Annotated in this window: 97 protein-coding genes (1 of these 97 only partly in view); 38 read left to right on the forward strand and 59 right to left on the reverse strand. The window is 68.3% G+C overall.

Annotation, left to right across the window (positions count from 1 at the left end; genetic code table 11):
- The 3 genes from KF780_13610 to KF780_13620 form a co-directional block, all read left to right on the forward strand.
- Positions 1–298: the 3' portion of a type II toxin-antitoxin system HicB family antitoxin gene (locus KF780_13610; protein ID MBX3562836.1), read on the forward strand. Its footprint begins 38 nt before the window's first position; the window shows 298 of its 336 coding nt (coding positions 39–336); its start codon lies beyond the left edge, outside the window; the stop codon is at positions 296–298.
- Positions 299–477: 179 nt separating this feature from the next.
- On the forward strand, positions 478–1227 hold the full coding sequence (locus tag KF780_13615; GenBank protein MBX3562837.1) for a hypothetical protein: 750 nt from the start codon (positions 478–480) through the stop codon (positions 1225–1227).
- A gap of 141 nt (positions 1228–1368) precedes the next feature.
- Complete coding sequence (locus KF780_13620) at positions 1369–3147, forward strand: ATP-binding cassette domain-containing protein (protein ID MBX3562838.1); 1779 nt, start codon at positions 1369–1371, stop codon at positions 3145–3147.
- Between the two features lie 308 nt (positions 3148–3455).
- On the opposite strand, the gene KF780_13625 is transcribed toward KF780_13620, so the two are convergent.
- The 4 genes from KF780_13625 to KF780_13640 form a co-directional block, all read right to left on the reverse strand.
- Complete coding sequence (locus tag KF780_13625; protein ID MBX3562839.1) at positions 3456–3887, reverse strand: biopolymer transporter ExbD; 432 nt, start codon at positions 3885–3887, stop codon at positions 3456–3458.
- A gap of 25 nt (positions 3888–3912) precedes the next feature.
- Positions 3913–4389, reverse strand: coding sequence for a biopolymer transporter ExbD (locus KF780_13630; GenBank protein MBX3562840.1), 477 nt, complete (start codon positions 4387–4389; stop codon positions 3913–3915).
- Between the two features lie 88 nt (positions 4390–4477).
- A complete protein-coding gene (locus tag KF780_13635) occupies positions 4478–5239 on the reverse strand; it encodes a MotA/TolQ/ExbB proton channel family protein (protein ID MBX3562841.1) in 762 nt (253 codons plus the stop codon).
- A gap of 60 nt (positions 5240–5299) precedes the next feature.
- Positions 5300–5962: an energy transducer TonB gene (locus tag KF780_13640; GenBank protein ID MBX3562842.1), complete on the reverse strand. Its 663-nt coding sequence runs from the start codon at positions 5960–5962 to the stop codon at positions 5300–5302.
- 300 nt (positions 5963–6262) lie between these two features.
- On the opposite strand from KF780_13640, the gene KF780_13645 reads away from it, so the two are divergent.
- Entirely contained in the window at positions 6263–7030 is a 768-nt protein-coding gene (locus tag KF780_13645) for a hypothetical protein (protein MBX3562843.1), read from the forward strand.
- On the opposite strand, the gene KF780_13650 is transcribed toward KF780_13645, so the two are convergent.
- On the reverse strand, positions 7031–7435 hold the full coding sequence (locus tag KF780_13650) for a dihydroneopterin aldolase (protein MBX3562844.1): 405 nt from the start codon (positions 7433–7435) through the stop codon (positions 7031–7033). It lies immediately after the preceding gene.
- Positions 7432–8241: an SDR family oxidoreductase gene (locus tag KF780_13655; GenBank protein ID MBX3562845.1), complete on the reverse strand. Its 810-nt coding sequence runs from the start codon at positions 8239–8241 to the stop codon at positions 7432–7434. Before KF780_13655 ends, KF780_13650 begins: the two co-directional genes overlap by 4 nt.
- Positions 8242–8301: 60 nt before the next feature.
- Between KF780_13655 and KF780_13660 the strand changes: the two genes are divergently transcribed.
- The 3 genes from KF780_13660 to KF780_13670 are packed head-to-tail and all read left to right on the forward strand — an operon-like array spanning position 8302 to position 10645.
- Positions 8302–8859 carry a DUF1285 domain-containing protein gene (locus tag KF780_13660; protein MBX3562846.1) on the forward strand — a complete coding sequence of 186 codons (558 nt, stop codon included), beginning with the start codon at positions 8302–8304 and terminating at the stop codon, positions 8857–8859.
- Positions 8856–9449 (forward strand): CoA pyrophosphatase, encoded by a 594-nt coding sequence (locus tag KF780_13665; GenBank protein ID MBX3562847.1) that lies wholly within the window; start codon positions 8856–8858, stop codon positions 9447–9449. Before KF780_13660 ends, KF780_13665 begins: the two co-directional genes overlap by 4 nt.
- Positions 9446–10645 (forward strand): CCA tRNA nucleotidyltransferase, encoded by a 1200-nt coding sequence (locus KF780_13670; GenBank protein MBX3562848.1) that lies wholly within the window; start codon positions 9446–9448, stop codon positions 10643–10645. The genes KF780_13665 and KF780_13670 overlap by 4 nt, the downstream gene beginning before the upstream one ends.
- Here KF780_13670 and KF780_13675 read toward each other — a convergent pair.
- Positions 10621–12399 carry a bifunctional diguanylate cyclase/phosphodiesterase gene (locus KF780_13675; protein MBX3562849.1) on the reverse strand — a complete coding sequence of 593 codons (1779 nt, stop codon included), beginning with the start codon at positions 12397–12399 and terminating at the stop codon, positions 10621–10623. The two genes, KF780_13670 and KF780_13675, sit on opposite strands and share 25 nt — an antisense overlap.
- A gap of 62 nt (positions 12400–12461) precedes the next feature.
- Positions 12462–14711 carry a DNA topoisomerase IV subunit A gene (gene parC / locus KF780_13680; protein ID MBX3562850.1) on the reverse strand — a complete coding sequence of 750 codons (2250 nt, stop codon included), beginning with the start codon at positions 14709–14711 and terminating at the stop codon, positions 12462–12464.
- Between the two features lie 190 nt (positions 14712–14901).
- On the opposite strand from parC, the gene KF780_13685 reads away from it, so the two are divergent.
- Positions 14902–15813: a hypothetical protein gene (locus KF780_13685; GenBank protein ID MBX3562851.1), complete on the forward strand. Its 912-nt coding sequence runs from the start codon at positions 14902–14904 to the stop codon at positions 15811–15813.
- A gap of 97 nt (positions 15814–15910) precedes the next feature.
- Here the strand turns inward: KF780_13685 and KF780_13690 are convergent, their stop codons facing one another.
- Positions 15911–16330 carry an Lrp/AsnC family transcriptional regulator gene (locus tag KF780_13690; GenBank protein MBX3562852.1) on the reverse strand — a complete coding sequence of 140 codons (420 nt, stop codon included), beginning with the start codon at positions 16328–16330 and terminating at the stop codon, positions 15911–15913.
- A 108-nt stretch (positions 16331–16438) separates the two neighbouring features.
- Between KF780_13690 and KF780_13695 the strand changes: the two genes are divergently transcribed.
- The 4 genes from KF780_13695 to KF780_13710 all read left to right on the forward strand — a co-directional run bounded on the left by KF780_13695 (position 16439) and on the right by KF780_13710 (position 20012).
- A complete protein-coding gene (locus KF780_13695) occupies positions 16439–16807 on the forward strand; it encodes a RidA family protein (protein ID MBX3562853.1) in 369 nt (122 codons plus the stop codon).
- A 69-nt stretch (positions 16808–16876) separates the two neighbouring features.
- The gene (locus tag KF780_13700) at positions 16877–17293 is read left to right on the forward strand and encodes a hypothetical protein (GenBank protein MBX3562854.1); all 417 of its coding nucleotides are present in this window, start codon (positions 16877–16879) and stop codon (positions 17291–17293) included.
- 282 nt (positions 17294–17575) lie between these two features.
- A complete protein-coding gene (locus KF780_13705; GenBank protein MBX3562855.1) occupies positions 17576–18148 on the forward strand; it encodes a TMEM165/GDT1 family protein in 573 nt (190 codons plus the stop codon).
- A 160-nt stretch (positions 18149–18308) separates the two neighbouring features.
- Positions 18309–20012 (forward strand): SLC13 family permease, encoded by a 1704-nt coding sequence (locus tag KF780_13710; protein MBX3562856.1) that lies wholly within the window; start codon positions 18309–18311, stop codon positions 20010–20012.
- Between the two features lie 9 nt (positions 20013–20021).
- On the opposite strand, the gene KF780_13715 is transcribed toward KF780_13710, so the two are convergent.
- Positions 20022–20930 (reverse strand): LysR family transcriptional regulator, encoded by a 909-nt coding sequence (locus KF780_13715; GenBank protein ID MBX3562857.1) that lies wholly within the window; start codon positions 20928–20930, stop codon positions 20022–20024.
- Between the two features lie 119 nt (positions 20931–21049).
- On the opposite strand from KF780_13715, the gene KF780_13720 reads away from it, so the two are divergent.
- The 4 genes from KF780_13720 to KF780_13735 all read left to right on the forward strand — a co-directional run bounded on the left by KF780_13720 (position 21050) and on the right by KF780_13735 (position 24448).
- Positions 21050–21247: a hypothetical protein gene (locus tag KF780_13720; GenBank protein MBX3562858.1), complete on the forward strand. Its 198-nt coding sequence runs from the start codon at positions 21050–21052 to the stop codon at positions 21245–21247.
- 193 nt (positions 21248–21440) lie between these two features.
- Positions 21441–22352: an alpha/beta hydrolase gene (locus KF780_13725; protein ID MBX3562859.1), complete on the forward strand. Its 912-nt coding sequence runs from the start codon at positions 21441–21443 to the stop codon at positions 22350–22352.
- Entirely contained in the window at positions 22349–23572 is a 1224-nt protein-coding gene (kynU, locus tag KF780_13730) for a kynureninase (GenBank protein ID MBX3562860.1), read from the forward strand. The genes KF780_13725 and kynU overlap by 4 nt, the downstream gene beginning before the upstream one ends.
- A gap of 96 nt (positions 23573–23668) precedes the next feature.
- Positions 23669–24448 (forward strand): phosphoribosylaminoimidazolesuccinocarboxamide synthase, encoded by a 780-nt coding sequence (locus KF780_13735; protein MBX3562861.1) that lies wholly within the window; start codon positions 23669–23671, stop codon positions 24446–24448.
- 103 nt (positions 24449–24551) lie between these two features.
- Here KF780_13735 and KF780_13740 read toward each other — a convergent pair whose 3' ends face one another.
- Positions 24552–25691 (reverse strand): M23 family metallopeptidase, encoded by a 1140-nt coding sequence (locus KF780_13740; GenBank protein MBX3562862.1) that lies wholly within the window; start codon positions 25689–25691, stop codon positions 24552–24554.
- Between the two features lie 128 nt (positions 25692–25819).
- Positions 25820–26623 carry a ferritin-like domain-containing protein gene (locus KF780_13745; GenBank protein ID MBX3562863.1) on the reverse strand — a complete coding sequence of 268 codons (804 nt, stop codon included), beginning with the start codon at positions 26621–26623 and terminating at the stop codon, positions 25820–25822.
- Between the two features lie 42 nt (positions 26624–26665).
- On the opposite strand from KF780_13745, the gene purT reads away from it, so the two are divergent.
- Positions 26666–27835 carry a formate-dependent phosphoribosylglycinamide formyltransferase gene (gene purT / locus KF780_13750; GenBank protein MBX3562864.1) on the forward strand — a complete coding sequence of 390 codons (1170 nt, stop codon included), beginning with the start codon at positions 26666–26668 and terminating at the stop codon, positions 27833–27835.
- Here the strand turns inward: purT and KF780_13755 are convergent.
- From KF780_13755 to KF780_13765, 3 genes are all read right to left on the reverse strand, one after another.
- Positions 27826–28227: a hypothetical protein gene (locus KF780_13755; protein ID MBX3562865.1), complete on the reverse strand. Its 402-nt coding sequence runs from the start codon at positions 28225–28227 to the stop codon at positions 27826–27828. The genes purT and KF780_13755 overlap by 10 nt on opposite strands.
- A gap of 95 nt (positions 28228–28322) precedes the next feature.
- A complete protein-coding gene (locus tag KF780_13760; GenBank protein MBX3562866.1) occupies positions 28323–28787 on the reverse strand; it encodes a peroxiredoxin in 465 nt (154 codons plus the stop codon).
- The gene (locus tag KF780_13765; GenBank protein MBX3562867.1) at positions 28777–31494 is read right to left on the reverse strand and encodes a bifunctional [glutamine synthetase] adenylyltransferase/[glutamine synthetase]-adenylyl-L-tyrosine phosphorylase; all 2718 of its coding nucleotides are present in this window, start codon (positions 31492–31494) and stop codon (positions 28777–28779) included. The genes KF780_13760 and KF780_13765 overlap by 11 nt, the downstream gene beginning before the upstream one ends.
- 107 nt (positions 31495–31601) lie before the next feature.
- Between KF780_13765 and KF780_13770 the strand changes: the two genes are divergently transcribed.
- Positions 31602–31751, forward strand: coding sequence for a hypothetical protein (locus KF780_13770; protein MBX3562868.1), 150 nt, complete (start codon positions 31602–31604; stop codon positions 31749–31751).
- 15 nt (positions 31752–31766) lie between these two features.
- On the opposite strand, the gene KF780_13775 is transcribed toward KF780_13770, so the two are convergent.
- The 3 genes from KF780_13775 to KF780_13785 all read right to left on the reverse strand — a co-directional run bounded on the left by KF780_13775 (position 31767) and on the right by KF780_13785 (position 34263).
- Positions 31767–32420 carry a sigma-70 family RNA polymerase sigma factor gene (locus KF780_13775; GenBank protein MBX3562869.1) on the reverse strand — a complete coding sequence of 218 codons (654 nt, stop codon included), beginning with the start codon at positions 32418–32420 and terminating at the stop codon, positions 31767–31769.
- Positions 32421–32498: 78 nt separating this feature from the next.
- Positions 32499–32636, reverse strand: coding sequence for a hypothetical protein (locus KF780_13780; protein ID MBX3562870.1), 138 nt, complete (start codon positions 32634–32636; stop codon positions 32499–32501).
- Positions 32637–32748: 112 nt separating this feature from the next.
- Positions 32749–34263, reverse strand: coding sequence for a replicative DNA helicase (locus KF780_13785; GenBank protein ID MBX3562871.1), 1515 nt, complete (start codon positions 34261–34263; stop codon positions 32749–32751).
- 95 nt (positions 34264–34358) lie between these two features.
- On the opposite strand from KF780_13785, the gene KF780_13790 reads away from it, so the two are divergent.
- Together KF780_13790 and KF780_13795 are read left to right on the forward strand one after the other, a co-directional pair.
- Positions 34359–34877 (forward strand): UPF0262 family protein, encoded by a 519-nt coding sequence (locus KF780_13790; protein ID MBX3562872.1) that lies wholly within the window; start codon positions 34359–34361, stop codon positions 34875–34877.
- Positions 34878–34918: 41 nt separating this feature from the next.
- Entirely contained in the window at positions 34919–35473 is a 555-nt protein-coding gene (locus KF780_13795) for a dCTP deaminase (protein MBX3562873.1), read from the forward strand.
- A gap of 187 nt (positions 35474–35660) precedes the next feature.
- Here the strand turns inward: KF780_13795 and KF780_13800 are convergent, their stop codons facing one another.
- The 4 genes from KF780_13800 to KF780_13815 form a co-directional block, all read right to left on the reverse strand.
- Positions 35661–36254 carry an NAD(P)H-dependent oxidoreductase gene (locus tag KF780_13800; GenBank protein ID MBX3562874.1) on the reverse strand — a complete coding sequence of 198 codons (594 nt, stop codon included), beginning with the start codon at positions 36252–36254 and terminating at the stop codon, positions 35661–35663.
- A 15-nt stretch (positions 36255–36269) separates the two neighbouring features.
- Positions 36270–37130, reverse strand: a complete 861-nt coding sequence (locus tag KF780_13805) for a c-type cytochrome (GenBank protein MBX3562875.1) — start codon at positions 37128–37130, stop codon at positions 36270–36272.
- A gap of 126 nt (positions 37131–37256) precedes the next feature.
- Positions 37257–39566 carry a VacB/RNase II family 3'-5' exoribonuclease gene (locus KF780_13810; protein ID MBX3562876.1) on the reverse strand — a complete coding sequence of 770 codons (2310 nt, stop codon included), beginning with the start codon at positions 39564–39566 and terminating at the stop codon, positions 37257–37259.
- Entirely contained in the window at positions 39567–40574 is a 1008-nt protein-coding gene (locus KF780_13815) for a fumarylacetoacetate hydrolase family protein (GenBank protein ID MBX3562877.1), read from the reverse strand. It lies immediately after the preceding gene.
- Positions 40575–40650: 76 nt separating this feature from the next.
- Here KF780_13815 and KF780_13820 point away from each other — a divergent pair, with 76 nt between their 5' ends.
- The 6 genes from KF780_13820 to mmsB all read left to right on the forward strand — a co-directional run bounded on the left by KF780_13820 (position 40651) and on the right by mmsB (position 48080).
- A complete protein-coding gene (locus KF780_13820) occupies positions 40651–42147 on the forward strand; it encodes a CoA-acylating methylmalonate-semialdehyde dehydrogenase (GenBank protein MBX3562878.1) in 1497 nt (498 codons plus the stop codon).
- A 169-nt stretch (positions 42148–42316) separates the two neighbouring features.
- Complete coding sequence (locus tag KF780_13825; GenBank protein MBX3562879.1) at positions 42317–43462, forward strand: acyl-CoA dehydrogenase family protein; 1146 nt, start codon at positions 42317–42319, stop codon at positions 43460–43462.
- Complete coding sequence (locus tag KF780_13830; protein MBX3562880.1) at positions 43459–45195, forward strand: hypothetical protein; 1737 nt, start codon at positions 43459–43461, stop codon at positions 45193–45195. Before KF780_13825 ends, KF780_13830 begins: the two co-directional genes overlap by 4 nt.
- A 25-nt stretch (positions 45196–45220) precedes the next feature.
- Positions 45221–46294 carry an enoyl-CoA hydratase/isomerase family protein gene (locus KF780_13835; GenBank protein ID MBX3562881.1) on the forward strand — a complete coding sequence of 358 codons (1074 nt, stop codon included), beginning with the start codon at positions 45221–45223 and terminating at the stop codon, positions 46292–46294.
- Positions 46294–47070 (forward strand): enoyl-CoA hydratase, encoded by a 777-nt coding sequence (locus KF780_13840; protein MBX3562882.1) that lies wholly within the window; start codon positions 46294–46296, stop codon positions 47068–47070. The genes KF780_13835 and KF780_13840 overlap by 1 nt, the downstream gene beginning before the upstream one ends.
- Positions 47071–47174: 104 nt before the next feature.
- On the forward strand, positions 47175–48080 hold the full coding sequence (gene mmsB / locus KF780_13845; protein MBX3562883.1) for a 3-hydroxyisobutyrate dehydrogenase: 906 nt from the start codon (positions 47175–47177) through the stop codon (positions 48078–48080).
- Here mmsB and KF780_13850 read toward each other — a convergent pair.
- The 3 genes from KF780_13850 to KF780_13860 all read right to left on the reverse strand — a co-directional run bounded on the left by KF780_13850 (position 48077) and on the right by KF780_13860 (position 50437).
- Positions 48077–48445 carry a hypothetical protein gene (locus tag KF780_13850; GenBank protein MBX3562884.1) on the reverse strand — a complete coding sequence of 123 codons (369 nt, stop codon included), beginning with the start codon at positions 48443–48445 and terminating at the stop codon, positions 48077–48079. The genes mmsB and KF780_13850 overlap by 4 nt on opposite strands.
- Positions 48446–48536: 91 nt before the next feature.
- Positions 48537–49991, reverse strand: a complete 1455-nt coding sequence (gene glpK, locus KF780_13855; protein MBX3562885.1) for a glycerol kinase GlpK — start codon at positions 49989–49991, stop codon at positions 48537–48539.
- Positions 49992–50011: 20 nt separating this feature from the next.
- Entirely contained in the window at positions 50012–50437 is a 426-nt protein-coding gene (locus tag KF780_13860) for a MerR family transcriptional regulator (protein MBX3562886.1), read from the reverse strand.
- A gap of 98 nt (positions 50438–50535) precedes the next feature.
- Between KF780_13860 and KF780_13865 the strand changes: the two genes are divergently transcribed.
- Genes KF780_13865 through glpD form a run of 3 tightly spaced genes read left to right on the forward strand, consistent with a single transcriptional unit; the run spans position 50536 to position 53056 of the window.
- A complete protein-coding gene (locus KF780_13865; GenBank protein ID MBX3562887.1) occupies positions 50536–51297 on the forward strand; it encodes a glutaredoxin family protein in 762 nt (253 codons plus the stop codon).
- Between the two features lie 37 nt (positions 51298–51334).
- Positions 51335–51595 carry a hypothetical protein gene (locus KF780_13870; GenBank protein MBX3562888.1) on the forward strand — a complete coding sequence of 87 codons (261 nt, stop codon included), beginning with the start codon at positions 51335–51337 and terminating at the stop codon, positions 51593–51595.
- Positions 51596–51610: 15 nt separating this feature from the next.
- The gene (gene glpD, locus KF780_13875) at positions 51611–53056 is read left to right on the forward strand and encodes a glycerol-3-phosphate dehydrogenase (GenBank protein ID MBX3562889.1); all 1446 of its coding nucleotides are present in this window, start codon (positions 51611–51613) and stop codon (positions 53054–53056) included.
- Between the two features lies 1 nt (position 53057).
- Here glpD and KF780_13880 read toward each other — a convergent pair whose 3' ends face one another.
- Positions 53058–54353 (reverse strand): aspartyl protease family protein, encoded by a 1296-nt coding sequence (locus tag KF780_13880; protein MBX3562890.1) that lies wholly within the window; start codon positions 54351–54353, stop codon positions 53058–53060.
- A gap of 103 nt (positions 54354–54456) precedes the next feature.
- Between KF780_13880 and KF780_13885 the strand changes: the two genes are divergently transcribed.
- Together KF780_13885 and KF780_13890 are read left to right on the forward strand one after the other, a co-directional pair.
- On the forward strand, positions 54457–54951 hold the full coding sequence (locus KF780_13885) for a hypothetical protein (protein MBX3562891.1): 495 nt from the start codon (positions 54457–54459) through the stop codon (positions 54949–54951).
- 8 nt (positions 54952–54959) lie between these two features.
- Positions 54960–55190, forward strand: a complete 231-nt coding sequence (locus tag KF780_13890) for a helix-turn-helix transcriptional regulator (GenBank protein ID MBX3562892.1) — start codon at positions 54960–54962, stop codon at positions 55188–55190.
- 3 nt (positions 55191–55193) lie between these two features.
- Here the strand turns inward: KF780_13890 and KF780_13895 are convergent, their stop codons facing one another.
- The 3 genes from KF780_13895 to KF780_13905 form a co-directional block, all read right to left on the reverse strand.
- Positions 55194–55634, reverse strand: a complete 441-nt coding sequence (locus KF780_13895) for a hypothetical protein (protein ID MBX3562893.1) — start codon at positions 55632–55634, stop codon at positions 55194–55196.
- A 133-nt stretch (positions 55635–55767) separates the two neighbouring features.
- Positions 55768–56190: a 50S ribosomal protein L17 gene (gene rplQ, locus KF780_13900; GenBank protein ID MBX3562894.1), complete on the reverse strand. Its 423-nt coding sequence runs from the start codon at positions 56188–56190 to the stop codon at positions 55768–55770.
- 150 nt (positions 56191–56340) lie between these two features.
- On the reverse strand, positions 56341–57138 hold the full coding sequence (locus KF780_13905; GenBank protein ID MBX3562895.1) for a response regulator: 798 nt from the start codon (positions 57136–57138) through the stop codon (positions 56341–56343).
- A 274-nt stretch (positions 57139–57412) separates the two neighbouring features.
- Here KF780_13905 and KF780_13910 point away from each other — a divergent pair, with 274 nt between their 5' ends.
- From KF780_13910 to KF780_13920, 3 genes are all read left to right on the forward strand, one after another.
- The gene (locus KF780_13910; GenBank protein ID MBX3562896.1) at positions 57413–57610 is read left to right on the forward strand and encodes a hypothetical protein; all 198 of its coding nucleotides are present in this window, start codon (positions 57413–57415) and stop codon (positions 57608–57610) included.
- 27 nt (positions 57611–57637) lie between these two features.
- On the forward strand, positions 57638–59251 hold the full coding sequence (locus KF780_13915; GenBank protein MBX3562897.1) for a sensor histidine kinase: 1614 nt from the start codon (positions 57638–57640) through the stop codon (positions 59249–59251).
- Between the two features lie 289 nt (positions 59252–59540).
- Positions 59541–59666 carry an entericidin A/B family lipoprotein gene (locus tag KF780_13920; protein ID MBX3562898.1) on the forward strand — a complete coding sequence of 42 codons (126 nt, stop codon included), beginning with the start codon at positions 59541–59543 and terminating at the stop codon, positions 59664–59666.
- A gap of 49 nt (positions 59667–59715) precedes the next feature.
- On the opposite strand, the gene tatC is transcribed toward KF780_13920, so the two are convergent.
- The 7 genes from tatC to KF780_13955 form a co-directional block, all read right to left on the reverse strand.
- On the reverse strand, positions 59716–60510 hold the full coding sequence (gene tatC / locus KF780_13925) for a twin-arginine translocase subunit TatC (protein MBX3562899.1): 795 nt from the start codon (positions 60508–60510) through the stop codon (positions 59716–59718).
- Positions 60507–60944 carry a Sec-independent protein translocase protein TatB gene (gene tatB / locus KF780_13930; GenBank protein MBX3562900.1) on the reverse strand — a complete coding sequence of 146 codons (438 nt, stop codon included), beginning with the start codon at positions 60942–60944 and terminating at the stop codon, positions 60507–60509. Before tatB ends, tatC begins: the two co-directional genes overlap by 4 nt.
- Positions 60945–60980: 36 nt before the next feature.
- Complete coding sequence (locus KF780_13935; GenBank protein ID MBX3562901.1) at positions 60981–61226, reverse strand: twin-arginine translocase TatA/TatE family subunit; 246 nt, start codon at positions 61224–61226, stop codon at positions 60981–60983.
- Between the two features lie 28 nt (positions 61227–61254).
- Positions 61255–61857 carry an SMC-Scp complex subunit ScpB gene (gene scpB, locus KF780_13940; GenBank protein ID MBX3562902.1) on the reverse strand — a complete coding sequence of 201 codons (603 nt, stop codon included), beginning with the start codon at positions 61855–61857 and terminating at the stop codon, positions 61255–61257.
- On the reverse strand, positions 61854–62618 hold the full coding sequence (locus KF780_13945; protein ID MBX3562903.1) for a segregation/condensation protein A: 765 nt from the start codon (positions 62616–62618) through the stop codon (positions 61854–61856). The genes scpB and KF780_13945 overlap by 4 nt, the downstream gene beginning before the upstream one ends.
- Before the next feature lie 63 nt (positions 62619–62681).
- Complete coding sequence (nagZ, locus tag KF780_13950) at positions 62682–63689, reverse strand: beta-N-acetylhexosaminidase (GenBank protein ID MBX3562904.1); 1008 nt, start codon at positions 63687–63689, stop codon at positions 62682–62684.
- A gap of 103 nt (positions 63690–63792) precedes the next feature.
- Positions 63793–64278: a hypothetical protein gene (locus KF780_13955; GenBank protein MBX3562905.1), complete on the reverse strand. Its 486-nt coding sequence runs from the start codon at positions 64276–64278 to the stop codon at positions 63793–63795.
- Positions 64279–64486: 208 nt separating this feature from the next.
- Between KF780_13955 and KF780_13960 the strand changes: the two genes are divergently transcribed.
- Positions 64487–65185 (forward strand): response regulator transcription factor, encoded by a 699-nt coding sequence (locus tag KF780_13960; GenBank protein MBX3562906.1) that lies wholly within the window; start codon positions 64487–64489, stop codon positions 65183–65185.
- On the opposite strand, the gene KF780_13965 is transcribed toward KF780_13960, so the two are convergent.
- The 22 genes from KF780_13965 to KF780_14070 form a co-directional block, all read right to left on the reverse strand.
- A complete protein-coding gene (locus tag KF780_13965; GenBank protein ID MBX3562907.1) occupies positions 65130–67058 on the reverse strand; it encodes a hypothetical protein in 1929 nt (642 codons plus the stop codon). The two genes, KF780_13960 and KF780_13965, sit on opposite strands and share 56 nt — an antisense overlap.
- A gap of 132 nt (positions 67059–67190) precedes the next feature.
- Positions 67191–67910 carry an SPOR domain-containing protein gene (locus KF780_13970; protein ID MBX3562908.1) on the reverse strand — a complete coding sequence of 240 codons (720 nt, stop codon included), beginning with the start codon at positions 67908–67910 and terminating at the stop codon, positions 67191–67193.
- Entirely contained in the window at positions 67910–69652 is a 1743-nt protein-coding gene (locus KF780_13975; protein ID MBX3562909.1) for an arginine--tRNA ligase, read from the reverse strand. The genes KF780_13970 and KF780_13975 overlap by 1 nt, the downstream gene beginning before the upstream one ends.
- A gap of 72 nt (positions 69653–69724) precedes the next feature.
- Complete coding sequence (locus KF780_13980) at positions 69725–70885, reverse strand: deoxyguanosinetriphosphate triphosphohydrolase (GenBank protein ID MBX3562910.1); 1161 nt, start codon at positions 70883–70885, stop codon at positions 69725–69727.
- Positions 70882–72567 carry an SPOR domain-containing protein gene (locus tag KF780_13985; protein ID MBX3562911.1) on the reverse strand — a complete coding sequence of 562 codons (1686 nt, stop codon included), beginning with the start codon at positions 72565–72567 and terminating at the stop codon, positions 70882–70884. Before KF780_13985 ends, KF780_13980 begins: the two co-directional genes overlap by 4 nt.
- A 135-nt stretch (positions 72568–72702) precedes the next feature.
- The gene (gene ftsZ, locus KF780_13990) at positions 72703–74235 is read right to left on the reverse strand and encodes a cell division protein FtsZ (protein MBX3562912.1); all 1533 of its coding nucleotides are present in this window, start codon (positions 74233–74235) and stop codon (positions 72703–72705) included.
- 120 nt (positions 74236–74355) lie between these two features.
- Positions 74356–75621 (reverse strand): cell division protein FtsA, encoded by a 1266-nt coding sequence (gene ftsA / locus KF780_13995; GenBank protein MBX3562913.1) that lies wholly within the window; start codon positions 75619–75621, stop codon positions 74356–74358.
- The gene (locus KF780_14000; protein MBX3562914.1) at positions 75621–76547 is read right to left on the reverse strand and encodes a cell division protein FtsQ/DivIB; all 927 of its coding nucleotides are present in this window, start codon (positions 76545–76547) and stop codon (positions 75621–75623) included. The genes ftsA and KF780_14000 overlap by 1 nt, the downstream gene beginning before the upstream one ends.
- Entirely contained in the window at positions 76544–77449 is a 906-nt protein-coding gene (locus KF780_14005) for a D-alanine--D-alanine ligase (protein MBX3562915.1), read from the reverse strand. The genes KF780_14000 and KF780_14005 overlap by 4 nt, the downstream gene beginning before the upstream one ends.
- A 19-nt stretch (positions 77450–77468) precedes the next feature.
- Positions 77469–78371 carry a UDP-N-acetylmuramate dehydrogenase gene (gene murB / locus KF780_14010; protein MBX3562916.1) on the reverse strand — a complete coding sequence of 301 codons (903 nt, stop codon included), beginning with the start codon at positions 78369–78371 and terminating at the stop codon, positions 77469–77471.
- Positions 78368–79777: a UDP-N-acetylmuramate--L-alanine ligase gene (locus KF780_14015; protein ID MBX3562917.1), complete on the reverse strand. Its 1410-nt coding sequence runs from the start codon at positions 79775–79777 to the stop codon at positions 78368–78370. Before KF780_14015 ends, murB begins: the two co-directional genes overlap by 4 nt.
- Positions 79774–80940 carry an undecaprenyldiphospho-muramoylpentapeptide beta-N-acetylglucosaminyltransferase gene (gene murG / locus KF780_14020; GenBank protein MBX3562918.1) on the reverse strand — a complete coding sequence of 389 codons (1167 nt, stop codon included), beginning with the start codon at positions 80938–80940 and terminating at the stop codon, positions 79774–79776. Before murG ends, KF780_14015 begins: the two co-directional genes overlap by 4 nt.
- Positions 80937–82139, reverse strand: a complete 1203-nt coding sequence (locus KF780_14025) for a cell division protein FtsW (GenBank protein MBX3562919.1) — start codon at positions 82137–82139, stop codon at positions 80937–80939. Before KF780_14025 ends, murG begins: the two co-directional genes overlap by 4 nt.
- A complete protein-coding gene (gene murD, locus KF780_14030) occupies positions 82136–83470 on the reverse strand; it encodes a UDP-N-acetylmuramoyl-L-alanine--D-glutamate ligase (GenBank protein ID MBX3562920.1) in 1335 nt (444 codons plus the stop codon). Before murD ends, KF780_14025 begins: the two co-directional genes overlap by 4 nt.
- Positions 83467–84537 (reverse strand): phospho-N-acetylmuramoyl-pentapeptide-transferase, encoded by a 1071-nt coding sequence (mraY, locus tag KF780_14035; GenBank protein MBX3562921.1) that lies wholly within the window; start codon positions 84535–84537, stop codon positions 83467–83469. The genes murD and mraY overlap by 4 nt, the downstream gene beginning before the upstream one ends.
- Positions 84537–85940 carry a UDP-N-acetylmuramoyl-tripeptide--D-alanyl-D-alanine ligase gene (gene murF, locus KF780_14040; GenBank protein MBX3562922.1) on the reverse strand — a complete coding sequence of 468 codons (1404 nt, stop codon included), beginning with the start codon at positions 85938–85940 and terminating at the stop codon, positions 84537–84539. Before murF ends, mraY begins: the two co-directional genes overlap by 1 nt.
- Before the next feature lie 43 nt (positions 85941–85983).
- Positions 85984–87399 carry a UDP-N-acetylmuramoyl-L-alanyl-D-glutamate--2,6-diaminopimelate ligase gene (locus KF780_14045; protein ID MBX3562923.1) on the reverse strand — a complete coding sequence of 472 codons (1416 nt, stop codon included), beginning with the start codon at positions 87397–87399 and terminating at the stop codon, positions 85984–85986.
- Positions 87399–89090, reverse strand: a complete 1692-nt coding sequence (locus KF780_14050; protein MBX3562924.1) for a penicillin-binding protein 2 — start codon at positions 89088–89090, stop codon at positions 87399–87401. The genes KF780_14045 and KF780_14050 overlap by 1 nt, the downstream gene beginning before the upstream one ends.
- A complete protein-coding gene (locus KF780_14055) occupies positions 89090–89689 on the reverse strand; it encodes a hypothetical protein (GenBank protein ID MBX3562925.1) in 600 nt (199 codons plus the stop codon). Before KF780_14055 ends, KF780_14050 begins: the two co-directional genes overlap by 1 nt.
- Positions 89686–90660, reverse strand: coding sequence for a 16S rRNA (cytosine(1402)-N(4))-methyltransferase RsmH (gene rsmH / locus KF780_14060; protein ID MBX3562926.1), 975 nt, complete (start codon positions 90658–90660; stop codon positions 89686–89688). The genes KF780_14055 and rsmH overlap by 4 nt, the downstream gene beginning before the upstream one ends.
- Positions 90657–91136, reverse strand: a complete 480-nt coding sequence (locus KF780_14065) for a division/cell wall cluster transcriptional repressor MraZ (protein ID MBX3562927.1) — start codon at positions 91134–91136, stop codon at positions 90657–90659. Before KF780_14065 ends, rsmH begins: the two co-directional genes overlap by 4 nt.
- Before the next feature lie 309 nt (positions 91137–91445).
- Complete coding sequence (locus KF780_14070; GenBank protein MBX3562928.1) at positions 91446–91721, reverse strand: hypothetical protein; 276 nt, start codon at positions 91719–91721, stop codon at positions 91446–91448.
- Between the two features lie 160 nt (positions 91722–91881).
- Between KF780_14070 and KF780_14075 the strand changes: the two genes are divergently transcribed.
- A complete protein-coding gene (locus KF780_14075) occupies positions 91882–92262 on the forward strand; it encodes a hypothetical protein (GenBank protein MBX3562929.1) in 381 nt (126 codons plus the stop codon).
- Positions 92263–92356: 94 nt separating this feature from the next.
- Here the strand turns inward: KF780_14075 and KF780_14080 are convergent, their stop codons facing one another.
- On the reverse strand, positions 92357–92674 hold the full coding sequence (locus KF780_14080; protein ID MBX3562930.1) for a hypothetical protein: 318 nt from the start codon (positions 92672–92674) through the stop codon (positions 92357–92359).
- A 298-nt stretch (positions 92675–92972) separates the two neighbouring features.
- Between KF780_14080 and KF780_14085 the strand changes: the two genes are divergently transcribed.
- Both KF780_14085 and purL read left to right on the forward strand, forming a co-directional pair.
- Entirely contained in the window at positions 92973–93689 is a 717-nt protein-coding gene (locus KF780_14085; protein ID MBX3562931.1) for a M50 family metallopeptidase, read from the forward strand.
- 52 nt (positions 93690–93741) lie between these two features.
- Entirely contained in the window at positions 93742–95964 is a 2223-nt protein-coding gene (purL, locus tag KF780_14090; GenBank protein MBX3562932.1) for a phosphoribosylformylglycinamidine synthase subunit PurL, read from the forward strand.
- Positions 95965–96041: the final 77 nt, after the last annotated feature.

Raw genomic sequence — 96041 nt, forward strand, 5'->3', positions numbered from 1 at the left:
CGTCGAATTCGATGCCAAGGACGGTATTTTCTTCGGCCGCATCGCCGGCATCGAGGACAAGGTCTCCTTCCACGCCGACAGCGTGAAGGAGCTGGTGGACGCCTTCGAGGAGGCGGTCGAGGATTATCTGGAGACCTGTGAGAAGATCGGAAAACGGCCGGACAAGCCCTATTCGGGCAATCTGATGCTTCGTGTCGATCCCGGCGTTCACGCCCAGGTTGCCTTGGCCGCCGAACTGAGCGGCAAGAGCGTCAATCAATGGAGCGAGGAAGCTCTCAGGACTGCCGCCGCTCGCTGAGGTTATGCTGGCCCGGATGTCCGGCCCGGCGGGTCAAGCGAAATCCTGCATTGGAAGGACGCGGCCCTTGGGTGAATATATACTATCCCGGTTTTCGTCCCGGTTTTCACTGAGAATTGAAGTTATCCTAAATTCAAGCACACTATGGCCGCCGTAGAGCGGTGACCAAAAGGGGGCGCATGATGGACGTGCTTTATTGGGTGCTCGGAATCTTCGGGGTTCTAGTGGTGATCGCGATAGTCATCGGAATCGATGCGGCACAATCGACAAATGCGCGAATCAGTGAGGGGATGCGGCGGCTCACTGAGCTAGGCTCAGTCGACTCCTATGCGAGTGGATTCGACGGGAGTTGCCTAGGAATCGACTGGGATAAGAGACAGATATTTGCTGGGATCACACCTGACATTCAGAATTACGACTTCAACCTTCTGCAACGCGCTGAAATTGATATCGATGGCGTAACAGTCACCACTACTGAATCTACCACGAAGACCAGGCGTGGAGCCCAAATTGCTGGCGCTGCGGTAGGGGGGATTGCCTTTGGGCCTGTTGGACTTTTAGTTGGGGGATTTACTGGTGGCAATAAGATGGCTGCGTCATCGCTCGACAAGAGATTTGTCAACTCGATCACCATAGTTATGCATTTTCGTGACCGCGCTCATCCCATTCAATCTGTCACCTTTTTCAAATGGGAAATGAGCGGGAAGGGCGTTGCCCACAACGCTCCTATCCTAAAGGATGTCGTCCAAAAGGCAAATCGCTACCATGCCCTGCTCAGCCAAATCATTGAGGAGCGTCAAGAACCCAAGGAGGAATCATTTGAGCAGCAAGATGTTTCGATTGAATTAGAGCGACTCTGGAGTCTGCGCCAAGCTGGCGCGCTCACCGAGGCGGAGTTTAATGATCGTAAGCGCAAGTTATTGCGCTAACGAGACCAAGCTCCGGTGCAAGCACTCCATTGACAGCTCACTCAATCTCTCGAGCAACGCCAAGCGGCAACCCCGTGGCACAGTAGGCGAAGCGCCACCCCCACCATTGAGCCCACCGCCCCGCGCTGCTAGGCCGCGCTCATGGCTGGGGGAAAGACGAGCGAGGCGCCGCGGGGCAGGATCGGGAACCTGATCGTCATCTGGCGCTATGCGCTGCGCTACAAGGGGACGCTGGCGGGGGCGGGGATCGCGCTGTTGGTCGCCGCGCTGGCGACGCTCGCCATTCCGGACGGCTTCCGCCGGCTGATCGACCAGGGCTTCGCGGCCGGCGGCGACGGGCGGATCGGGCATCTGTTCAACTATCTGCTCGCCATGGTGGTGGTGCTCGCCGTGGCGACGGCGCTGCGTTTCTATTTCGTGTCGATGCTGGGCGAGCGGGTCGTCGCCGACATACGCGGCAAGCTGCACGACAACATGCTGCGGCTCGAGCCGCGCTTCTTCGAGGAGAACCGGCCGTCCGAGATCGCCTCGCGCATCACCGCCGATACCGGCGTGATCGAGATGGTGGTCGGCTCCACCGTGTCGCAGGCGCTGCGCAACATCGTGATGGGCGTGGGCGGGATCATCTACCTGTTCACGCTGGCGCCGATGATGACGCTGGGGCTGCTCGCCGGCATCCCGCTCGTCGTCATCCCCGTCGTGCTGCTCGGCCGGCGGGTGCGCAACATCTCGCGCGCCAGCCAGGACCGGATCGCCGACCTGGGCTCGATCGTCGCCGAGACGCTGGGCGCGATGAAGATCGTCCAGGCCTTCGGGCAGGAGGAACGCGAGAGCAGCCGCTTCCGCGCGGCCGTGGCGCGCACCTTCGCGACCGCGCGGCGGCGCATCCTCTTGCGCGCGATCCTCACCGCCATCGTCGTCACCATGGTGTTCGGCGGCATCACCCTCTTGATGCGCCAGGCGGCGATCGACGTGTCGCAGGGCGCGATCAGCGGCGGCACGGTGGCGGCCTTCGTCATCACCGGGGCGATCGTCGCCGGCGCGTTCGGCGCGCTCACCGAGGTCTATGGCGAATTGCTGCGCGGCGCCGGCGCGGCCGGACGTATCGCCGAGCTGATGGCCGAGGAGCCGGGGATCCGCGCGCCCGCCGATCCGGTCGCCCTGCCCGAACCGGCGCGGGGGGCGCTGGCGTTCGAGAATGTGACCTTCCACTATCCGACCCGGCCCGACGCCAGCGCGCTGGAGGGCTTCAGCCTGGCCGTGGCGCCGGGCGAGCTGGTCGCGGTGGTCGGGCCGTCCGGCGCGGGCAAGTCCACCTTGTTCCAGCTCGCCCAGCGTTTCTACGATCCGCAGGACGGCGCGGTGACGCTGGACGGCGTGGACCTGCGCGCGGCCGATCCCGCCGACGTGCGCGCACGCATCGCCTATGTGCCGCAGGAGAATGTGATCTTCGCCGCCTCGGCGCGCGACAATCTGCGCTACGGCCGCTGGGAGGTGGGCGACGAGCAATTGTGGGAGGCCGCGGAGGCCGCCAATGCCGCCGAGTTCCTCAGAAAGCTGCCCGAGGGCCTCGACACCTTCCTTGGCGAAGGCGGCGCGCGCCTCTCCGGCGGGCAGCGCCAGCGCATCGCCATCGCCCGCGCCTTGCTGCGCGACGCGCCGCTGCTGCTGCTCGACGAGGCGACCTCGGCGCTCGACGCGGAAAGCGAGCGGCTGGTCCAGTCCTCGCTCGAACGCCTGTTCCAGGGCCGCACCACGATCGTCATCGCCCACCGCCTCGCCACGGTGCGCGCCGCCGACCGGATCGTCGTGATGGAGCATGGCCGGATCGTCGAGGAAGGCAATCACGACGCGCTGAACGCCAAAGGCGGCCTCTACGCCCGCCTCGCCCGCCTCCAGTTCGAGGGCCTGGCGGCCTGATCTTCACTCCCCCGATCATCGGCGCGCAGCGCCCTTTCTCGAACATCGTGCCGCACCGCCCACAGTCATGGTTCGCGCAGAGACGCAGAGGCGCGGAGAGACCGAAGCGTGAATGCGCGTAAGCGCCTTTCTGATCCCGCTTCGAGAAAGGGCCCTGCGCGCCGAGGAAAGGTGCTGGAACCGTAGCCTCTCTGCGCCTCTGCGTCTCTGCGCGAATAAAAATGCGGCCTTCGGCCGCGCGGCGTTCCTGCACAAAAAAAGGGCGGCCCCGCAGGACCGCCCCATATCCTCGCGAAAGCCGCGCCGCCTCAGTTGAAGGTGGCGTAGGCCTCGTTGCCGACGAAGCCCATCGACTGGACGTTCGCGCGCTTGGTGATCGCGAGCACCTCGTCCACCCGCTCGTAACGGGCTTCGGGGTGCGGCTGGAGGTGAAGCTCCGGCGTCGGCCGCATCGTCGTCGTGATGTCGAGATACTGGCGAAGCTGGACGTCGTTCACCGGCGCGCCGTTCCACGTCACGACATTGTCCGGCATGATGACGATCTTGTTCTTCACAGGATCGATCGGCGGCGGCGTGCGGCGGCTCGGATCGTCGACCGGCAGGTCGAGCTTTACCGCGTGGGTTTGCACCGGGATGGTGATGATGAACATGATGAGCAGCACCAGCATGACGTCGATGAGCGGCGTCGTGTTGATGTCCATCATCGGTTCGCCGGAGTCGGAAGATACCGCGGCACCCATGTCAATTGCTCCTAACTAAACCGGATCAGAACCGAAGACCGCCACGAGGCGGCGGTTCCGAGATGAAGCCGACCCGGGCGAAGCCCGCGCGCTGCATCGTGAAGATCGCGCCGCCGACACAGCGCCACGGCGTGCTGACATCGCCGCGGATATGCGCCTCCGGCAGCTCGGTCACATTGTCCGGACCACCCTGGCGGGCGATTTCGGCCTCCAGCGCTCCGACGGCGCGATCGAGCAGCTGCTCGGAATCGACACGCGCCAGGTTCCAATAGACCTCGCATTCGCCGTTCACGGCCCGAACCGAGAGGTTCACATTCTCGGGCCGCGTCTGGGTCGGTTCGAAATCCACCTTGGGCAGCTGCACCGGCACCGTCTGCAGAACGACGGGCACGGCGATGAGGAAGATGATCAGCAGCACCAGCATGACGTCCACGAGCGGCGTCGTGTTGATGTCGGACATCGGGGTGTCTTCGTCTCCGCTTTCGCCGACCTGCATTGCCATAATTCAGTTCCTATCCTCGTATTTCACCGCGTCGCCGACGGCGGCAAGCGGCGGCGGGCCCGTGCGGGAGCCCGCCGCTCTTCGCTCATCAGGCCTTGGACGCCGTGCCGGCGGTGCCGGCCGCCGCAGCCGGACGGGCCGGAGCCGCCGCGCGCGCGGCCGGAACCGGCGGACGCAGATTGCCGCCCGACATCATGTAGCCGTGCACATCGGCGGCGAAGCGGGCCAGCTCCTCGCCGATCGCCTTGTTGCGGCGCATCAGCCAGTTGTACTGCATCACGGCCGGAACCGCGACGACGAGACCGAGCGCGGTCATGATCAGCGCCTCGCCGACCGGACCGGCGACCGCGTCGATCGAGGCCTGGCCGGACGCACCGATCTTGATCAGCGCGCGATAGATGCCGACGACGGTACCGAACAGGCCGACGAACGGCGCGGTCGAACCGACGGTGGCGAGCAGCGCCAGGCCGGTCGACAGCTTGGCGTTGATCGCGCCCTGGCTGCGCGCCAGCGACGTCATCATCCAGTCATGCTGATCGACCGGATCGGTGAACTTGGTGTGCTGATCGTCGGCAAGCAGGCCGTCATCGACGATCTGCCGATAGGCGCCGTTCTTGGTGAGCTTGTTCGCGCCTTCGCGCAGGTTCGCCGATTGCCAGAAGGCCGTGCGCGCGCGGCGCCCCTCGTTGAGAATCTTCTGCTGCTCGATGAACTTCACGAAGAAGACGTACCACGACCCCACCGACATGAGGACGAGGATGCCGAAGGTGAGATAAGCGATGACACCGCCCTGCTCGAGCGCCGCCATCAGGCCATAGGGGTTTTCACCGCCATGTGCTGGTGCTGCCATTGTATCAATTCCTCTCAGTTAATTCGGTTGAAGCTGAAATTCGGATGCCTCGCGGCGCGATCACTGATCCTGGATCTGCCACCTGATGGGAGGCGAATTGTACGTGTCCGTGGTCGGATTGCCCTGATTGTCGCGCGCCGGCGTGAACCGCGCGCGGCTGCGCAGCAGCCGGCACGTGGCCGAATCGAGCGTCGAGTGACCGCTGCTGGACGTCACCTCGCACCCGGAGACGCGGCCATTGGGATCGACGGTAAGCCGGACCCGCACGGTGCCCTGATCGCCGCTGCGCAGCGCGCCCGACGGATAATCGTCGGCGGAGATCAGGCCGCGAAGATCGGCGCGCGGAGCGACCGGCTGGACGACGCGCGGCGGCGGCGGCGGGGCCGGCGGCGCGGGCGGCGCCGGCGGCGCGGTCGGCGTGATCACCGGCGGCGGGGCCACCTGAACGGTGGTGATCGGCGGCGGCGGCGTGTTGGTGCGCACCAGCGGCGGCGGCGCCACCACGGGCGGCGGCTGAACCTGCTTCGGCTGCTCGGGCGGCGGCTCTTCGGGCGGCGGCGGCTCGTCGATGACGTCGAACGTCTTGAGATCCTCCTGGATGCTCTTGACGTACTTGTAAGCCAAGCCGGTCACAAAGGCGTAGCCAAGCAGCGCGTGCAAGGCAAAAACCAGGACGATGGCCCACACCCGTCCCTTGCTCATTCCCTGATCAACGTAAGACATTAATCAGCCGCGCTCCCTCTCTCGTGATGTCGATCCGTCTGGCAAAACGCAGCGGCCGCATATCGGTTCATCCATGTAACGGACATGGATGCGGTCGGTGTCTCTATCGCCACACTTTGCCGGACGCAATCCTTCATCGCCCGGGAAAGCTTGGCGGATTTCCGCCGCAATGCAAGGTTAATGCGAAACGCTCTAGCGCAAGGCCGTCACGGCTCCAGGAGGAACATGCGTCAGCTTTATCCGCTTTTCGCCGCCGCAGCGATTTGCGTTGTCCATCAACCCGTTGAGTCCCAGAGCCTTATGCCGGATTCTTCGGAAGCGTTCAGCTATGCCGACCTCGCCGATCTCGCCCTGGCCGCACCGATCGCGGCGCATGTCCGGGTCGATCGCGCGCGCGCGCTTGCCGCCCGCGACGCACCAAATGTCCCGTCCGGATACAGGCGATTCCTGATCGAAGGGCGGGTCGCGGCGTTGATTCGCGGTCCCGCCGAACTCGCGCAACAGGTCCGCTTTCTCGCCGATCTGCCGGACCAGAACGGCCGCGCGGCGCGGATTCGCCGGAACACCGAATATCTGCTGCTCGCGGCGCCGGTGAGCGGCCGGCCGGGCGAATTGCGGCTGATCGCGCCCGATTCGCTGATCGCCTTCGATCCCGCGGCCGCCGCGCGGCTGCGCGCCATCCTGCGCGAATCGCTGGCCCCGGACGCGCCGCCGCGAATCACCGGCATCGGCCGCGCCTTCAACGTGCCGGGCTCGCTGCCCGGCGAGAGCGAGACGCAGATTTTCCTGCAGACCGGCGACGGCCGGCCGATCTCGCTCAGCGTGCTGCGCCGGCCGGGCGAACGGCCGCACTGGTCGGTGGCTTTGTCCGAGATCGTCGACGAAGCCGCGGCGCCGCCGGAGCCCGACACCCTGCTCTGGTATCGGCTCGCCTGCACGCTGCCGGCACAGCTGCCCGCGCAAAGCCTGCAGGAAGCGAACGACCCCGAGCGCCGCGCGATCGGCGCCGACTATCGCCTCGTCAAGGAGCGGCTCGGCCCCTGCGTCCGCAACCGCCGGCCGAGATAGCTAGAAGGACGCGATCTCCACCCCCACGCCCGCGCAATCGGGGTAGATGTCGGGCTTGCGGGTGGAGATGCGCAGCGCCGTGACGCCCCGCCGCGCCGCGACCAGATCGTAGATCTCGCGCGCCAGCGTCTCCTGGAGATTGAAGCGCCGCCCCGCGACCAGCCGGCCGATCTCGGAGCGCAGGAAATCATAGTCCCAGGCATGCGACACCGAATCGGTCGAAGCGAAGGCGCGCTCATCGACCCAGACCTCGACCGTCACCAGCAAGCGCTGCGGATTGCCGACCTCGAATTCATGGAAGCCGATGTCGAGCTTCAGCTCATAATCCTCGAGCACGATCTTGCGCGCCTTCGGCTGGAGCCGGTCCGGCACCAGGCCGTCGAGCGTGGCGAGATTCTGTGTCATTTCGGCTCCATGAATTGGCCGTCGCCGGAAGGCGACAGAAATTGGCCGTCGCCGGAGGGCGACAGAAATTGAACGTCGCGCGGCAGCGACAGAAAGCGCTGGCCCCCGTCCAGCACGATCGTCTGGCCGGTATAGGTCGGCGTCGCGACGATGAAGCGCAACGCGGCGACGATCTCCGCCACGTCCACGCCGCGTCCCAATGCGTTGAGATCGTGGACCTGCGCGAAATTGTCGCGGCTCTGCGGGCCCGACACCATCGTGACCGACGGCGCGATGCCGCACACCCGGATCGCCGGCGCAAACGCCCGCGCGCAAAGCTCGGTGAGGCCGGCGAGGCCCATCTTCGAGACGGTGTAGCTGAAGAAGTCCGGATTGGGCTGGGCAAGCTTGGCATCGAGCAGATTGACGATCAGCCCCGGCCCCTCCCCCACCCGCGCCGCGAAAGCGCGCGAGAGCAAGGCGGGCGCGCGCAGATTGATGTCGAGATGGGCGTCCCAGCCCTCGACCGTGAAATCGCCGACCGAATCGAGCGCGAAGCGCGAGGCGCTGTTCACCAGCAGCCGCGCCGGCGGCAGCCCGTCCAGCGCGGCCATGATCGCGTCGGCGGCGCCCGGATCGGCCAGTTCGGCCTGGACGGTGGAGCCGCCAATCTCGGCGGCCAGCGCCTCGGCCTCCGCGCGCGACCGGTTGCAGTGGACAAGCACGTGCCAGCCGTCGGCGGCAAGCGCGCGGGCCAGTGCGGCGCCGATCCGCTTCGCGCCGCCGGTCACGATCGCCGTGCGCGGGCCTTCGAATTCCTGCGTCATCGCCTCCGCGATTAGCGGCGCGCTTGGCGCAAGGCCAGCGCGAGGTTAGGGCGTGTAGCCATGCCGGAATCCTTTCCCCTGCCCGACGACCTTGCCGGCCTCGGCCTCGCCGAGATCGCGCGGCTGGCGGAGGAGCGGAAGCTGCCGCCGGTCGAGAAATGGAATCCCCAGCATTGCGGCCACAGCCAGATGCGGATCGCGCGCGACGGCACCTGGCATCACGAAGGCAGCCCGATCGGCCGGCCGGCGATGGTGCGGCTCTTCTCGACCATCCTGCGGCGCGAGCCGGACGGGCGCCATGTGCTGGTCACCCCGGTCGAGAAGCTCGATATCGACGTCGAGGACGCGCCCTTCGTCGCGGTCGAGCTGAAGAGCGAGGGCAAGGGCGAAAGCCGCCGCCTCGCTTTCCGCCTCAACACCGGCGATCCGGTCGTGGCGGGGCCGGAACACCCGCTGCGGCTGGGCGCGCGACCCTATCTGGCGGTGCGCGGCGGGATGGAGGCGCTGATCGCCCGTCCGGTCTATTACGAGCTGGCCGAGCTGGCGCTGGCCGAAGGCGCGCAGCCGTCCGGCCTGTGGAGCGGCGGCGCCTTCTTCCCGCTGGAGGGCGGCGCATGACTCTCGCCGATACCCTGCGTGCGGCGCTGGAGGCCGGACGGCGGCGCACTCCCGAGCTGATCGCCGGCGACATATTGGAAACCGAGGAAGGGGGAATCACCCCGGCGGCGGTGCTGGTCGGCGTGGTCGATCGGCCGGACCCGTCCGTGATCCTGACCTTGCGCCCCGACACGATGCGCCGCCATGCCGGCCAGGTCAGCTTCCCCGGCGGCCGGATCGATCCCGACGATGCCGACGCCATCGCCGCCGCCCTGCGCGAAGCCGAGGAGGAGATCGGCCTGCCGCCCGCCGCGGTCGAGGTGATCGGCACCGCCGATCCCTATCGCACCGTGACCGGATTCGAGGTGATCCCGGTGGTCGGCATCGTGCCGCCGGGCCTGACGCTCACGCCCCATCCCGGCGAGGTCGCGGCAGTGTTCGAAGCGCCGCTTCACTTTCTGCTCGATCCCGCCCACCAGCATGTCCGCTCCGCGATGTGGCGCGGCGCCGAACGGACCTATTACGAGATCGAATGGGAGGACCGCCGCATCTGGGGGGCGACCGCGGCGATGATCGTCAACCTGTCGCGCCGGCTGGAGCTGGCGACATGAGCGCCACTCTCCCCGGCGCGCCATGGCGGGAGCGGCCCGGGCTCGACAAGCTGCTTGATGCGCTCGAGGCCCCCGGCGGCGCGACCCGCTTCGTCGGCGGCTGCGTGCGCGACACCCTGCTCGGGCTGGAGGTCAGCGATGTCGATCTCGCCACCCGGCTGGCACCTGATGAAGTGGTGAAACGGCTTGAGAAAGCCAGGATCAAGGCGGTGCCGACCGGCATCGCGCACGGCACGATCACGGCGGTCATCCAGGGCTGGCCGGTCGAGGTGACGACCCTGCGCCGCGACGTTTCGACCGACGGGCGGCGCGCCACCATCGCCTATACCGACGACTGGCGCGAGGATGCCGCCCGGCGCGATTTCACCATCAACGCGCTCAGCGCCGATCCGGCGAGCGGCGAAATCTTCGACCATTTCGGCGGGCTCGCCGACCTGGCAGCCCGCCGGGTGCGCTTCATCGGCGATCCGCTGACCCGGATCGCCGAGGATCACCTGCGCATCCTGCGCTTCTTCCGCTTCCACGCCCGCTTCGGCGCGGGCGATCCGGACCCGGCCGGGCTGGAGGCCTGCGCCGTGCGCGCCAACGACCTGATGGCGCTGTCCCGCGAGCGCATCGCCGACGAATTGCTGAAGCTGCTCGCTCTGCCCGACCCGGCGCCGACCGCCGCGCTGATGATCGAACGCGGCATCCTCAAGCCGGTGTTGCCGGAGATCGCGAGCGCGGACCGGCTGGCGGCGCTGGTCGCGGCGGAGCGGACGGCCGGCATCGCGCCGCAGCCCGTGCGCCGGCTCGCCGCCTTGCTTCCCGCCGATCCGGACAGCGCGGCAAGCGTGGCCGCGCGGCTGCGCCTGTCGAAGCGCGCGGCGGCCCGGCTCGTTGCGGCAATCGGCCCGGCCGACCGCCCCGGCGACATCCTGGCCTATGAGATCGGCGCGGCCGAAGCGGTCGACCGCCTGCTCCTCGCCGGCAAGCTGGAGACGGATTTGGCCGCGCTGGAAAGCCGCCCGCGGCCAGAGCTCGGCATAAGCGGCGGCGATCTCATCGCGATGGGCCTGCCCGCGGGCCCGATCGTCGCGAAGACGCTGCAGACGATCGAACGGGAGTGGGCGCGGAACGGGTTCGACAGCGACAGCGAAGCGATCCGCGCATTGGCGCGGCGCCATGTCGATCAGGCGCTGCGGTCGAGCCAGTAGGCCAGCGCCTGGTCCGCCGGCATCGCGCCGGAGAAATGGAAGCCCTGGCCGTAGGTGCAGCCCAGCTCGCCGAGCGAGGTCGCCAGCGCCTCGTTCTCGATGCCCTCGGCGGTCGTGTCCATGCCGAGCGCGGCGGCGAGCGAGAGGATGGCGCGCACGATCGCGCGGGAGTCGCTGTCGGCGAGCATCCCGCCGACGAAGCTCTGGTCGATCTTCAGGATATCGATCGGCAGCTTCTGCAGCGAAGCGAGCGAGGTGAAGCCGGTACCGAAATCGTCCATCGCGATGCGGACGTCGAACCGCTTCAGCGCGCTCAGCGCCTTGGCCACCCGGTCCGGATCGTGGATGATCGCGCTTTCGGTGAGCTCGATGGTCAGCCGATCGCCGCCGATGCCGGCGGCGGCGAGCGCGCCGGCGACCGCGCCGGCAATGTCGTCGCGGCTGATCTGGATGAGCGAAACGTTGACGTTGATGTTGATCGGCAGGCGGGTGCCGGTCTGCCGGTCCCAGTCGGCGAGGGTGCGCGTCGCTTCCTCAAGCGCCCAGCGGCCGAGCTGGACGATCAGGCCCGATTCCTCCGCCACCGGGATGAACTCGGCGGGCGAGATCACCTGGCCCTCATGCTCCCAGCGCGCCAGCGCCTCGAAGCCGGCGACCCGGCCGGTCTCGAGCTCGACGAGCGGCTGATAGGCGAGAGTCAGGGCTTCCGCCTCGATCGCCACGCGCAGCTCGGTCTCCAGGCTGAACTGGCGACGCACCGCCTGCGCCTCGATCGGCTCGTAAATCTGGGTGGTGCCCGATTTCTTGGCGCGCTTCAGCGCGAACTGGGCGTTGCGCAGCACCTCGTCGGCGCTGGCCACGCTCTTGGTCAGGATCGCGCAACCGATCGCGCAATCGACCCGAATCTCCAGCTCGGACAGGCGGAACGGCAGGGTCAGCACCGTCTTGATGCGCTCGGCGGCGCGCAGCGCGTCGGCCATGCCCCGATTGAGCCGCATCAGGATGCCGAATTCGTCGCCCGAGGTGCGCGCCAGCATGTCGCTGGGGCGCAGCGCCGAAACCAGGCGGCGCGCGAAGGTGATGAGCAGTTCGTCGCCCGCCATCGCGCCCATGCACTCATTGACCCGGCTGAAGCGGGTCATGTCGACCGCGAGCACCGCATAGCTGCCGTCCGCGAAAGCGGGATCGGCCAGCACATTGTCCACCTTCTCGTTGAAGGCGAGCCGGTTGGGCAAGCCGGTCAGCGTATCGCGCAGCATTTCGGAGCGCAGGCTCTTCTCGGTCTCGACCTGCGCGGTCTTGTCGATCAGCGACACCAGGAGGCGCTTGGGCTGGCCCGAAACCTTCTTGAGCCGGGCGAAGCGCACCGTGAAATGCCGCCCGCCGATGCTGCGCCCGTCCGTCGTCTCGAACTGGTGGGCCATCTCGCCGCCCTTGATGAAGCCGGTGAGCCGGGTCCCGATCGGGCCTTCGCGCAGGATCGGCACGCGCTCGATCTGGCGATCGCCCATCCGCTCGTCCCATTCGACGACGAGACGGAAGAGATCGTTGGCACATTCGATATAGGCGCCGTCTTCGGCCATGGTGATCATCGCCGCGGCGATCGGCAGCGCATCGAGATAGGCCTGGCGGACATGATCGAGGACGACGCCGACCTGCGCGCCGGTAACCGCCGCCGCGGCAGCATTCGCGTCCGCCAAGGGCGCAGGCACTGCCACCGGTTTCCCCGCCGGACGCTTCGCTGCGGTCGTCATGCGCACAGGCGATAGTGAAACAAGGTTAACGCTTCGTTGAACGAAGATTGCGAATCCTGCGATCAGAAACGGTTATCGCGCGGAAAGCCGCCCGGCGGCATCCGGCCCGCCGCGCCGCGCGCCGTGCGCCAGGCGCCGATCTCGGTTTCGGTCCGCATCCGGCCGCTCTCGCCGCCCATGGCCCAGGACAACCCTTCGGCGATTGGAAAGGTGGTGGCGTCCGAAAGGCCGCCGTCGCGATAGCGCTGGAGCTGCACGCCCTGCCCGCGTCCCATTTCGGGCAGCTCCGCCAGCGGATAGACCACCATCTTGCGGTTCTCGCCGACCACCGCGACATAATCGTGGCCCGCCGGGATCGGCCGCACGATGCGCAGCCTCGCGCCGGCGCGCAGGTTCACCACCTGCTTGCCCTTGCGCGTCTCCGCCACCGCGCCCGCCGCCGCCGTCAGGAAGCCGCGCCCGTCCGAGGAGGCGAGCAGCAATTTCTCCGCCCGCGCCGCCGGGAAGAGCGCGACGATGTTCCCCTCGCCCTCGATGTCGACCATCAGCTTCACCGGCTCGCCGAAGCCGCGTCCGCCCGGCAATCTGTCGGCGGCGAGCGTGTAGAAGCGCCCGTCCGAGGCGGCGAGCAGCAATTTGTCAGTGGTCTGGGCGTGGAACAGGAAGGCGAGCGCGTCTCCTTCCTTGAACTTCAGCGCGTCGGCGTTGGTGACCTCGACATGGCCCTTCATCGCCCGGATCCAGCCGCGCTTCGACAGGATCACCGTGATCGGCTCGCGCTCGATCATCGCCTCCAGCGGAATCTCCCGCGCCGGCGCGGCCTCTTCGATCAGGGTGCGACGGCGGCCGATCTCCGTCTCGGGACCGTAGCGTTTGCGGAGGTCCGCGAGGTCCTTCTTGAGCCGCTTCTTCTGGAGCTTCGGTTCATCGACCAGCTTCTGCAGGTCCTCGCGCTCGGCGATCAGCGTGTCGCGTTCCTTGCGAAGCTGCATTTCCTCCAGCTTGCGCAAGGAGCGCAACCGCATGTTGAGGATCGCCTCGGCCTGCCGGTCGGTGAGCTGGAATTCGGCGATCATCACCGGCTTGGGCTCGTCCTCGGTGCGGATGATCTCGATCACCCGATCGAGGTTGAGGAAGGCGATGATATAGCCTTCGACCAGCTCCAGCCGGTCGTCGATCCTGCCAATCCGGTGCAGCGCCCGGTTGACCAGCATCTCGATCTGGAACGCGACCCACTGGCCGAGCACCGCGCGAAGGCTCATGACGCGCGGCGTGCGCTGCGCGTCGAGCACGTTGAGGTTGAGCGAGACGCGCACTTCCAGGTCGGTCAGCCGGAACAGGCTGTCCATCAGCACGTCCGGCTCGACGGTCCGCGCGCGCGGCTCCAGCACGATGCGGATCCGGGTGTCGGATTCGTCGCGCACGTCGGCGAGGATCGGCAGCTTCTTCTCGGAGATGAGCGCGGCGATCTGCTCGATCAGCTTGCCCTTGGGCACCTGATAGGGGATTTCGCTGACGACCGCCGCCCAGCTTCCCTGCGGCCCCTTCTCGATCTCCCATTTCGCCCGCACCCGGAAGGCGCCGCGCCCCGTCGCATAGGCCAAAGCGATGATCTCGGGGGCGTCCACCACCCGGCCGCCGGTCGGGAAATCCGGGCCGGTCACATAGGCCATCAGCTCCGCATTGTCGGCGCCGGGCGCGTCGATCAGGTGGGTCGCGGCATCGATCAGCTCGGCGACATTGTGCGGCGGGATGGAGGTCGCCATGCCGACCGCGATGCCGCTCGCGCCGTTGGCGAGCAGGTTGGGGAACAGGCCCGGAAAGACCTCCGGCTCCTCCTCCTCGCCATTGTAGGTGGGGCGGAAGGCGACGGTGCCTTCGTCCAGCCCGGCCATCAGCTCGCCCGCCGCCGCGGTCAGCCGTGCCTCGGTGTAGCGCATCGCCGCGGCGTTATCGCCGTCGACATTGCCGAAATTGCCCTGCCCGTCGACCAGCGGGTAGCGCAGCGAGAAATCCTGCGCGAGGCGGACCATCGCGTCATAGACGGACTGGTCGCCATGCGGATGATATTTGCCGATCACGTCGCCGACGACGCGCGCGCACTTCTTGTAACCGGCGGCCGGATCGAGCTTCAGCAGCCGCATCGCCCAGAGCAGCCGCCGATGCACCGGCTTCAGCCCGTCGCGCAGGTCCGGCAGCGAGCGCGCCGTGATCGTCGACAGCGCATAGACCAGATAACGCGACGACAGCTCTTTTTCGAAAGGCGCATCGTCGAAAGGCTGGGCGACGACGGCGTCGAATTCATCACTCATGAGAGGCGCGATAGCAAAGCGGAATTGGCGAGGCGAGCCTTCTCATCGCCGCCGTCCACAGCTTTGCACGAGAGACGCCGAACCGGCCCGGAATTTATTTGTCTACTGCATCGGTAGAAATATCTTGCATTCTCTACCGATCAGATAGACTATCCGGCTCAAACGAAACCAACAAAGAGAGGAGAGTGCCATGAGACGTGCGTTGCCCTTCCTTGTTCTGCTTCTCGCCACCACCGCCTGCGGTGTCGCCGAACCGGATTCCCGGTCCGGCATCGAGCCGCCCAACCGGACGGCCGCCGGCGGCGCTCCCGATGCCCAGGATGCGGCCTTCACCGGCGGCGAGGCCAGCCGCGAGGCCGGCCCCGATATCGGCACCGCCGCCGCGCCGGACGTCGCCTTCAGCTATCGCTACGGCTTCCGCCTGAGCGCCGACCGGATCGCCGCGGTGCAGGGCCAGCACCAGGAGATCTGCGAACGGCTCACCCTCGCCCGCTGCCGGATCACCGGCATGAGCTACCGCGCCGACAACGAACGTGACGTGGAGGCGATGCTCGCCTTCGCCGTCGATCCGGCCGCGGCCGGCGCGTTCAGCCGCGAGGCGGTCCAGCGCGTCACCGCGGCCGACGGCGCGATCGCCGAGAGCCGGATCACCGGCGAGGATGCCGGCACGCCGCTGCGCGCCAGCCAGCGCGGCCGCGCCGAGCTCGAGGCCGATCTCGCCCGGATCGAGACCCGCCTGCGCGGTCTCGATCCGATGGCGGCGGAGAAGGGCGGGCTGGAGGCGCAGGCCGCCCGGCTCCGCGCCGAAATCCGCGCGCTGCGCGAAGCGGGCGATGCGCAACAGGCCGCGCTCGCCACCACGCCGGTCCTGTTCCGCTATGGCGCGGGCCGCTACGCGCCGGGGCCGGCGCCGACCCCGACCCTCGCCGAGACCGCGCGCGACAGCGGCGAGACGGCGCTGGCCGGCCTGCTCCTGCTGCTGCGCCTGATCATCATCGCCGCGCCCTGGGCGCTGGCCGGCCTCGCCGGCTGGTGGATCGTCCGCCGCCTGCGCCGTCACCTGCCGCCGCTGACCAACCGGCCGGAAACCGACGCCGCCTGATCGCGCGCCGCGCCCCGGCCGGGGCGCGGCAGGGGGCGGGCGCCGGCCGCGTCCGAACCTCGCCGGGCATGACGGCCCGGCGCCCGCCCCGCCCTTCTCAGCCTTTATCGCGCTTGAGGATCGGGGCGGTGCGCGCGCGCGTCACGCCGGGCAGGACCGAAAGCCGGTCGCGCGCTTCGTTGAGCGCGCCGCTGTCCGGCGCCGCGATCTCGACCAGCAAGTCCACCTCGCCGGCCAGCGAATAGCAGCGCAGCACCGCCGGATCGGCCACGACCAGCGCGACCGTATCCGGCAAGGGCGTGCCGGCCAGTTCGAGGCTCACCACCGCGCCCGCGCCCCCGGCGCGGTCGGGCGCGAACTCGGCGCGATAGCCGGTGATGATGCCGTCCGCCTCCAGCCGGGCGATCCGCGCCGCGACCGAGCTGCGCGCCAGCCCGACCGCCCCGGCTATGGTCTTCAGCGGCGCCCGCGCATCGGCGCGCAGCAGCTCAAGGATTTGCCGGTCGATCGCGTCCATGCCGGTCAGCCCGCCGGCAAAAGGACGGCCGGGCCGCCATTCGGGCGGCGGACATCCGGCCCCGTTCCGCGATAGACGGGCGCATTCCCGACCGGAGATTCACACCTCATGCGCAAGAGACCCATCGATCCGACGCCCGCTTCCTATGCCCAGGCGATGGAGGTGACCGACGCCCGCCGCCTGCTCTTCGTCAGCGGCCAGGTGCCGGCCGACGAGGACAACCATGTCCCCGAACATTTCGCCGATCAAGCGCGGCTCGCCTGGTCCAACCTCTTCGCCCGGCTCGAAGCCGCCGATATGTCGCCGGACGATCTGGTCAAGGTCACCATCTTCCTCTCCGACCGCCGCCACCGCGAGGAGAATGCGGCGGTGCGCCGCGAGATGCTGGGCGAGCATTCCCCCGCGCTTACCATCATCATCGCCGGTATCTGGGACGAACAATGGCTGCTGGAGATCGAGGCGATCGCCGCCGCCTGATCGTCCTTAAGTTCGAACACCCGTGTCCAACATATTGCGGACGATCGTCAATAGCGTCATCAGATGTCAATGAGTGAAAAGCGCGAGCTTACAGAATCCGAACGACGACAGGCTGGCTGTGGATGCTTTCTCCTTGTCATTCTCTTTTTTATTGCCTGCTTTTACTCACTTGGCGACGCCATGTGCGAAACAACGACTTACGCCGAAAGCCGCTCGCCGTCGGGCGCTATGGACGCGCGGGTGCAGATGACGGATTGTGGAGCGACCACAGGTTTCTCACGGGTCGTCTGGGTGCAATCTACTTGGCTACCTCGTGATCGAGCGCTTTCGTGTCGCGCGGTCGCGCTGAAAGGTCAGCCATCCGTCGATTTGGATTGGAGGACAGACGCCCTCGTCGTCACCACCAATGCTTCGCAAAGCGATGTCATCGCCGCCGCCGACAGCTGCTATGGCTGGCCAGTCGCATTGAGGCATGCTCCACGCTGATGGCAACGTCCGGCAGCTACCCATAGCGACATTCAAACTGAGACACGACCGCCGGCTGGGATGGCTTGCACCGGCGGACTCGACCGGCTAGGCATCCGCCCAGTCACTTGGGGAGTAGCCGCCGCGCCGAGGCGCGGAACCCCGCGTCAACATGCTCGGCCGAGAGGCCGTGGCGCGGAGTGATCGGGATGCCGATCGGGCGAGACCAATGGCGTCGCACCCCGTCTTGCCGGGCGGGGCGTGCGATGTCGTTGGATCACGCCGCCCGGCCGGAGTTCGCCCTTGGAAGCCTTCCTCGCCTCCACCTTCGTCGTCGCGCTCGCCGAAATGGGCGACAAGACCCAACTCCTCGCCATCGTGCTCGCCGCGCGCTTCCGCAAGCCCGTGCCGATCATCCTCGGCATCCTCGCCGCGACACTCGCCAACCACGCCATCGCCGCCTTCCTCGGCGCGCAGGCCGCCGCCTTCCTGTCCGGCGACTGGTTCCGCTACCTCGTCGCCGCCTCGTTCATCGCCATGGGCCTGTGGACGCTGATCCCCGACAAGCTGGACGAGGAGGAGGCCAGGCCCTCCCGCTACGGCGCCTTCCTCACCACGCTCGTCTGCTTCTTCCTGGTCGAGATCGGCGACAAGACCCAGGTCGCGACGATCGCGCTCGCCGCGCGCTACGAAGCGGTGATCGCGGTCACGGCCGGCACCACGCTCGGCATGATGCTCGCCAACGTCCCGGCCGTCTTCCTCGGCGACGCGCTGCTGAAGAAGGTGCCGATCCGGCTGGTCCACGCCGTCGCCGCCGCGATCTTCATCGCGATCGGCAGCCTGATGCTGGCGGGGCTGATCTTCGGCTGGGGCTGAGGCGGGGCCGGTGACATCCGTGCTTGCGGATCGTCCCGAACCCCGCCAGACCGAAACCGGATGACGGGGGCATAACTCTTTGACAAACAACGCGCTCGATGCGCTGACGACATTCGTCGATTCCTATCGCGCCGAGCTGGGGTTGCTCATTCTGGTGGGCATGTTCGCCGCCTTCGTGCGCGAGCGTTACCCGGCGACGGTCGTCGCGGTGCTCGGCGTGTGCGCGTTCCTCGCCACCGGGCTGCTGGACAGCGGCGCGCTGCTCCAAGCCTTCGCCAATCCGGCGCCGCTGACGATCGGGGCGATGTTCATCCTCTCCGCCGCCTTGATGCGGACGGGGACGCTCGATCTGATCGGCAGCTGGATTGTGGCGCGCGCCAAGGCCCATCCGATCCGCGCGACGATCGAGCTGATCCTCGGCACCTTCGCGGCCGCGGCCTTCATCAACAACACGCCGGTCGTGCTGATCATGATCCCGATCGTCCTGCGCCTCGCCGCCGCGATCAGCGTGTCGGCGAAGAAGCTGCTGATCCCGCTCTCCTATCTCGCCATGCTGAGCGGTACGCTCACCCTGGTCGGCACATCGACCAACCTGCTGGTGGACGGCGTCGCGCGCGATCAGGGGCTGGCGCCGTTCGGCATTTTCGAGATCACGCCGATCGGCATCCTCGTCGCGCTGGCCGGGACGATCGCGCTGCTGGTGCTCGCGCCCTTCCTCCTGCCCGACGGCGACACCGATCCCTATCACAGCCCCGAGGACGAACCCTTTCTGAGCGAGATCCGGATCGGCAAGGACAGCCCGTTCATCGACAAGGCCATCGCCGATGTGGGCGAACTGAAGCGCCTGCGCATCATCGGGCTGAACCGGGGCGGGCAGCGCGTCGACATGCCGGACCGGCCGCTCGCCGCCGGCGATCGCCTGATCGTGCGCGTGACCCTCGCGGAGCTGATGACGCTCCACCAGCACAAGGACATGGAGGTCGGCATCTCGATGCGGGGCAGCCCGCCGGAGACGGCCGATACGGTGGTGGAGGCGACGATCAGCCCCAGCCATCCCAGCCTCGGCCGCCTGATCCGGGAAATCCCCTTCCTCAACGCCAATCCCGTCCGCCTGCTCGGCATCACCCGCCACGGCCATCTGCCGGGCCCGAGCCTGGCCGAAGTCCGCATCCGGGCGGCGGATACCGTGCTGGTGGCGGGATCGCGCGCCGCCATCCATGCGCTGCACGAAAATCCGAACCTGATCGGAGTGGAGGAGACGGAGACCCAGGCCTTTCGCCCCGCCAAGGCGCCGATCGCGATCGCGGCGCTGGCGGGCGCCGTCCTGCTCTCCGCGCTCGGCATCGTGCCGATCATGATTTCCAGCCTGATGGCGATGGGCGTGGTGCTGGCGACACGCTGCATCGACGCGGACGAGGCCTGGGCCTCGCTCAACGGCGACGTGCTGGTGCTGATCTACGCGATGCTGGCGGTCGGCGCGGCATTGCAGAATGCGGGCAGCGTCTCGCTGGTCGTCGATGCGATCACGCCCTGGATGGTGGGATTGAGCCCGATCGCCCTGCTGTTCGTCGTCTATGCCTGTTCGAGCGCCTTGACCGAGGCGATCAGCAACAATGCCGTCGCCGTGATCATGACGCCGATCGCCATCGCGCTTGCGTCCAGCCTGGGCGTCGATCCGCGCCCGCTGGTGATCGCCGTCATGTTCGCCGCCTCGGCCAGCTTCGCGACGCCGATCAGCTACCAGACCAACACGATGGTCTATGCGGCCGGCAATTACCGCTTCATCGATTTCGTAAAGATCGGCCTGCCGATGAACCTCGTCGTCGGCACGACCACCTGCGTGGCCCTGACCTACGTCTATTGAGTCCGGATCCTAATTCTCGGCCAGCGCCTCGAGATCGCGCTTCACCTCGGCCAGCAACCAATCGCGGAAACGCCTGATCTTGGGCACGCTGCGGCGGTGCTCGGGATAGACCAGCCAATAGCCCCAGCCGCGCGTGGAGAGCTGCGCGAAGGGACGCACCAGCCGTCCTTCGGCGAGGTCGTTGCGCCAGAAGAAGGGCGTGAGCATCGCCATGCCCTGTCCCGCCATCGCGGCATGGCCTTCATTGGCCTGATAGCCGAGCCGGATGCCGCGCCGGGGCAGGCTTTCCGGGACAGCAACGCCCGCCTCGCGCAGCCAGACCTCCCACCAGGGGTCGTCGTCGCCGATCCGGGTGAGGCCCAGGATATCCTCCGGCCGGAGCGCATCGCCACCGTGCCGGACCAGGAAATCCGGGCTGCACATCGGGGTGAAATTGACCCGGAACAGAAGCTCGGCGGCGAGGCCGGGCCATTCGCCCATGCCGGTGCGGATGCCGACATCGACCTCGCTCGCGGCGAAATCGGCGAGCCGGTCGTCGGCCAGCACGCGCGCCGCCATTTCCGGATGGGCCATCTGGAAAACGCCCACTCGCCAGGCCAGCCAGGTGTTGGCGAAAGTGTAGGAGGTGGTGATGGTGAGCGTCGCCTCGTCCTCCGCGCGCAGCGCCGCGAAGGCGGCGTCGAGCGTGTCGAAGGCCCGGCCCGCCGCCGCCGCCAGCCGCCGCCCCGCATCGGTCAGCGCGACGCGCCGTTTCTCGCGCGCGAAGAGGGGCAGGCCGACCCGCTCTTCCAACAAGCGTATTTGATAACTGACAGCCGCCTGGGTCATCCCCAGCTCGCCCGCTGCCTTGGTGAAATTCTCGTGACGCGCCGCAGCTTCGAAGACACGTACGGCGGCGAGGGGCGGAAGGCGGCGCATGCTGTTTTGATATAAGCACAGCTTATTATCCGCGTCGAGCCTTTCGTTGGACCGCCGACCCGCTCCGGGCCATATCGGGCGGCATGAAGACGGAACCCGACAGGACAGAGGAGGCGATCATGCGCGACGAACTCGACGCCCGGATGTGGAACGACAATCATCAGCAGTTTTCGGTCGCGATGGACGGCGCGATCGGCGCCATCGGCGGCGCGCTGCGCTTCGGCGCCTCGCGGGCCGCCAGCCTGCCCGGCCAGATCATCTCGCTGATCGCCGCGTTCGGCATCACGGCCCTCTCGCTGGGCGGCACCATCGCCTGACAATCGACGGAAAGGAGATCGACATGACCTTTCTCATCCATGCCGTGGCGGCGCTGCGTCATGGCCTCGCCAATCTCGAAGCGGGGTTCGACCGGCTCGTATGCATCCAGTTCCGCGCGCCCTGGCGCACGCCGCAAAGCTGCGGGCGCTGATCCGCTTTGCCTGACCGGCGCGGCGGTCTATTCCCTCGGGAATGAGGCCGCGCCGGAAATTGCTTGCCCTTGCCCTGCTCCTGTCGCTAGCCGCTGGCGCGGTGGCAGAGGGCAGCGGGACAGGTGTGGCAAGCGGGGCGGACGGCCTGATGGTCTGGCCGGACCTGCTCGAACGCCCCCGGCCCGCGGCCGACCGCTTTATCGCCTATGGCGATGACGCCCTCCAGGTCGTCGATCTGTGGCTCCCCGAAGGCCCCGGCCCCCATCCCACCGTGCTGATGGTGCACGGCGGCTGCTGGCAGACCGAAATCGCCGACCGCCGGATCATGAACTGGATCGCCGACGATCTGCGCCGGCGCGGCATCGCGGTCTGGAACATCGACTATCGCGGCGTGGACCGGGACGGCGGCGGCTACCCCGGCACCTTCCTCGACGCCGCCGCCGCCGCCGACGCCTTGCGCGACCATGCCGCGACTTACCATCTCGACATTTCCCGCCTCGTCGCCATCGGCCACAGCGCCGGCGGTCATCTCGCGCTCTGGCTCGCCGCGCGGCCCCGGCTGCCCGAAGGCTCGCCGCTGCGCAGCGTCGATCCGCTGCCGATCCACGCCGTCGTAAGCCTGGGCGGGCTGCCCGATCTGGAGGAAGCGGCACGCCCGCCCGGCAGCGGCTGCGGCACCGAGGTGATCGCGCGGATCAGCGGCGGCCGCTTCGCCGAAACCTCCGTCCCCCGCCTCGCCCCGCTCGGCATTCCCCAGGTGCTGGTCAACGGCCTGCAGGACCGGATCATCCCGGCCGCCTATGCCGAGGGCTATGCCCGGCCGGCCCGCGCCGCCGGCGATGCCATAGAGGTTCGCATGATCGACCGCACCGGCCATGTCGAGCTGATCGCCCCCGAAAGCGCCGCCTGGACCGTGGCCGTCGAAGAGATCGAAAGGCTGCTGCGGCCATGAGCTTCACCCTCGCCGAGGCGCGCGCCGCCGATGCCGCCGACCCGCTGCGCGCCTGGCGCGACCGCTTCGATCTGCCCGAAGACGTCATCTATCTCGACGGCAATTCGCTCGGCCCCCTGCCCCGCGCCACCGCCGCCCGCCAGCAGGAGCTGGTGACGAAGGAATGGGGCGAAGGGCTGATCCGGAGCTGGAACAGCCATGACTGGATCGGCGCGCCGCAGCGGATCGGGACGAAGATCGCGCCGCTGATCGGGGCGAAGCCGCACGAGGTGATCGTCGCCGATTCGACCTCGGTGAACATCTTCAAGCTGCTCGTCGCCGCCGCGCGCCTCTCAAATCGCCGCACCATCCTCTCCGAAAGCGGCAATTTCCATACGGACCTGCATATCGCCGCCGGCATGGCGGCGCTGACCGGCATGACCCTCGACATCGCTCCGCGCGGCGAGATCGAGCGGCGGATCGGCGCCGACACCAATCTCCTGCTGCTCACCCATGTCCATTACAAGACGGCCGAGCGCTTCGACATGGCGGCGCTCACCGCCCGCGCCCGCGATACCGGCGCCCGTGTCGTCTGGGACCTGAGCCACAGTGCCGGCGCGGTGCCGGTCCATCTGAACGACAGCGGCGCGGAGCTGGCCGTCGGCTGCGGCTACAAATATCTGAACGGCGGCCCCGGCGCGCCGGCCTTCCTCTATGTCGCCGAGCATCTGCAGGACCAGCTCGCCACTCCGCTGACCGGTTGGATGGGCCATGCCCGGCCCTTCGCCTTCACCGACGATTACCAGCCGGCGGCGGGCATTTCCCGCTTCCTTGCCGGCACGCCGCCGATCCTGGGCATCGCCGCGCTGGAGAGCGGGCTCGCCACGTTCGACGGGCTGACGATGGAGCGGGTCTGGTCCAAGTCCCGCGCTTTGTTCGACGTCTTCCACGCGCTGATGGAGCAACGCTGCCCGGAGCTCGCCTGCATCACTCCGCGTGGCGAGGAGCAGCGGGGCAGCCACATCTCCTTCGCCCATCCCCACGCCTTCGAAATCTGCCAGGCGCTGATCGCCGGCGGCGTGATCGGCGATTTCCGCGCGCCCGACGTGCTGCGCTTCGGCCTCACCCCGCTCTATCTCGGTTTCGAGGACATCTGGGAGGGTGTGGAGAAACTGGCGCGGATCATGGAAATCGAGAGCTGGCGGGCACCGGAATATGCGGTGCGCGGCAAGGTGACGTAAGGCAAGTTTGCCCTTCGCCAAGTGCTCCTATATAGGCGCCGTCTTTCCACGGCCCGGCAACGGGCTCCCCCACGCGCAGCCGGAGGCCCTCGCCCCATGTCCCGCCGCCGCCAGATCTACGAAGGCAAGGCCAAGATCCTCTATGAGGGTCCGGAGCCGGGCACGCTGATCCAGTATTTCAAGGACGACGCGACCGCCTTCAACGCGCAGAAGAAGGGGCAGATCGCCGGCAAGGGCGTGCTCAACAACCGCATCTCCGAGCATATCTTCACGCTGCTCGGCACGATCGGCGTGCCGACTCACTTCATCCGCCGGCTCAACATGCGCGAGCAGCTCATCCGTCAGGTCGAGATCGTGCCGATCGAGGTGGTGGTGCGCAATGTCGCCGCCGGCTCGCTGTCGACGCGGCTCGGCATTGAGGAAGGCACCCAGCTCCCGCGCACGATCATCGAATATTATTACAAGGACGATGCGCTCGGCGATCCCCTGGTCGCCGACGAGCATATCGCCTGCTTCGGCTGGGCCAGCCAGGAAGAGATGAACGACATCGCCGACATGGCGATCCGCGTGAACGACTTCCTGTGCGGCCTGTTCGCGGCGATCGGCATCCGGCTGGTGGATTTCAAACTGGAATTCGGCCGGCTCTGGGAAAACGATTTCGCCCGCGTCATCCTGGCCGACGAGATCAGCCCGGACGGCTGCCGGCTGTGGGACATGGCTTCGGGCGAGAAGCTCGACAAGGACCGGTTCCGCCGCGACCTGGGCGGCGAGGCGGAGGCCTATCAGGAAGTCGCCCGGCGCCTCGGCCTGATGCCGGAAGGCGAGGCCAGCGCGGTCCTGGACCTCGCCGAGCACCGCCAGAAGCGGGGCAAGTAGGCACGCGGCCTTCCCGTCTTTGGGCAGGAAACGAAAAAGGCCCCGTCCTACTGCGAGAACGGGGCCCTTCTTTCAGGCTCTCCCTAGCCCTGTTTCGTGACGCTCAGCGCGATCCGCCGACCGGGCCGCCGATCGCCATCGCCGGCACGGGGCGCTCGCGATCGACCCGCTCCTGCAACGCGAGCAGCGTCTCGTTGGACTGCATGAAGGGGATCGGATTGACGGCGCGGCCGTCGATGCGGACTTCGTAGTGGAGGTGGCTGCCGGTCGAGCGGCCCGTCGAGCCCATCAGGCCGATCAGATCGCCGCGCCGGACGCGCTGGCCCGGCTGGGCGATCAGGCGCGACAGGTGGCCGTAGCGGGTCTGGATGCCCTGGCCGTGATTGATCTCGACCAGATTGCCGTAGCCGCCGCGATTATATTCGGAACGCTGAACGATGCCGTCGGCGGTGGCGTAGATCGGCGTGCCGACCGGGCCGGCGAGATCGATGCCGCCATGCATGGCGGCGCGGCCGCGAAAGGGATCGGAGCGGACGCCGAAAGCACTGGTGAAGCGGATCGAATCACGCACCGGACGGGCGGAGGGAATGGCGACCACGCCCTGCTCGAGCTGCTCCAGCCGGCGCCAGCTCGTGAACAGCTCGCGGAACTGCGGATCGGCGCTGTCGACCTCCTCGAGCGGGCCGCCGACGCCGCCGCGAGCGCGGTGGAAACGGGCCGGATTGAGGCCCAGCTCGCGCACCGCCTGGGCGGTCTCGCGATAGCGGGCCTGATTGGCGTGCTTGGCCTGCTCGGCCAGCTCATGCTGCCGGCCCTCAATGCCGGCATAGGCTTCGGCCAGCGGATTGTCCGGGGTCTCGCCGGTTTCCGGCAGCAGCGTCGCGAGCGTATCGGCATCGGCCTCGCCCGACAGCATCTGCGCGAGGAAGGCCTGACGGCGCTCCAGCAGGGCCGCATGATCCTGGGTCCGGGCGCGCATCTCGGCGAGGTCGGCCTCCATCTGCGCGACCTGGCTCTGCATCCGCGCCACGTCGCCGTTCATCGCGGCGATCGCCTGGAAGGTCGCGAAAGCGGACCAGGCCAAAACGACAATGGCGGCGAAAGCCGCCGCCATCTGCACCCGCGCGCCGATCGTGAAACGGCGCAGGCTCTTGCCATCGTGAAGGAAAATGTCACGCGGCTTGAAGATGTCACGGAACCTCGCGGCGATCCCAGCGTTGGCCGTGACAGTCGAATTCGTCATCATCTTCCCCGGTCGGCCCGTCCACCCGGGCCGGCTCGGCCACGCTCGGCGACCGCGTTGAAATCATGGGCAACCGCCCCGCTACAGACGCCGGAAGGTGCCCACCCCAAGCGTGTGGCCGGAGAATGTTAATGAAAGTCGGAGGCGGCAAGCCCGTGATGGTAATCGCGGGACAAACCGGCTTCGTCGCGCGCTGAGTCGTTGAACGGCGGCTTAACGGCGCCCCGAAAATGTCGCCGAACCAATTCATGCCAGTGCGGAACCGGCACGAATCCCGCAGATTCGCAGCCATATGAGAACCAGCGCGTGCCCGCCGCGACGTGGCGGATTTCGTCGCGATAGATGCGGGTCAGGATCGCGGCGGAGCGGTTGTCCCCCGCTCGCTCGAAGCTGGCCACCGTGGCGGGCGTCACGTCCAGCCCCCGCGCCTCCAGCACCATCGGCACGACGGCGAGCCGGGCGAGGAGATCGTGCGCGGTTTCGGTCGCCGCCTCCCACAACCCGTCATGCGCCGGCAGCGCGCCGTAATGCGACCCCAGCGCCCGCAGCCGCCGGTCGAGCAGGGCGAAGTGCATCGCCTCGTCCGCGCCCACCCCGATCCAGTCGTCGACGAAGGCGAGCGGCAGGCCGGCGCCGAACCGCCCGGCCATGTCGAAGGCAAGGTCGATCGCGCCGAACTCGATATGGGCGAGCGCATGGAGCAGCGCGATCCGGCTGCGCACCGATCCCGCCTTGCCGCGCTTCGGCATCCGGTTGGGCGGCAGCAATTCGGGGCAAGCGGGCCGCGCCGGCCGATCGGGCATCGCCGCGTCGAAGCGGTGCGCCAGATCGCCGCGCCGCCACGCGCGCGCCGCCGCCCGCGCCGCCTTCACCTTCGCGGCCGGCGCCGCCGCCAGCAGCACATCCCGGCAGGCCTCGGCGATGCTCGTCATGCCTCTTCCCTCGTCACGCCGGGCGCTGTACCCGGCTCGGCCATGACTTTCACCGCCAAAATCCTCCTGCTGGGCTCGGGCGAGCTGGGCCGCGAGTTCGTCATCTCCGCCAAGCGGCTCGGGGCGCAGGTCGTCGCCTGCGATTCCTATGCGGGGGCGCCCGCCATGCAGGTCGCCGACGCCTGCGAGGTCTTCTCCATGCTCGACGCGGCGGCGCTGCGCGCGGCGGTCGAGACGCATCGGCCGGACTATATCGTGCCGGAGATCGAGGCGATCCGCACCGAGGAGCTGGTCGCGCTGGAGGCGGAGGGCTGGCATGTCGTGCCTTCGGCGCGCGCCACCCAGATGACGATGAACCGCGACGCGATCCGCGCGCTCGCCGCCGAGACTCTGGGCCTGCGCACCTCGCGCTACCGCTTCGCCGAGAGCCTGGACGAAGTGCGTGCCGGGGCGGATCACACCGGCCTGCCCTGCGTCATCAAGCCGGTCATGTCCTCGTCCGGCAAGGGCCAGTCCACGGTGCGCGACGCGGCGGAGCTGGAAGCGGCGTGGGGCTATGCCGTCGCCAACATGCGCGGCGACCGGCCCCGGGTGATCGTCGAGGAGTTCGTCGATTTCGATTACGAGATCACCCTGCTGACCGTCCGTACCCGCGACGGCGTGCTGTTCTGCCCGCCGATCGGCCATCGGCAGGAACGCGGCGACTATCAGGAAAGCTGGCAGCCGATGGCGATGTCCGATGCCGCGCTGGCCCAAGCGCAGGAGATGGCGCGCAAGGTGGTCGACGATCTCGGCGGCCACGGCATTTTCGGTGTCGAATTCTTCGTGAAGGGCGAAGAGGCGATCTTCTCGGAGCTGTCGCCCCGTCCGCACGACACCGGCATGGTTACGCTGATCTCGCAAAATCTGAGCGAATTCGATCTCCACGCCCGCGCGATCCTGGGCCTGCCGATCCCGGCAATCCGGCTCCACGGCGCCTCCGCCTCGGCGGTGATCCTGGCCGATCGAAACGCCGACGGCTTCACTTATGAAGGGCTGGCGAACGCCCTGGCGCCGGGCGGGGCCGACGCAGTGGACGTCCGCATTTTCGGCAAGCCGGTCACGCGGCCGTATCGGCGCATGGGCGTGGCGCTGGCGCGGTCGAGCGATACGCAAGCCGCGCGGCGAGCGGCCGCCGAAGCGGCCGCGCAGGTGCGCATCGTCTATTCCTGATCGTCGTCGGCAACCGCATCTTCGACCAAAAGCGGCTCGGCGGGCGCGGGCTTGCGCGCATCCGCATCGGCCTTGGCGAAAGCGTCGTCGATCGCCGTGCGCGCGGCACGCTGCGCCTCGGCCAGTTCTTCGCGGCTGCCGAAATAGGGAACGTGCGCGGAATAGCCGCCGTCTTCATCGCACGCCTCGCCACACGCCACGGTCCGGGCCATTTCGCCGGCATCCCATCCGTAGAGCTCGCCATAGCTCGGCGTCTGGCGTGCCAGGGTGGCCGGATAAGGGGCCTCGGGCGCAACCCTCGGGCGCGGCGCGGCTGGCGTCGCGTAATAAGCCGGATTGATCCCTTCGACGGCGGCATTGCCGAGATTGACGCCGGCCAGCACGGCCAGCAACAGGCCGCCGCCGACACCGGCCAGGACATAGGGACGCGTCATCCATGCGACAACGGGCCGGCGACCGCGGCGTTCCCGGACGCGGCGGGGGGTGCTCACGGCAGCTCCCTCGCGGCCTCCAGCACCGTCTCGGCATGGCCGGGCACCTTCACCTTGCGCCAGATGCGCGCGATCGTCCCGTCGCGGTCGATCAGGAAGGTCGCCCGGTCGATCCCCATATATTTGCGGCCGTAGAGGCTTTTTTCGACCCAGGTGCCGAACGCCTCGCAGGCGGTGCCGTCCTCGTCGCTGGCGAGGCGGACCTTGAGGCCGTGCTTGTCGGTGAACTTGCGGTGCTTGGCCGGGCTGTCCTTCGAAACGCCGAGAATCCACGTCCCCTGCTTTTCGAATTCTCCGGCAAGCGCGCTGAAATCCAATGCTTCGCGGGTGCAGCCCGTCGTATCGTCTTTCGGATAGAAATAGAGGATCAGCTTGTGCCCCCTGAAATCGGCCGGGCTCACCGTTTCGCCAGCCATGCCGCCCAGCTTCACGTCCGGCACCAGATCGCCTTCACGCAACATGTTCAGCCTCCTCGCCGGCGACCGCGCGCCACAACGCGCCAATGGTCTGCCGTGCGCGATCGTGCGCGGCAAGCAGTTCCTGCCAGTTCTCCAGCCCGCACGCCCTCGCGACAAGCTGATGCGAGGCGGCGGCAGGCTCGGCGGAATCGGGCGCCACCAGCCGCAACACGACCAGCATCCGGGTGAGCAGCCGCCATGCATCGCTTATGCCCTCCGGCACGAGTCCGGCTGCGGCCAACGCGTCGATCGCCGCGCCCGCATCGGTGTGCAGCCCCTCCCCATGGACGAGCTGGAGCACCTGCATGGCGAATTCCAGATCGACAAGCCCGCCTTCCCCCAGCTTGATGTCGAACGGACCTCTGGGCTGCTTGTGCCGCGCGATCTCGATGCGCATCCGCACGGCAGCGGCGCGGACGGTGGCGGGATCGCGATCCATCCGCAGGATACCACCGATCGTGCGATCCAGCGCCTGGCAAGCGTCCACCGGGCCGTAAAGCGGCCGCGCCCGGGTCAACGCCATATGCTCGAAGGTCCAGGCTTTGTCGCGCTGATAGTCCCCGAAGCTCGCCGCCGAAATGGCGAGCAGGCCGTCCGCGCCAGAGGGGCGCAACCGGGTGTCGACATCGTAGAGCGGCCCGGCCGCGGTCGGCACGCTGAGTGCGGCGGTGACGCGCGGCGCGAGGCGGTTGAAATAATCGGTGGCGCGCAGCGGCCGGGGTCCATCCGATTCCGCTTCGTGGCTGCCGCTGAACAGGTAGATGAGATCGAGATCGGAGGCGTGGGTGAGCGCACCGCCGCCGAGCCGGCCGAGGCCGAGGATCATCAGCTCAGCGCCCGGCACGCGGCCATGCGTCTTTTCGAACTCCGCGATCGCGGCATCGGCGAGCACCCCGATCGCCGCCTCGGCAACTCGCGCATAACCGCGCGCCGCATCGATCGGATCGGTCCGCGCCAGCACGATCTGGGCACCGAGCGCGAAGCGTGCCTCGTTGACGCTGCGCCGGACGCGATCGAGGAAGAGCTGATAGTCCTCGTCCGCCCGGTCCGACCGGGCGAAACGCGCCGCCAGCGCGTCCACGCCCCTGGCCGGCGCGAAAGCGCTGGCGTCGATCAGCCCGTCGAGCAATTCGGGCCGCCGCGCCAGTTGGTCGGCGAGCGCCGGCGCGTGGCTCAAAATGGCGCCGAGATGCTGGGTGAGCCCGGGCCGCGCCTCCAGCAACCGATAGAGGTTGATTCCGCTGGGGAGCTTCTCCACCACATCGTCGAAGCGGTTCATCGCCCGCATCGGATCGGGTGCGTCGGCGAAGGCGTCGATCAGCACCGGCAGCATCGCCTCGAACGCCTCGACCGCCGCCGGCGTCCTGAGCGAGCGCGCCTTGCCGGAGCGCCAACCTTCGATCCGCGCCCGTGCCGCCCCGGCTTCTGCGAAACCCGCCTCGGCCAGGCTCGTCTCCAGCGAGTCCGGATCGGACGGCAGCCGGCGTTCGCCCGCGTCGCCGAGCGCGTCATAGGCGGCGCCGACCCGCTCGACATGGGGTGCGATCAGGTCGAGCAGCGCGGCGCCGTCGTCCAGACCGTGCAGCCGCGCGACATTGTCCAGCGCCTCGGCATCGCGAGGCAGGCTGTGCGTCTGGCGATCGTCGACCATCTGGAGGCGATGCTCGATCGTGCGCAGCAGCGGATAAGCCGCGGCGAGTGCCCCGGTTTCCGCCGCCTCGATCCGCCCGGCGGCCGCCAGCGCCGCCAACGCCGCCAGCGTGTCGGGCGTGCGCAAGCCCGGCTCGCGGCCGCCATGGATGAGCTGGTGGATCTGGACGAAGAACTCGATCTCTCGAATGCCGCCGCGTCCGCGCTTCAGATCGTAGCCCGGCCCGAATGTCTGCCCTTGCGCATAATGGTCGCGGATGCGCCGCGTCATCGCCTGAATCTCGCCGATCGCGCCGAAATCGAGGCTGCGGCGCCAGACGAAGGGATGGATCGCGTCGAGGAAATAGCGGCCCAGCACGGGATCGCCCGCGGCCTGGCGGGCGCGGATGAAGGCGGCGCGCTCCCAAGGGAGGGCCGAGGATTCGTAATAGCCGATCGCAGCATCCACCGGCAGCGCGATCGGCGTCACCTCGGGCGAGGGCCTGAGGCGCAGATCGACGCGGAAGGCATAACCGTCGCCGGTACGCTGCTGGACGATTTCGGTAAGCCGGTTGCCGATGCGGACCGCCGCCTGATCCGGCTCTTCGCGCGGCTTTCGCGGCAGGGTCGCGGGATCGTAGACATAGATGAGATCCACGTCCGACGAATAATTGAGCTCGCGGCCGCCCAGCTTGCCAAGGGCGATCACAGCGAAGCCGCTTGGGCTCCCGTCCGGCGTGCGCTCCGCAATCGCCGCAGCCATCGCCCGTTCCAGCGTCCGATCGGCAAGATCGGACAGCGCGCCCGTCACTTCGCCCAAAGTCAGCGCGCCGGCGAGATCGCCGATGGCCAGCGCCAGCGCCAGCGCGCCGCGTTCGTGTCGCAGCGCCGCCAAGACGTCGGCCCCCGCCGCCGCCCGGGCAAGATCGAGCGCGGCGGCGATATCGCCGGCCGCGAGCGCATCCGTTACCGCGGGATGGCGTTCGATCAGGAAGCGCAGGAAGGGCGAGTGAGCGCGTCCGCGCGCCAGCGCCGCACCGAAATCGGTCTTCCGCGGCTCATGTGCGCCTGTCGCTTTCATGCCACAGTCGGCGGCCGCGTGATGTTCACGCTCCGCAACCTTTGCAACCCGAGCCCGCAACATACGTTAGGGCCAGCGTGGAAAAGGTGAATGCGAAAGATCTGGCCATGAAGGGCGGTTCCCTCCGGCGCTTCGAGCGGGTGATCCCGCCGGCTGAACATGCCGGCCTGGGCGCCGCCTTGCGCCGCGCCTTTCACATGAACGGCGAAACGCGTTCGCTCAAGCAGTTTGAGGACTTGCTCGCCCGGCTCGATTGATCCGCGATCGACGGATCAATCCTTGGCGGCGGCTTCGCGATCGCGGCTGAGCTCGTCGACCGCGCCCATGATCGTCTGCAGCGCCGTCTTGCCGCTGACCGGAGCGTCCCGCCGCGACGGCAGATCGCTGCCGGCGAGCAGCGTCTCCAGCGCGACCCGACCGCGCGCCACGCGGCTTTTGATCGTGCCGACCGCGCAGCCGCAGATTTCGGCCGCTTCCTCATAGGCGAAGCCGCCCGCGCCGACCAGGATCAGCGCCTCGCGCTGAGGCTGAGGCAGGTGCATCAGCGCGCGCTGCATGTCGCCCAGTTCGATATGCCGGTCCTGGCTCGCCGGCGCGGCGAGCAGCTTGGACGCGGTGATTTCGTCCCATTCGCCCTTGAAGCGGGCGCGGCGCATCTGGCTCAGAAACAGGTTGCGCAGAATGATGAAGGTCCAGGCACGCATGTTGGTGCCCGCCTGGAAACGCTTGCGCGCCGCCCAGGCCTTGAGTAGCGTCTCCTGCACCAGATCATCGGCCAGGTCGCGGCTGCCCGACAGCGAACGGCCGAAGGCACGCAGATGCGGGATGACCTGAGTGAGCTGCTGCTTGAACTCAGAGTCGGTCAGCGGCACCGTCTCGGCGCCGCCCTTGCCGTCTCCGTAGCTTGCCGGCTTCACGCCCGCCATCAATCCGCCCTTATACCAACGCGACAAGGGGCCGTAGATGCAACCTGCGGCATCGACACCCCAAGGTCAGGATAGACCTTATCGCCAGACAAACAACAGGATCAGGAAGATTGCGGTGACCAAGGCCAGACCCCAGCCAAGGACGTAGCGCGTCACATGCGGGGTCGATCCCGCACGCGCATCTGTCTTGCTGATATGCCGCCCTTCCTGATCCATGCGAAAAGCACCCCTCGGGTTCCATTCGTTACAGGAAGGCAACGCCCGCCGCCCGGGCCGGTTCCCACAATCCACCGCGCGGAGCGCACGTTTTCGCGCGCGCGCCGACGGGTCAGCCGCGCAATTCCGGAAGGTGGTCCGCGTCGATATGGTCGGAGAAGCGGGTGATCTTCGCGTCGAACTTCAGCCGCACCTTGCCGGTGGCGCCGTGGCGCTGCTTGGCGACGATCATCTCGGCCATCTGGTAGACGCGCTGCATGTCGCGCTGCCATTCCTCATGCGCTTCCCAGACCTTGGAATCGTCGCCCTCGATCGGCCGCTTGGGCTCGCGCGCCGCGACATAATATTCCTCGCGATAGACGAACCAGACCATGTCGGCGTCCTGCTCGATCGACCCGGATTCGCGCAGGTCCGAAAGCTGCGGGCGCTTGTCCTCGCGCTGCTCGACGGCGCGGCTGAGCTGGGAGAGGGCGAGCACCGGCACGCTCAACTCCTTGGCGAGCGTCTTCAGGCCGCGCGAGATTTCGGAGATTTCCTGCACGCGATTGTCGTTGTTGCCCCGTCCCGTGCCCTGGAGGAGCTGGAGATAATCGACGATGACGAGGCCGATCCCCTTCTGCCGCTTCATCCGCCGGGCGCGGGTGCGCAACGCCGCGATGGTGAGGCCGGGCGTGTCGTCGATATAGAGCGGCAGCGTCTCCAGCTCGGCGGCGGCGCGGGCGAGATTGCGGAAATCGTGCTGGCTGATCTTGCCCATGCGCAGGGCTTCGGAGCTGATCCCGCTATTCTCGGCGAGGATACGCGTGGCGAGCTGGTCGGCCGACATTTCGAGGCTGAAGAAGGCGATGCCGGCGCCGGCGCGCTTGGCCGGATCGATCCCGTCCTCCTCGTCCTGCAGCCAGCGCCGCGCGGTGTTGAAGGCGATGTTGGTGGCGAGCGCCGTCTTGCCCATGCCGGGGCGGCCGGCGAGGATGACGAGATCGGAGCCGTGCAGGCCGCCGGTCTTGGCGTTGACCGTCTCCAGGCCGGTGGTGAGGCCGGAGAGGCCGCCGCCGGAATTGAGCGCCTTTTCCGCCATCTGGACGGCCATGCGGGTGGCTGTCGCGAAGCTCTTCACCGAGCCCTCGCCGCCCCCTTCCTCGGCGACGCGGTAGAGCGCGGCCTCGGCACTCTCGATCTGGCCCTTGGGATCGACCTCGTCCGACGTGTCGAGCGCCTGCTCGACCATCTCGCGCCCGACGCCGACCAGGGCGCGCAGCAGCGCGAGATCGTAGATCTGGTCGGCGAAATCGCGCGCGCCGATCACGGTGGCGGAGCCGGAGCCGGTGAGCTGCGCCAGATAGGCCGGGCCGCCCAGCTCCTTCATCTGCTCGTCCGCCTCGAACAAAGGGCGCAGCGTGACGGGGCTGGCGATCATGTTCCTGTCGAGCAGGCGCAATATCTGATCGTAGATGCGCGCGTGGAGCGGCTCGAAAAAATGCTCCGGGCGCAGGCGAATCTGGATGTCCTCGGCCAGCCGGTTGTCGATCATCAGCGCGCCGAGCAGCGCCGCCTCGGCCTCGACATTGTGCGGGAGCGACTGGGTCGCGGGCTCGGATTCGACGACGTTGAACGAGGGTTGGGCCATGCCCGACTCATTGGACCCTTCCGCCGCGGCGCTCAAGCCAGCAACCCTGTGGAACTGATGTGGATAAGCGATGCTGCACCTGCTAACAGATCAATATGGGCCATCCGCGCATCATCGCCATCGAGCTGGACGAGCGGTCGATCCTGCGCCGCAGCGCGGATATCGAGCAGGAGCGGCGGATCGCGATCTTCGATCTGCTGGAGGCGAATCATTTCGACGTCGCGGGCCATGCGGGGCCGTTCCGGGTGATGCTCCGGGTCGAGGAAGGGCGGCTTGCGATCGAGCTGGGCGACGAGGCCGGCGCGGCATTGGACACGATCCGCATCGGCCTGGCCCGCTTCCGCCGCCCGATCCGCGACTATTTCCAGATCTGCGAATCCTATTTCCGGGCGGTGCGTTCCGACAGCCCGCGCGGCATGGAGGCGATCGACATGGCGCGGCGCGGCCTGCACAACGAGGCGGCGGCCCTGCTCGTCGAGCGGCTGAAGGACCAGGTCGAGATGGATTTCGACACCGCCCGGCGGCTCTTCACCCTGATCTGCGTGCTGCACATCAGGGCCTCGACGACGGCGGTTGACTCGCACGGCGGCCACCACGCATCCAACGCGGCATGACCCGTCGCCCGCTTCCCCGTTCGATTCGGGGCCTCGCCTAGATGTCCATTCTCTCCGACCGCTGGATTCGCGCGCAGGCGAACGCCCACGGCATGATCGAGCCCTTCGTCGAATCGCAGCGGCGCGAGGGATGCATCAGCTACGGCCTCTCCTCCTACGGCTATGACGCGCGCGTGGCGGACGAATTCAAGATCTTCACCAATGTCGACAGCGCCATCGTCGATCCCAAGGATTTCGCGGCCAACAGCTTCGTCGACCGCAAGACCGACGTGTGCGTCATCCCGCCCAACAGCTTCGCGCTGGCGCGGACGGTGGAATATTTCCGGGTGCCGCGCGATGTGCTCGTCATCTGCCTGGGCAAATCCACCTATGCGCGTTGCGGCATCATCGTGAACGTGACGCCGCTGGAGCCGGGCTGGGAAGGCCATGTGACGCTGGAATTCAGCAACACGACGCCCCTGCCCGCGAAAATCTACGCGAACGAGGGCGCCTGCCAGTTCCTGTTCCTGCAGGGCAACGAGCCGTGCGAGACCAGCTATGCCGACCGCGCCGGCAAATATATGGGCCAGAAGGGCGTGACCCTGCCGAAGCTGTGACGTGGATCGACGGCGTTGCACGCCGCGGAAGTTGACGAACCTGACGCCACGTCGGGGATGAATCCCTTCCGCGCCAGCAGTTTCAGGCCGCAACGAAAGACAAGGCGAGAGGGCGAAGGTCATGGCGCGCTCCAAATCGCGGCGAGCCTGACAGAGCAATTCCTACATTCCAAGCCCCGGTCAAAGATCAGCTTGCCGCGTCGTCGGCCAGTTCGCCGGGACCGCGCAGGATCTTCTCTACCCAGTCCGCATAGCAGGCAATGAAGTTGGTCAGGAGCCTGACCGCCTTCCCGTCCTTCAGCGCGCCATTCTCGTCGAACCAGTCGCCGACATTGGCGAGATAGGCCTCCGGCTGCTGCATCAGCGGAATGTCGAGGAAGACGCAGGACTGGCGCAGATGATGGTTGGCGCCAAACGCGCCGAGCGCCCCCGGCGTCGCGCTGACGATGGCGCCAGGCTTCTTGGCGAAGACCGACTGGCCATAGGGCCGCGAGCCGACGTCGATCGCATTCTTGAGCACGCCGGGCATGGAGCGGTTATATTCGGGTGTGACGAACAGCACGCCGTCGGCCGGCCGGACCTGATCGCGGAACATCCGCCACGCGGCGGGGGCTTCGTCCGGATCGAGGTCCTGATCGTAGTGCGGCAGATCGCCGATCTCGACGATCGCCAGTTTCAGCCGGTCCGGCGCCAGGTCGGCGAGGATATGAGCGATGCGGCGGTTGAAGGAATCCTTGCGCAGGCTGCCGACAAGGACGGCGATGTCGCGGGGAGTGGCCATGCCCCTCCCTACGCTCTACCGGGCCAGTCGTTCCGCCCGCGCGACGAGGTAGGCATGGATCGCATCGATCTCCGTGTCGGAATAGTGCCGGGTGTCGTTCTCGGCGATCTCCCGCATCAGGCCGAGATCGCGGCCGTGCGGCGCGACGCCGGCGCGCATCAGGGTACGGAACTGCGCCCGGTCATAGGCGCCCGCGATGGTAAGATCCGGCGCGAGCACCTCCGGCATCGGCTCCCCGCCCGTCAGGTCCGGGCCGTGACAGCCGGCGCACTGAACCTCGGCGAGCCGGCGGCCCGCCGCATGTTCGGCGCCGAGATCGTAGGGCCGGGTCACGCGGAATTCCTCGATCATCGCCATTGCGGGGCGAATGCCGCCACTCGCCAGCGCAAAACGCCCGATCGGCCCCCATTCGAGCGGCGACACCGGCGCCCCGGCGCGCGGCACCGAGCGGATATAGGCGATCAGGGCGGCGACCTCCTGATCGGTGAGCCGCGCATAGACTTCGGACGGCATGTCGAACAAAGCCCGCCCGTCGGCCCCGATGCCCTGACGGATCGCCTGGGCGAGCTGCTGGTCGCTGACCCGCGTCGCCAGCTCGTTGAGATTGGGCGCCCAGAGCCGAACGACGTTCGGCACATCGGCCATCATCCGCCCGCGCAGCCCCTCGCCATGGCAGTTCACGCAGCCGAGGATGCGCGCCTGCCGGCCGGCATCGGCGAGCTGGACGGGCGTGGGCGCGGCGAGGCGTTCGGGCGCGGCCTCGTGGCGCGCGCCCAGCACCTGCGCCGAGGTGAACCAGACCCAGCCGACGAAGGCGAGCGCCAGAACGGTCAGGCCGGCCAGGGCATAGCCCAGCCAGCGGAACAGCATCTTCATGCGAGGAACCTTTCTCTCCCCAGAAATTCGCCGTGTTATTTATATAACACAGTCTGTCGGGAAAATGAACGAAACGCTCCCGGAACCATTACCCCATGCCGCGCCCGAAAAGAAGCGGGCCTGCCGCTAGCGACGGCCCCGGTGGCGGATGTTCGCGGGCCGGCCGCGCTTGCCGACCATGTGGCCGGCCGTGTCGCGGCGGGGGCCGCGCGGGGGCCGCGCCCGCTCTTCCCCGCCGCGCGGGCCGTCGGGCAGCTCGAAGCGCAGATTGCCGCTCACCGGATCGGCTTCGGCGAGGCGCAGCGGCAGGCGCTGACCGATCGTGAAGGTCTCGCCGCTGTCCTCGCCAGTCAGGCTGTGGCTGCTCTCGTCGTAACGGAAATATTCGTTGCCCAGCAGAGCCGCCGGGACGAGGCCGTCGCCGCCCAGTTCCTCCACCGTCGCGAAGAAGCCGAAGGGCTGCACGCCGGTGACCCGGCAGTGCAGCACCTGACCGACATGATCGGCGAGATAGGCGGCGACATAGCGGTCCATCGTTTCGCGCTCGGCGATCATCGCCCGGCGCTCCAGATTGGAGATGAGCTCACCCGTCGCCTCCATCGACGCGGCCTCCTCACCGCTCAGCGCGCCTTCGCCCAGCCGATACGCGCCGACCAGCGCGCGGTGGACGAGGAGGTCGGCATAGCGGCGGATCGGCGAGGTGAAGTGGGCGTAGGAGCCGAGCGCGAGACCGAAATGCCCCTGGTTGCGCGGGGCGTAATAGGCCTGGGTCTGGGTGCGCAGCACCTGCTCCATCACCTGCGGGCGGAAATCCGCATCGCCGATCCGCGTCAGAATGTGATTGAACGTCGCCGGGCGGATCACCTGCCCCATCGCGAATTCGAGGCCAAACGTGTCGAGATAGTCCTTCAGCGCGACCAGCTTCTCGCGCGCCGGCGGCTCGTGGACGCGGTACATGACCGGGGCTTGTCTTCCCTCCAGCGCCTTGGCCGCCGCGACATTGGCGGCGATCATGTAATCCTCGATGAGCTTGTGCGCGTCGAGCCGCTCGCGCGGGGCGACGGAGAGGATGCGGCCCTTCTCGTCGAGCGTCACCCGGCGCTCGGGCAGGTCCAGCTCCAGCGGGGCGCGCTTCGCCCGCGCCTTGTAAAGCGCCCGCCAGCACTCCCAGAGCGGGATCAGGGTGGAATGGACGAGGGCGGGAAGGACGGGGCCATTGCTCTCGATCTCCGGCATGGCGCAGGTCGGCGAAGACACTTCGATCCGATCCTGCCCGGCTTCCGCATCGATCGCCGCTTGGGCGTCCTCATAGGCGATGTTCGCGGCGATGCGGACGCGAGCGCGGGTGAAGCGCCAGGATTTAAGCGCGCCGACCTTCGTCACCTGGAGATGGCAGACCAAAGCGGCGCGATCCTCGCCCTGCTTCAGCGAGCAGATGCCGGCGCTCAATTCCTCCGGCAGCATCGGCACGACGCGGTCGGGGAAATAGACGCTGTTGCCGCGCTTGCGAGCCTCCCTGTCCAAAGCCGAGCCGGGGCGGACGTAGAAGCTGACATCGGCGATCGCGACGATCGCCTGCCAGCCGCCTTCGTTGGCGGGATCGTCGTCCGGCGCGGCCCAGACCGCATCGTCATGGTCGCGCGCGTCCGCCGGATCGATCGCGACGATCGGGATGTGGGTGAGGTCTTCGCGATCCCCCAAAGGCTGCTTGGCCGCCCGCGTCGCCTCGGCCAGCACCGCGTCGGGGAAGACATGCGGAATCTCATGCTTGTGGATCGCGATCAGGCTGAAGCTGCGTGGGGCGAAGGGATCGCCGAGGATCGTGTCCACCCGCGCGGAGAGGCGCGGGGGCCGGCCGGTCTTTTCGGCCAGCACGAGATCGCCGACCTGTGCGTCGCCGAGATCGGAAATGGGCAGCTCGCGCCGCTCCTTCTTCTCGACGGGCTTCAGCCAATGCTTGTCGCCCTCCCGATGGATGACGCCGAGCAGCAGCTCGCTGCCTTTCAGCAGCTTCTTCATCGGATGGGCGACCCAGCCGCCGTCCCGGCCCTCCTCGTTGCGCGCCAGGATGCGATCGCCGACGCCGAGCGCCGGCCCGCGCCCCTTGCGCTCCATCACGCGCAGGCGGGGCGGCGGCGCCTCCGCCTCCCAGCGTTCCGGCACCGCGAAGGCGCGGCCCGCATCGTCCACGTCGACGACGCGCAGCACCGTCACCTTCGGCACCCCGCCGAACCGGTGGAAGGCGCGCCCCGGCCCGGCGTCGATCAGCCCCTCGTCGCCCATATCCTTGAGCAGTGCCTTCAGCGCGATCTTCTCATTGCCCTTCAGGCCGAACGCCCTGGCGATCTCGCGCTTGCCCGCCGTCCGGTCGGACGACTGGAGGAACTCGAGAATCTGCTCGCGGGTGGGAAGGCCGGGCTTGGGCTTTCTGGCCATTCAGGCCGAAACCACTTCCTGCGCGATGGTTCCGAAGATCGGGTGGCCGTGCGCGTCGTCCATCCAGATGCGGACGGTGTCGCCGGGCTTGAGGAAGGGGGTGGCGGGCTTGCCGTCGAGGATGGTCTCGACGGTGCGGATTTCGGCGAGGCAGGAATAGCCCTTGCCGCCGCGATCCACCGGCTTGCCGGGGCCGCCGTCCGCGTCCTTGTTGGAGACCGTGCCGGAGCCGATGATCGTGCCGGCGCCCAGATTCCGGGTCTTTGCCAGATGCGCGATCAGGGTGCCGAAATCGAAGGTCATATCGACGCCCGCATCGGCGCGGCCGAAGGGCTCGCCGTTGAGGTCGACCTTGAGCACGCCATGCAGCTTGCCGTCCGCCCATGCGTCGCCCAGTGCGTCGGGCGTCACGAAGACGGGCGAGAGCGCGGAAGCCGGCTTGGACTGGAGGAAGCCGAAGCCCTTGGCCAGCTCGGCCGGGATGAGGCCCCGGAGGGACACGTCGTTGACCAGGCCGATCAGCCGGATGTGGCCGAGCGCGTCGGCGCGGGAGACGCCGCGCGGCACGTCGCCGGTGACGACGACGATCTCCGCCTCGAGATCGCAGCCCCAGGCCTCGTCCGCCAGCGGGACCGGATCGCGGGGGGCGAGCATCTCGTCGGACGCGCCCTGATACATGAGCGGATCGGTCCAGAAACTCTCCGGCATCTCGGCGCCGCGCGCCTTCCGCACCAGCTCGACATGGTTCACATAGGCCGATCCGTCCGCCCACTGATAGGCGCGCGGCAGCGGCGCGTCCGCCTCGCGTTCGTGAAAGCGCTCGCGCGGGATCGCCTCATGCGCCAGATCGGTCGCGAGCAGGCGCAGGGCCGGCTCCGCGTTCGCCCAATCGTCCAATGCCGCCTGCAAGGTCGGCGCGATGTGGCGCGCGTCCGCGCACCAGGCGAGATCGTCCGAGACCACCACCAGCCGCCCGTCGCGACCGCTCTTCATGCTGCCAAGTTTCATGGCCCTGCACTGGCATTTCCGCGCCGGCTTGGCTAGGGCCACGGGCGATCCGGCCCTTTCGAGTCACGAGGATATCATGCGCAACATCGATCATTTCGTCGCGGGCGCCGCGTTCGCGTCCGGCGAGCGCCACGGCGACGTCTTCAACCCCAGCGAAGGCAATGTGCAGGCGCGGGTCCGCCTGGGTACCGCCGCCGATCTCGAGAAAGCCGTGGCGGCCGCGCGCGAGGCCTTCCCCGATTGGGCCGCGACCAATCCGCAGCGCCGCGCGCGCGTCATGTTCAATTTCAAGGCGCTGGTCGAAGCCAATATGGACGATCTCGCCCTCCTGCTCGCCAGCGAGCACGGCAAGGTCGTCGCCGACGCCAAGGGCGACGTGCAGCGCGGGCTGGAGGTGATCGAATATGCCTGCGGCATCCCGCATGCGCTGAAGGGCGAATATACGATCGGCGCCGGCCCCGGCATCGACGTCTATTCGATGCGCCAGCCGCTGGGCGTCGTCGCCGGCATCACACCGTTCAACTTCCCGGCGATGATCCCGATGTGGATGTTCGGCGTCGCCATCGCCTGCGGCAACACCTTCATCCTCAAGCCCTCCGAGCGCGACCCCAGCGTGCCGGTGCGCCTCGCCGAGCTGATGAAGGAAGCGGGCCTGCCGGACGGCGTGCTCAATGTCGTCCATGGCGACAAGGAGATGGTCGACGCGATCCTCGACCATGACGACATCAAGGCGATCAGCTTCGTCGGCTCCTCCGACATCGCGCAGTACATCTATTCGCGCGGCACCGCGAACAACAAGCGCGTGCAGGCGTTCGGCGGCGCCAAGAATCACGGCATCGTCATGCCCGACGCCGATCTCGACCAGGTGGTGAACGACCTCGCCGGCGCCGCCTTCGGCTCGGCCGGCGAGCGCTGCATGGCGCTGCCGGTGGTCGTGCCGGTGGGCGACAAGACCGCCAATGCGCTGCGCGAGAAGCTGATCCCGGCGATCGAGGGGCTGCGCGTCGGCGTCTCCACCGATCCCGACGCCCATTACGGCCCGGTCGTCACCGCCGCGCACAAGGCGAAGGTGGAAAGCTACATCCAGATGTGCGCCGACGAGGGCGGCGAGCTGGTGATCGACGGGCGCGGCTTCACGCTGCAGGGCCATGAGCAGGGCTTCTTCGTCGGCCCGACCTTCTTCGATCATGTGCAGCCGAGCTTCCGCTCCTACAAAGAAGAGATTTTCGGCCCCGTGCTCCAGATGGTCCGCGCCGACAGCTTCGAGGAGGCGGTGCGCCTGCCCAGCGAGCACGATTACGGCAACGGCGTCGCCATCTTCACCCGCAACGGCCACGCGGCGCGTGAGTTCGCGGCGCGGGTCAATGTCGGCATGGTCGGCATCAACGTGCCGATCCCGGTGCCGGTCGCCTATCACACGTTCGGCGGCTGGAAGCGCAGCGGCTTCGGCGACATCGACCAGCACGGGCCGGAAGGCGTGCGCTTCTGGACCAAGAACAAGAAGGTGACGCAGCGCTGGCCGGACGGCAGCGCAGGCGGCGAGAACGCGTTCGTGATTCCGACGATGGGGTGAGGCCAAGCCTCTCTCCCCCTTGCGGGAGAGAGGTTGGAGAGAGGGGCGGCCGGCGTCCGCCGGCCAAGAGACTCCTTCCTCAACTTCCTCAGCGGCATCGAGCCGCTTCGGAGGTCCCCCTCTCCCTACCCTCTCCCGCAAGGGGAGAGGGGCTGCTAGAGCGAGGACTATGACCAACCAGTTCGACCTCACCGACGAGCAGCGCCAGATCCAGGAGATGGCGCGCCAGTTCACCACCGATGCGATCTCGCCTTATGCCGGGGAGTGGGACGAGAAGCATATCTTTCCGCGCGACACGATCCGGTCGGCCGCCGAGCTGGGCTTCGGCTCCATCTATGTGTCCGAGGATTCCGGGGGCATCGGGCTGGGGCGGCTGGAGGCGGCCCTCATCATGGAGGCGATGGCCTATGGCTGTCCCTCCACCAGCGCCTTCATCTCGATCCACAACATGGCGTCGTGGATGATCGACCGTTTCGGCGCGCAGGCGGTGAAGGACAAATATCTCCCCTCGATGGTGACGATGGAGCGGATCGGCTCCTATTGCCTGACCGAGCCCGGTTCCGGCTCCGACGCCGCCGCGCTCAAGACCAGGGCGGTGAAGGACGGCGGCGATTATGTCGTCACCGGCACCAAGCAGTTCATCTCCGGCGGCGGCGAGAACGAGATCTATGTCTGCATGGTCCGCACCGGGGTGGATGGGCCGAAGGGCATTTCCTGTCTCGTCATCGAAAAGGACATGCCGGGCGTCAGCTTCGGCGCGCAGGAAAAGAAGCTCGGCTGGCATTCGCAACCGACCGCGCAGGTCAATTTCGATGCCGTCCGCGTGCCGGCGGAGAATCTGGTCGGCGGCGAGGGCGAGGGCTTCCGCATCGCGATGATGGGGCTGGACGGCGGGCGGCTCAATATCGGCGCCTGCTCGCTGGGCGGGGCGCAGCGCTGCCTGGACGAGGCGATCGCCTATACGAAGGACCGCAAGCAGTTCGGCCAGGCCATCGCCGATTTCCAGAACACGCAATTCATGCTCGCCGACATGGAGACCGAGTTGCAGGCCGCCCGGATGCTGCTCTACGCGGCGGCGGTGAAGGTGACGGAGAATGCGCCGGACAAGACGAAGTTCGCGGCGATGGCGAAGCGGCTCGCGACCGACTCGGGCTCGTCGATCGTGGACCGCGCGCTCCAGCTCCACGGCGGCTACGGCTATCTGCAGGATTACCCGATCGAGCGTTTCTGGCGGGATCTCCGCGTCCATTCGATCCTTGAGGGCACCAATCAGGTGATGCGGATGATCGTCGGGCGGGAGCTGACCCGCCAGTGACGGAAACCACGGACCATCCCGCGCGCATCGCCGAGCAATGGACGGCGGCGCTGCAGCATCTCGGCGAGGCGGCGCAAGCGGCCGTTCGGGGGGGACCGCCCCTCGCGACGTCCAGGCCCTACGATCCGCTCGCGCTGTTCCAGACCATGGCCGAATTCGCGGTCAATGTCCGGCCCGAGCAGTTGCTGCAGGTGCAGCTGGACGCGGCGCGCGAATGGACCGCTTTCTGGACCGACGCGCTGACGCCCAAAGCCCCGTCCGACGCCAGGCCGCGCGACCGGCGCTTCGCCCATCCGGGCTGGGAAGAGCAGCCCTATTTCCGCGCGCTGCGGGACGCCTATCTGCTCGCCTCGAAGCAGCTTCGCGAGAGCGTGAAGGCGGCGGGCGGCGACGGATCGAAGGCGGCGATGATGAACTTCCTCGCCGATCAATATCTGAACGCCGTCGCGCCGACCAATTTCGCTATGACCAATCCCGAAGTGGTCCAGCGCACAGTGGAGACGGGCGGCGCCAATCTCGCCGCCGGCTTCGCCAACCTGCTGGAGGACGTGGCCGCCGGCAAGGGCATCGTGAAGCGCCGGACGGAAAGCGATTTCGTCGTGGGCGAGACGCTGGCCACGACGCCCGGATCGGTCGTGTTCCAGAACGATCTGTTCCAGCTCATCCAATACAATCCGGCGACGGAGGAGGTGGCGGCGGAGCCCCTGCTCTATGTGCCGCCGCTGGTGAACAAATATTACATGATCGACCTCCAGCCGAAGTCGAGCCTGGTCAAATGGCTGGTCGATCAGGGGCGAACCGTGTTCGTCATCTCCTGGGTCAATCCGGACGAGCGCCACCGCGACATGGGCGTCGAGCAGTATGTGCTGGACGGCATCGTCGAGGCGATCGGCGCGGCCCGCAAGGCGGCGAAGGCGGACAGGGTCGATCTGTTCAGCTTCTGCCTCGGCGGCACGCTCGTCGCGATCGCCCTCGCCTGGCTCGCCGCGAAGGGCCGGGCGGACGAGGTGAACAGCGCCACGCTGATCGGATCGATGGTCGATTTCGCCGACATGCGCGACTGGTCGGCCTTCGTCCACGAAGCGCATCTGGACGCGCTGGAGGATCATCTCGCCAAGCGCGGCTTCATCGATTCGACGGAATTGCAGCAGCTCTTCGCCGCCGTGCGCTCCAACGATCTCATCTGGTCGTCGGTGGTGAACCATTACCTGCTCGACCGGCCGGCTCCGCCCTCCGACCTGCTCCACTGGTTCGAGGACGGCGCGCGCATCCCGGCGGCGTTCCTCAGCAGCTACAATCGCGGGCTCCTCGCGAAGAATGCGCTGAAGGCGGGGAGCGGTTTCGCGGTCGGCGATGTCGCGATCGATCTCGGCGCGGTGAAGACGCCGATGACCGTGATCGCGCTGAAGGACGATCATGTGTCGGCCTGGGAAGCGGTCTATGACGGCACGAAATTGTTCGGCGGGCCGGTGAATTACATCCTCGGCGGCTCCGGCCACAATGCCGGCGTGATCAACCCGCCGGCGGCGAACAAGCATGGCTATTGGACGAACGACGCGCGGCCCGAGACGGCGCAGGCATGGCTCGACGGCGCGACCCGTCACGAAGGCTCCTGGTGGCCGCACTGGACCGCGTGGCTCGACGCGCACGGCACCGGCAAGGTGAAGGCCCGCAAGCCGAAAAACGCCATCGAGGCCGCGCCGGGCAGCTATGTCCGCATCACGCATGACTGATGAAAATGGGGGCGCACAAGGCGCAATGATCGACGACGCCAATACCGACACCCTCACCTATATCGACGGCCGTGCCGGACGCTTGCGGCTCAACCGGCCCAAGGCGCTGCATGCGCTGAACCTGGCGATGGTGCGGCAGATGACCCAGGCGCTGCTCAACTGGCGCAACGACACCGCCGTGCGGCTGGTCATCATCGATCATGCGGAGGGGCGCGGCTTCTGCGCCGGTGGCGATGTCGTGACGATCGCCAAGAGCGCGGCGGGCCACGACGAGGCGGGCCGCGCCTTCTTCTTCGAGGAATATCGGCTGAACCACCTCATGTACACCTACGCCAAGCCGGGCGTGGTGTTCATGGACGGCATCACGATGGGCGGCGGCGTCGGCATTTCCTGCCCCTGCCGCTACCGGGTGGCGACCGAGCGGACCGTCTTCGCCATGCCGGAGACGACGATCGGCCTGTTTCCGGACGTGGGCGGCGGGCGGTACCTCTCGCGGCTGCGCGGCCGGGTGGCGCAATATCTGGCGCTGACCGGCGCGCGGATCGACGGCGCCGATTGCGTGACGCTCGGCCTCGCCAATTTCTACATTCCGTCCGATCGGCTGGAGGCGCTGAAGGACCAGCTCTGCCAGGAGCCGGAAAAGGCGGAGAGCCTGCTCGCGGGCGCGGCGGTCGCGCCGCCGCCGTCGAAGATCGCCGAGCTGCTGCCACTGATGGACCGGCTGTTCGCGTCGGACGAATATGAGGAGATTCTCGCCGCTTTGCGCGCCGATGGCGGCGAGTGGGCGACGCAGCAGCTCGACATCCTCGCCAAAAAATCGCCGACCGCCTGCAAGGTCAGCCTGCGGATGCTCGTCGAAAGTCCGCGCCAGCCGCATTTCCTGGACGAGATGCGGATGGAGTTCGCGATCGTGACGCGCATGTTCCGCCACGGCGACTTCTACGAAGGCGTGCGCGCGCTCCTCATCGACAAGGACAATGCACCGCGCTGGACCCCCGCCACGCCGGAGGAGGTGACGCCCGAGATGGTCGACGCCTTCTTCGCGCCGCTGCCGCCGGGCGAGACCTGGACCCCGCTGCCCATCGACGGAGACGAATGATGCCCGCCTACGAAACCATCCTGGTCGAGCCGAAGGGCGCGGTGACGCTCGTCACGCTCAATCGCCCGCAGGCGCTGAACGCGCTCAACAGCCAAGTGCTGGCCGAGCTGATCGATGCCTTCGCGGCTTATGACGCGGATCAGAGCCAGCGCTGCCTCGTGCTCACGGGCTCCGAAAAGGCCTTCGCCGCCGGCGCCGACATCAAGGAGATGGAGGAACAGGGCTTCGCGGAGATGTACGGCGCCAACTTCTTCGCCGGCTGGGAGAAGGTGACGGCGACCCGCAAGCCCTGGATCGCGGCGGTCAACGGCTTCGCGCTGGGCGGCGGCTGCGAGGTCGCGATGATGGCCGATTTCATCATCGCCGGCGACAACGCCAAATTCGGCCAGCCGGAGATCAAGCTGGGCGTCGCGCCCGGCATGGGCGGATCGCAGCGCCTGACCCGCGCGATCGGCAAGGCCAAGGCGATGGAGATGTGCCTCACCGGCCGGATGATGGGGGCCGAGGAAGCCGAGCGCGCCGGCCTCGTCGCCCGCGTCGTGCCGGCGGCCGAGCTGCTCGACGAGGCGCTGAAGACGGCCGGGACGATCGCCGCGATGGCCCCGCTCGCCGCCATCGCCAACAAGGAGATGGTCAACGCCGCCTATGAGAACAATCTGGCGCAGGGCATAGCGTTCGAGCGCCGGCTGTTCCACGGCCTGTTCGGCACGCAGGACCAGAAGGAAGGGATGAGCGCCTTCGTCGCCAAGCGTCAGGCGGAGTGGACAGGGCGTTAGATTTAGCCGTTCCCCGGCGAAGGCCGGGGTCTAGTTCCGAACAAGATCGGCGCGGTAGCGCCGCCTGGACCCCGGCCTTCGCCGGGGAACAAGAAAGGTGAAACATGGCACGCGTCGCATTCATCGGGCTGGGCAATATGGGCGGCGGGATGGCCGCGAATCTCGCCAAAGCGGGGCATGACGTGCGCGCCTTCGACCTGTCCGAAGAAGCGCTGGCCCGCGCCGAGGCGCGCGGGGCGCTGCGCGCCGCGTCCGCCGAGGAGGCGGTCGCCGATGCCGAGGCGGTCGTCACCATGCTGCCCGCCGGCAAGCATGTCCGCCAGGTCTATGCCGACGCGATCATCGGCAAGGCGCCGACCAGCGCGATCCTGATGGACTGCTCGACGATCGACGTGGACAGCGCGCGCGACGTGATCGGACAGGCGCAGGCCGGCTCCACCCTGATGGTCGACGCGCCCGTTTCCGGCGGCATCGCCGCAGCGGAAGGCGGCACGCTCACCTTCATGGTCGGCGGCACCGAGGAGGCGTTCAAGCGCGCCGAGCCGTTCCTGGCGCAGATGGGCAAGGCCGTGATCCATGCCGGCGGCGCGGGCGCGGGCCAAGCGGCGAAGATCTGCAACAACATGCTGCTCGGCGCCTCGATGGTCGCGACCTGCGAGACCTTCGCCATGGCGCAGAAACTGGGGCTCGATCTCCAGACCTTCTTCGACATCTCGTCGAAAGCGTCCGGCCAGTGCTGGTCGATGACCAGTTATTGCCCCGTCCCCGGCGTCGGCCCCGAAACGCCGGCCGACCGCAATTACGAAGGCGGCTTCGCGGCGGCGCTGATGCTGAAGGACCTGCGGCTCGCCATGGAAGCGGCGAAGAGCGCCGACGCCTACACGCCGATGGGCGCCCATGCCGAGGAGCTATACACCCGCTTCGCCGAAGCGCTGGGCGGCGGCGGCAAGGACTTCTCCGCGATCATCAATATGATCGACGACAGCTGGACGCCGCCTGTCGAATCCTAGTTCGCGTTTTCCGCGGGTGCGGGGCGCGCCGAGCCGATCTGCCCTTCCACCCCGATCAGGGCCGAATCGGCGACGCTGCGGTCGAGGACGATGCACGGGCTGCGGAAGCTGCTCCGCGCACAGATTTCCCAGCGGTCGCCGGGATGGACGGCGATGCTGCGGATATTCCAGTCCGTGCGGACATTGCGCGAGGCGGAATCGATCGTCCAGGTCGAGCCGTTGTAATTGGTCATCGCATAGAGAGTCAGCTCGCCGCGCACGGTGCGCGGCATCGCGGATCGTCGCTCTTCTTCCTGGGATTGCATCGCCAGCGTCGGCCCCGCGACGCACAAGGCCAGCATCGTCACGCAGATCGGTGTCTTCATGGGTGAGCCCTCCACATGCTTGATCGCGGCCGATGTTGGCCTTGTCCCGCCTTCATGACAAGGTCGCACCGGGAACGGCCTTGCGCGCGCCTTATCCCAGCACCCTCCCGATCGCGCCGCGCCATCCATCGAGGCGGCGCCCGCGCGCGTTCGGGTCCATCGCCGGGCTGAAATGTTCGACGCCCCCGCGCATCGCCGCGGCCTCGCCGAGCGAGCCGAACAGCCCGCCGCCAACCCCGGCCAGCATCGCCGCGCCCAGCGCCGTCGTCTCGACGAATTCCGGCCGCTCGACCTCGAGATCGAGCATGTCGGCCAAATCCTGCGCGACCCAATCGTTCGCGGTCATGCCACCGTCGATCCTCAGGCGACCCCAGGCCGCGCCGTCGGCGGCGAAGGCGGTCATCAGATCGTGGGTCTGGTGCGCCATCGCTTCCAGCGCCGCGCGCACGACATGCGCGCGGCCGGCGCCGAAGCTGAGGCCGGTGATCGCCCCGCGCGCATCCGGCGCCCAGTGCGGCGCCCCCAGCCCGACATGGGCGGGCACCAGATAGACGCCACCATTGTCCTCGACGGATCGTGCCATTGCCTCGGTTTCCGCCGCCGTCGCGACCAGCCCGATCGCGTCGCGCAGCCATTTGACCACGCTGCCCGCGACGAACACCGATCCTTCCAGCGCATAGGCACGCTCGCCGCCGAGCTGCCACGCCACCGTCGTCAGCAGCCGGTTCTTCGAAGCCGGTGCGTCGCCTCCGGTATTGGTCAGCACGAAGGCGCCGGTGCCGTAGGTCGCCTTGGTGTCGCCTGGCGCGAGGCAGACCTGCCCGACCGCCGCCGCCTGCTGATCGCCGGCGAGGCCGGCGATCTTCACCGGCGCGCCGAGCAGGTCGGTCGTCCCGAAATCGCCTGCGCAATCGACGATCTCGGGCAGCGCGCCGCGCGGCACGCCGAACAGGTCGCACAGCCCATCGTCCCAGCGGCCGGCATGGATGTCCATCAGGGCGGTGCGCGAGGCGTTGGTGGCATCGGTGACGTGGCGTCCGCCGGTCAGCCGGAAGACCAGCCAGCTTTCCACCGTGCCGATCGCGAGATCTTCGCCCGCTTCGCGAAGCTGCGGCCAATTCTCCAGCGCCCAGGCGATCTTCGAGGCGGAGAAATAGGGATCGAGCAGCAGGCCCGTCTTCGCCTGCACCGCCGGCTCGTGCCCCGCTTGCCTGAGCCGCGCGCACAGATCGGCGGTGCGCCGGTCCTGCCAGACGATGGCGGGGCCGAGCGGGCGGCCGGTGCGCCGGTTCCAGAACAGGATCGTCTCGCGCTGGTTGGCGATGCCGATCGCGCTTATCCGGGCGCCGTCGTCCGCGACATGGCGCGCGCAGCCGAGGCTCCCCAGCCAGATCTCCTCCGGATCATGCTCGACCCAGCCCGGTCGGGGATAGGATTGCGCGATCTCCCTGTCGGCGCTGCCCAGGCAGCGGCCGTCCGCCGCGAACAGCATCGCCCGCGTGCTCGTCGTGCCTTCGTCGATAACGAGGATCTGCTCTTCGGCCATGGCCCCTCCTGCCGCCATGGTCAGCCGCGCGCGTTCGGGAATCCAGCACTTTCTTGGCCGGATTCCTCGAACGCCGCGATGATCGGGCATGGCCCCTGCCCGGATGCGGCACAGGCCGAGGCGAGCGTTGCCAGCGAGGCGCGCGCCGCCTTCAGCTCTGCGATCCTGGCATCGAGGGCGGCGATCCGCGCGGTCGCCAACTCCCGGGCGCGCTTTCGGTCTTCGCCCACGTCCAGCGCCAGCAATTCGCCGATCTGCTCCAGCGTGAACCCCGCCGCCTGCGCGGAACGGATGAACCGCAGCCGCCGGACGTCCGCCGCGCCATAATGCCGCACGCCGCCGGATTTCGCGGGCGTCTCCAGCAGCCCGCGCCGTTGATAGTAACGCACCGTCTCCACGCCGACGCCGCCCGCCTTGGCAAGCCGCGAAATGGTCATCGCCGCCATCGCTTGACTCCGTACCATGGTCCGGACCCTATATGACGTACGGCCCGTTCAGGAACAAGCGCGCGCCGGCCTCGCCCGGCGCCGGAAAGGAACTTCCGATGACCTCCTCCGTCCCACGCCGCGCCACGCTGCATCGCATGGTGATGCCGGATCATGTCTGCCCTTATGGCCGCAAGGCGCTCTGGCTGCTGCGGCGCAAAGGCTATGAAGTGGAAGATCGCTGGCTGACCACCCGCGCACAGACCGACGCCTTCAAGACCGAGCATGACGTGGCGACCACGCCCCAAGTCTTCATCGATGGAACGCGGATCGGCGGCTATGACGATCTGCGCCGCCATTTCGGCCTCGGCGTCCGCGATCCCAGGGCGACCTCCTATGTGCCGGTGCTGGCCGTCTTCGCCGTCACCGCCTTGATGGCGCTCGCTTTCAGCCAGTTCAGCCAGGGCTCGCCCTTCACGATCCGGGCGGCCGAATGGTTCATCGGCCTTTCCATGATGACGCTCGCCATGCTGAAGCTGCAGGACGTGGAGAGCTTTTCCAGCATGTTCCTGAACTACGATCTGCTGGCGCAGCGCTGGGTGCCTTATGGCTATATCTATCCGTTCGCGGAGCTGGGCGCGGGCGCGCTGATGGTCGCGCACGCGCTGGACTGGCTCTCCATTCCCGTCGCGCTCTTCATCGGGACGATCGGCGCGGTATCGGTGTTCAAGGCGGTCTATATCGACCGGCGCGAGCTCAAATGCGCCTGTGTCGGCGGCGGCAGCAGCGTGCCTCTGGGTTTCGTCTCGCTGACCGAGAATCTGATGATGATCGCGATGGCGGTGTGGATGCTGACCCCGTGGAGCAATCTCGCGCACTAGCCTCGCGCTTCTCGCGCTACGCCACTATAATCGCGCGATGGATTTCGACGATCAGCTCCGCCGCCATTTCGGGACCGCCGATCTCGACACGCTCACGCCAGACGCGATCGGGGCGGGCATCGAGCGGATGCAGGTCGAATTCGGCCTCGAAAAGGACCGGGACCGGCGTTTCGCTTTGTGGACCCTGCTCCACATGCTCGGCGCCGCGCCCGATCTCGACGTCGCGTTCAAGGACGAAGAGGACCGCGAGGCGGCGCGCGACTTCATGGACATGATCGACGCGGCGGACGAGGGCTGACCCGGCCCGGCCGCGATGGACAGCTTCGACCTTCTCGTCATCGGCGGCGGCATCAACGGCTGCGCGATCGCGCGCGACGCGGCGGGGCGCGGGCTGTCCGTGCTGCTGGTCGAGAAGGACGATCTGGCCAGCCATACCAGCTCGGCTTCGTCCAAGCTGATCCATGGCGGGCTGCGCTATCTGGAGCAGTACGATTTCAAGCTGGTGAGGGAATCTCTGCACGAGCGCGAGACGATGCTGCGCACCGCGCCGCACATCGTTCATCCGCTGCGCTTCATCCTGCCCCGGCCGCCGGGCGGGCGTCCATGGTGGATGATCCGTATCGGCCTGATGCTCTACGATCTTCTGGCGGGCCGGCGCTCGAGCCTGCCCCGCTCGCGCGGGGTCGGGAAAAACGACGAAGCCGCCCGCGCGCCCTTGCGCGATCCGGCGGCGAAGCTCGCCGCCTATTGGGACGCGCGGGTGGACGATGCCCGGCTGGTCGTTCTCAACGCGCTCGACGCGCAGGAGCGCGGCGCCGAGATCGCGACCCGCACCGAATTCCTCTCCGCGCGACGCGAGCGCGATCACTGGATCGCCAAACTGTCCGGCGGCCGGACCGTGACGGCGCGGATCATCGTCAACGCGGCCGGCCCCTGGGTCTCCGAAGTCTTGAACGGTCGGCTGGGCGAGCAGGGCGAAAGCCGCGTCCGGCTGGTGCGGGGCAGCCATATCGCCGTGCCGCGCCTCCATGACGGCGATCATGCCTATATCCTGCCGCAACCGGACGGGCGCGTCGTCTTCGTCCTGCCCTACGGCCCGAACAGCCTGATCGGCACGACCGACGCCCCGACGGACAGGCCGGACGATGCGGCGATCGCTCCGGCTGAAACCGATTATCTCTGCGCCGCCGCCAATGCCTATCTGCGCCGCCAGGTCGCGCCCGAAGACGTCATCTGGTCCTATGCCGGCATTCGCGCTCTCCATGACGACGGTGCGGCCGAGGCGAGCAAGATCACGCGCGACTACCGGCTGGAGCTGGACGACGCGCCCGGCGCGAAGCTGCTGTCGGTCTTCGGCGGCAAGCTGACCACGGCGCGCGCCCTCGCCATCGACACCCTCGACAGGCTCGGCATCGGCGGCTTCAAGTTCACCGCCACGTCGCCGCTGCCGGGCGGGCAGATCCTGCCAGGCTTCAATGCCTGGATGAACGAACTGGCCAAGTGGATGCCCGCGCCGATGCTCGATCGCCTCAGCCGCGCTTACGGCACCCGGCTCGACCGCATCCTCGACGGCGTCGACAGCCTCGCCGACATGGGCCGGCATTTCGGCGCGGACCTCTACGAAGCCGAAGTCCGCTATCTCATGACCCACGAATGGGCGCGCACCGCCGAGGACATATTGTGGCGCCGCACCAAATTGGGCCTCGGTCTCGCGCCGAAGGAGCAGGCGGCGCTGGCCGCCTGGTTGAAACAGGCCTGAGCTATTCGTTTCGCACCGGCGCGCCAAGCTCCAGCCGCATCGCCGCGAAATCCAGCGTATAGCTTTCGAACGCGCGCAGCAGGTTCGATCCCAGCACACCGTAATGGCGTCCCGCCGGTCCGTCGCCGGGCAGCGTCACCGGGATGTCCGGCAGCACCAGCGTGCGTCCCGCAAGCCCGACCGGCACATCCGTCCAGTTCGCGACGCGCGACTGGCGGGCGCCGCCCGCGCTGGCCAGCCGGACATCCCGGGTTTCGAGCGCCGCCACGATTTCCGGATGGGCCTCGGCATAGAGCGCGCTCAGGCTGGTCTGATTGGCCCCGGTGTCGAGAAAGAGCGGCACCGGCCGGCCGTCGATGGTCACATCGATATAGAGATCGTTGCCGTCGGCATGCATGTTCTGGACGCCGTCGGATGGCGGGTCGCCGGGCAGAATGGTCAGGCGGCCCGCATTCTCCATCCTGAGCCGGCCGAGCGCGCGCATCACCGGCAGGCCGACGATCGCGCGAATGTCGTAGCCGCCCGGCACCTGCGGGAAGGTAAGCTGCGCATCGTCGATGATGAGGAAGGGCACGTTGCGGATCACCGTCCCGGCGATCTCGATCCGCTCCGCCACCCCGACCCGCACCGGCACCGTGCCCTGGACGCCGTTGCCGACTTCCGCCGCATCCTCCAGCACGCGCACGCCCAGCCGTTCGGCGGTCGCCGCCGACAGCACCGACAGCGCCGCGCCGGTGTCGAACACCGCTTCCTGCGCGGCCCCGTTCACCGCGAAATCGATGCGCGGCAGGCCGACCCGGTCCACTCGTGCCGGCGCGGCGCCCGCCACCACGCCGCCGTCCACGACCTGGGCGGGCTGGCCGGCCAGCAAAGCGGCGAGCCGCCACATTCGTCCCGCACCTTCCGCGCCGTCGCGGCCGGCCGCAAGCAACTCCGCCTCCAGCACCTGGCCGAGCCGGGCCGCCTCGGCATAGACGCCGTCCGCGAAGGCAACCGAAGCGAGGAGGGCCAATGCGGCACGGCGCCGATCCAGGTCCTCGCCTTGCGCCAGTCGTCGCAGCACCGGATCGGCCGCCATGCCGGACTCGTAGCGCGCGGCGGCGATCCGGGCGCGCAGCAGGGCGCGCTCGTCCGCGTCGGCCGCTTCATCGAGCGCGCGCGCGATCGGCGCCATGTCGCCCCGCCCCGCCGCCGCGAACAGGGCGTCGAGCGTCGGGGGCTGCGCCGGCGCGGGCGGCGCCATCATCAGCATGGCGCCGCCCGACAGGATCAGCAGCGCATATTTCATTCCAGCCATCGCCTCGCCCTTTCCAACCGCTCTTGCTCTTGTCGCAAGAGACGAATAGTATCGTATCGGAAATATTATTTATCGTATTACGATAATTTATGGATGTCAATCAATGACGAGCAACCCTCTTGTCGCCCGCACCGCGCGCCGGCTGCGCGTCATGACCCTGCTCGGTACCGCCCTGGTGGCGGCCGGGTTCGTCGCCGGGGCGGCGGCATTGGTGATGGGCCGGGACGCCGCTCTGCCCGGCATGTCGATCGAGGCCGGCGGGCTGCCGCCGATGCCGGCGGCGATCATGATGGCGCTGTTCGGCCTGCTCATCGTCCTCGCTCTGCTGCGCCTCGCCGCGATGCTGCGCGAAGTGGAACGGGGCGTGCCTTTTCCGGCGGCGGCGCTGCGCGGCTTCGCCCGTTATCTCTGCCTGGCCGTGATCGCCTCGCTGGCCGGCCCGCCGGCCCTGGCCGCCATATGGGGCGTCGAGCCGGTCACATTGTCGTTCGATTCCAATCAGGTGCTGATGCTGCTCGTCACCGGCATGCTGTTCCTGGTCGCGCGGCTGCTCGATGAGGCACGGGCGATCGCCGACGACGCCAGCCAGATCGTCTGAGGCGCGCCATGGCCATTCTCGTCCGGCTCGATGTCATGCTGGCGCTGAGGAAAGCGAAGTCGAAGGACCTTGCCGGCCATGTCGGCATCACCGAAACCAATCTCAGCCTGCTCAAGTCCGGCCGGGTGAAAGGCATCCGCTTCGAGACGCTGGATAAGATCTGCGAATATCTCGAGTGCCAGCCTGGCGACCTGCTGGTCTGGGAACCGGACCCGGCGGGCGTGAACGACGATGCCTGACGCTCAGCGCAGCCAGCCGCGTCCGGCCGCCATGTGCGAGAACCAGAGCAGGAAAACACCCAGCACGACGATGAAGAGCGGGAAGGCCGCCGCCTCCACCAGCGGATAGAGGCTCAGGATCGGGCTCGCCAGGAACACCCAGCCGAACTGGATCAACACCGCGACCAGCGAGACGAGATAGGCGGTCCGCGCCAGCCGCCGCCTCAGCAGCAGCGCCCCCGCGCCGGCCAGCGAAATCCATACCGCCACCGCATAGGCACCGGTCGCCCAGCCCGGCATCGCCGCCCATATCTGCTGCTGCGCCGCCGGCAAGCGGGCGAAATCCTCGGGGCTGATTGTGACCTGCGAGACATAGGCGAAGCAGCCGGCCGCCGCCCACATCAGGGCCAGCACCGCGACGATCCAGTACCAGACCGGCACCGGCGGATTCGCTTCGGTCGCCATGTTCATCCTCCCCTTGTCTGTCCGGCGCGCACCATGCGCCCCGTGCGACGCACTTTCAATCACGTGCGAGGGAAGGGAGACGCAAAAAGGGGGCCGCGCGGGCCCCCTTCATGTTTCAATATCGAAGGACTGATCAGGCCGCTTCGAGTTCCTCGTCCGCGCCCTGCACCGGGCCCGAATCCTGCCCCTTGGCGGCGGGATCGCGATCGACCAGCTCGATGATCGCCATCGGCGCGGCGTCGGAGGCGCGGATACCGGCCTTCAGCACCCGGCAATAGCCGCCGGCGCGCTCGGCGTAGCGCGGCGCCAGCACGTCGAACAGCTTCACCAGCTGCGCGTCGTCGAGCAGGCGGGCATGGGCGAGGCGGCGGTTGGACAGGCCACCCTTCTTGGCGAGCGTGATCAGCTTCTCGACATAGGGCCGAAGCTCCTTCGCCTTGGGCAGCGTGGTCGTGATCTGCTCGTGCTTGATCAGGGCGGCGGCCATGTTGCGGAACATGGCGGTGCGGTGGCTGGAGGTGCGGCCGAGCTTGCGGCCGCCGACGCGATGACGCATGTCTTCTTCCTTCGTTCGTCCCGGAGCCGTTTCAGGTACTCCGGGCCAGGCCGTCGAGAAGGGGGACGGCCCAGACCCCAAAAGCAAAGGCGGACCCGTGGCCCGCCGCGCGGGGGAGCGCCTAGAGCCAACCGGCCGCCTCTGTCAAGGTCAGGCGGGCACGGTGGCGCTGTCGAAGAACAGCGCCTGCGCGATCGCCGCCTTCACGGTCGCGCGCTGGAAGGGCTTGGTGATGAGGAAGGTCGGCTCCGGTCGCTCGCCGGTCAGCAGCCGCTCCGGAAAGGCGGTGATGAAGATGACCGGCACCTGGAACTCGCTCAGAATGTCCTTGACCGCGTCGATGCCGGAACTGTCGTCGGCGAGCTGGATGTCGGCCAGAACCAGGCCCGGCCGGTTCGCCATCGCCAGTGCGACCGCCTCGTCGCGGGTGACGGCGACGCCAGTGACGTTGTGGCCGAGGTCGCGCACGATCGTTTCGATGTCCATCGCGATGATCGGCTCGTCTTCAATGATGAGGACGTCGGCATGGGTCTGCCGCTCGATCTCCGCCAACGCTTCGCCGACCAGTTCTTCGACCTCGTCGGACGAAGCGCCGATCAGATAGCCGGCATCGTCGGGCGTGAAGCCCTCCATCGCGGTCAGCAGCAGTGCCTGGCGCGACAGCGGCGTCACCCGCGCGAGCCGCGCCTGCGCGATGCCTTCGGCGCTCTCGGCGGCGGTTCCGAAGCCGGGCGCTTCCTCGATATTAGCCGACGACCAGATCGCGTGGAAGGTGCGGTACAGGCCGAGCCGCGGATCGACGCCGCGCGGGAAATCGTCGGGCGCGGCGACGATCGCTTCCAGGGAAGCGCGTACGAAAGCATCGCCATGGCCCTGACTGCCGGTCAGCGCCCGCGCGTAGCGGCGAAGAAAGGGAAGGTGCGGCGCGAGTTCCTGGCCCAGCGACATCCGTTCGTCTCCTCTCGATGTCCCGGCAGGCTATGGGATGGGCAGCCGCCGGTTGCAAGTCGTACCAACGCGGGACGCAGCCGAAACGATCCCGCCCCGCCCTCGCTTGTGAGTGGAACCATCGTCGGAGTTTTTTGTTTCCAAGCCCATGCGGCCCCATTATCCGGGTCGCGGTGACTGGCACCCGTTTTTTCACGAGGCGGGCGGAGGGAAGTACTTACTCGGACAGGTCGAGGCTGCGGATCGCGGCTCGAAAGGGCCGTGAGGGGTGAGAATATTGAGCTTGCAAGGCGACAAGGATGATCGGCGCAAGAACAAGCCGGGGCCGGACGCCGTGAAAGCGACGCCGCCCGTTCGCAAAAAGCGCCGCGGCTCCGCCGACATCGGCACCGCGTTGCGCTCTGCCTATCAGCGCACCATCGACGAGGATATCCCGCCCTCGATGCTCGATCTACTGGGTCGGCTCGATTAGCCCGCCCGGCATGGTGCGCAAGGCATCATGAGCGTGTTTCCGACTAGGTTGGTCAGCCGGCTCTGGGCCCCGCTGGCGACCGGCCCCAAGATGCTCGCGATCATGACGCTCGGGCTGCTGCCGATCGGCATCGTCGCGATCCTGGCCACCATCCACAATGCGCGGGAGAATAGCGCGGAACGCGCCGCGCAGACCCTATCGCGGCTCGACGACAAGGCCGAGCGCGTCAACGAGCTGATCGCCAGGAGCGCGGTCACGATGCGCGCCGCGAATGCCGCTGTCGCATCCGCTCCCGCCGATTCACTCGTCTGCCCGGTCGTTCTGCGGCGGCTGGAAACGCTTCAGTCGATCGCGGGCCGGTACAGCCTGTACGGCGCGGACGGTCGCTCGAATTGCGCCATGCCCGGATTCGCTCCGGCGGTGGCGAGCCGGGGCACGCCGGGAACCGTGCTTTCGATCAACGATGACGCCCGGGTGTTGCGGCTCAGCCTGTATGACGACGAAGGACGGATCGAGGGCGTCGCCGAATATCCGCGCCCGGGCCTGGCCGAGCTGACCTTCATTCCCGGCACCAGCGCCGATTTCAGCCTCGAGCTGATCGGCGGCGGCCGGCGCATGCTGATCCGCGACGATTATCGGCCGATGCCCTTCGTCCGGGCCGTCTCCGATACCGCGTCGGTCGGAGAGGGCGATTTCCGCCTTCGCATCCGGCTCGGCGCCGTGCCGATCCGTCCCCTCGATGTGCTGCTCATCCTGTTACCGGTCATCATGTGGCTGGCGGCGGCGCTGATCGGCTGGCTGATCGTCAATCGTCTGCTGCTCCTGCCGCTGGCGCGGATCCAGCACGCCGTATCGGTCTATCGGCCGGGCGAGCGGCCGCTCGAACTGCCCCAGCTGCGCTCCCCGGCGCGCGAGATCGGCGAGCTGGGCGCCGCATTCGACACGATGACGCACACGGTGGCGCGGCACGAGGCCGAGCTGGAATCGGCGATCGAGCGCCAGAAGAAGCTGGTGCGCGAAGTCCATCATCGCGTGAAGAACAATCTCCAGGTCGTGGCCTCGCTGCTCAATCTCCATTCGCGCGGCGCGGCAACCGAGGATGTCGCCGCCGCCTATGCCTCCATCCAGCGCCGCGTGGATGCACTCGCGGTGGTCCACCGCAATCACTATGCCGAGCTGGAGGAGACGCGCGGAGTCGCGCTCAAGTCGCTCATATCCGAACTCGCCGCCAATCTGCGCGCCACCGCGCCGGCCGGCGCCGTCGCGATGCAGATCAGGCTCGATGTCGCGTCGCTGCGCGCCAGCCAGGACACTGCCGTTTCGGTCGCCTTCCTGGTCACCGAACTGGTCGAATATGGCATGCTGTGCGGCGCCGGCCTCGTCTCGATCATGCTGGAGCCGGTAACGGGGGAAGCGGCGCGGCTGACGATCGAGATCGGCACCCTTGCCGGCGCCGTCGATTGCGATCCCGCGCTCACCGAGCGTTTCGAGCGAATCATCACCGGTCTTTCCCGCCAGCTTCGCTCGGCGCTGGATCATGACCCCGAACATGGCCGCTACACGGTCACGCTGGTGGTACTGGCCGAACGGGAATCGACAGGTGCCGTCGCGCCCGACGCGATTTCCGGCCGACCGGACTGAAAATTTTGCAGACCGCCGGGAACCAGCGCGGCGCTGCATCGTTTGGACCTCGGATAGTGACCTTTTGCCCCCCCGCTCTCGCTATCCAGATCATGGACCCGGACGCGCCGACCTCCCCCCCCCGGTAGCGCGTCCGGGTCCGACTTTTTCTGTAACCCGTTGTTTTCCTTGTTCGCCGCACGCCGCGTCCGCTTCGTCACGGGCACGGAACCGCATGGGCGGCGCAAGCATTGCTGCATCGTCACGACCGGAACGGCCACATGCGGTTCCGGTGCTTGGGAGGACGATCATGAAAAAGCTGATGATGATCTTCATCTTGTCGGGCAGCGTCGCCCTCGCCGCCTGCAACACGATCGAAGGCGCCGGACGCGACGTGCAATCGGTCGGCAACGCGGTGTCGGACGCCGCGGACTGATCCGCATTGTTTGCGAGGGAGAGCGCCGCCGTTGCCGGCGGCGCTTTTCCTATGCGCCGGACTGTGCGGCTTCGCGCGCGCGGCGGCGCTCGGTGAACCAGATCGCGACGAGCGAGAGTTCGTAGAGAATCATCAGCGGCACGGCGAGCAGGAACTGGGAGATCACGTCCGGCGGCGTCAGCACCGCCGCGATCACGAAGGCGACGACGATCGCATAGCGCCGCCCGCGCCGGAGCTGATCGCGCGTCACCAGCCCGGCGCGCTCCAGCAGCATCAGCAGCACCGGCAGCAGGAAGGCGACGCCGAAGCCGAACAGGAAATGCATGATGAAGCTGAGATAGTTGCCGACCGCGGGCAGCGCCTGGAGATTACCCTGCAGGCCGCCGGCATCGCCGACCGTACCCTGAAAGCCCAGCAGAAAGCGCAGCGCGACGGGAATCGCGACATAATAGGCCAGCGCGGCGCCGGCGAGGAACAGGAGCGGCGTGAGCAGCAGGAAGGGCCGCAGCGCCCGCTTCTCCTTCGCATAGAGGCCGGGCGCGACGAACTTCCAGAGCTGGTTGGCGATGATCGGGAACGACACCATCAGCGCCGAGAAGAAGGCGACCTTGATCTCCACGAAGAAGGCTTCGAACAAGGCCGTGAAGATCAGATCCTCCTGGCCCGCCCGCAACAGGGGCTGGACGAGGAAGGAGAAGATCGGCCGGGCGAAATAGAGGCAGACGAAGAAGGCGACGGCGAGCGCGGCGAAGCTCCACAGCAGGCGCCGCCTGAGCTCGATCAGGTGATCGAGCAGCGGCGCCTTGCTGGCGTCCAGTTCCTCTTCTTCCGGACGGGCGCTCATGCGCCGTCCTTCGCGCCCGGCGCGGTCTTGCGCGGGCGGGGCGCGCGCCGCGCGGGCGGCTTGCGCTTCGGCGCCGTATCGGACGTCGATGGCGCGGGCCCGAGCGGCAGTTCGGGCGCGACATCGGGCGATTCGGGTGGCGGCGGCGAAGTGGCGGGCGGCGCCGGCGCCTTGCCCCAATCGCTGTCCGCCGGCGCGTCGGGATGATCGCGCATGATCCGCTCGTTATTCGCTTTCCACTGCTTTTCCATGTCTTCCAGCTCGGCCTCGCGGATCATCGTGTCGATGCCGGAGCGGAAATGGCGCGCCATGCCGCGCGCCCGGCCGACGAACTGGCCGATCGTCCGCATCGCACGGGGCAGGTCCTTCGGGCCGATCACCAGCAAGGCGACCAGCGCGATGATCAACAGCTCGCCGGAATCGATGCCGAACACGCGCCGCCCCTCGTCAGGCCCGGACCGGGCCGGGTCTTACTGCCGGTCGGCTTCGGGGCTCGCCGTCGGCTCGGCCGAAGCGGCGGGCGGCGCGGCCGGGCGATCGTCGGCGATCCGCGGTTGCGGCCGGGCCGGCGTCTCCTCGTCCTCGCTCATGCCTTTCTTGAAGCTTTTGAGGCCCTTCGCGACATCCCCCATCATGTCGGAAAAGCGCCCTTTCCCGAACAGCAAGAGGATGACGAGGCCGACGACGAGCCAATGCCAGAGGCTGAAACCGCCCATGTGAGAATCTCCTAGTGTTCCGTTGAACCTAGGCGTCTTCGCCGTCGGTTTCCAGTTCGGCCTCGTCCTCGCCCTCGAATCCCATCTGTTCAAGCGCGATATCGACCGGATCGAGCAGGCCCGCCGCCCTGAGATCCTCGATCCCCGGCAGGTCGCGGCGGCTGGCCAACCCGAAATGGGTCAGGAACTCGGCCGTGGTCGCATAAATGAGCGGCCGGCCCGGCACCTCGCGCCGTCCAGCGGGGCGCACCCAGCCAGCCTCCATCAGCACGTCGAGCGTGCCTTTCGAAATCTGGACGCCCCTTATCGCCTCGATCTCGGCACGGCTGACCGGCTCGTGATAGGCGATGATCGCCAGCGTCTCGACCGCCGCGCGGGACAGCTTGCGGCTTTCCTCGCGCTCGCGGCGCAGGACGTAAGCCAGGTCGGCTGCGGTCTGGAAATGCCAGCGCCCGCCGCGCTCGACCAGCTCGATGCCGCGCCCGGCATAGTGGCCGGCAAGCTCGGCCAGAGCCGTCCGCACGTCCACGCCATCGCCGACATAGGCCGCGATGTCGTCGGTCCCGAGCGGCTCGGCGGCGGCGAACAGGGTCGCCTCCACGGCGCGCACCGCGTCGGACAGCTCTTTCATGCCGCCCTCACATAAAGCGGCTGGAAACTGCCCGCTTGGTCGATCTCGACCCGGCCGAGCCGCGCCAGCTCCAGCGTCGCGACGAAGCTGGAGGCCAAGGCGGACTTGCGGAATTCGCGGTCCTGTGTCTCGGGCAGGAAGGACTCGAGCGCGGTCCATTCCAGCTTCGCGCCAATCATCCGCTCCAGCCGGTGCAGCGCCTCGTCCAGCGTCATCACCGGGCGCCGCGCAATGACATGGACGGCGGGCGCGCTGCGCGCCCGCACGATGCCGTAGGCGGCGATGAGATCGTAGAGATCGGCCCGCCAGGCGGCCTTGCGCACCACCGTCAGCCCCTCCGGCGCAGCGCGCAGGAAGACGTCGCGTCCGATCCTGTCGCGCGCGATCAGCCGCGCGCCGGCCTCGCGCATCGCCTGGAGCCGCTGGAGGCGCAATTGCAGCCGCAGGGCGAGCTCCTCCGGCGAGGGATCGACGGCGGGATCCTTGGGCAGCAGCAGGCAGGATTTGAGATAGGCGAGCCAAGCCGCCATCACGAGATAGTCGGCGGCGATCTCGAGGCGGAGCTTCTTCGCGTCGACGATGAAGGCGAGATATTGCTCGACCAAAGCGAGGATCGAGATTTTCGCCAGATCGACCTTCTGCGCCCGCGCCAGCGTCAGCAGCAGGTCGAGCGGCCCCTCCCACCCGTCGATGTCGAGCGTCAGCCGATCGGCTTCGGAGGCCGCCGTGTCGAGCTCGAAGGATTCGCCGATATCGCTCACCGGGCCGAGCCTAAAGCGCGCTTGCGCCCGTGTCGAAGCCCAAAGCGCGGTTTTCCACAGCAACTAGGCGAGGCTGAGCAGCGCGTCCCGCTTCGCGGCGAGCTCCACATAAGCCCGGTTCGACGACGCGCCGGCGATTCCCGCCATCGCCCACGCCAGCCGCGCAGCCGCGGCTTCGCTCATCGCTCCTAGCGCGCCGGCGATCTCTTCATTGTCCTCCAGCCGCCCGGAGCAGTGCAGCGCCACGTCGCAGCCGGCGGCGATGACGCCCGCCGCCCGCGCGGCCAGCGTTCCCGACAGGGCCGACATGCCGATATCGTCGCTCATCAGAAAGCCGTCGAAGCCGATCCGCTTCCGGATCACCTCGCCGATGACGACACGCGACAGGCTGGCGCACCGTTCGCCGTCCCAGGCCGGATAAAGCACATGCGCCGACATCCCCATCGGGGCGTCGGCAAGGGCACGGAACGGGGCGATGTCTGCCTCCAGCTCCGCCGCGTCTGCGTCCACGACGGGCAGCTCGGCATGGCTGTCCGCGCCCGCCCGCCCGTGACCCGGCATATGCTTGACGACGCCCAGGCAGCCGCCCGCCGCCAGCCCGTCCAGCACGGCGCGGCCGAGCGCCGCGACCTGCATCGGGGTCGCGCCCAGTGCCCGGTCGCCGATCACGTCATGGGCGTCATCGTGCCTCAGATCGAGCAGCGGCAGGCAATCCACGTTCACGCCGCACTCGGTCAAAGTGATTGCGATCGCCCCGGCATTGAGCCGCGCCGCCTCGATGGCGCTGATCGGCGCGCGCTCGTACAGCTCGGAGAAGCGCCAGGCGGCGGGGAATTCGGGCCATTCGGGCGGGTTCAGCCGCGCCACCCGGCCGCCTTCCTGGTCGATCAGGATCGGCAGATCATCGCGCCCGGCAAGGTCGCGCAAGCCGTCGGTCAGCGCGCGCAGCTGGGCGCGGGTCCGGCAATTGCGGGCGAAGAGGATATAGCCGGCCGGATCGGCCTCGCGGAAAAAGGCGCGCTCGCGGGCGTCGAGCGTTTCGCCGGCAAGGCCGAGAATGGCGGGCAGCATCGCTGGCGCATATCAGCCGGGGCGCGCGCCGCAAAGGCACGGAAAAGGAGGGGCGCGACTGGCGCCCCTCCTTCCCCCCCTCGCGTGACGCGGAGAAGCTCGGCTACTGGCTGGTAACTTCCGAGATGTAGAGGCGCGCCGGCTGCAGGCTGGCATTGCCATAGGTGCCGACCCAGATTTCGTAACGGCCGCTCATCGGCCGGTTGAAGCGGACCGATGGATTGAGGCCGCGCTCGCCGCCATCGTCGTCGCAATACCAGCGGCCGTCGGGCGCATTGACCACCAGGGTGGTGTCCGCGCTCGAATCGACGGAGATGATCAGCGGATAGGACGTCGGACTGTAGACGAGGCGCACATCGGGCGCATTGGCGATGAAGCCGCGGCAGGAGCTGCTGATCGCGCGTTGCGCGTCGATATTGCCGCCGGACTGCATGTTGATGACCTGGGGATCCGGCGTGAAGCCGCCGTTGAGATTGATCGTGCCATAGCTCGGCGCGGCATTGAAATTCTGCGCGGACGCCGGGATCGCCGCGATCGACGCGGCCAAAGCGACCGACGTCGCGATCTTCACGGAGCGAAAGTTAAGCATGGCGAGACTCCCAAGAGAGGTTTGACCTGCGCCGGGCCGGCGTCCCCCCGCCGCTCGACATGGCCACCATTGACCATCCGCAACGAAAAGTAACCCCCCTTGTTGTCCGGGTGGCGCGGGCAGATGTCCGGTACCCACCCGACAAATGCCGGATGGCGGCGGGGCGCCGCCACGCGCTACAAATGTCGCCTTGGCCGGAACTTCGCGCATGACCGACACGCCGCTCACCATCCTGCTGCTCGAGGACCAGGCATTGGTGCGCGCCGGCATGCGCGCGCTCATCCAGATCAGCGAGCCGCATGCGCGCATCCTGGAGGCGGCGAGCTACGAGGAGGCGATCCTGCGCGCCGAGGCGGAGCCGATCGACATCGCGTTTCTCGACATCGATCTCAGGGACGCGCGCTCCGGCATGGATTTCCTGCGCTGGCTGCGGGCGAAGGAGCTGGACACCCGCGCGGTCATGCTGTCCGGCCGGGTCGAAAAGGAGGTCGTGCTCGCCTGCCTCAACGAGGGCGCGAGCGGCTATATCGTAAAGGACATGGACAGCGACGGCCTGTTCCGGCGCGCGCTCGACACGGTGTTCCAGGGCAGCATCTTCCTGCCCGCCTCGGTGATCGGCCGCGGCGGCTTTTCGCCAGCGCAGCCGGCTGTGCCGAGCGGCGTTTCGCCGGAATCGCTCGGCGTCACCGGCCGCTCGCTCGAAGCGCTCTATTATGTCTGCCAGGGCCTGCCCAACAAGGCGATCGCCCGCCATATGGGGATCGAGGAAGGCACCGTTCGCAAGGATTACCTGCCCAAGCTGTTCCGCATCTTCAACGTGGTGCGGCGCACCGAGCTTCTGATCGAAGTGTCTAGGCGCGGGATTGCGATCCCTGCGCCAGCGCAGCTTGCAGACATAGCGCGCTGATCTCCGTCACCAGAGTGTCGGGCGACACCGGCTTGCGCAGCACCCGCGCCGAACCCAGCCACGTCTCGCCGTCCAGAGAGCGCATCTCGCCGGTGACGACGATCAGCGGCAGATCGGCGTCGAAGGCCGCGCGGGTGGCGCGCATCACGTCCTCGGCGGTGCGGCCGTCGGGCAAGCGATAGTCGCTGATCACCAGGTCGGGGATACGCTCGAAACCCGGCAGGGCGGCGGCCAGCTCGGCGAAGGAGCCATAGGCCTCGTAGCGCAGGCCCAAAGTGTCGAACAGCGCCGCCGCCGACCGGCGCACCAACGCATCGTCCTCGACATAGAGCGCGTAGAAGCCGGACAGGTCCATCGGTCCGGGCGGCCGCGTCGCTTCGAACCGCGGCAGCAGCTCCGGCGCGGTGCGGCTGTAGGGGAGTTCGAGCGAGAAGCGGGTGCCGCGCCCCAGCCGCGAGCGCATGTCGAACCGGTGTTCGGCGAGCAGCGGAATGATCGCGTTGACGATCGACAGGCCGAGCCCGACGCCCTTGTCGCGGTCGCGCTCGTCATTGCCGATCTGGACGAACGGGCTGAACACCCGCTCCCAGTCCGCCTCGTCGATGCCGATGCCGTTGTCGACGATGTCGATCCGCGCCCGGCCCGGCAAGCGCACCACGCCGATCAGCACGGCGCGGCCGTCGCGCGCGGCATCGCTGTACTTCACGCCGTTGGACACGAGATTGCCGACGATCCGCCCGAGCAGGTGGCGATCGGAACGCACCGCGATCGGCCCCTCGCCCCGCCAGCGGACGCGCACATCGACGCCGCGCTCCCCGGCGACGGGCAGAAGCGGCGCCACCGCCTCCTCGATCAGCGCGCACAGATCGAAATCGGCGAGTTCGGCCTCGACGAAGCCGGATTCGAGCCGCGAGATGTCGAGCACGGCGTTGAACGAGGTGCGGGTGAGCCGCGCCGCGTCCTGGGCGAGCGTGAGCATCTCCCGACCGCGTGCCATGTCGCCCTGATCGAGCGCATGGCGGGCCGCACCGAGGAGGTTGGTGAGGGCCTGCATCGGCTGACGAAGGTCGTGCGCGGCATCGGCCAGGAACTTGGACTTGGCGACATTCTGCCCCTCGGCGAGCGCGCGCAGCGTGTCCTTCGCCTTGACCAGGGCGGCGGTCTTGGTCCGCGTCTCCTCCTGCGAGGCTTCGAGCCGGGCATTGCGGTCGGACAGCTCGCGCTCGCGCAGGAAGGCGTCGCGCGCGCCGCGCTCCAGCTCGACGGCGACGGCGCAGCCGATCACCGAAAAGGAGATGAGGAAGATCAGCGCGGCGACATTGTAATAGGACAGGGTCTTGGACAGGAAATCGAGCAGGCTGGTCGGCGAGGTCGTCTCGGTGGTCTGCGCGAAAATGAGGAAGCCGGTGCTCGCCAGCAAACAGAAGGCCGTCATCGCATAGACAGTCCGGCTGTCCAGCCGGAACAGGCCGAACAGGAACATCAGGATCATCGGCAGGCAGATGTAATAGAACAGATAATTGTACGGGAAGGACGAGGCGGCGATCATCGCCAGCGAGAGCAGGTAGAGCGCGCCGAGCCCGGCGCACAGGATCGGCGCCGCCCAGTCCGGCCGGTCGCGCCGCCAGACGAGCGCGGCGGCCATGGCGGCGATGCAGGCCGCGCCGATAAGCCGCAGCAGCAGGATCCGGTCGATCGCCGCGCCGAACTCCTCGTTGCGGTAGCTGTGGAACCAGTCCCAGCCGAAATAGGACACCCAGATCAGCGCGAGCAGCACGACGGCGGCGCGGCGCGCGGTCGCCCAGCGCCGCGCCATTTCGTCGCGAAACGCGGTTTCCGGCCCGGCTTCGAAACGCGCCGGCGGCCAGAACATGTGCCTGAAGATGGCGAGCGCGCGGAAGGACGGCCGCCACGGGCCCCTGCCTTCAGCCTGCAATTCGCGTGTCGCCACCTTTCACCCCCGCCATCATCCTAGTCGCACGGCGGGGGCGCGCAAGCAGCAGGCTCAGCCGACGATGGTGCAATCCTCGCCGGCGACGCGCAGGCGGCGACATATGCCGGCCGCGTCCGGGCCGCTGGCGCGCAGCCGGTAGAGCGTGCGTTCGCCAGACTGGACGGCAACGACATTGTGGCTGAGCGGCGCGAGATAGCGGAAACGGCCGGACAGGCCGCTCCACGCGCGGTTCGCCGACGCCTGGCTGGAAAAGGCGCCGAGCTGGATCGTTCCGCCGCTCGCGGCAGGAGCCTGCGGCGGCGGTGCGGGCGTTTGTGCCGCGGTCGCGGGGGGGGCAGCCTTGGGTGCCGGCTCGGGCCGCGCGACCGGCGCTTCGGGGACGGTGTCGGTGTTGAGCCGGCCTTCCGGCGTGCGGCCGGCGCTCGCCGCATAAGCAGTGTCACCTTCGCCCGCGACATTCATCCCGCCGGGATCGTCGGGACGGACCTTGTAATCGCCCTCGGGCGCGGCGATCAGCGTGCCGTCCGCCTCGCTTTCGCCCCGGTTGCCGAGCCAGAACAGGCCGCCGACGATCAGGCCGATCGCGAGCAGACCGATCACGACGGCGCCGATCAGCTTGGCGAGGCCGGGTCCCGAGCCTTCGCTTTCCTCTTCGACCGCCTCGAGCCAGGGCAGCCGGTCCTCGTCCGCCGTCTCGCGGAAATCCACGGTTCCGGTCTCGCCTTCCGGCACTGCGTCGCTCTCCGTCTCGTCCCCCCGGCGGCGTGGCATCAGCTCATCTCCTCGACGGCCTCCACGCCCATCAGCGCCAGGCCATTGCGGACAATCTGCCCGATCGCGTCGGCCAGTTCCAGCCGCGCGCGTGTCAAATCGGGATTCTGTGCCACCAGGAAACGTTTTTCGGGATCGTCATTGCCCTTGTTCCACTGGGCGTGGAAGGCGGCGGCCAGATCGCCGAGATAGAAAGCGATGCGATGCGGCTCGTGGCTCGCCGCCGCGCCTTCGACGATGCGCGGAAATTGCGCGGCGAGCTTGACCAGGTCGAGCTCGTCGGCGTCGAGCAGCGCCAGATCCGCCGTCTCGGGCAGCTTCAGCCCCTCCTCCTTCGCCCGGCGATGGAGCGAGCGGATGCGGGCATGGGCATATTGGACGTAGAAGACCGGATTGTCCTTGGACGCTTCGACCACCTTGGCGAAGTCGAAATCCATCTGCGCGTCGGCCTTGCGGGTGAGCATGGTGAAGCGCACCACGTCCTTGCCGACCTCGTTCACGACATCGGCGAGCGTGACGAAATTGCCCGAGCGCTTCGACATCTTCACCGGCTCGCCGCCGCGCAGCAGCTTGACCATCTGGACCAGCTTCACGTCGAACGGCGTCTTGCCCCCAGGATTATCGGCGGTCAGCGCCGCGACCGCCGCCTTGATCCGCTTCACCGTCCCGGCATGGTCGGCGCCCCAGATGTCGATCAGCTGGTCGGCGTTCTGGGCTTTCTGGAAATGATAAGCGAGATCGGCGCCGAAATAGGTCCAGCTTCCGTCCGACTTCTTGATCGGCCGGTCCTGGTCGTCGCCGAACCGGGTCGCGCGGAACAGCGGCAGCTCGACCGGCTCCCAATCCTCCGGCGTCTCGCCCTTGGGCGCCTCCAGCATCCCGTCATAGACGAGGTCGCGCGCGCGCAGCCATTTCTCCGCCGCCTCGGGCCTGCCCGCCGCCTGCAATTCCGCTTCGGACGAGAACAGGTCGTGATGGATGCCGAGCAGGCCGAGATCGTGCTTGATCATCACCAGCATCGCCGCGACCGCTTCGGAGCGGAACAGCGTCAGCCACTCGCTTTCGGGCTTGCCGACAAAGGTATCGCCATGCTCGGCCGCGAGCTTCCGCCCGACCGGGATCAGATAGTCGCCCGGATAGAGCCCCTCCGGGATTTCGCCGATCTCCTCGCCCAGCGCCTCGCGGTAGCGCAGGTGCGCCGAGCGGGCGAGCACGTCGACCTGGCCGCCCGCGTCGTTGACATAATATTCGCGGATCACCTTGTGCCCGGCATATTCGAGCACCGAGGCCAGCGCATCGCCGACCACCGCCCCCCGGCAATGGCCCATATGCATCGGCCCGGTCGGATTGGCCGAGACATATTCGACATTGACGGTCTGGCCGCCGCCCAGGTCCGAACGCCCGTAATCGCCGCCGTCCGCCAGGATCGCGCCCAGCTCGGCTTCCCAGACGCCCCGCGCCAGCCGCAGGTTTATGAAGCCCGGCCCCGCGACCTCGGCGCTTTCCACTTCGTCCAGCGCGCCCAGCTTCGCCGCGATCGCTTCCGCCAGCGCGCGCGGATTGGCGCCGGCGCGCTTGGCCAGCACCATCGCGGCGTTGGTCGCGAGATCGCCATGCGACGGATCGCGCGGCGGCTCGACCGCGACCGCATTGCGCTCGATCCCGGGCGTCAGCGCGCCCTCGGCTTCGAGGACGTCGAGCGCGTCGTTCACATAAGCGGCGAAACGGGCGTAAAGGGTCACTAGGGCTTCCACTGCTAAAGGACGCGCGGCCTTAGCTTAGCTGTCGTCCAATTTGAAGCGTATCGCTTCAGCTCAGAAACCCTCCGGCATGTCCGCCGGGCCGACCAGCGCCTCGTAGCGGCGGATCGCGTAGCGATCGGTCATGCCGGCGATGAAATCGCCGATCGCGCGCGCGGTACGGACAGGATCGCCGTCCGTCACGCGCCATTCCGCCGGCAGCCGCGCCGGATCGGCGCGATAGGCGGCGAACAGGCCGGCCAGCACGGATTGCGCCCGGTCGCGCACCGCCTTGACCGCGGGCGCGTCGTACATGCGCGCATAGAGGAATGCCTTCAGCTCCCGTTCCTGCCTCGCCAGGGCATCGGAAAAGCCCGCCAGCGCCCGGCCCGCGCCGCGCACATCGTCGGCGCTCGTCACCTCCGCTTCGCCGATCCGCCGCCGCGTCTCGGCCAGCACGTCGTTCACCATCGCACCGATCTGCTCGCGGATCAGCTCGGGCACCAGCCGCGCGGGCGCCACGTCCGGATAGCGCGCCGTCACCGCCGCCCAGTTCGCGGCGACGAGCGGTACCTGGAGCACATCGTCCAGCGCGAACAGGCCGGAGCGCAGGCCGTCGTCGATGTCGTGATTGTCATAGGCGATGTCGTCGGAAATCGCGGCGATCTGCGCCTCCAGCCCCGGCCAGGTGGCGAGATCGAGCGCAAAGTCCGCGTCCGCCTCGGCCAGTGCCCAGGTCGGACGCGCGACCGGCCCGTTATGCTTGGCCAGCCCCTCCAGCGTCTCCCAACTGAGGTTCAGCCCGTCGCAGCGCGGATAAGGCGTTTCCAGCTTCGTCAGCAGCCGGATCGTGTGGGCGTTGTGATCGAAGCCGCCCGCATCCGCCATCGCCGCCTGCAGCACGTCCTCGCCGGCATGGCCGAAGGGCGGATGGCCGATATCGTGGGCGAGGCACAAAGCCTCGGTCAGATCCTCGTTGAGGCCCAGCGCGCGCGCCATGGTCCGGCCGATCTGCGCGACTTCCAGGCTGTGGGTCAGCCGCACCCGGAAATGATCGCCGTCGGGCGCGACGAAGACCTGGGTCTTGTGGCGCAGGCGGCGGAACGGGATCGAATGGATGATCCGGTCGCGGTCGCGCTGGAAGGCGTCGCGCGGCCCCCGCATCGCGCGCGTTTCCTCTTCATGCCGGCGGCCTCTGCTGCGGGCCGGATCGGAGGAATAGGGGGCAAGGATCATCGCGTCTGGAGGCGCTCTATCTCCTGGCCCTGGGGGCTTGTCCAGGCAAAAGCCGACAGGTTCTGCGCGGCCAGCCGGTTGACGAAGGCCTGCGCCTCGCGCGCGGTGGGAAACGGGCCGACCAGCAGCCGGTTGGTCGCGTTGAGCGGCGTCGTCCAGGCCTGCTGGCGGCCGAGCAGGTCGGGGGCGAGGCCGCGCAGCCGGGCGAACTCACGCGGGAGGGTCGCCTTGTTGGCGCCGCCGGCGATCTGCACCCAGTGGCGGCTCGGATGCGCCGGCTGGGCCGGGCGCTGGCGCTGCGCGCGCTGCGGCGTCGGGCGCGCGGGCTCGGCTGCCGGCGGCGCCGGACGCTGCGCCGCCGGTGCGGGCGGCGGCCTGTCTTGCGGCAATTCGTTCACCACGGCCGCGATCTCGGCGAAAGGTCGCGTCTGGACCGGCACGATCGATGGCGGCGCCGCGGCCGTTGGTGCCGCCGACGCTTCACCGGGCTGTGGCCCGCCGGGCGTCAGCGAGAAGCCGGGCGCGGCGTCCGGCGGCGTATTGGGCTGGAATCGCGCCAGCGGCGGCGCCTGGGTCATGGCGGGCGGCGGCGGGGAGGACGCCGGGGCAGGTGCCTCCGCGCCGCGCCTGGCGTCGTTCTGCGCGGTTTGGGATTGCTGATCGCGGCGTTCCTCCAGCCGGCTGCGCGTGCCCGGCGACGGGCGCAATCCGATCCCTTCGCGCTCTTCCGTGGTTTCGGTCGCCCCGGGCCGCCGCCGGGCCGCCGAGGAGCCCGGCTCGTTGTTGCGCGACCGCGCCGCCGCGGCTGGAAGCCCGTTCTGCGCCAGGGCCAGCGCGCCCGGATCGGCACTGGCGGCGCCCGCCGAAGCGGTCGCGACCGTGCCATTGCCGGGGAAGTGGCCGAAATGGGCAGCCAGGGCCTTCTCGGCCGGGTTGAGTCCTGCCATCTGCGTCAGGAACGGTGCCATGCGCGCCGCGGCCTGGGGCGGCATCAGCCGTTCCACGATACGATTCGCGCCGCCGGCATCGCCGGTCAGAGCCAGCACGAAGGCCTGGGTACGCCAGGCGGCGCGTTCCCGCGCGCGCAACTGGCCGTCGATCACCCGCAAGGCCGCCTCGCGCTGGCCGCTGATCGCCAGCGAAATCGCCAGCCTTCGCCGGATTTCCGGATCGTCGCGGTGGCGCAGCGACATCGCATAGTCGCGCTGTGCCCGGGCCGGATCGCCGATCGTGTCGTAGGCGAGACCGCGGTCGCCGGCGATCTCGGCCTCCGGCGCGCCGAGCGCCACGGCCTCCGCGAACAGATCGAGCGCCGGCTGCCCGCGCTCCATGCGGGCGAAGGCGGAGGCCATGCCCGCCTTGGCGCGCGCATCGCGCCCGTCAATCTCGTCGGCGCGCGAAAAGAAGGTGAGCGCCGCCTGCGGATCGCCCATTTCGAGCGCCACGCGGCCGGCGCCGATCAGCGCGGAGATGCTGCGCGGATTTTCCGCCAGCGCGGCGATGTGGCGGCGCAATTCCTCGCCCGCGCCGTTGTCGAGAGGCTGGACGATCGCACCCGGCGGCAGATTGGCGGGCCGCGACGGCGCCTCGTTCCTGTCCTGAGCAGCCGCCGGCGCGGCCAGAAGGGTTCCAGCCGCCAGCAGCGTCAGGCTGCGGCGGCCCCCCGGCATCCATGAGATCATGGCCCGGCTAGAGCGGCGCGCGCCTGTACGGACAATGACCGGCAGCGCCTCTTGCGGCAAATCGGTGCGCGGAAACGATGAACGGGGCACGACGGCGGCCCTCCCCGTGCCGGCGGCGCAGGGAGGCGGTCCGGCCTATTGATTGTTCTGGCGGTTGAGGAAGCGCGGAATGTCGAGCGGGTCGCGGCCGGCCCCCGCGCGCGGGCTCTCCTCGTCCTCGACCTTGGGAGCGCCGCGCGCGATGCTCGACATGCGCTCGAACAAGGTGCCGCCCTCGCGCGCCGCGGGAGCTTCCTCCTCCTGCTGCGCCGCGGGCTCCGCGCCGCGGGTCAGCCAGGACCGGCGTTCGCTCTGGCTCAGATCCTCGTCGCCGCGCAGCGCCGGCAGTATCTCCTCGCCGTCCATCGTGTCGAGCAGCAATTCGTCGGCGTCATCCTCGGCGGGCTGGTCGAGGAGCATTTCGGCCGGCGCCTCGACATTTTCGTCGATGAAGCTGACCGTCTCCTCCTCGGCCGTCTCGGCGTCGGCGATCGGCTCGGGCGGAGTGAGCGTGATCGGCGGCGTCATTTCGGCGGCAGCCTCGGCGGGCGCGGGCATGTCCTCGACCGGCGCCGGCGCGGCGGCGGCCGGCGCGGCCTCCGCCGTGCGCGAGCCCGGGAAGGTGAAAACCTTGGCCTGGAGCGGTGCGGCCTGGGTGGCCTCCTCGACGTCGATGCCGGTGGCGACCACCGACACGCGGATCTTGCCGTCCAGGTCGTTATTGAAGGCCGAGCCCCAGATGATGTTGGCGTCGGGGTCGACCAGCTCCTTGATATGGTTGGCGGCCTCGTCGACCTCCATCAGGCGCATGTCCTCGCCGCCGGTGATCGAGATGATGACGCCCTTGGCGCCCTTCATGGAGACGCCGTCGAGCAGCGGGTTGGCGATCGCCTGCTCGGCGGCTTCGATCGCGCGATTGTCGCCGCCGGCCTCGCCGGTGCCCATCATCGCCTTGCCCATCTCGCTCATCACCGAGCGGACGTCGGCGAAATCGAGGTTGATGAGGCCGGGCATGACCATCAGGTCGGTGATGCCGCGCACGCCCTGCTGCAGCACCTCGTCCGCCATCTGGAACGCTTCCTTGAAGGTCGTGTTCGGGTTGGCGATGCGGAACAGGTTCTGGTTGGGAATGACGATCAGCGTGTCGACATGCTGCTGGAGCTCGTCAATGCCGGAATCCGCGGAACGGGCGCGGCGCGCGCCTTCGAAGCTGAACGGCTTGGTGACGACGCCGACGGTCAGGATGCCGCGGTCGCGCGCCGCCTTGGCGATGACCGGGGCGGCGCCCGTGCCGGTGCCGCCGCCCATGCCGGCGGCGATGAAGCACATATGCGCGCCGTCGAGCGCCTGCTCGATGTCCATGATCGCCTCTTCGGCGGCGGCCTTGCCGATCTCCGGCCGGGAGCCGGCGCCGAGGCCCTGGGTGATCTTCGGGCCGAGCTGGATCTTGCGGTCGGCGGTCGAATAATTGAGCGCCTGGGCGTCGGTGTTGGCGACGATGAAATCGACCCCCTGCACATCCGACTGGATCATGTTGGCGATGGCGTTGCCGCCCGCGCCGCCGACCCCGATCACGCTGATCCTGGGGCGGAGTTCCTCCACTTCCGGACGGATGAAATCGATGCTCATCTGCAATCTCCCCTACCCTGCCGCGACCGGCGGCGGATACCCGCTAACCCCTTTTGCACGATGCGATTCCACGGGGCGAGCGAAAAGTTAACGGTCATGCCGGGTTTTCCCCAGATTTCCTCAATACTGAGTCCGAAAAGCCGCGATCAGCCGCTGGAACATGTTTCCTCCCTGCCGCGCATCGCCCATAGGAGAGGCGAAGCGCGCGCCGATATCGGTCTCGCCCGATGCCGCGAACTGGGCGAGCCCGGCGAGCGTCGAGAAAGCAGGTCCGCTGTGCGCCTCGGGCAGTCCCGGCATGACCGGCCGGCCGACGCGCACCGTGCGGCCCAGCACTCCCTGGGCATAGTCCGCGATGCCCTTCAATTCAGCCCCGCCGCCGGTCAGCACGACCTGCCGGCCGAACGGTCCGGCGAAGCCGAGCTCCTTCAGCGCCGCCTCAATCGCCGCGCCGAGCTGCTCGAGCCGCTGGCGGATGACGGTGACGAGCTGGGCGCGGGTGATGCGCGCGCTTTCCACGCCTTCCTGGTGACCGGCGATCGGCGCCAGCTCGATCATGTCGTGATTGTCGCGCGGGCTCATCATGGCAGAACCGTAGAAGCACTTGATCCGTTCCGCCTCGCCGCGCCTCGTGCCGAACGCAGCGGCGATATCGTCGGTGATGTCGCTGCCGCCGATCGGCAGCATCTTCAGCCCGACCAGCATCCCCCCGGCGAAGACCGAGACGTTGGTCACGCCCGCGCCCAATTCGACCAGAGCGACGCCCAGCTCGCGCTCCTCGTCGCTGAGGCAGGCCTTGCCGGCCGCGACCGGCGCCGCGACGATCGCCTCGACGCCGAGATGGGCGGAGCGCACGCACAGGTCGAGATTCTTCACCGGCGCCGGATCGGCGGCGATGACGTGGATATCGACGGCAAGGCGCTCGGCATGGAGCCCGCGCGGCTGCTTCACGCCGTTCATTCCGTCGATCGTGTAGAGCGCCGGCATGGCGTGGAGCACCATCCGCCCGGCCGGATCGATCGAGCCCTGCGCCGCGCTCAGCAGCGCATCGATGTCGCCGTCGGCGATCCGCGCCCCGCCGATGGCGACCTCGACCCTGGCGACGTCGCTGGTCACGCCACCGGCCGAATAGCCGACATGGACCTGATCGATATTCGTGCCCGCGATCCGCTCGGCCTGCTCGACCGCCTCGCGGATCGCCGCTTCGCTCTTCTCCATGTCGGCGATGAAGCCGCGCTTCACGCCCCGGCTCTCGCGCTGGCCGGTGCCGAGGATCTTGAGCCGGCCGTCGTCGGTCGGCTCGGCGATCATCGCCGAGACCTTCGATGTGCCGACATCGAGCGCGGCGACGAGATTGCGGGTCGGGGACGGCGTCGGGCGGCGCATCAGATCGTCCTCGCGAGGTCGGCCGGGATCTGGCCCGGATCGGGCGGCGCCAGTTCCGGCACGCCGGACCCCGGCTCGCGAGTCACCCGCACCGTCATCCGCGCCGGATCGCGCATGTCGAAGCGCACGAAGCCGCGGCCCAGCAATTGCGTCTGCTGGTCCATCGCGGCGAAGCGGCGGATCGCGCGCAATGCCAGATCCTCGCCCTCGGGTAGGGTCAGCACCTCGCCGGTCTGGAAGCGCAGGTCCCAGCGCCGCCCGCCGACCCAGGTCGCGCCGGCCACCTGGGGCCGCAGATGCGGCACCGCGGCGAGCAGGCCCGCGAGCGAACCGAGATTGCGGTTCGCCGCCGCGCCGACCACCAAAGGCAGGTTCGGCATGTCCTCGATGCGCACCGCCTCCAGCACCACGCCTTCCGCATCGACCAGGCTGAGATTCTGATTGCGCTGCCAGATCGCCGCCGGCCGCCGCTCGACGATGTCCACGACCAATGTGTCGGGCAGCCGACGCGACACTCGCGCCTCGCGGATCCAGCCGAAGCGCATCAGCCGGTCGCGCGTCGCGGCAAGATCGATCAGCGGCATCGCCATCGAAGGCTGATCGAAGGCGACATTGTAGATGTCGAGCCGCGACACCCGGTCGGCGCCGTTGATCTCGACCCGGCGCATGGTGAAGCCGGCGCTGCCGATCCCTTCCCCGATCGCGGTCCCGGCATATTGCGGCAGACGCAGCACCAGCGCCGAACCGGCAATGACCCCGATGGCGACCAGGGCCAGCGCCCAGCGGCCGATCCTGCCCGCCGTTTCGGGCGCGAGGCCGGCGGATTCGAGCATGCCGGGCGCCTTCCTGCGCCGCGTATTGACCGCGCGCGGCGCGGCGCGGCCCTTGCCGCGCGCCTGGCTGCCCCGGGCGATCCGCGCGCTCATGCCACCGCGTCCTCCAATGCCGCTTCGACGATCCTCTCGACCAAAGTCGCATAATCGATGCCGAGATGACGCGCCTGTTCGGGCACCAGGCTCAGCGGCGTCATCCCCGGCTGGGTGTTGACCTCCAGCAGGTAGAGCCCGTCCACGCCTTGTTCGTCGTCCCAGCGGAAATCGGCGCGCGACGTGCCCTTGCAGCCGAGCAGCCGGTGCGCCTTCAGCGCCATGTCGAGACAGGCGGCACGTATGTCGGCCGGAATGTCGGCGGGGCAGACATGCTCGGTCAGCCCGTCCGTATATTTGGCGTCGTAATCGTAGAAACCGGATTTGGGCCGAAGCTCCGTCACCTCCAGCGCTTCGTCGCCGAGCACCGCCGTGGTCAGCTCGCGCCCCCTGATGAAGGGCTCGGCGAGCAGCCGGTCGAAATGCCGCCAAGGCCCTTCGGTGTCGCGCCCGATCGGCCGGCCGTAATTGCCGCCCTCGGTCACGATCGCGACGCCGACCGACGAGCCCTCGTTGACCGGCTTCAGCACATAGGGCCTTGGCAGAGGATCGGCCTCGTACAGGCTCTCGCTCGCCACGATCTCCCCCGCCGGCATGCGGATGCCGTGCGGCACGAGGACCATCTTGGTCAATTCCTTGTCGATCGCGATCACCGAGGTTTCGAGGCCCGAATGGGTGTAGCTTATGCCCATCAGGTCCATCAGCCCCTGCACCGTCCCGTCCTCGCCCGGCGTGCCGTGCAGCGCGTTGAACACCACGTCGGGTTTCGCCTCGGCGAGCCGCTGCGCGATGCCCCGGTCCATGTCGATCCGCGTCACCTTGTGCCCCCGGCTCTCCAGCGCGCCGGCGACGCCGTTGCCGCTGGTCAGCGACACCTCGCGCTCGGCCGACCAGCCGCCCATCAGCACCGCGATGTGGAGCTTACGCAACGCTTACTCCCACTCTTTGTATCTCCCACTCCAGCACCACGCCCGCCTTCGCCTTCACCCGCGCGCGCACCTCCTCGCCCAGCGCCTCGATGTCCGCGCTCGTCGCATTGCCCAGATTGAGCAGGAAATTGCAGTGCTTTTCGGACACCTGCGCGTCGCCGATGCGATGCCCGCGCAGACCCGCTTCGTCGATCAGCCGCCAGGCCTTGTCGCCCGGCGGATTCTTGAAGGTCGATCCGCCCGTCCGGCTCCTCAGCGGCTGGCTGAGCTCCCGCTCGGCCGCGATCCGGTCCATCTCCGCCTGAATAGTGGCCTTCTCGCCGGAATGCCCCCGGAAGGTCGCGCCGATCACGATCGCGCCCGCCGGCAGCGCGCTATGGCGATAGGTATAGCCCAGCTCCGCCAGCGCCAGCCTCCGCCGCTCGCCAGAGCGCAGCACGATCTCGCAGTCGATCAGGATATCCTTCACCTCGCGGCCATAGGCGCCGCCGTTCATCCGCACGAAGCCGCCGACCGTGCCGGGGATCGAGCGCAGGAACTCCAGCCCTGCGATCCCCGCGTCCCGCGCCGTCGAGGAGACGAGGATGCCGCTCGCTCCGCCGCCGCAGGACAAGGTCACATCGTCCATCCGCTCGACCTTGGCGAAGGCTTTGCCGAGCCGCACCACCGCGCCCGGCACCCCGCCGTCGCGCACGATGAGGTTGGAGCCGAGCCCGAGCCCCATCACCGGCACAGCCGGATCGAGATGCGCGAGGAAATCGCTGAGATCCTCCGCATCCTTCGGTTCGAACAACCACTCCGCCGTCCCGCCCGATTTGAACCAGACGAGCGGCGCCAGCGGCGCCTTTGGCGTCAGCCTGCCGCGCACGGCCGGCATGTCGATGACGGCGTTCATGATCCACGCGCCTTGCAGATGCCGTCGGCCAGCCCCGCCGCCCATTTGGTGATGTCGCCCGCGCCCAGACAGATCACCATGTCCCCCGGCGCGGCGAGGCTCTTGAGCTTGGCGCACACATCGTCCACATCCGCGACCGCATAGGCGCCCAGATGGCCGCGCTGCTTCAGCCCCTCGACCAGAACCTCGTGATCGACACCTTCGATCGGCGCCTCACCCGCCGCGAAGACCGGGGCGACCAGCACCAGATCGGCATCGTTGAACGCGCCCTGGAAGTCCTCGAACAGCGACTGGAGCCGGGTGAAGCGATGCGGCTGCACCACCGCGATCACACGGCCCTCGGCGCCCTCGCGCGCCGCCGACAGCACGGCTTTGATTTCCACCGGATGGTGGCCGTAATCGTCGATGATCGTCACGCCGTCGACCTCGCCGACCTTGGTGAAGCGCCGCTTCACTCCGCCGAACTGGTCGAAGCCGCGCGCGATCACCTCGTCCGATATGCCCAGCTCGATCGCCACGCCGATCGCGGCGAGCGCGTTCTGGACATTGTGCCGCCCCGGCATCGGCAGGTGCACACCCGCGATCACGCGCTGCTCGCCGGCCCGGTCGCGCACTGTCACGTCGAACCTGTTGCCGCCCGGCACCGGCTCGACATTGTCGCCGCGAATATCGGCCTGCGCCGCGAAGCCGTAAGTGACGATCCGCCGGTCGCGCAGGCGGGGGATGATCCCCTGCACCTCGGGATGATCGACGCAGAGCAGGGCCGCGCCGTAGAAGGGCACATTCTCGACGAACTCGACATAGGCGTCCTTCGCCCGCTCGAACGAGCCGTAATGGTCGAGATGCTCGGGATCGATATTGGTGACGACCGCGATCGTGCCGTCGAGCCGGAGGAAGGAGCCGTCGCTCTCGTCGGCCTCCACCACCATCCAGTCGGACTTGCCGAGCCGGGCGTTGGAGCCATAGGCGTTGATGATCCCGCCATTGATGACGGTGGGATCGATCCCGCCCGCGTCCAGCATCGCCGCGATCATCGACGTGGTGGTCGTCTTGCCGTGCGTCCCCGCCACCGCGACGGTGGACTTCAAACGCATCAGCTCGGCCAGCATCTCGGCGCGGCGCACCACCGGGATGCGCCGCTCATAGGCCGCGACGACCTCCGGATTGTCCTTGCGGATCGCCGTCGAGATCACGACGACGGCGGCGTCGCCCAGATTGTCGGCGCTCTGCCCGATCGCGACCGGGATGCCCTTCTTGCGCAACCCCTCGACGACATAGCCTTCGGCGGAATCCGATCCCTGCACCTGATAGCCCAGGATCTTCATCACCTCGGCGATGCCGGACATGCCGATGCCGCCGATGCCGACGAAGTGGATCGTGCCGATATCGGTGCCCACGCCCCTCATGCCGGCACTCCGTTGGCGGGCATTTCCCGGAAGGAGGGCGCGCCGACATAGGCCGGATCGGCATCGGGATGACGCCCCACCCGCTCGACCAGATCGGCGAGCGCCCTGGCCGCGTCGGGCCTGCCCACCGCCTTGGCCCGCCCGGCCGCATTGGTCAGCGCAACCGGATCGAGCGCCAGCTTCTGCATCTGCTTGGCCAGCTCGATCGGCGTGAACCTCTCCTGCGCGATCGCCCGCGCGCCGCCCGCCTTCGCCATCTCGCGGGCATTGGCGGTCTGGTGATCGTCGGTGGCCGACGGGAGCGGGATCAGGATCGCCGGCCGCCCCGCCGCCGTCAGCTCGGCGATGGTCGAGGCCCCGGCCCGCGCGATGATAAGATGCGACCAGGCCAGCCGCTCCGGCAGGTCCGGCATATAGGTGGCCAGCTCCGCCGGAATCCCCAGCGCCGCATAGCGCGCGCGCACCTGCTCGATATCCTCGGGCCGGCATTGCTGCGTCACCTGCAGCCGCCGCCGGAAATGCTCGGGCAGCAGCGCCAGCCCCTCCGGCACCACGTCGGACAGGATCGACGCCCCCTGGCTCCCGCCGGTGACGAGCAGGCGGAACACGCCATCCTCGTCCAACACCGGAAAAGGCTGGTCGCGTAAGCTGAGCACCTCGTCGCGCACCGGATTGCCGACCAGATGGACCTTGTGCGCCGCCTTGGCCGGCAGCCGGTCGATCGTCTCATAAGCGGTCGCGATCGCGTCCACGCGCGCGGCGACCAGCCGGTTCACCCGGCCGAGCACCGCATTCTGCTCGTGGATCAAGGTGGGAATGTTGGCCTTGCGTGCCGCCAGCAGCGCCGGGAAGGCCGGATAACCGCCGAAGCCGATCACCGCCGATGGCTTGAACGTCTCGTAGAGCCGCCCGGCCATGGTCCGCCCGGTCAGGATCGAGCGCGCCGCCCTGAGCCAGCCGATCGGCCCGCCCGCGATGCGGCCGGCGGGCAGGATATGAACCTGCACATTGTCGAACAGCCCCGGGATGCGCGCGCCGCGATCGTCGGTGACCAGCGCGCAGCGATGGCCGCGCGCCAGCAATTCCTCGGCGAGCGCATGGGCCGGCATCATGTGCCCGCCCGTGCCGCCCGCAGCCAGGACATAATGGTGCGAGAAACTCATCCGCCGCCGCTCCGTTTCACCACATAAGGCGAGCGGTGAAGATAGGGGTTGCGGCGGCTGAAGGCGAGCAGCAAGCCGAAGCCGATGGAAAGCGCGATCATCGACGATCCGCCATAGGAGATGAACGGCAGGGTCATGCCCTTGGACGGGGCGATATGGACGTTGACCGCCATGTTGATCAGCGCCTGCAGCCCGAACTGGCAGACGAGGCCGGCGCCGGCCAGCACGACGAACTTGTCCTCCTCGTGCAGCATCCGGATCAGCACCCGCCCGACGATGAACATGTAGAGCAGGGCGATGGCGAGGCAGGCGATGATGCCGAACTCCTCGCCGATCACCGAGAAGATATAGTCGGTGTGCGGCTCCGGCAGGTGGAACTTGCGCACGCCCGCCCCCGGCCCCGCACCGAACAGGCCGCCGGCGGTGAGCGTGCGCATCGCCGCCTCGACCTGATAGGTGTCGCCTTCGGAGAAGAGGAAGCCGTCGATCCGGGCGGTCGCGACGGGATAGAAGAAATAGGCCAGCACGATCGCCGTTACGCCCGCCGCGCCCAGCATGTAGAGGAACCGCATCGGCGCGCCGGACAGCGCCAGCAGCAGCACCCAGGCCGCGCCGAAGATGATCGTCTCGCCGAAATTGGGCTGCTGCATGAGCAGCAGCGCGATGATGCCGGTGATCGCCCCGGTCAGCGGCACCATCGGCAGCGACGGATCCTTGTCCTTCAGGGAGAGCAGCCAGGCGACCGCGACGATATAGAGCGGCTTCAGGAATTCGGACGGCTGGAACTGGGTGAAGCCGACGCCGAGCCAGCGCCGCGCGCCGTTCACCTCCTGCCCGATGACCGGCACCAGGAAGAGCAAAACGGCGAACGCGATCGCGCCCAGGATGGCGAAGCGCCGCGCCAGATGCTTGGGCAGCATCGACACGCCGATCATCACCGGAATGGCGAGCAGTATCCAGACGAGCTGGCGGTAGAAATAGTGCAGCGGCGCGAAGGTCACGGCGCCGCCCGAATAACGCTGCGCCGCCGCCGGCGAGGCCGCCGCCACCGCGATCAGCCCGATCGCGATCAGCACCGCGACGAGGACGAGCAGCAGCTTGTCGATCTCCCAGAACCAGCGCCCGATCGCGCTGCGGTCGGACCGGCCGAGCCGCGCCGCGCGATTGGCCTGGACGGCGTCGAACGCGTCCGTGCTCATAACGCCTCCACCGCGTCGCGAAACGCCTGGCCCCGCGCCTCATAATCCCGGAACTGGTCGAACGAGGCCGAAGCCGGGGAGAGCAAAACCACCTCCCCCGCCTTCGCCGCCGCCGCCGCGTCCCGCACGGCCCGATCCAGCACGATCGATTGCGTCACCGGCACCCTGCCCTCCAGCAGCCGCGCGAACATCGGCCCGGACTCCCCGATCGTATAGGCCGCCCGGACATGGCCGAGTTCCGCCTCGCACGGCCCCAGGCTCTCGGTCTTGGCCAGCCCGCCCAGGATCCAGTGCACATCCGGAAAGGCCGCCAGCGCCGGCGCCGCCGAATCCGCATTGGTCGCCTTGCTGTCGTTGACGAAGAGGACACCATCCTTCTCCCGCACTCGCTCCATACGGTGCGGGAGGCCGGGATAGGTTTGCAGGCCTTCATCTATTTGTTCGGTGCTTAGTCCCAACGCGAAGCATACGGCCAGCGCCGCGCCAGCATTCTCGGCATTATGCGGGCCTTGTAGCGAGGGCCAGTCAGACTGAACCGATTTCCACTTAGTATTGTCGAATGCATCCCAGAGATCGGCGGGGTCTTGCATCGTATAGCTTGGTTGGCAGCGGACGTTACGGCCGGATTCAAAATAGCGGTCATAAGTTTGCCGCCGCTGCGCATGAAAGGATGATCCGAAGACGATGGCACGATCGGTGGACTGCATCTCGAGCAGCCTTTCCTTCGAAGCCGCATAGGCTTCGAAGCTCTCATACCGATCGAGATGATCCGGCGTCACGTTGAGCAGCACCGCGACGTCGCAATCGAGGCTGAAGGTCAGGTCGATCTGATAGCTCGACAGCTCCAGCACATAGATCCCGCCCTCCGGCAACGGGTCCTGCGCGAGAATGGGAAGCCCGATATTGCCGCCCATCGTCGCCGGCACGCCGGCGGTCTTGAGGATATGGTGAACCAGAGCGGTGGTCGTCGACTTGCCGTTCGTCCCCGTGATCCCGACCACCTTGTGCGGCGGCAGACTCGCGCGCGCCTGCGCGAACAATTCGATGTCGCCGATCACCGGTACGCCGAACCTCGCCGCATGGCCCGCGATAGGATGCCGGTTCAGCGGCACGCCGGGCGAGACGACGACGCCGGCAAAGCCGGTGAGGTCCGTCTCAAGCGGATCGGCGAGCCTTACCTTGCCCGTCAAGGCCGCCCGCGCCTCCTCCTTCGCGTCCCAGGCCACGACCTCCGCCCCGCTCGCCACCAGCGCCTCGACCGTCGCCACACCGGAGCGGGCCAACCCCAGCACGGCGTAGCGCTTGCCGGCGAAGGCGGGGCTCGTAATCATCTGACCTTGAGCGTCGCCAGCCCCGCCAGCGCCAACACGAAGGAGATGATCCAGAAACGGATCACGACCGTCGGCTCGCTCCAGCCGAGCTGCTCGAAATGGTGGTGGATCGGCGCCATGCGGAAGATGCGCTTGCCGGTGCGCTTGAAGTAGAAGACCTGGATGATGACGCTCATCGCCTCCACGACGAACAGCCCGCCGATGATGCCGAGCACGATCTCGTGCCGGGTCGCCACCGCGATCGCGCCGAGCGCCCCGCCCAAGGCGAGGCTCCCGGTGTCGCCCATGAAGACGGCGGCCGGCGGCGCGTTGAACCAGAGGAAGGCGAGCCCGGCCCCGACGATCGCGGCGCACAGGACGGTGAGGTCGCCCACGCCCGGCACGTGCGGGATGCCGAGATAGGCGGAGAAGATCGCGTTGCCGACCAGATAAGCGATGACGATGAAGGCGAGGCTGGCGATGATCACCGGCATGGTCGCCAGCCCGTCCAGCCCGTCGGTCAGGTTCACCGCATTGCCGAAAGCGACGACGACGAAGGCGGCGAACAGGATGTACAAGGGGCCGAGATCGATCACCGGCCCGTTGTAGAAGGGGATGTAGAGATCGCCGTCGAACCCGCCGAGGATCAGCCAGCAGCCGAACAGGGCGACCAGGAATTCGCCCGCCAGCCTTACCCTGCCGGACACCCCGGCATGGTGGCGCTTCTTCACCTTGTCGTAATCGTCGAGAAAGCCGATCAGGCCGAAGCCAGTGATGATCAGCAGGCAACCCCACAGATAGCGGCTGGAGAAATCCATCCACAGCAGCATCGCGACGATCAGCGAGGTCAGGATCATCAGCCCGCCCATGGTCGGCGTGCCGCGCTTGGCGAGATGGCTCTGCGGGCCGTCGTCGCGGATCGGCTGGCCCTTGCCCTGGCGCACGCGCAGCCAGCCGATGAACTTCGGGCCGATGATGAGGCCCAGGAACAAGGCCGTCGCGGTCGCCGCGCCGGCCCGGAACGTGATGTAGCGGAAGAGGTTCAGCCCTCCCGGAAAACCCAGCTGTTCGGCCAGCCACAGAAACATCAGTCTTCCCCTGTTCCGAACGAGCCGGGAGGCGCGCTCGCCAGCGCCTCGACGAGGGCGGCAAGTCCGATCGAATTGGATCCCTTGACGAGGACGGCGTCCCCCGGGCCGATCGCCGCGCGGGCGAGATCGATGGCGGTCGCCGTGTCCGGCACATGCGTCATTTCGATCGCCGGGCCAAGCGCTTTCGCGAGCGCTTCCATCTCCGCGCCGACCAGGATGGCACGCTCGACCCGCGCCGCCGCGAGCGCCCAGGCCAAAGCGGCGTGGAAATCGGCGCTGCCCTCGCCCAGCTCGCGCATCGCGCCGAGCACCGCGATCCGCCGCCCGGCCACCTCCTCTTCGCCCAGCATCTTCAGCGTCGCCGCCATCGAGGCCGGATTGGCGTTGTAGCTTTCGTCGATCAGCAGCGCCTCGCCGCCCGCGACCGCGATGCGCCACCGCTCGCCCCGGCCCTTCAGCCCGCCGAGATCGGCCAGCGCCAGCCCCGCCTGGGCAAGATCGCCGCCCGCCGCCTGCACCGCGGCGATCACCGCCAGGCTGTTTGCCACCCAGTGCGCGCCGGCCTGGCCGATCGTGTAGCTCAGTTGCCCGCCGGACAGGGTCGCCGTCACCAGCGTTCCGCCCCGGGGCGCGCGCACGGCATAGGCCGCGCGCACATCCGCGCCCTCCTCCAGTCCGAAGGTCACGATCCTGTCGGCATGAGGCCGCGCGGCGGCGATCAGCCGGTCGCGATGCGGGCTGTCGAACGGCACAATCGCGGTTCCCCCCGGCTCCAGCCCCTGGAATATCTCGCCCTTCGCGTCGGCTATCTCCGCCTCGCTGGCGAAGAACTCCCGGTGCGCCGGCGCGATGGCGGTGACGATCGCGACATGGGGGCGCACCAGCCGGGTCAGCGCGGCCAGCTCGCCGGGATGGCTCATGCCCATCTCGAAAATGCCATAGCGCGTCTCGCGCGGCATCCGGGCGAGCGAGAGCGGCACGCCGGTATGATTGTTGTAGCTCTTGACCGAGCGGTGCGCGCGGCCCGGCGCATGGCGATCGAGCGCGGCGAACAAAGCCTCCTTGGTCCCGGTCTTGCCGACCGAGCCGGTCACCCCGATCACCCTGGCGTTCGTCCGCGCCCGCGAGGCGCGTCCCAGCTCATTGAGCGCCGCGAAGCTGTCCGCCACCCGCACATGCGGATGCGCCGTCGCCTCGCTGGCGATCGCGCCCGCCGCGCCGGCGGCGAAGGCCTTTTCGAGGAAGAGATGCCCGTCGGTCGTCTCGCCCTTCATCGCGACGAACAGGTCGCCCGGTCCGATCTCGCGCGAGTCGAAGGCGACGCCATCGACCATGAAATCGCCGCTGGCGATTCCGTCCGTCGCGTCCGCGATCTCGGTGGCGGTCCAAAGGGCCATCATTCCCCCTCCCGCAAGCGGAAAAAGAAGACGAATGCCGAGCCCCTCACGCCGCCTCCTCCCGCGCCACCGTCACGTCGTCGAACGGCATCACCTTGCCGCCGACGATCTGGCCCTGTTCGTGGCCCTTGCCGGCGAGCAGCACCACATCGCCCGGTCCCGCCTCGGCGATCGCCGCGCGGATCGCCTCGCGCCGGCCGGCCATTTCGCTCGCGCCCGGCGCGGCGGCCATGATCGCGGCGCGGATCGCCGCCGGGTCTTCGCTCCGGGGGTTGTCGTCGGTGACGATGACGCGGTCGGCGAGCCGCGCCGCGACCGCGCCCATCTCGGCGCGCTTGCCGGTGTCGCGGTCGCCGCCGGCGCCGAAGACGATGATCAGCCGGTCCCTCGCATGCGGCCGCAGCGCCTCGATCGCGCTCTCGATCGCGTCCGGCGTATGGGCATAATCGACATAGACCGGCGCGCCGCTCTTCGTGATCACCGCCCGCTCCAGCCGCCCGCGCACCGGCTGCACCCGCGCCAGATTGGCGAGCGTCTGCGCCAGCTCGCCGCCGGTCGCGATGATCAGCCCCGCTGCGGTCAGCGCGTTGGCCGCCTGATAAGCGCCGATCAGCGCGAGGTTGACGATATGCGTCCCGCCGTCGGCCTCGATCGTCAGCTTCTGCCCCAGCGGCGTCGTCTCGCGCCTGACCAGCTTCAGCGTCTCGCCCCGCGCGCCGACCGTCATTACCTTGAGGCCCCGCGCCCGGCAGCGCCGCGCGACCTCGTCGGATTTCGCGTCGTCCGCCCAGACCACCGCAATCCCGTCCGCGCTCAGCACCTCGTCGAACAGCCGCATCTTGGCCTCGAAATAGGCCTCCATCGTCTCGTGATAATCGAGATGGTCGCGGCTCAGATTGGTGAAGGCGGCCGCCGACACCTTCAGCCCCTCGGTGCGGTATTGCGACAGACCGTGGCTGGAGGCCTCGAACGCGGCATGGCTGATGCCGAGCTTTTTGAGGCCCGCCATGTTGGAGAGGAAGGTGACGATGTCGGGCGTGGTGAGGCCGGTCGTCGCCTGGTCGTCCGCCGTCGTGACGCCGAGCGTGCCGATGCTGGCCGAGCGGTGCCCCGCCATCCGCCAGAGCTGGCGGCAGAGCTCGACGGTCGATGTCTTGCCGTTGGTGCCGGTGACGGCGGCCACCGTCTCCGGGAAGGGGTGGAAGAAGCGCGCCGCCAGCCGCGCGAACATGCGCCTGGGCTCGAGCGCCTCGATATGGACCGCGCCTTCCACCAGCGCCTGCGGGCGTGCCACCACCGCGATCGCGCCGGCGTCGATCGCCGCGCGAATGAAATCCTCGCCGTCGAAGCGCGCGCCCTGGAACGCGCCGAACACCGTGCCCGGGGCCACCTTCCGGTGGTCGATCGCGAAGCCGGTGACGGTGGCGGGATCGTCGCTGCCGATCAGCGCGCCCAACCGCATCACCGCCTCGCGGAAGCGAGCAGCGGCATCAGCTCGGACGTGTCGAGATCGCGGTCACGGTCCGGAATGACGCCGAGCAGCGGCCCGGCGCGGGAGATCAGCCGGCTGACGATCGGTGCGGCCGTATAAGCGGCGGTGGTGACGTAGCTGTTGGCTTCGGTGGGGCGTGGGGCGTCCATCATGACGAGCACCACATAGCGCGGCCGGTCCATAGGGAAAGCCGCCGCGAAGGTGGAAACGTTGACCCGCCGCGAATATCCGCCGCCTTCCGCGACCTTTTCGGCCGTGCCGGTCTTACCGCCGACGCGGAAGCCCGGTGCCTCGGCCCGGCGCCCGGTGCCGTTGGTGACGATCATCCGCAGCATCTGGCGCGAGCGCAGGCTGGTCCGCGGCGAGAAGACCTGCCGGCCCGGCGCGACATGGCCGGGCTCGATCCGCATCAGGGTCGCCGGCCGCCACGTCCCGCCGTTGACCAGGGCCGCATAGGCGCTGGCGAGATGGAGCGGCGTCACCGCGATGCCGTGCCCGAACCCGGTGGTCAGCACGGTCGCCCGACCCCAGTCGCGCGGCCAGAGCGGGCGCGCGCGCTCGGCGAGCTCGATATGCGGCGCTTCATGGAAGCCGAGCGCGCGGAAGGTCGCCTGCATCCGTTCGGCGCCCATCTGGTCGGCGATCCGCGCGCTCGCGACGTTCGAGGACTGGACGAGAATGTCCGGTACGCTGAGCGTCGCCGGCATGGCATGGCTGTCGGTGATCCGGAAGCGGCCGATCGGCACCGGCGAGGCGTCCCAGCGCTGGCCGAGCGAGGTGATGACACCCGCGTCCAGCGCCGCCGCCACCGTGATCGGCTTGAAGGTGGAGCCCAGCTCGTAGACGCCCATCGTCGCGCGGTTGTAGAGGGCGCTGGGGTCGGATCGGCCGGCGGCATTGGGATTGAAGGTCGGCGCCGAGGCCATCGCCACCACTTCGCCGGTGTCGACGTCGAGCACGATGCCGGTGCCGCCTTCGGCGCTCATCGCGCTGACCGCGCTCGCCAGCTCCGATTCCAGCGTCGCCTGCACCCGGCTGTCGATCGACAGCGCCACCGGCTCGCCGCGCCGCGCCGGATCGGTCAGCCGGCCCTCCAGGACCCGCTCCATGCCGGCGACGCCGCGGCCGTCGAAATCGGTCCAGCCGAGCACATGGCCGGCCATCGCGGTCTGCGGATAGAGCCGCTCGGGCTCGCGGTTGAAGACGATGCCGGGCTCGCCCAGCGCATTCACCGCCGCCACCAGCTCCGGCATCGCGCGGCGCTGGAGGAAGAGGTAGTTGCTGTCCGCCGCCAGGATGGTGCGATATTCGGCGATGCTGCGCTCCGGCATCAGCTCGTTGAGCGCGATCGCCAGCTCGCCCCGGTCGCCGATCACGCGGCGCGGGTGCACGCCGATCGTCCAGGCGTCGATGGTGCGCGCCAGCGGGACGCCGTTGCGGTCGGTGATGTCGGCGCGCGGCGGCACCAGCGGATTGGCGAGCGCCGCCGCGCCGGAGCGATCGGTGAAGACCTGCAGATAGCCGAGCCGCAGCACGACGAGCGCCGTCACCCCGGCGAACAGCAGCAACACCAGCATCAGCCGCTGATAGGTGACCGCCAGGCCATCGGTCTGGGTGTGCGAGGAGGCGGTCCGGACGGCCTGGGCGGCGAGCGTCGCCATCAGTTGCGGGCGCCTCCGCGCTCGGCGCGCGCCGCGGCATTGAGATCGCGCAGCGTCGCCTCGTCGAGCAGCGCGCCGGGGCGGGCGGGGGCGGGCGCGGCGGCGGGACGCGGCGGCGGCGCGGCCGGCTCGGGCGCGACCGTGAGGCTGGCCTGGCGCACGCGCGGCCGGGCGGGCTCGAGCGATGGTGCATCTTCAGCCGCCACGGCCTGGACCAGCGCCGCCGGGCGGGGCGCGGGAGCGGCCGGCGGCGGAAGCTGGGCGGAGGCCATCCGTACCTCGGCGGCGCGCGCGTCGATGCCCTGCTCGCGCGTGTCGAAGCGGGCGAGCGTGACGCCGTTGTCGAGGAACTGGCCGGCGGTCGGCGCGGACAGCGCCAGCACCTCGGCATTCCACGCCTCGAGCTGCTGCAGCCGGCCGCGCGTGCCGAGCTCGGTCTGGAGCTGGCGGATGTCCTGCCGGGTGGCGACGATCCGCCGCTCGATGCTCGCCAGCTCGGCGCGCTCGGACGCGACCTGAAGCGAGAGCATGTAGCAGGACAAAGCGGCGACGCCGACGGCGGCGACCCACGCGACTGGTCTGAAACCTCTGGCGATCATTTCGGCGGTTCCTTCCCGATACTCGTACTGGCCCATGACGGGGCGGAGGTGCGGCGCGCGGCGCGCAGGGTCGCCGAACGGGCGCGGGGATTGGCTTCGGTTTCGGCGGCGCCGGGGCGCACCGCCCGGGCCACGCCCTCGAAGGTCGGCGCCGGCGCTTCGTTCGCGGCGGCGGGGAGATGACGCGATCCGGCCGGCAGCGCGCCGCTGCGAACCTTCAGGAACCGCTTCACGATCCGGTCTTCGAGGGAATGGAAGGTGACGACGGCGAGGCGGCCGCCCGGCTTCAATACCTGTTCCGCGGCCGCCAGCCCGCCCTCGAGTTCCTTGAGCTCCTCGTTCACATGGATACGCAGCGCCTGGAAGGTCCGGGTCGCCGGGTCCTTCTTCATGCCCGCATGATGGCCGAGCGCCTTGCGCACCACGTCCGCGAGCTCGCCGGTCCGCGCGATCGGCCGCGCCGCGACGATCGCCCGCGCCACCCGGCGCGACTGGCGCTCCTCGCCATAGGTGAACAGGACATCCGCGATCTCGCCTTCGTCGGCCTCGTTCACGAAATCCGCCGCGCTCTGGCCCTCGCCGCCCATCCGCATGTCGAGCGGGCCGTCGGCCTGGAAGGAGAAGCCGCGCTCGGCGCGGTCGATCTGCATCGAGGAGACGCCGATGTCGAGCGTCACGCCGTCCACCGCCGCCACGCCCCTGTCGGCCAGCGCCTGACGCATCCGGGAGAAACGTTCCGGCACCAGCGTCAGGCGCGCCCCGCTCGCAGCGGCCAGCGCCTCGCCTTCCCGTATCGCGTCGGGATCGCGATCGAAGGCGATGACGCGGGCCGCTCCCTTGTCCAGGATGGCGCGCGTATAGCCGCCCGCGCCGAACGTGCCGTCGACATGCGTCTCGCCGGGGGCGATGGCGAGCGCGTCGAGGACTTCGCCGAGCAGGACGGGAATGTGGGACGCGGCGGCGGGGCTCATAGCGAGATCCCCTTCTCTTCCAGCCGGTATTCGGCGAGCGCGCGCAGCTCCGCATCGCCGCTCTCCAGCGCGCGGCGCGGATGCCAGATTTCGAACGTGCCGCCGACGCCGACGAACAGGGCCAAATCCTCGATTCCGCTCCGGCGGCGCATCATCGGGGGCAGGACGATGCGGCCGGACGTGTCGTAAGGGGCCTCTTCGGTGACGCCGAAGGTGCGACGCGCGCGGGAGAAATGCGCCTTGGGGTCGGCGCCTTCCTCGACAAGGCGGCGGCGCTCGTTCTCGTTGTAGAGGATGCGGGCGTAATTGCGGTCATAGCCGGTCAGGCAGGCATCGACCTCGTGGGTGCCCAGGATGATCACCTTGGCGTCGGAGCGCCGCTCGATTACCGCGCGGACGAAGGCGGGCACGGACAGACGCCCCTTGGCGTCCACCGCGTTGAGCGCGCTTCCGTTGAAGAGATGCTCGATTTCCACCCTTCAGGCCCGCCGTCCGTCCCCACACACACAGACCTTCCCCGTTCGCGGACACGCGCCTTCGCGCGCCCGCGTCGCTCTCGCGGCGAACAGGAAATGCCCCTGACTAGGAGATCGTGGATAACCGAAGCGGCATGGGATTGGAAGGGGATTCCATGCCTTTTCTAGGGATTTCATGCCTAGTAGAGAGGGAAAGCGCGGATTTTCTTGTTATGTTCTTGCTTCGAAACTTGCTCGGACCCTGTGCGGGAGGCTGTGGATAAGTCGGTGAGTGGAGCCCCTGCGACGACGAGCCGCGCGACTCGTCGGTCAGCGTCGGGCCGGCTCGGGCGTCGGTTCGGCGGCCGACGCGACATTGTTGGATTCGGCATTGCCCGGGGCCACGCCCAGCTCGGCCAGAGGTTCGGCGCGCTTGGGCGGCTGGGGCACGGCGGCTGCGCCGCGTCCGGCGCCATTCTCCTGCTGCTCGATCAGCTTGGGCGTGATCGGTTCCTCGCCCGCCGGCTCGCGCGTGAAGACCGCGGCGAGCAGCACGGCGAGGAAGACGAAGGCAAGGCCGGTCAGGCCGATCCGAACCCTCTGCATCGCGAACCATGACCTCCAAGCTGCGGGACGCCCCGGAATCTAGGCATTGATGCGAGCTTTGTCGAACGCCGCATGCGATTTGTCGAATCGGACGGGCTGCCTTATTCTTCCGACAAACTAATGCTTGACGGAGATTGCTGCGACCGCGAAGGAGGCCACCATGCACAAGAGCCTTGCCCTTGCCGCCGCTTGCGCGGCTACTGCCGCCCTCGCCGCTTGCAGCAGCGAGCCCGAGACCGTCACCATCAACCGCTACGACGCCCAGGCCGAGGCGCTTGCCAACGCCGCGCCGGTCGAGCTGCCGCCGTCGATCGTCGCCGGCCGCACCTATCGCTGCCGCGACAACAGCCTCGTCTATATCGATTTCTACAACAACAACACGGCGACGATCCGCAACCAGCGCGGCGGCGACATCGCCGCGACCGTGACCTCGCCGGACGGCGCCGCGCCCTACGCGGCGGACGGCTATTCGGTCAGCGGCAACACCGCGAACATCACTTATGCCGCGCCCGGCCGGGGCTCGCAGACCTGTCGCAGCTAAAAGCTACGGCTTCCACGCAACCGAGGCCGGTCCGCCCAAAGCGGGCCGGCCTTTTTCGTGATGCGCACGACGAATGATCGGCAAACGGCTTCGATCAACTCCGGGGCATCGCGATCTTCGCTTTATCCCGGGCGCCGCTCCATTCGCGAAACAGCAGGATGAGTGCCACGATGCCGATTGCCGACGCCGCAGAAGCTGAAAGCCATCCCTCCCGAACGAAGGAAATCAGGGCTGAAACCAGCGCAACCGGCATGAGGAAATAAACAGCCCGGGCTGGCAGCCATCGACGAAGTAGAAATACGAGGGCCAGGAACAGCGCAAGCACGACAACGCCAAAGCCTGCGGCAATGAGGATGTCATATAGTCCGCCCATTCTCACCCTCCTGAGATACGTGGCAATCGTACCGGACATCTTTTCGCAGATGGCTAAGCGACAGGCAATTATCATGCCCGCGCATTAGACGCGGTTCACCGCCTCCCAGGCGGGCGAAGTGCGCCATCCGGGTCCGATCTTCTTTGCCACGTTGGCCGTTATGGGCGGAAAGCGGCCAACCATCTCCCCTCCCTTTCAAGGGAGGGGCTGAATGGCTGCAACGGATCGAAACCCGATGCCAACTTCCCCGGCGGCCGGCGGGTGAGCGGCCATTGTCGGCATTGTTGACTGTTGACGAAGGCTTCGAGCGACTTCACCGCTTCAATGGGAGCCTTTGATGTCCAGCAGTCTCGCCGACCAAGACCACCGACAGCGTGTCGCGCTGCTGCTCGGTATCGCGCTCGCCTCGGTCCTGCTGTGGCAGACGACGCTCGGCAGCTTCCTGCTCTATCCGTTCACGATATTGGCGACCTGGTTCCATGAAATGGGCCATGGCATGGCCGCGCTGCTCACGGGCCGGGGGTTCGAGCGCCTGATGATCTTCGCTGACGGTTCGGGCGTCGCGCTGTCGCTGCGCCCCGCCGACGGATACAGGTTGACCGATGCGCTGGTTGCGGCAGGCGGGCCTCTCGGGCCGGCGATCGCGGGCGCCGCGCTCATCATCTCCTCGCGCTCTCCCGCCGCCACCCGCAATGCGCTGGCGGTGCTGGGCGTCGCGCTCATCCTGTCCACGTCGATCTGGGTCCGGTCGCTGACGGGCTGGCTGGTCCTCCCCGCGCTCGGCATGGTGATCGGCACGCTCGCATGGCGCGGATCCGCGCCCTGGCAAAACTTCGTCATCCAGCTCATCGGCGTGCAGGCCTGCATCAGCGTGTGGAGGCAGTTCGACTATCTGTTCAGCCCCGGCGGAACCGTCGGCGGCCAGCTGCAACGATCGGACACGGGCGCCATCGCGGATGCCTTGCTGCTGCCTTACTGGTTCTGGGGCGCCGGCATCAGCCTCGCGATCCTGGCTTTGTTATGGTGGAGTTTCCGGATCGCTTTCCGGCGCTGACATTGCGGCGTCGGGCTAGGCGTGCGCGTCCCACCCGGCTAGGGAGCCGCGCATGAGCGATTCCATCACTCCCGAAATCGTCGCCGAGCACGGCCTTTCCCCGGAAGAATATGCGCGCGTCCTGCACGCGCTGGGCCGCGAGCCGAACCTCACCGAGCTCGGCATCTTCTCGGTCATGTGGTCGGAGCATTGCTCCTACAAATCCTCGCGCATCCACCTGAAGAAGCTGCCTACGCAAGCCCCCTGGGTCATCTGCGGCCCCGGCGAGAATGCCGGCGTCATCGACATCGGCGACGGTCAGGCCGCGATCTTCAAGATGGAGAGCCACAACCACCCCTCCTATATCGAGCCCTATCAGGGCGCGGCGACCGGCGTCGGCGGCATATTGCGCGACGTCTTCACGATGGGCGCGCGGCCCGTCGCCAATCTCAACGCGCTGCGCTTCGGCCGGCCGGACCATCCCAGGATGCGCCACCTGATCGCCGGCGTGGTCGGTGGGATCGGCGGCTACGGCAATTGCGTCGGCGTCCCCACCGTCGGCGGCGAGGTCAATTTCCACCCGGCTTATGACGGCAACATCCTCGTCAATGCGATGACGGTCGGCGTCGCCGAGACCGACAGGATCTTCTATTCGGCCGCCTCCGGCGTCGGCAATCCGATCGTCTATGTCGGCTCCAAGACCGGCCGCGACGGCATCCACGGCGCGACGATGGCCTCGGCCGATTTCGGCGAGGACAGCGAGGAGAAGCGCCCCACCGTCCAGGTCGGCGATCCCTTCACCGAGAAGCTGCTGATCGAGGCCTGCCTGGAGCTGATGGCCAGCGACGCGATCGTCGCCATCCAGGACATGGGCGCGGCCGGCCTCACCTCCTCCAGCGTCGAGATGGCGAGCAAGGGCGGCGTCGGCATCGAGCTCGACATGAACGCCGTGCCCCAGCGCGAGACCGGCATGACGCCCTACGAGATGATGCTCTCGGAATCGCAGGAGCGGATGCTGATGGTCCTGAAGCCCGGCCGCGAGGCCGAGGCCGAGGCGATCTTCCGCAAATGGGAGCTGGATTTCGCGGTGATCGGCACGGTCACCGACACCGGCCGCATGATCCTCAAGTGGAACGGCGAGACGGTCTGCGACATCCCCCTCGCGCCGCTGGCCGACGAGGCGCCGCTCTACGACCGCCCCTATGTGTCGCGCGACGAGTACAAGGCCTGGGCGAACGTGAAGCCGCTCGGCGATGTGCCGGAAAGCACCGACATCGCCGCCGACCTGCTCAAGCTGATGGCCTCGCCCGACATCGCCAGCCGCCGCTGGATCTGGGAGCAATATGACAGCCAGGTGGGCGGCGACACCGTCCAGAAATCGGGCGGCGACGCGGCGGTCGTCCGTGTCCACGGCACCGGCAAGGCGCTCGCCGCGACCACCGATTGCACGCCGCGTTACTGCTATGCCGACCCCTATGAAGGCGGCAAGCAGGCGATCGCCGAGGCGTATCGCAACCTCTCCGCCGTCGGCGCCACGCCATTGGCGGTCACCAACTGCCTCAACTTCGCCAACCCCCAGCGCCCCGAGATCATGGCCCAGATCGTGGGTTGCCTGGAAGGCATGAGCGACGCCTGCCGCGCCCTCGATTTCCCGATCGTGAGCGGCAACGTCTCCCTCTACAACGAGAGCAAGGCCACCGGCGGCGGCAGCGCCATCCTGCCGACGCCAGCGATCGGCGGCGTCGGATTGCTCGCGGATTGGGAGAAGAGCGCGACCATCGCGTTCAAGGCGGAGGGCGAGGCGATTTTCGCCATCGGCAACCTGGCCGGTCATCTGGGCCAATCCCTATGGCTGCGCGAGCTGCATGGTCGCGAGGACGGCGCGCCTCCAATGGTCGATCTTTATGAAGAGCGCGAACATGGCGAGATTGTCCGCACATTGATTGACGGGGGCATCGTGACGGCGGTTCACGATGTGTCCGATGGCGGCCTGCTGGTTGCCATCGCGGAGATGGCTCTGGCCGGAAATATGGGCGCCGATCTTGTGCCTTATCCGTTTTCGTTTGGTGCCAAGGCCGAGCTGGCCCGGTGGTTTGCCGAGGATCAGGGCGTCTATGTGGTCACCACCGACAGCGCGGACGAACTGCAAAAGGCGCTGCACTACAGCCGGATTCCGGGAACACTGCTGGGCTACACCGGCGCCGACGCGCTCCTGTTCCATGCCATGCGAGGCATCCCCCTCGCCGATCTGCGCCGCGCGCATGAGGGCTTCTTCCCGGCGCTGATGGGCAGCTGATCGCCGTTCGGCGGCGGGCCGCTTCCGCCGGCGGACCGCCGATGCTAGGGCAGACCCAGGCCCAGGGCTCGGGCTTC

It is taken from the genome of Sphingomonas sp. (assembly GCA_019635535.1).
Taxonomy (GTDB): Bacteria; Pseudomonadota; Alphaproteobacteria; order Sphingomonadales; family Sphingomonadaceae; genus Allosphingosinicella.

What these genes read in the sequence shown, in the direction of transcription:
- KF780_13615 (MBX3562837.1), top strand. Translation starts at nt 478, where the DNA reads ATGATGGACGTGCTTTATTGGGTGCTCGGAATCTTCGGGGTTCTAGTG.
- KF780_13620 (MBX3562838.1), top strand. Translation starts at nt 1,369, where the DNA reads ATGGCTGGGGGAAAGACGAGCGAGGCGCCGCGGGGCAGGATCGGGAAC.
- KF780_13625 (MBX3562839.1), bottom strand. Translation starts at nt 3,887, where the DNA reads ATGGGTGCCGCGGTATCTTCCGACTCCGGCGAACCGATGATGGACATC.
- KF780_13630 (MBX3562840.1), bottom strand. Translation starts at nt 4,389, where the DNA reads ATGGCAATGCAGGTCGGCGAAAGCGGAGACGAAGACACCCCGATGTCC.
- KF780_13635 (MBX3562841.1), bottom strand. Translation starts at nt 5,239, where the DNA reads ATGGCAGCACCAGCACATGGCGGTGAAAACCCCTATGGCCTGATGGCG.
- KF780_13640 (MBX3562842.1), bottom strand. Translation starts at nt 5,962, where the DNA reads ATGTCTTACGTTGATCAGGGAATGAGCAAGGGACGGGTGTGGGCCATC.
- KF780_13645 (MBX3562843.1), top strand. Translation starts at nt 6,263, where the DNA reads ATGCCGGATTCTTCGGAAGCGTTCAGCTATGCCGACCTCGCCGATCTC.
- KF780_13650 (MBX3562844.1), bottom strand. Translation starts at nt 7,435, where the DNA reads ATGACACAGAATCTCGCCACGCTCGACGGCCTGGTGCCGGACCGGCTC.
- KF780_13655 (MBX3562845.1), bottom strand. Translation starts at nt 8,241, where the DNA reads ATGACGCAGGAATTCGAAGGCCCGCGCACGGCGATCGTGACCGGCGGC.
- KF780_13660 (MBX3562846.1), top strand. Translation starts at nt 8,302, where the DNA reads ATGCCGGAATCCTTTCCCCTGCCCGACGACCTTGCCGGCCTCGGCCTC.
- KF780_13665 (MBX3562847.1), top strand. Translation starts at nt 8,856, where the DNA reads ATGACTCTCGCCGATACCCTGCGTGCGGCGCTGGAGGCCGGACGGCGG.
- KF780_13670 (MBX3562848.1), top strand. Translation starts at nt 9,446, where the DNA reads ATGAGCGCCACTCTCCCCGGCGCGCCATGGCGGGAGCGGCCCGGGCTC.
- KF780_13675 (MBX3562849.1), bottom strand. Translation starts at nt 12,399, where the DNA reads ATGACGACCGCAGCGAAGCGTCCGGCGGGGAAACCGGTGGCAGTGCCT.
- parC (MBX3562850.1), bottom strand. Translation starts at nt 14,711, where the DNA reads ATGAGTGATGAATTCGACGCCGTCGTCGCCCAGCCTTTCGACGATGCG.
- KF780_13685 (MBX3562851.1), top strand. Translation starts at nt 14,902, where the DNA reads ATGAGACGTGCGTTGCCCTTCCTTGTTCTGCTTCTCGCCACCACCGCC.
- KF780_13690 (MBX3562852.1), bottom strand. Translation starts at nt 16,330, where the DNA reads ATGGACGCGATCGACCGGCAAATCCTTGAGCTGCTGCGCGCCGATGCG.
- KF780_13695 (MBX3562853.1), top strand. Translation starts at nt 16,439, where the DNA reads ATGCGCAAGAGACCCATCGATCCGACGCCCGCTTCCTATGCCCAGGCG.
- KF780_13700 (MBX3562854.1), top strand. Translation starts at nt 16,877, where the DNA reads ATGAGTGAAAAGCGCGAGCTTACAGAATCCGAACGACGACAGGCTGGC.
- KF780_13710 (MBX3562856.1), top strand. Translation starts at nt 18,309, where the DNA reads ATGTTCGCCGCCTTCGTGCGCGAGCGTTACCCGGCGACGGTCGTCGCG.
- KF780_13715 (MBX3562857.1), bottom strand. Translation starts at nt 20,930, where the DNA reads ATGCGCCGCCTTCCGCCCCTCGCCGCCGTACGTGTCTTCGAAGCTGCG.
- KF780_13720 (MBX3562858.1), top strand. Translation starts at nt 21,050, where the DNA reads ATGCGCGACGAACTCGACGCCCGGATGTGGAACGACAATCATCAGCAG.
- KF780_13725 (MBX3562859.1), top strand. Translation starts at nt 21,441, where the DNA reads ATGAGGCCGCGCCGGAAATTGCTTGCCCTTGCCCTGCTCCTGTCGCTA.
- kynU (MBX3562860.1), top strand. Translation starts at nt 22,349, where the DNA reads ATGAGCTTCACCCTCGCCGAGGCGCGCGCCGCCGATGCCGCCGACCCG.
- KF780_13735 (MBX3562861.1), top strand. Translation starts at nt 23,669, where the DNA reads ATGTCCCGCCGCCGCCAGATCTACGAAGGCAAGGCCAAGATCCTCTAT.
- KF780_13740 (MBX3562862.1), bottom strand. Translation starts at nt 25,691, where the DNA reads ATGACGAATTCGACTGTCACGGCCAACGCTGGGATCGCCGCGAGGTTC.
- KF780_13745 (MBX3562863.1), bottom strand. Translation starts at nt 26,623, where the DNA reads ATGACGAGCATCGCCGAGGCCTGCCGGGATGTGCTGCTGGCGGCGGCG.
- purT (MBX3562864.1), top strand. Translation starts at nt 26,666, where the DNA reads ATGACTTTCACCGCCAAAATCCTCCTGCTGGGCTCGGGCGAGCTGGGC.
- KF780_13760 (MBX3562866.1), bottom strand. Translation starts at nt 28,787, where the DNA reads ATGTTGCGTGAAGGCGATCTGGTGCCGGACGTGAAGCTGGGCGGCATG.
- KF780_13765 (MBX3562867.1), bottom strand. Translation starts at nt 31,494, where the DNA reads ATGAAAGCGACAGGCGCACATGAGCCGCGGAAGACCGATTTCGGTGCG.
- KF780_13770 (MBX3562868.1), top strand. Translation starts at nt 31,602, where the DNA reads ATGAAGGGCGGTTCCCTCCGGCGCTTCGAGCGGGTGATCCCGCCGGCT.
- KF780_13775 (MBX3562869.1), bottom strand. Translation starts at nt 32,420, where the DNA reads ATGGCGGGCGTGAAGCCGGCAAGCTACGGAGACGGCAAGGGCGGCGCC.
- KF780_13780 (MBX3562870.1), bottom strand. Translation starts at nt 32,636, where the DNA reads ATGGATCAGGAAGGGCGGCATATCAGCAAGACAGATGCGCGTGCGGGA.
- KF780_13785 (MBX3562871.1), bottom strand. Translation starts at nt 34,263, where the DNA reads ATGGCCCAACCCTCGTTCAACGTCGTCGAATCCGAGCCCGCGACCCAG.
- KF780_13790 (MBX3562872.1), top strand. Translation starts at nt 34,359, where the DNA reads ATGGGCCATCCGCGCATCATCGCCATCGAGCTGGACGAGCGGTCGATC.
- KF780_13795 (MBX3562873.1), top strand. Translation starts at nt 34,919, where the DNA reads ATGTCCATTCTCTCCGACCGCTGGATTCGCGCGCAGGCGAACGCCCAC.
- KF780_13800 (MBX3562874.1), bottom strand. Translation starts at nt 36,254, where the DNA reads ATGGCCACTCCCCGCGACATCGCCGTCCTTGTCGGCAGCCTGCGCAAG.
- KF780_13805 (MBX3562875.1), bottom strand. Translation starts at nt 37,130, where the DNA reads ATGAAGATGCTGTTCCGCTGGCTGGGCTATGCCCTGGCCGGCCTGACC.
- KF780_13810 (MBX3562876.1), bottom strand. Translation starts at nt 39,566, where the DNA reads ATGGCCAGAAAGCCCAAGCCCGGCCTTCCCACCCGCGAGCAGATTCTC.
- KF780_13815 (MBX3562877.1), bottom strand. Translation starts at nt 40,574, where the DNA reads ATGAAACTTGGCAGCATGAAGAGCGGTCGCGACGGGCGGCTGGTGGTG.
- KF780_13820 (MBX3562878.1), top strand. Translation starts at nt 40,651, where the DNA reads ATGCGCAACATCGATCATTTCGTCGCGGGCGCCGCGTTCGCGTCCGGC.
- KF780_13825 (MBX3562879.1), top strand. Translation starts at nt 42,317, where the DNA reads ATGACCAACCAGTTCGACCTCACCGACGAGCAGCGCCAGATCCAGGAG.
- KF780_13835 (MBX3562881.1), top strand. Translation starts at nt 45,221, where the DNA reads ATGATCGACGACGCCAATACCGACACCCTCACCTATATCGACGGCCGT.
- KF780_13840 (MBX3562882.1), top strand. Translation starts at nt 46,294, where the DNA reads ATGCCCGCCTACGAAACCATCCTGGTCGAGCCGAAGGGCGCGGTGACG.
- mmsB (MBX3562883.1), top strand. Translation starts at nt 47,175, where the DNA reads ATGGCACGCGTCGCATTCATCGGGCTGGGCAATATGGGCGGCGGGATG.
- KF780_13850 (MBX3562884.1), bottom strand. Translation starts at nt 48,445, where the DNA reads ATGAAGACACCGATCTGCGTGACGATGCTGGCCTTGTGCGTCGCGGGG.
- glpK (MBX3562885.1), bottom strand. Translation starts at nt 49,991, where the DNA reads ATGGCCGAAGAGCAGATCCTCGTTATCGACGAAGGCACGACGAGCACG.
- KF780_13860 (MBX3562886.1), bottom strand. Translation starts at nt 50,437, where the DNA reads ATGGCGGCGATGACCATTTCGCGGCTTGCCAAGGCGGGCGGCGTCGGC.
- KF780_13865 (MBX3562887.1), top strand. Translation starts at nt 50,536, where the DNA reads ATGACCTCCTCCGTCCCACGCCGCGCCACGCTGCATCGCATGGTGATG.
- KF780_13870 (MBX3562888.1), top strand. Translation starts at nt 51,335, where the DNA reads ATGGATTTCGACGATCAGCTCCGCCGCCATTTCGGGACCGCCGATCTC.
- glpD (MBX3562889.1), top strand. Translation starts at nt 51,611, where the DNA reads ATGGACAGCTTCGACCTTCTCGTCATCGGCGGCGGCATCAACGGCTGC.
- KF780_13880 (MBX3562890.1), bottom strand. Translation starts at nt 54,353, where the DNA reads ATGGCTGGAATGAAATATGCGCTGCTGATCCTGTCGGGCGGCGCCATG.
- KF780_13885 (MBX3562891.1), top strand. Translation starts at nt 54,457, where the DNA reads ATGACGAGCAACCCTCTTGTCGCCCGCACCGCGCGCCGGCTGCGCGTC.
- KF780_13890 (MBX3562892.1), top strand. Translation starts at nt 54,960, where the DNA reads ATGGCCATTCTCGTCCGGCTCGATGTCATGCTGGCGCTGAGGAAAGCG.
- KF780_13895 (MBX3562893.1), bottom strand. Translation starts at nt 55,634, where the DNA reads ATGGCGACCGAAGCGAATCCGCCGGTGCCGGTCTGGTACTGGATCGTC.
- rplQ (MBX3562894.1), bottom strand. Translation starts at nt 56,190, where the DNA reads ATGCGTCATCGCGTCGGCGGCCGCAAGCTCGGCCGCACCTCCAGCCAC.
- KF780_13905 (MBX3562895.1), bottom strand. Translation starts at nt 57,138, where the DNA reads ATGTCGCTGGGCCAGGAACTCGCGCCGCACCTTCCCTTTCTTCGCCGC.
- KF780_13915 (MBX3562897.1), top strand. Translation starts at nt 57,638, where the DNA reads ATGAGCGTGTTTCCGACTAGGTTGGTCAGCCGGCTCTGGGCCCCGCTG.
- KF780_13920 (MBX3562898.1), top strand. Translation starts at nt 59,541, where the DNA reads ATGAAAAAGCTGATGATGATCTTCATCTTGTCGGGCAGCGTCGCCCTC.
- tatC (MBX3562899.1), bottom strand. Translation starts at nt 60,510, where the DNA reads ATGAGCGCCCGTCCGGAAGAAGAGGAACTGGACGCCAGCAAGGCGCCG.
- KF780_13935 (MBX3562901.1), bottom strand. Translation starts at nt 61,226, where the DNA reads ATGGGCGGTTTCAGCCTCTGGCATTGGCTCGTCGTCGGCCTCGTCATC.
- scpB (MBX3562902.1), bottom strand. Translation starts at nt 61,857, where the DNA reads ATGAAAGAGCTGTCCGACGCGGTGCGCGCCGTGGAGGCGACCCTGTTC.
- nagZ (MBX3562904.1), bottom strand. Translation starts at nt 63,689, where the DNA reads ATGCTGCCCGCCATTCTCGGCCTTGCCGGCGAAACGCTCGACGCCCGC.
- KF780_13955 (MBX3562905.1), bottom strand. Translation starts at nt 64,278, where the DNA reads ATGCTTAACTTTCGCTCCGTGAAGATCGCGACGTCGGTCGCTTTGGCC.
- KF780_13960 (MBX3562906.1), top strand. Translation starts at nt 64,487, where the DNA reads ATGACCGACACGCCGCTCACCATCCTGCTGCTCGAGGACCAGGCATTG.
- KF780_13965 (MBX3562907.1), bottom strand. Translation starts at nt 67,058, where the DNA reads ATGTTCTGGCCGCCGGCGCGTTTCGAAGCCGGGCCGGAAACCGCGTTT.
- KF780_13970 (MBX3562908.1), bottom strand. Translation starts at nt 67,910, where the DNA reads ATGCCACGCCGCCGGGGGGACGAGACGGAGAGCGACGCAGTGCCGGAA.
- KF780_13980 (MBX3562910.1), bottom strand. Translation starts at nt 70,885, where the DNA reads ATGATCCTTGCCCCCTATTCCTCCGATCCGGCCCGCAGCAGAGGCCGC.
- KF780_13985 (MBX3562911.1), bottom strand. Translation starts at nt 72,567, where the DNA reads ATGATCTCATGGATGCCGGGGGGCCGCCGCAGCCTGACGCTGCTGGCG.
- ftsZ (MBX3562912.1), bottom strand. Translation starts at nt 74,235, where the DNA reads ATGAGCATCGATTTCATCCGTCCGGAAGTGGAGGAACTCCGCCCCAGG.
- ftsA (MBX3562913.1), bottom strand. Translation starts at nt 75,621, where the DNA reads ATGCGCCGCCCGACGCCGTCCCCGACCCGCAATCTCGTCGCCGCGCTC.
- KF780_14000 (MBX3562914.1), bottom strand. Translation starts at nt 76,547, where the DNA reads ATGAGCGCGCGGATCGCCCGGGGCAGCCAGGCGCGCGGCAAGGGCCGC.
- KF780_14005 (MBX3562915.1), bottom strand. Translation starts at nt 77,449, where the DNA reads ATGGGCGGCTGGTCGGCCGAGCGCGAGGTGTCGCTGACCAGCGGCAAC.
- murB (MBX3562916.1), bottom strand. Translation starts at nt 78,371, where the DNA reads ATGAACGCCGTCATCGACATGCCGGCCGTGCGCGGCAGGCTGACGCCA.
- KF780_14015 (MBX3562917.1), bottom strand. Translation starts at nt 79,777, where the DNA reads ATGAGGGGCGTGGGCACCGATATCGGCACGATCCACTTCGTCGGCATC.
- murG (MBX3562918.1), bottom strand. Translation starts at nt 80,940, where the DNA reads ATGAGTTTCTCGCACCATTATGTCCTGGCTGCGGGCGGCACGGGCGGG.
- KF780_14025 (MBX3562919.1), bottom strand. Translation starts at nt 82,139, where the DNA reads ATGAGCACGGACGCGTTCGACGCCGTCCAGGCCAATCGCGCGGCGCGG.
- murD (MBX3562920.1), bottom strand. Translation starts at nt 83,470, where the DNA reads ATGATTACGAGCCCCGCCTTCGCCGGCAAGCGCTACGCCGTGCTGGGG.
- mraY (MBX3562921.1), bottom strand. Translation starts at nt 84,537, where the DNA reads ATGTTTCTGTGGCTGGCCGAACAGCTGGGTTTTCCGGGAGGGCTGAAC.
- murF (MBX3562922.1), bottom strand. Translation starts at nt 85,940, where the DNA reads ATGATGGCCCTTTGGACCGCCACCGAGATCGCGGACGCGACGGACGGA.
- KF780_14045 (MBX3562923.1), bottom strand. Translation starts at nt 87,399, where the DNA reads ATGCGGTTGGGCGCGCTGATCGGCAGCGACGATCCCGCCACCGTCACC.
- KF780_14050 (MBX3562924.1), bottom strand. Translation starts at nt 89,090, where the DNA reads ATGGCGACGCTCGCCGCCCAGGCCGTCCGGACCGCCTCCTCGCACACC.
- KF780_14055 (MBX3562925.1), bottom strand. Translation starts at nt 89,689, where the DNA reads ATGATCGCCAGAGGTTTCAGACCAGTCGCGTGGGTCGCCGCCGTCGGC.
- rsmH (MBX3562926.1), bottom strand. Translation starts at nt 90,660, where the DNA reads ATGAGCCCCGCCGCCGCGTCCCACATTCCCGTCCTGCTCGGCGAAGTC.
- KF780_14070 (MBX3562928.1), bottom strand. Translation starts at nt 91,721, where the DNA reads ATGCAGAGGGTTCGGATCGGCCTGACCGGCCTTGCCTTCGTCTTCCTC.
- KF780_14075 (MBX3562929.1), top strand. Translation starts at nt 91,882, where the DNA reads ATGCACAAGAGCCTTGCCCTTGCCGCCGCTTGCGCGGCTACTGCCGCC.
- KF780_14080 (MBX3562930.1), bottom strand. Translation starts at nt 92,674, where the DNA reads ATGTCCGGTACGATTGCCACGTATCTCAGGAGGGTGAGAATGGGCGGA.
- KF780_14085 (MBX3562931.1), top strand. Translation starts at nt 92,973, where the DNA reads ATGTCCAGCAGTCTCGCCGACCAAGACCACCGACAGCGTGTCGCGCTG.
- purL (MBX3562932.1), top strand. Translation starts at nt 93,742, where the DNA reads ATGAGCGATTCCATCACTCCCGAAATCGTCGCCGAGCACGGCCTTTCC.